Source organism: Lacrimispora sp. (assembly GCF_031982545.1).
Classification (GTDB): Bacteria; Bacillota; Clostridia; order Lachnospirales; family Lachnospiraceae; genus Lacrimispora.
The window spans coordinates 230,687-346,029 of the sequence record NZ_DALYXB010000002.1 but is presented as its reverse complement, the minus strand read 5'-3'; the positions used below and the strand labels follow the sequence as shown (position 1 = coordinate 346,029).

107 protein-coding genes, 1 riboswitch and 1 other annotated feature (2 of these 109 running past the window's edge) are annotated in these 115,343 nt (G+C 42.1%); of the genes, 83 read left to right on the top strand and 24 right to left on the bottom strand.

The window, feature by feature from the left end; genetic code table 11:
• The 14 genes from ABS301_RS05120 to ABS301_RS05055 all read left to right on the top strand — a co-directional run.
• Positions 1 to 318, top strand: the 3' end of a protein-coding gene (locus tag ABS301_RS05120) for a glycoside hydrolase family 43 protein (RefSeq protein WP_349671191.1). Its footprint begins 1,257 nt before the window's first position; 318 of the gene's 1,575 nt are visible here — the last part of the coding sequence; its start codon lies off the left edge, out of view; it ends in the stop codon at positions 316 to 318.
• 163 nt (positions 319 to 481) lie between these two features.
• Positions 482 to 754 (top strand) — a binding site (T-box leader).
• Between the two features lie 54 nt (positions 755 to 808).
• Positions 809 to 2,476, top strand: a complete 1,668-nt coding sequence (locus tag ABS301_RS05115; protein ID WP_349671190.1) for a 2-isopropylmalate synthase — start codon at positions 809 to 811, stop codon at positions 2,474 to 2,476.
• Complete coding sequence (locus tag ABS301_RS05110) at positions 2,473 to 3,525, top strand: helix-turn-helix domain-containing protein (RefSeq protein WP_349671189.1); 1,053 nt, start codon at positions 2,473 to 2,475, stop codon at positions 3,523 to 3,525. Before ABS301_RS05115 ends, ABS301_RS05110 begins: the two co-directional genes overlap by 4 nt.
• Before the next feature lie 108 nt (positions 3,526 to 3,633).
• The gene (locus tag ABS301_RS05105; protein WP_349671188.1) at positions 3,634 to 4,833 is read left to right on the top strand and encodes a sensor histidine kinase; all 1,200 of its coding nucleotides are present in this window, start codon (positions 3,634 to 3,636) and stop codon (positions 4,831 to 4,833) included.
• Complete coding sequence (locus ABS301_RS05100) at positions 4,808 to 5,500, top strand: response regulator (RefSeq protein WP_349671187.1); 693 nt, start codon at positions 4,808 to 4,810, stop codon at positions 5,498 to 5,500. The genes ABS301_RS05105 and ABS301_RS05100 overlap by 26 nt, the downstream gene beginning before the upstream one ends.
• A gap of 104 nt (positions 5,501 to 5,604) precedes the next feature.
• A complete protein-coding gene (locus tag ABS301_RS05095; RefSeq protein WP_349671186.1) occupies positions 5,605 to 6,093 on the top strand; it encodes a hypothetical protein in 489 nt (162 codons plus the stop codon).
• Positions 6,090 to 6,545 (top strand): hypothetical protein, encoded by a 456-nt coding sequence (locus ABS301_RS05090; protein WP_349671185.1) that lies wholly within the window; start codon positions 6,090 to 6,092, stop codon positions 6,543 to 6,545. Before ABS301_RS05095 ends, ABS301_RS05090 begins: the two co-directional genes overlap by 4 nt.
• A 69-nt stretch (positions 6,546 to 6,614) precedes the next feature.
• Positions 6,615 to 7,178, top strand: coding sequence for a TetR/AcrR family transcriptional regulator (locus ABS301_RS05085; RefSeq protein WP_349671184.1), 564 nt, complete (start codon positions 6,615 to 6,617; stop codon positions 7,176 to 7,178).
• Positions 7,179 to 7,271: 93 nt separating this feature from the next.
• Positions 7,272 to 8,084 (top strand): SDR family NAD(P)-dependent oxidoreductase, encoded by an 813-nt coding sequence (locus ABS301_RS05080; protein ID WP_349671183.1) that lies wholly within the window; start codon positions 7,272 to 7,274, stop codon positions 8,082 to 8,084.
• A gap of 129 nt (positions 8,085 to 8,213) precedes the next feature.
• The gene (locus ABS301_RS05075; RefSeq protein ID WP_104434684.1) at positions 8,214 to 8,411 is read left to right on the top strand and encodes a hypothetical protein; all 198 of its coding nucleotides are present in this window, start codon (positions 8,214 to 8,216) and stop codon (positions 8,409 to 8,411) included.
• An 87-nt stretch (positions 8,412 to 8,498) separates the two neighbouring features.
• Positions 8,499 to 10,655, top strand: coding sequence for a peptidase domain-containing ABC transporter (locus tag ABS301_RS05070; RefSeq protein ID WP_349671182.1), 2,157 nt, complete (start codon positions 8,499 to 8,501; stop codon positions 10,653 to 10,655).
• A gap of 2 nt (positions 10,656 to 10,657) precedes the next feature.
• The gene (locus tag ABS301_RS05065; RefSeq protein ID WP_349671181.1) at positions 10,658 to 11,323 is read left to right on the top strand and encodes a hypothetical protein; all 666 of its coding nucleotides are present in this window, start codon (positions 10,658 to 10,660) and stop codon (positions 11,321 to 11,323) included.
• A 17-nt stretch (positions 11,324 to 11,340) separates the two neighbouring features.
• Positions 11,341 to 12,015: an ABC transporter ATP-binding protein gene (locus tag ABS301_RS05060; RefSeq protein WP_349671180.1), complete on the top strand. Its 675-nt coding sequence runs from the start codon at positions 11,341 to 11,343 to the stop codon at positions 12,013 to 12,015.
• 100 nt (positions 12,016 to 12,115) lie between these two features.
• Entirely contained in the window at positions 12,116 to 14,620 is a 2,505-nt protein-coding gene (locus ABS301_RS05055) for an ABC transporter permease (RefSeq protein WP_349671179.1), read from the top strand.
• Positions 14,621 to 15,008: 388 nt separating this feature from the next.
• Here ABS301_RS05055 and ABS301_RS05050 read toward each other — a convergent pair whose 3' ends face one another.
• A complete protein-coding gene (locus ABS301_RS05050) occupies positions 15,009 to 16,037 on the bottom strand; it encodes a YARHG domain-containing protein (RefSeq protein ID WP_349671178.1) in 1,029 nt (342 codons plus the stop codon).
• 425 nt (positions 16,038 to 16,462) lie between these two features.
• Between ABS301_RS05050 and trxA the strand changes: the two genes are divergently transcribed.
• The 10 genes from trxA to ABS301_RS05000 all read left to right on the top strand — a co-directional run bounded on the left by trxA (position 16,463) and on the right by ABS301_RS05000 (position 24,063).
• Entirely contained in the window at positions 16,463 to 16,774 is a 312-nt protein-coding gene (gene trxA, locus ABS301_RS05045; RefSeq protein ID WP_349671177.1) for a thioredoxin, read from the top strand.
• Between the two features lie 24 nt (positions 16,775 to 16,798).
• Positions 16,799 to 17,374 (top strand): class I SAM-dependent methyltransferase, encoded by a 576-nt coding sequence (locus tag ABS301_RS05040; protein WP_349671176.1) that lies wholly within the window; start codon positions 16,799 to 16,801, stop codon positions 17,372 to 17,374.
• Between the two features lie 106 nt (positions 17,375 to 17,480).
• The gene (locus ABS301_RS05035; RefSeq protein WP_349671175.1) at positions 17,481 to 18,335 is read left to right on the top strand and encodes a damage-control phosphatase ARMT1 family protein; all 855 of its coding nucleotides are present in this window, start codon (positions 17,481 to 17,483) and stop codon (positions 18,333 to 18,335) included.
• Between the two features lie 57 nt (positions 18,336 to 18,392).
• Positions 18,393 to 19,229 carry a P-loop NTPase gene (locus ABS301_RS05030; RefSeq protein ID WP_349671174.1) on the top strand — a complete coding sequence of 279 codons (837 nt, stop codon included), beginning with the start codon at positions 18,393 to 18,395 and terminating at the stop codon, positions 19,227 to 19,229.
• Positions 19,230 to 19,433: 204 nt separating this feature from the next.
• Positions 19,434 to 19,751: a nucleoside triphosphate pyrophosphohydrolase gene (locus tag ABS301_RS05025; RefSeq protein WP_349671173.1), complete on the top strand. Its 318-nt coding sequence runs from the start codon at positions 19,434 to 19,436 to the stop codon at positions 19,749 to 19,751.
• A gap of 4 nt (positions 19,752 to 19,755) precedes the next feature.
• Complete coding sequence (locus ABS301_RS05020) at positions 19,756 to 20,589, top strand: HAD family hydrolase (RefSeq protein ID WP_349671172.1); 834 nt, start codon at positions 19,756 to 19,758, stop codon at positions 20,587 to 20,589.
• A gap of 38 nt (positions 20,590 to 20,627) precedes the next feature.
• Positions 20,628 to 21,611, top strand: a complete 984-nt coding sequence (locus ABS301_RS05015; RefSeq protein WP_349671171.1) for a hypothetical protein — start codon at positions 20,628 to 20,630, stop codon at positions 21,609 to 21,611.
• A 29-nt stretch (positions 21,612 to 21,640) separates the two neighbouring features.
• Positions 21,641 to 22,129: a cyclic pyranopterin monophosphate synthase MoaC gene (gene moaC / locus ABS301_RS05010; RefSeq protein ID WP_349671170.1), complete on the top strand. Its 489-nt coding sequence runs from the start codon at positions 21,641 to 21,643 to the stop codon at positions 22,127 to 22,129.
• Positions 22,126 to 23,106 carry a GTP 3',8-cyclase MoaA gene (gene moaA, locus ABS301_RS05005; protein ID WP_349671169.1) on the top strand — a complete coding sequence of 327 codons (981 nt, stop codon included), beginning with the start codon at positions 22,126 to 22,128 and terminating at the stop codon, positions 23,104 to 23,106. The genes moaC and moaA overlap by 4 nt, the downstream gene beginning before the upstream one ends.
• 12 nt (positions 23,107 to 23,118) lie before the next feature.
• Positions 23,119 to 24,063, top strand: a complete 945-nt coding sequence (locus ABS301_RS05000) for a molybdenum cofactor synthesis domain-containing protein (protein ID WP_349671168.1) — start codon at positions 23,119 to 23,121, stop codon at positions 24,061 to 24,063.
• A gap of 61 nt (positions 24,064 to 24,124) precedes the next feature.
• Here ABS301_RS05000 and ABS301_RS04995 read toward each other — a convergent pair whose 3' ends face one another.
• Positions 24,125 to 24,841 (bottom strand): LiaF transmembrane domain-containing protein, encoded by a 717-nt coding sequence (locus ABS301_RS04995; protein ID WP_349671167.1) that lies wholly within the window; start codon positions 24,839 to 24,841, stop codon positions 24,125 to 24,127.
• Between the two features lie 20 nt (positions 24,842 to 24,861).
• Positions 24,862 to 25,323 carry a LytTR family DNA-binding domain-containing protein gene (locus ABS301_RS04990; RefSeq protein WP_349671166.1) on the bottom strand — a complete coding sequence of 154 codons (462 nt, stop codon included), beginning with the start codon at positions 25,321 to 25,323 and terminating at the stop codon, positions 24,862 to 24,864.
• A 232-nt stretch (positions 25,324 to 25,555) separates the two neighbouring features.
• On the opposite strand from ABS301_RS04990, the gene ABS301_RS04985 reads away from it, so the two are divergent.
• From ABS301_RS04985 to ABS301_RS04955, 7 genes are all read left to right on the top strand, one after another.
• The gene (locus ABS301_RS04985; RefSeq protein ID WP_349671165.1) at positions 25,556 to 26,374 is read left to right on the top strand and encodes an AraC family ligand binding domain-containing protein; all 819 of its coding nucleotides are present in this window, start codon (positions 25,556 to 25,558) and stop codon (positions 26,372 to 26,374) included.
• A 28-nt stretch (positions 26,375 to 26,402) separates the two neighbouring features.
• Positions 26,403 to 27,305, top strand: coding sequence for a DMT family transporter (locus tag ABS301_RS04980; protein WP_349671164.1), 903 nt, complete (start codon positions 26,403 to 26,405; stop codon positions 27,303 to 27,305).
• A gap of 116 nt (positions 27,306 to 27,421) precedes the next feature.
• Positions 27,422 to 27,874, top strand: coding sequence for a peroxiredoxin (locus ABS301_RS04975; protein ID WP_349671163.1), 453 nt, complete (start codon positions 27,422 to 27,424; stop codon positions 27,872 to 27,874).
• Positions 27,875 to 28,621, top strand: a complete 747-nt coding sequence (gene yaaA / locus ABS301_RS04970; protein WP_349671162.1) for a peroxide stress protein YaaA — start codon at positions 27,875 to 27,877, stop codon at positions 28,619 to 28,621. It begins immediately after the preceding gene.
• 80 nt (positions 28,622 to 28,701) lie between these two features.
• On the top strand, positions 28,702 to 29,376 hold the full coding sequence (locus ABS301_RS04965) for a SatD family protein (protein WP_349671161.1): 675 nt from the start codon (positions 28,702 to 28,704) through the stop codon (positions 29,374 to 29,376).
• Positions 29,377 to 29,383: 7 nt separating this feature from the next.
• Positions 29,384 to 30,142: a DUF3307 domain-containing protein gene (locus ABS301_RS04960; protein ID WP_349671160.1), complete on the top strand. Its 759-nt coding sequence runs from the start codon at positions 29,384 to 29,386 to the stop codon at positions 30,140 to 30,142.
• A gap of 205 nt (positions 30,143 to 30,347) precedes the next feature.
• Entirely contained in the window at positions 30,348 to 31,331 is a 984-nt protein-coding gene (locus ABS301_RS04955) for a helix-turn-helix domain-containing protein (protein WP_349671159.1), read from the top strand.
• Between the two features lie 47 nt (positions 31,332 to 31,378).
• On the opposite strand, the gene ABS301_RS25785 is transcribed toward ABS301_RS04955, so the two are convergent.
• The gene (locus ABS301_RS25785; protein WP_502877950.1) at positions 31,379 to 31,435 is read right to left on the bottom strand and encodes a 4Fe-4S binding protein; all 57 of its coding nucleotides are present in this window, start codon (positions 31,433 to 31,435) and stop codon (positions 31,379 to 31,381) included.
• A 148-nt stretch (positions 31,436 to 31,583) separates the two neighbouring features.
• Here ABS301_RS25785 and ABS301_RS04950 point away from each other — a divergent pair, with 148 nt between their 5' ends.
• Complete coding sequence (locus ABS301_RS04950; RefSeq protein ID WP_349671158.1) at positions 31,584 to 32,432, top strand: MBL fold metallo-hydrolase; 849 nt, start codon at positions 31,584 to 31,586, stop codon at positions 32,430 to 32,432.
• Positions 32,433 to 32,462: 30 nt separating this feature from the next.
• Here ABS301_RS04950 and ABS301_RS04945 read toward each other — a convergent pair whose 3' ends face one another.
• Positions 32,463 to 33,341, bottom strand: a complete 879-nt coding sequence (locus ABS301_RS04945) for a LysR family transcriptional regulator (RefSeq protein ID WP_349671157.1) — start codon at positions 33,339 to 33,341, stop codon at positions 32,463 to 32,465.
• A gap of 123 nt (positions 33,342 to 33,464) precedes the next feature.
• On the opposite strand from ABS301_RS04945, the gene ABS301_RS04940 reads away from it, so the two are divergent.
• A complete protein-coding gene (locus ABS301_RS04940) occupies positions 33,465 to 34,415 on the top strand; it encodes a ferredoxin-like domain-containing protein (protein WP_349671156.1) in 951 nt (316 codons plus the stop codon).
• A 54-nt stretch (positions 34,416 to 34,469) separates the two neighbouring features.
• Here ABS301_RS04940 and ABS301_RS04935 read toward each other — a convergent pair whose 3' ends face one another.
• On the bottom strand, positions 34,470 to 35,363 hold the full coding sequence (locus ABS301_RS04935; protein ID WP_349671155.1) for an alpha/beta hydrolase: 894 nt from the start codon (positions 35,361 to 35,363) through the stop codon (positions 34,470 to 34,472).
• A gap of 199 nt (positions 35,364 to 35,562) precedes the next feature.
• Between ABS301_RS04935 and ABS301_RS04930 the strand changes: the two genes are divergently transcribed.
• Both ABS301_RS04930 and ABS301_RS04925 read left to right on the top strand, forming a co-directional pair.
• On the top strand, positions 35,563 to 37,440 hold the full coding sequence (locus ABS301_RS04930; protein ID WP_349671154.1) for a proline-rich domain-containing protein: 1,878 nt from the start codon (positions 35,563 to 35,565) through the stop codon (positions 37,438 to 37,440).
• 174 nt (positions 37,441 to 37,614) lie between these two features.
• Positions 37,615 to 37,709, top strand: a riboswitch (glycine riboswitch).
• 103 nt (positions 37,710 to 37,812) lie between these two features.
• On the top strand, positions 37,813 to 39,177 hold the full coding sequence (locus ABS301_RS04925; protein ID WP_349671153.1) for an alanine/glycine:cation symporter family protein: 1,365 nt from the start codon (positions 37,813 to 37,815) through the stop codon (positions 39,175 to 39,177).
• Position 39,178: 1 nt separating this feature from the next.
• Here the strand turns inward: ABS301_RS04925 and ABS301_RS04920 are convergent, their stop codons facing one another.
• Both ABS301_RS04920 and ABS301_RS04915 read right to left on the bottom strand, forming a co-directional pair.
• On the bottom strand, positions 39,179 to 40,513 hold the full coding sequence (locus ABS301_RS04920; protein WP_349671152.1) for a serine hydrolase domain-containing protein: 1,335 nt from the start codon (positions 40,511 to 40,513) through the stop codon (positions 39,179 to 39,181).
• On the bottom strand, positions 40,503 to 42,767 hold the full coding sequence (locus ABS301_RS04915) for a helix-turn-helix domain-containing protein (protein WP_349671151.1): 2,265 nt from the start codon (positions 42,765 to 42,767) through the stop codon (positions 40,503 to 40,505). The genes ABS301_RS04920 and ABS301_RS04915 overlap by 11 nt, the downstream gene beginning before the upstream one ends.
• A gap of 337 nt (positions 42,768 to 43,104) precedes the next feature.
• On the opposite strand from ABS301_RS04915, the gene ABS301_RS04910 reads away from it, so the two are divergent.
• The 9 genes from ABS301_RS04910 to ABS301_RS04870 all read left to right on the top strand — a co-directional run bounded on the left by ABS301_RS04910 (position 43,105) and on the right by ABS301_RS04870 (position 57,431).
• Positions 43,105 to 44,697 carry an extracellular solute-binding protein gene (locus ABS301_RS04910; RefSeq protein WP_349671150.1) on the top strand — a complete coding sequence of 531 codons (1,593 nt, stop codon included), beginning with the start codon at positions 43,105 to 43,107 and terminating at the stop codon, positions 44,695 to 44,697.
• A gap of 17 nt (positions 44,698 to 44,714) precedes the next feature.
• The gene (locus ABS301_RS04905; RefSeq protein ID WP_349671149.1) at positions 44,715 to 45,674 is read left to right on the top strand and encodes an ABC transporter permease; all 960 of its coding nucleotides are present in this window, start codon (positions 44,715 to 44,717) and stop codon (positions 45,672 to 45,674) included.
• A gap of 12 nt (positions 45,675 to 45,686) precedes the next feature.
• The gene (locus tag ABS301_RS04900; RefSeq protein ID WP_349671148.1) at positions 45,687 to 46,523 is read left to right on the top strand and encodes a carbohydrate ABC transporter permease; all 837 of its coding nucleotides are present in this window, start codon (positions 45,687 to 45,689) and stop codon (positions 46,521 to 46,523) included.
• A gap of 73 nt (positions 46,524 to 46,596) precedes the next feature.
• The gene (locus ABS301_RS04895) at positions 46,597 to 48,135 is read left to right on the top strand and encodes a glycoside hydrolase family 43 protein (protein WP_349671147.1); all 1,539 of its coding nucleotides are present in this window, start codon (positions 46,597 to 46,599) and stop codon (positions 48,133 to 48,135) included.
• On the top strand, positions 48,086 to 49,861 hold the full coding sequence (locus tag ABS301_RS04890) for a family 43 glycosylhydrolase (RefSeq protein WP_349671146.1): 1,776 nt from the start codon (positions 48,086 to 48,088) through the stop codon (positions 49,859 to 49,861). The genes ABS301_RS04895 and ABS301_RS04890 overlap by 50 nt, the downstream gene beginning before the upstream one ends.
• Positions 49,851 to 50,498: a rhamnogalacturonan acetylesterase gene (locus ABS301_RS04885; RefSeq protein WP_349671145.1), complete on the top strand. Its 648-nt coding sequence runs from the start codon at positions 49,851 to 49,853 to the stop codon at positions 50,496 to 50,498. The genes ABS301_RS04890 and ABS301_RS04885 overlap by 11 nt, the downstream gene beginning before the upstream one ends.
• 10 nt (positions 50,499 to 50,508) lie before the next feature.
• Positions 50,509 to 52,296 (top strand): ABC transporter ATP-binding protein, encoded by a 1,788-nt coding sequence (locus tag ABS301_RS04880; protein WP_349671144.1) that lies wholly within the window; start codon positions 50,509 to 50,511, stop codon positions 52,294 to 52,296.
• Positions 52,297 to 52,436: 140 nt separating this feature from the next.
• Positions 52,437 to 55,295 (top strand): penicillin-binding transpeptidase domain-containing protein, encoded by a 2,859-nt coding sequence (locus ABS301_RS04875; protein WP_349671143.1) that lies wholly within the window; start codon positions 52,437 to 52,439, stop codon positions 55,293 to 55,295.
• Positions 55,296 to 55,307: 12 nt separating this feature from the next.
• On the top strand, positions 55,308 to 57,431 hold the full coding sequence (locus tag ABS301_RS04870) for a penicillin-binding transpeptidase domain-containing protein (RefSeq protein WP_502877940.1): 2,124 nt from the start codon (positions 55,308 to 55,310) through the stop codon (positions 57,429 to 57,431).
• 53 nt (positions 57,432 to 57,484) lie between these two features.
• Here the strand turns inward: ABS301_RS04870 and ABS301_RS04865 are convergent, their stop codons facing one another.
• The 5 genes from ABS301_RS04865 to ABS301_RS04845 all read right to left on the bottom strand — a co-directional run bounded on the left by ABS301_RS04865 (position 57,485) and on the right by ABS301_RS04845 (position 63,367).
• Positions 57,485 to 59,263: a BlaR1 family beta-lactam sensor/signal transducer gene (locus ABS301_RS04865; protein ID WP_349671142.1), complete on the bottom strand. Its 1,779-nt coding sequence runs from the start codon at positions 59,261 to 59,263 to the stop codon at positions 57,485 to 57,487.
• A gap of 1 nt (position 59,264) precedes the next feature.
• Positions 59,265 to 59,648 (bottom strand): BlaI/MecI/CopY family transcriptional regulator, encoded by a 384-nt coding sequence (locus ABS301_RS04860; RefSeq protein WP_349671141.1) that lies wholly within the window; start codon positions 59,646 to 59,648, stop codon positions 59,265 to 59,267.
• Between the two features lie 79 nt (positions 59,649 to 59,727).
• Positions 59,728 to 60,438, bottom strand: coding sequence for a hypothetical protein (locus ABS301_RS04855; RefSeq protein WP_349671140.1), 711 nt, complete (start codon positions 60,436 to 60,438; stop codon positions 59,728 to 59,730).
• Positions 60,422 to 61,963, bottom strand: a complete 1,542-nt coding sequence (locus ABS301_RS04850; protein WP_349671139.1) for a DUF1538 domain-containing protein — start codon at positions 61,961 to 61,963, stop codon at positions 60,422 to 60,424. Before ABS301_RS04850 ends, ABS301_RS04855 begins: the two co-directional genes overlap by 17 nt.
• Positions 61,964 to 62,125: 162 nt before the next feature.
• A complete protein-coding gene (locus tag ABS301_RS04845; protein ID WP_349671138.1) occupies positions 62,126 to 63,367 on the bottom strand; it encodes a cation:proton antiporter in 1,242 nt (413 codons plus the stop codon).
• Between the two features lie 297 nt (positions 63,368 to 63,664).
• Here ABS301_RS04845 and ABS301_RS04840 point away from each other — a divergent pair, with 297 nt between their 5' ends.
• Positions 63,665 to 64,822 (top strand): MFS transporter, encoded by a 1,158-nt coding sequence (locus ABS301_RS04840; protein ID WP_349671137.1) that lies wholly within the window; start codon positions 63,665 to 63,667, stop codon positions 64,820 to 64,822.
• Here the strand turns inward: ABS301_RS04840 and ABS301_RS04835 are convergent.
• A complete protein-coding gene (locus ABS301_RS04835) occupies positions 64,819 to 65,796 on the bottom strand; it encodes a substrate-binding domain-containing protein (RefSeq protein WP_349671136.1) in 978 nt (325 codons plus the stop codon). The genes ABS301_RS04840 and ABS301_RS04835 overlap by 4 nt on opposite strands.
• A 277-nt stretch (positions 65,797 to 66,073) precedes the next feature.
• Between ABS301_RS04835 and modA the strand changes: the two genes are divergently transcribed.
• From modA to ABS301_RS04745, 18 genes are all read left to right on the top strand, one after another.
• Positions 66,074 to 66,973 (top strand): molybdate ABC transporter substrate-binding protein, encoded by a 900-nt coding sequence (gene modA / locus ABS301_RS04830; protein WP_349671135.1) that lies wholly within the window; start codon positions 66,074 to 66,076, stop codon positions 66,971 to 66,973.
• A gap of 17 nt (positions 66,974 to 66,990) precedes the next feature.
• On the top strand, positions 66,991 to 67,698 hold the full coding sequence (gene modB / locus ABS301_RS04825; protein WP_502877949.1) for a molybdate ABC transporter permease subunit: 708 nt from the start codon (positions 66,991 to 66,993) through the stop codon (positions 67,696 to 67,698).
• Between the two features lies 1 nt (position 67,699).
• Positions 67,700 to 68,749, top strand: a complete 1,050-nt coding sequence (locus ABS301_RS04820) for a sulfate/molybdate ABC transporter ATP-binding protein (protein WP_349671133.1) — start codon at positions 67,700 to 67,702, stop codon at positions 68,747 to 68,749.
• A 91-nt stretch (positions 68,750 to 68,840) separates the two neighbouring features.
• Positions 68,841 to 69,053, top strand: a complete 213-nt coding sequence (locus tag ABS301_RS04815) for a TOBE domain-containing protein (protein WP_104435614.1) — start codon at positions 68,841 to 68,843, stop codon at positions 69,051 to 69,053.
• Between the two features lie 321 nt (positions 69,054 to 69,374).
• Positions 69,375 to 70,193 carry a nitrogenase iron protein gene (gene nifH / locus ABS301_RS04810; RefSeq protein ID WP_502877939.1) on the top strand — a complete coding sequence of 273 codons (819 nt, stop codon included), beginning with the start codon at positions 69,375 to 69,377 and terminating at the stop codon, positions 70,191 to 70,193.
• A gap of 24 nt (positions 70,194 to 70,217) precedes the next feature.
• Entirely contained in the window at positions 70,218 to 70,541 is a 324-nt protein-coding gene (locus tag ABS301_RS04805; RefSeq protein WP_170824258.1) for a P-II family nitrogen regulator, read from the top strand.
• A 14-nt stretch (positions 70,542 to 70,555) separates the two neighbouring features.
• Complete coding sequence (locus ABS301_RS04800) at positions 70,556 to 70,939, top strand: P-II family nitrogen regulator (protein ID WP_349671131.1); 384 nt, start codon at positions 70,556 to 70,558, stop codon at positions 70,937 to 70,939.
• Positions 70,940 to 70,954: 15 nt separating this feature from the next.
• Entirely contained in the window at positions 70,955 to 72,553 is a 1,599-nt protein-coding gene (locus ABS301_RS04795; RefSeq protein ID WP_349671130.1) for a nitrogenase component I subunit alpha, read from the top strand.
• Complete coding sequence (locus ABS301_RS04790) at positions 72,553 to 73,926, top strand: nitrogenase component 1 (RefSeq protein ID WP_349671129.1); 1,374 nt, start codon at positions 72,553 to 72,555, stop codon at positions 73,924 to 73,926. Before ABS301_RS04795 ends, ABS301_RS04790 begins: the two co-directional genes overlap by 1 nt.
• Positions 73,927 to 74,010: 84 nt before the next feature.
• Entirely contained in the window at positions 74,011 to 75,366 is a 1,356-nt protein-coding gene (gene nifE / locus ABS301_RS04785) for a nitrogenase iron-molybdenum cofactor biosynthesis protein NifE (RefSeq protein WP_349671128.1), read from the top strand.
• Positions 75,367 to 75,384: 18 nt separating this feature from the next.
• Positions 75,385 to 78,015 carry a nitrogenase component 1 gene (locus ABS301_RS04780; protein WP_349671127.1) on the top strand — a complete coding sequence of 877 codons (2,631 nt, stop codon included), beginning with the start codon at positions 75,385 to 75,387 and terminating at the stop codon, positions 78,013 to 78,015.
• Between the two features lie 13 nt (positions 78,016 to 78,028).
• Positions 78,029 to 78,337: a 2Fe-2S ferredoxin gene (locus tag ABS301_RS04775; RefSeq protein WP_349671126.1), complete on the top strand. Its 309-nt coding sequence runs from the start codon at positions 78,029 to 78,031 to the stop codon at positions 78,335 to 78,337.
• Positions 78,338 to 78,384: 47 nt separating this feature from the next.
• Complete coding sequence (locus ABS301_RS04770) at positions 78,385 to 79,368, top strand: homocitrate synthase/isopropylmalate synthase family protein (protein WP_349671125.1); 984 nt, start codon at positions 78,385 to 78,387, stop codon at positions 79,366 to 79,368.
• Positions 79,343 to 80,170 carry a hydroxymethylglutaryl-CoA lyase-like TIM-barrel protein gene (locus ABS301_RS04765; protein WP_349671124.1) on the top strand — a complete coding sequence of 276 codons (828 nt, stop codon included), beginning with the start codon at positions 79,343 to 79,345 and terminating at the stop codon, positions 80,168 to 80,170. Before ABS301_RS04770 ends, ABS301_RS04765 begins: the two co-directional genes overlap by 26 nt.
• Positions 80,148 to 81,542 (top strand): TCP-1/cpn60 chaperonin family protein, encoded by a 1,395-nt coding sequence (locus tag ABS301_RS04760; RefSeq protein WP_349671123.1) that lies wholly within the window; start codon positions 80,148 to 80,150, stop codon positions 81,540 to 81,542. The genes ABS301_RS04765 and ABS301_RS04760 overlap by 23 nt, the downstream gene beginning before the upstream one ends.
• A 1-nt stretch (position 81,543) precedes the next feature.
• Positions 81,544 to 81,834 (top strand): PqqD family protein, encoded by a 291-nt coding sequence (locus ABS301_RS04755; RefSeq protein ID WP_104434811.1) that lies wholly within the window; start codon positions 81,544 to 81,546, stop codon positions 81,832 to 81,834.
• Between the two features lie 15 nt (positions 81,835 to 81,849).
• Positions 81,850 to 82,467: a Fe-only nitrogenase accessory AnfO family protein gene (locus ABS301_RS04750; protein WP_349671122.1), complete on the top strand. Its 618-nt coding sequence runs from the start codon at positions 81,850 to 81,852 to the stop codon at positions 82,465 to 82,467.
• A gap of 15 nt (positions 82,468 to 82,482) precedes the next feature.
• Positions 82,483 to 83,469: a hypothetical protein gene (locus ABS301_RS04745; protein ID WP_349671121.1), complete on the top strand. Its 987-nt coding sequence runs from the start codon at positions 82,483 to 82,485 to the stop codon at positions 83,467 to 83,469.
• A 51-nt stretch (positions 83,470 to 83,520) separates the two neighbouring features.
• Here ABS301_RS04745 and ABS301_RS04740 read toward each other — a convergent pair whose 3' ends face one another.
• The 3 genes from ABS301_RS04740 to ABS301_RS04730 form a co-directional block, all read right to left on the bottom strand.
• The gene (locus ABS301_RS04740) at positions 83,521 to 84,972 is read right to left on the bottom strand and encodes a carbon starvation CstA family protein (RefSeq protein WP_349671120.1); all 1,452 of its coding nucleotides are present in this window, start codon (positions 84,970 to 84,972) and stop codon (positions 83,521 to 83,523) included.
• A gap of 109 nt (positions 84,973 to 85,081) precedes the next feature.
• Positions 85,082 to 85,804 carry a LytR/AlgR family response regulator transcription factor gene (locus ABS301_RS04735; RefSeq protein WP_349671119.1) on the bottom strand — a complete coding sequence of 241 codons (723 nt, stop codon included), beginning with the start codon at positions 85,802 to 85,804 and terminating at the stop codon, positions 85,082 to 85,084.
• Positions 85,785 to 87,506: a LytS/YhcK type 5TM receptor domain-containing protein gene (locus ABS301_RS04730; protein ID WP_349671118.1), complete on the bottom strand. Its 1,722-nt coding sequence runs from the start codon at positions 87,504 to 87,506 to the stop codon at positions 85,785 to 85,787. The genes ABS301_RS04735 and ABS301_RS04730 overlap by 20 nt, the downstream gene beginning before the upstream one ends.
• Positions 87,507 to 87,679: 173 nt before the next feature.
• Here ABS301_RS04730 and ABS301_RS04725 point away from each other — a divergent pair, with 173 nt between their 5' ends.
• The gene (locus ABS301_RS04725) at positions 87,680 to 88,015 is read left to right on the top strand and encodes a phage holin family protein (protein WP_349671117.1); all 336 of its coding nucleotides are present in this window, start codon (positions 87,680 to 87,682) and stop codon (positions 88,013 to 88,015) included.
• Between the two features lie 64 nt (positions 88,016 to 88,079).
• Here the strand turns inward: ABS301_RS04725 and asrC are convergent, their stop codons facing one another.
• The 4 genes from asrC to ABS301_RS04705 are packed head-to-tail and all read right to left on the bottom strand — an operon-like array spanning position 88,080 to position 91,630.
• Positions 88,080 to 89,042 (bottom strand): sulfite reductase subunit C, encoded by a 963-nt coding sequence (asrC, locus tag ABS301_RS04720; protein WP_349671116.1) that lies wholly within the window; start codon positions 89,040 to 89,042, stop codon positions 88,080 to 88,082.
• A 15-nt stretch (positions 89,043 to 89,057) separates the two neighbouring features.
• On the bottom strand, positions 89,058 to 89,852 hold the full coding sequence (gene asrB, locus ABS301_RS04715; protein ID WP_349671115.1) for an anaerobic sulfite reductase subunit AsrB: 795 nt from the start codon (positions 89,850 to 89,852) through the stop codon (positions 89,058 to 89,060).
• Complete coding sequence (gene asrA, locus ABS301_RS04710; RefSeq protein ID WP_349671114.1) at positions 89,842 to 90,861, bottom strand: anaerobic sulfite reductase subunit AsrA; 1,020 nt, start codon at positions 90,859 to 90,861, stop codon at positions 89,842 to 89,844. The genes asrB and asrA overlap by 11 nt, the downstream gene beginning before the upstream one ends.
• Position 90,862: 1 nt before the next feature.
• Positions 90,863 to 91,630: a formate/nitrite transporter family protein gene (locus tag ABS301_RS04705; protein WP_349671113.1), complete on the bottom strand. Its 768-nt coding sequence runs from the start codon at positions 91,628 to 91,630 to the stop codon at positions 90,863 to 90,865.
• A gap of 203 nt (positions 91,631 to 91,833) precedes the next feature.
• Between ABS301_RS04705 and ABS301_RS04700 the strand changes: the two genes are divergently transcribed.
• The 11 genes from ABS301_RS04700 to ABS301_RS04650 all read left to right on the top strand — a co-directional run bounded on the left by ABS301_RS04700 (position 91,834) and on the right by ABS301_RS04650 (position 105,021).
• Positions 91,834 to 92,844 carry a LacI family DNA-binding transcriptional regulator gene (locus ABS301_RS04700; protein ID WP_349671112.1) on the top strand — a complete coding sequence of 337 codons (1,011 nt, stop codon included), beginning with the start codon at positions 91,834 to 91,836 and terminating at the stop codon, positions 92,842 to 92,844.
• A gap of 4 nt (positions 92,845 to 92,848) precedes the next feature.
• Positions 92,849 to 93,856 carry a LacI family DNA-binding transcriptional regulator gene (locus ABS301_RS04695; protein WP_349671111.1) on the top strand — a complete coding sequence of 336 codons (1,008 nt, stop codon included), beginning with the start codon at positions 92,849 to 92,851 and terminating at the stop codon, positions 93,854 to 93,856.
• 267 nt (positions 93,857 to 94,123) lie between these two features.
• Entirely contained in the window at positions 94,124 to 95,491 is a 1,368-nt protein-coding gene (locus ABS301_RS04690) for an ABC transporter substrate-binding protein (protein ID WP_349671110.1), read from the top strand.
• A 23-nt stretch (positions 95,492 to 95,514) separates the two neighbouring features.
• Entirely contained in the window at positions 95,515 to 96,498 is a 984-nt protein-coding gene (locus tag ABS301_RS04685; protein ID WP_349671109.1) for a carbohydrate ABC transporter permease, read from the top strand.
• Positions 96,495 to 97,331, top strand: coding sequence for a carbohydrate ABC transporter permease (locus ABS301_RS04680; RefSeq protein ID WP_349671108.1), 837 nt, complete (start codon positions 96,495 to 96,497; stop codon positions 97,329 to 97,331). The genes ABS301_RS04685 and ABS301_RS04680 overlap by 4 nt, the downstream gene beginning before the upstream one ends.
• A gap of 44 nt (positions 97,332 to 97,375) precedes the next feature.
• Positions 97,376 to 98,404, top strand: a complete 1,029-nt coding sequence (locus ABS301_RS04675) for a glycoside hydrolase family 130 protein (protein ID WP_349671107.1) — start codon at positions 97,376 to 97,378, stop codon at positions 98,402 to 98,404.
• A 13-nt stretch (positions 98,405 to 98,417) separates the two neighbouring features.
• Complete coding sequence (locus ABS301_RS04670; protein WP_349671106.1) at positions 98,418 to 99,590, top strand: AGE family epimerase/isomerase; 1,173 nt, start codon at positions 98,418 to 98,420, stop codon at positions 99,588 to 99,590.
• Positions 99,580 to 100,779, top strand: a complete 1,200-nt coding sequence (locus ABS301_RS04665) for a glycoside hydrolase family 130 protein (protein ID WP_349671105.1) — start codon at positions 99,580 to 99,582, stop codon at positions 100,777 to 100,779. The genes ABS301_RS04670 and ABS301_RS04665 overlap by 11 nt, the downstream gene beginning before the upstream one ends.
• Positions 100,769 to 101,815 carry an SGNH/GDSL hydrolase family protein gene (locus ABS301_RS04660; protein ID WP_349671104.1) on the top strand — a complete coding sequence of 349 codons (1,047 nt, stop codon included), beginning with the start codon at positions 100,769 to 100,771 and terminating at the stop codon, positions 101,813 to 101,815. The genes ABS301_RS04665 and ABS301_RS04660 overlap by 11 nt, the downstream gene beginning before the upstream one ends.
• A 26-nt stretch (positions 101,816 to 101,841) precedes the next feature.
• Positions 101,842 to 103,155 carry an SGNH/GDSL hydrolase family protein gene (locus tag ABS301_RS04655; RefSeq protein WP_349671103.1) on the top strand — a complete coding sequence of 438 codons (1,314 nt, stop codon included), beginning with the start codon at positions 101,842 to 101,844 and terminating at the stop codon, positions 103,153 to 103,155.
• A gap of 138 nt (positions 103,156 to 103,293) precedes the next feature.
• Positions 103,294 to 105,021, top strand: a complete 1,728-nt coding sequence (locus tag ABS301_RS04650) for a phospho-sugar mutase (RefSeq protein ID WP_349671102.1) — start codon at positions 103,294 to 103,296, stop codon at positions 105,019 to 105,021.
• Here the strand turns inward: ABS301_RS04650 and ABS301_RS04645 are convergent.
• The 3 genes from ABS301_RS04645 to ABS301_RS04635 all read right to left on the bottom strand — a co-directional run bounded on the left by ABS301_RS04645 (position 105,011) and on the right by ABS301_RS04635 (position 108,235).
• Positions 105,011 to 105,703 (bottom strand): Crp/Fnr family transcriptional regulator, encoded by a 693-nt coding sequence (locus ABS301_RS04645; protein ID WP_349671101.1) that lies wholly within the window; start codon positions 105,701 to 105,703, stop codon positions 105,011 to 105,013. The two genes, ABS301_RS04650 and ABS301_RS04645, sit on opposite strands and share 11 nt — an antisense overlap.
• A gap of 36 nt (positions 105,704 to 105,739) precedes the next feature.
• Entirely contained in the window at positions 105,740 to 106,588 is an 849-nt protein-coding gene (locus ABS301_RS04640) for a Fic family protein (RefSeq protein WP_349671100.1), read from the bottom strand.
• 105 nt (positions 106,589 to 106,693) lie between these two features.
• Positions 106,694 to 108,235, bottom strand: coding sequence for an oligosaccharide flippase family protein (locus ABS301_RS04635; RefSeq protein ID WP_349671099.1), 1,542 nt, complete (start codon positions 108,233 to 108,235; stop codon positions 106,694 to 106,696).
• Between the two features lie 169 nt (positions 108,236 to 108,404).
• On the opposite strand from ABS301_RS04635, the gene nifS reads away from it, so the two are divergent.
• From nifS to ABS301_RS04595, 8 genes are all read left to right on the top strand, one after another.
• The gene (gene nifS, locus ABS301_RS04630; protein ID WP_349671098.1) at positions 108,405 to 109,589 is read left to right on the top strand and encodes a cysteine desulfurase NifS; all 1,185 of its coding nucleotides are present in this window, start codon (positions 108,405 to 108,407) and stop codon (positions 109,587 to 109,589) included.
• A gap of 41 nt (positions 109,590 to 109,630) precedes the next feature.
• The gene (nifU, locus tag ABS301_RS04625; protein WP_349671097.1) at positions 109,631 to 110,068 is read left to right on the top strand and encodes a Fe-S cluster assembly scaffold protein NifU; all 438 of its coding nucleotides are present in this window, start codon (positions 109,631 to 109,633) and stop codon (positions 110,066 to 110,068) included.
• Between the two features lie 15 nt (positions 110,069 to 110,083).
• Positions 110,084 to 111,163 carry a tRNA 2-thiouridine(34) synthase MnmA gene (gene mnmA, locus ABS301_RS04620; RefSeq protein WP_349671096.1) on the top strand — a complete coding sequence of 360 codons (1,080 nt, stop codon included), beginning with the start codon at positions 110,084 to 110,086 and terminating at the stop codon, positions 111,161 to 111,163.
• 2 nt (positions 111,164 to 111,165) lie between these two features.
• Entirely contained in the window at positions 111,166 to 112,281 is a 1,116-nt protein-coding gene (locus tag ABS301_RS04615) for an N-acetylmuramoyl-L-alanine amidase family protein (RefSeq protein WP_502877948.1), read from the top strand.
• Positions 112,282 to 112,427: 146 nt separating this feature from the next.
• Positions 112,428 to 113,318, top strand: a complete 891-nt coding sequence (locus ABS301_RS04610; protein ID WP_349671094.1) for a patatin-like phospholipase family protein — start codon at positions 112,428 to 112,430, stop codon at positions 113,316 to 113,318.
• Positions 113,319 to 113,363: 45 nt separating this feature from the next.
• Positions 113,364 to 113,849 carry a GNAT family N-acetyltransferase gene (locus ABS301_RS04605; protein WP_349671093.1) on the top strand — a complete coding sequence of 162 codons (486 nt, stop codon included), beginning with the start codon at positions 113,364 to 113,366 and terminating at the stop codon, positions 113,847 to 113,849.
• Positions 113,850 to 114,004: 155 nt separating this feature from the next.
• Complete coding sequence (locus ABS301_RS04600; protein WP_349671092.1) at positions 114,005 to 114,628, top strand: hypothetical protein; 624 nt, start codon at positions 114,005 to 114,007, stop codon at positions 114,626 to 114,628.
• A gap of 42 nt (positions 114,629 to 114,670) precedes the next feature.
• On the top strand, positions 114,671 to 115,343 hold the 5' portion of the coding sequence (locus ABS301_RS04595) for an FG-GAP repeat domain-containing protein (protein ID WP_349671091.1). The gene runs 614 nt beyond the window's last position; the window shows 673 of its 1,287 coding nt (coding positions 1-673); it begins with the start codon at positions 114,671 to 114,673; the stop codon falls past the right edge of the window.

Below are 115,343 nucleotides of genomic sequence, written 5' to 3'. Positions count from 1 at the left end.
CTTACAGTGAGCACCCTGATCAACCAGGTTCTTAGGGATTCCCAACCAGTCTATCTGCCTGAAAAAGCAGGCACGGTATACTTAAAAGCTGTCATAAGGAGGAGAAAACTACAGTATGCCTATTCCCTGGATAACCACGTCTTCACGGAAATCGGCGGCATTCTGGATATGAGAAATATTTCGGATGAAAGAATCGAAGGAAACGGATTCACCGGTTCCATGCTGGGGGTAAACTGCTGTGATTGTCAGGGGGATGGCATCCATGCAGATTTCTGGTTCCTGGATTATAAGGAATATGAAGAAAGAGAAGTGCTGTAAGAATATTGTCAGACTTTTTTTAGATAAAAATAAGTCCATAAACTAATATTTGTTTTAGTGCTAATCCAAATCATGCGTAAGTGCACAAAACATCAATTCATAAAGACACATTCCCCACTGGACAGTCAACTCTCTATCTGATAGTATAAGGAAAATAAATATTGAAAATGCAAAGAAAAGGATTAGTATCTGTAAACCGGTTTCAGAAAGTTGCTGGTTGATGCGAAGCAATAGAAGGAATACAGAGAACTCACCTTTGAGCAGTCTTAGTCAAATCGGATTATCGTTTGTATCAATCAGAGAGTAGCTAAGATCGGAAAACCCACCGTTACATGGGGCGGATATAAGGCAGCAGTGCCCGTATCCTGATAAGCGCATAACTGAATTGTTATGAATCGGAGTGGTACCGCGTAAGATCAAGTCTTTCGTCTCCCTGGCAGAATGCCGGAGATGTGAGGCTTTTTTTATTATCATTAAGGAGGAATGAATTATGTTTAGTCATCAGAAATATGAGAAAAAATTCTATTTACCCCCAGTGATCTCTTATGATTGGGTAAAAAAGGAATCAATTGAGAAAGCACCAGTCTGGTGCAGTGTGGATTTAAGAGATGGAAATCAGGCATTACCCATTCCAATGACATTACAGGAAAAACTTGAGATGTATCAAATGTTATTAGAAATTGGATTTAAAGAGATCGAAGTGGCATTTCCGGCCGCTTCGGAAACGGATTATCAGTTTTTAAGGACATTAATAGAAAATAAAATGATTCCGGAAGATGTTACGATTCAGGTAATTACTCAGGCAAGAGAGCATATTATCTGCAGAACATTTGAGGCACTGGATGGCGTTCCAAAAGCGATTGTGCATTTATATAATTCCACGTCAGAAGCCCAACGCAGGCAGGTATTTCATAAATCAAAAGAAGATATTAAGAAGCTGGCGGTTGACGGAGCCAGATTATTTAAGAAACTGGCTGAAAAAACAATGGGAGATTTCTATTTTCAGTATAGTCCTGAAAGTTTTCCGGGAACTGAGGTTGACTATGCCCTTGATATTTGCAACAGCGTCTTAGAAATATGGAAGCCTACACCCAATCATAAAGCAAATATCAATATTCCAACTACGGTTGAGAATGCCATGCCGCATATCTACGCCAGTCAATTGGAGTATATCAACAATAATTTGTTGGACAGAGATTCTGTTGTTTTATCCATTCATCCTCATAATGACAGAGGTTGTGGAGTCTGTGACGCGGAGTATGGAATCTTAGCCGGTGCTCAGCGTGTGGAAGGGACTCTTTTTGGAAATGGGGAACGTACGGGAAATGTTGATCTTATCACAGTAGCCATGAATCTGTATTCACAGGGAGTAGATCCTGAATTGAATTTCAGTAATATGAATCAGATCTGTGATACATATAAGCGTTTAACAAAGATGTCCATTTCTGAAAGACAGCCATACTCAGGTTCCCTTGTTTTTACAGCATTTTCAGGCTCCCATCAGGATGCAATTTCAAAAGGAATGAAATATCGGGAACAGGAAAAAATGCAGAAGTGGGATGTGCCATATATTCCAGTAGACCCCACCGACTTGGGAAGAAATTATGAAACCGATGTAATCCGTATCAACAGTCAGTCTGGAAAAGGGGGGATCGGTTATATACTGGAAAATGCTTATGGGATTCATATGCCATATCGGATGAATGAAGAATTCGGATATTTTGTAAAAAAGGTGTCGGACAGAGATAATAAAGAGCTGTCAACGGAAGAAATATATCAATTATTCAGGCAGCAATACGTTGAATACTTTCCTGCTTTTCAAATCCATTCCATGAAAGTTAATGTGGAAGAAGCAAATGAAGCTTTCCTTACTATATTGCAGGATGATAAGATAGTTTGTGTAAAGGGTCACGGAACAGGCAGCCTTGATGCAATCAGCAATGCATTAAAGAAACATTTTTCCGTAGAATATGACTTAGAAGTATACGAAGAACATTCTATGGGAGCGGATTCATCGGCCTTAGCCTCCGCTTATATCGGAATTCAAAAAAATGGAAAACAATACTGGGGTGTTGGAATCAATAGTGATATTATAAAAGCATCAGCGTTTGCACTGGCCATTGCAGTGAATCGATTATTGGGAGAATTCAGCGGATGAATGACAAAAAGATAGCGAAGAGTGAAGTGATGCAGCATTTAAAAGAGTATAATGACAAGGAGATCTTTTATCAGCAATATGCCTCGCTTTACAATGACAAGGAAGCGTTAAAGCATTTTCTGGAACAGCACGATCCTGCCAGATTAATAAAAGAAAGAATCTATATAGAGGAAATATTCCCCAAAGCATGTGAAACGTTTAACGGTGAGGAGTCTGTTTGGGAGAGCCTGGAGACAGATATTTATATTGGAAAATACTGTCGTCTTATGCCTCATCTATCCGCAATTCATGATTTCTTTGAAATTGTATATGTTGCAGAAAATAATATGCAAATAGAGATGGGAGAGAATACCATAATTTTACAACCAGGCGATGTCTGCTTTATCTCGCCTGGGATTCTTCATACGCCTTATGTTATGGAGGAAACAATAGCCCTGCAGATGACTGTCCGCAAAAGCACATTTAGAAAAGAGTTTTTCCGATGTTTAGCCGGAAATAGTCTGACCTCAGACTTTTTTCTCAATGCGCTATATTCTCGAGATGGCGGAAGTGTCTTGGTGTTTCATATGGTTTCGGATGAGGACATCAAAAATGTGTTTCTTCAGATGTACCAGGAGAACTACAATCAATATGCAGGATTTCAAAATATCATGAATAATCTTTTTGAAATTTTGTTGTGTTATTTATTAAGATGTGACCCGGCTGAAATTGAAATAATACAAGACTGTCAAAAAGCTGATTCCCGTGTGACTCAGATATTGCAGTATATTGAAAACAACTGTGAGAGGATTACAATTGGTGATCTATCACAAAAATTTCATTTAACTAAAACATATCTGTCAAAATATATAACACATAAAACAGGAAAATCATTTCGCTCTATTTTACAGGAGATAAGATTAGAAAAAGCACGCAGCATGCTTTGCTCAAGCAATCTCCGAATCGAAGATATATCGGAAGCGGTTGGTTATCACAACGTAGAGCATTTTATCCGGCTTTTTAAACAGAGATATCATAAGACGCCAAACCAATTTCGCAAAGACAAATAAGATGCATTAGCTGTAACTACCAAGGCCATCACGTTGAACTCCATTTATTTATGTGATACAATTACAAAATGCATCCAACCCCTTGATGGGAAAATGGGGGAGAAAAACATGAAAATTAAAAAATATAACTCACTCATCATTAAAACATTCTTTTCCGTGCTTATTTACATCAATATTATTGCGGCAGGAAAAGATAAAATAATCTTTCTGCTATTTTTATACAGTTTAAGTATATGCAACGATTTTTATAGAAAAAAGGTATTAAGAAATAACAACCCGAAGGTAACCTGGGACATAAGAGCGATAGCGTCCATTTTATTTTCCATTGGCACAGCCTGCATTTTAAAATATATTGCAGGCACATATATCTATATCTATATTATTTTAATTGAACTGCTGTTTTTTGATAGAAAGCAAATACCCGCCAATTTGCTGGGCTTATACGGAGTAAGTTATCTATTAACGGATTTAGGACGCTTTTTAAAGGAGGGCAGCATGGAAGCTGCCTGGTCCTATGTGGGGTATGATATTGTATATTTTCTTGCAGGAGTATTTATCTGTATCCTCATTCTGGAGCAAATTAAGCAGAAAGAAAAATTAGCGATTCTTAATGACCAGTTAAATGAAAAAAATGAATTGTTGAAGCAACAGCAGCAATTGAACGAGGAATTGGCAAGAAGCAGGGAACGGGAGGCGATTGCACAGGAATTGCATGATTCTATCGGGCACACGCTAGTTGCAGTAAAGATGTACGTTAAGGTGTTGGAAAAGTACATTGCAATAGATCCTGAAAAAGAGAAGGAAATCCTTTCTTCCTTGAATGAAGTAATACAGGACAGTATTTCACAGCTGCGGAATACTGTATATCGGCTTAAAGAAAATAATAAGTATTCAGATTTAAAGGCCTCACTGGAGCAGTTGATCCAATCCATAGTACAAACCGAGAGTCAGGATATTTATCTCGATTGTGATGAAGGTATAGAAAAAATTGAGTTGGGATTAAAGGAAGATATCTATAAATCAATTCGGGAAGGTATCACAAATTCCATGAAATATTCGGATGCAAAGCATATTTGGATTGCATTAACTATGACGGATAGGGGTCTGGAGTTTTCTGTGAAAGATGATGGAGTAGGGGTGGATACCATTCATAAATCTTATGGAATTCTTGGAATTGAGGAACGTATGAAGAAATGGAATGGTGTCTGTACATTGAATAGTACGGAGAACAACGGATTTTCTTTACAAGTACAGATTAAATTCAATCAGGAGGAGCGATTCGATGATTCGAATAATAATAGCAGATGATCAGCCCATTATTCGTCATGGACTACGGTATGTAATCGGCCTGGATTCAGAGCTTAAGCTGGTAGAAGAAGCAGTAGATGGAATTGATTTAATCGATAAAATGGGACAACAATCCTGTGATGTGATTCTTATGGATATCCGAATGCCCCGCATGGATGGGGTAGAAGCAACGCTGCAGGCAAAGAAGAAATATCCTGATGTAAAAGTACTGATATTGACAACCTTTGAAGATGAGGATTATATTTTTCATGCATTGGAGAATGGAGCAGACGGATATCTGTTAAAGGATTCCGATCCCGATGATCTGATTCATGCAATAAAGGCCGTTGCAAAGGGCGGAATGCTGCTTCACCCAAGGGTTACGGAGACTGTAGTATCGGCGCTGCGGTTGAATAAAGGCGGGATCAGAGCAGATGAACGAGACGTAAATCCAATGGAGACAACAGAAAATTCAGGAAAGAGACCGGAAGTATTGCAGGAACTTACAAGCCGTGAATTTGAAATTGCATGTATGGTCATGCAGGGGAATACAAACCGGGAAATCGCTTCCAAGGTGTTTGTGTCAGAGGGAACTGTAAAAAATCATGTGACTAAAATACTGGACAAGCTGGGTATGGAAAATCGGAAGCAATTGATTGTATACATGACTAAAGTCATGGAAAATTAATTGTTTTGTGACCTTCGATGTGACTTAAGGTAGATGAAAAGCATAGCAATTCCTGATAAGCTTCTAATATAAAAATGAAACGAATCAGGAAGAGGAGATCATCTATGCAGCAGATAATCACTGTTATTATTTCTATTGCAGCATTTGCTTTTTTTGTCACAAATCACTTTAAAAGACAGGAAATTAATGGGAAGATTTTTATCCCATTTATGATTTTTATGGTGGTTTCCATTGAGCGGTATCTTCATTGTAAATTCCTGCACTCAGTGGTAACCGGACTTTCTTTCAGGATTTTTGTTGGGCTCACTATTGGTATCCTGCAAGGCCTGCTTGCCAAAATCACAATTGCAGACCATAAAGCCTTTACAGAAGGGACCTTGCTTGGTATGGCGTTCTGGCTTGTTTTTATTCCAGTAAGGGTTTTGGTGTTACCATGGTTTGAAACAATTGCTCATGGGGGAATCAACTTAAATAATGCCGAATATATCGGTCTCACCGCTCTTTATATATTTACAGGCTTTTTCCTGGCAAAAGCAATCACGCTGATTCTTAGAAAAAAAGAGGTACTTGCGAGAGCGGAAGCTGTATTATGACAATGTCGTATGGAATTGTGATTCTGTTGCTTTTAAAAATATCCAATATTTCGAGAGGTAAAATAAAACTAATTAAATTTCCAAATCTATGGATTATGCCTGTTTTGTTTATGGGAATGATGTTAGAAGATTATGGAAAGCAGAATTTTGTTTACTCGTCTGAAATGATGATGGCATTGGCTGTCTTTGGGATTGCCGGTTTGTGTGTTGGCTTGATCAGAGGGGGATCATTGAAGTATGAAAGAGATTCAGACGAAAAAATGTACTATAAAGAATCCTATTTAAGTCTTCTTATCTATATTTTAGTTATCTTCGCCAAATGGGGTCTGAAATTCATAGGGGCTGTAAGCAGCGATATAATTGCAGTAGGCCTTATGAGCTTTGCCTGTGGATCATTGATTGGAAGATGCAGTTATATTTCTTATCGGTATCTTTTTTCTGGAAGTTTGTAAATATAATTGAATTCGGTTCATTGACCGTTGTTCATTCGAATGCTATAATGCGATTATAGGAGGCGAAATATGAGAATATCAAAAGAACCAGAAGTTCGTAAGCGTGAACTTGCAGATAATGCCATGAGGTTATTTTGTGAAAAAGGTTATGAAGCAACTTCCATAAAGGATATTGCAAGAGCAGTCAATGTTGTTCCAGGTCTTTGCTATAACTATTTTAAATCAAAGTACGAATTATATGAGTATGCCTTAACTCTTTATGCAGAAGAGTGTATTTCTCCCATAATTGAAATTCTGCAAAGGGATGAGGAATCGTTGAATGCATACTATCAAAAAATAATAAATGCTTTCATCAGAAATGACGGAAAAGAAAAGTATCATGATTTTTTTCATAAAGATGGAAATCAGCTATTTCATAAGCAATTGGAAATAAAGATGAATGATAAAGTTCAGCCATATATAAAAGAGTTTATTGTCCGCCTAAACTTGAAGGGGCAGTTGAATGTGAAAGATCCTGAAAGCATTTCAAAGTTTATTGTCTATGGCCAGTCACCAATTATTAATGACGATTCCCTTTCAGCAGATGAAAAAGCGGATAAGGTCATCTCGATTATCAAATTATTATTGAACTAGTAAATACCCCGGTTATTGCCGGGGTAAAAAAACAACTATCGAATGAATAAGTGTCATTGAAATGAATTCAATAGATGATAAAGGAGAAAAAACATGAAACATACAGTATTAATTACGGGAGCAACCAGTGGACTTGGTCTGGCATATGCAAAGGAGTTTGCGGAAAAAGGATACAATCTTATTATTACAGGAAGAAGAGAAAATAAGATAATAGAAAACGCAAAATATATAGAAAATACATATCACGTAAAAGTGAAAGTAGTGATTGTAGATTTGGCAAAGGAAGAAGGTTTAAACCTCCTACTGAATGAAATCAGGGAAGAAGAGATTGAAGTATTAGTAAATAATGCAGGATTTGGGCTGAAGCCTGTATTTTCAGAAGTGCCAAAAGAAGATATGGATCGCATTATGTTTCTGCAAATGAATACAGTCGTTATATTAACCCAAAACGTATTAAAGCAGATGCTGTCCAGACATAAGGGGACTATTATTAATATTTCTTCCGATGGTGCCTTTGCAGTGATGCCAAGAAACATTCTTTATTCTTCTACCAAATTATTTATTTTCAATTTTACAGAAGGGCTATATATGGAACTGATTGATACCCCTATTCATGTGCAGGTGGTATGTCCTGGATTTATAGATTCTGATTTTCATGAGAGTGCAGGAATGAAAGTGGTAAAGAAGAAAAATGGCTTTATGAAATTCATGGATCCTCAGGAAATCGTTGGTTTGGCAATGAAGGATCTAAAGAAGGGGAAGGTAGTAAGTGTGCCAGGTTTGGAGGCAAAAATAATTCGATTTATGGCTGTTTTCCTTCCAAGGAAAATGTTTTATAATATAATAATTAATTTTACAGGAAAAAGAAATCATAAATTAGATACAAATATTAAAAAAATCAATTAAAAATGACGATTAGTATCGTTTTTTCTACATCATAAATGGATTAAACAGGTTTAATGTTACCTTATTATATATACCACTAATATGAATGGATTAAATCCATTGATATAAAAAAATAAGGAGGTAACTGAAATGAGTGGAATGATCAGCTTAACAAATGAGGAACTCAATTTGGTGAAAGGGGGAGCCTGTAATTCTGACTATGGATATTATTTTTGTTGTCCTTCAAGTAAGAAAAAGTTTCAGGACAATGTAAAAAAATATAAGGATTCAGATTACGAAAAGGCTAAAAAATATATACAGTTTGTGTATGAGTGCTGTGACCTCTAAAAAGTCCTGTATTTATTTTGGGCTAGAATCTTTATTTTTAAAGATTCTAGCCTTTTGATATAACTATATGGCAAAGGACGAAAGCTTATGAGATATAAATGCATTAAACAGTATGATTCCACTGATTGTGCAAGTGCCTGCATAGCATCTATAGCCTGGCATTATGGAAAAAGAGTATCATTATCTAAGATTCAGAATTGTACAAATATGGATAAAGATGGAATGAATATAAATGATATAATACAAGCTTCCCAGAGGCTTGGTATGATTGCAAGTGCTGCAAAAAAAACGGAAGAATTTAACAGCAGTGAAATAGACCTGCCATGCATTGCACATACTTACAATGAAAATGGTGTAGGTCATTTTATAGTAATCTATAATATTAAAAAAAATAATTTGATTATTTTTGATCCTGCTATCGGTCTGTTAAAAGTTGATAAAGGCAGCTTTTTTAATTCTGATGAGAAAGAAAATTCACCATATACTTGGAGTGGAATATTAATATTTTTAAAACCAGGTGAAGATTTTACAAAACATTCGGAAGAAACAAATAATAAAAAACTTTGGAAACTCATACAGTTCCAGAAAGAAAATGCTGTAAAGATTATTATTTTATCTTTTTTGTCAATGTTACTAAGTATTCTAATGTCATTTTATTTTCAGATAATAATAGATGTAATAATACCGAAAAAATGGGAATATTCACTTATTTTAATTACTTTTATCTTTATTGCTTTTACTATTATAAATGCATATTTAAATAAATTACGAGTTAGTTTATCATTGGAGATAAGTAAGAATATTAGTTTAAAATTATCATTAGATTATTTTGATCATATTTTAAATTTACCGCTTTCATTTCATGAGTCAAGAAAAAATGGTGATATTATTTCCAGATTTCAAGATGCCAGTAAAGTACAAGAGATATTAGTAACCAGTATTTTAATATTACCGGTTGACATTATGTTTATAATAATTGTGGGTATTATTTTATGCTTAAAAAGTATAGAACTGTTTATTCTGGTTTTAATAATGTGCATTAGCTACGTTATCTCCATAGTTATTTATAGAGAGAAGTATTCTGTATTAAATGCAAAACATATGAATCAGCAGTCTGTTATAACCAGCCATTTAGTTGATTCATTAGATGGAATTGAGACGATTAAAGTTTATCAAAAGCAAACTGATATTTTTAATACAGGAAAAGAAAAATTTATTAAATGGCAGAATTTAATTATTCAATTAGGTAATGCTGAAAATAATCAGGCTGCATTAAAGACCATAATTAATAGCGTAGGTGAGATTTTGATTCTTTGTGTAGGAACGTTTGAGGTGATTCACGGGATGATATCCCTTGGTGAACTAATTACATATAACATTTTAATCAGGTATATGCTGATGCCAATTAGTAATATAGTAAACTTGCAACCGGAGTATTATATAGCCAAAGTAGCAATGGAGCGTTTAGATTCAATAATGGGAGTTGAAAAGGAGTATGACTCAGGGGATAATTTAACGGGTATCCAGTGTATTGAAATGAATAATATTAACTTTGGTTTTAATTCATATAAAGATGTACTAAATTTTGCTGGAGTTCAGATTAACAAGGGTAAAAATATAGCAATTGTAGGAGATAATGGCAGTGGAAAGACTACAATTGCTAAGCTTTTAATGAAGCTATATCTGCCACAGACAGGAAAAATATTGATCAATAATGTAGACCATTTAAAACTAAGCTTAAATTACCTGCGTAAACATATTGGATATGTGACACAAGAGGATTTTATTTTTTCAGGAAGTATAAGAGATAACTTGCTAATGGGTGAGATTGATATTACAGAGGATCAGTTAGTTACTGTGGCTAAAATGATGGGAGTACACGATTTTGTAAGTAATATGCCAAGGGGTTATGATAGTATATTGACGGAGCGGGGAAATAATATATCAAAAGGACAAAGACAAAAAATAGCCTTGGCCAGGGCAGTACTATATAATCCTGATTTTTTAATATTAGATGAGGCGACAAGCAACATGGATATCATCAGCGAACGTAAAATTATTGAAACATTGAAGAAAGATACAAACATAACATTAATTATTATCACCCATAGACTGAATAATATTATGGATTGTAATCGGATTTTTGTTATGGATAAGGGGCATATTGTTGCAGAGGGAAATCATGAAGCTTTATTGAATAAAAGCCAACTTTATAGAAGGTATTATGAGAATCAGGAGGGGTAATAATGAGGAAAAAGATAATGAGTGGTATTATAGTCTTATTTGTATTAATATTAATTGGAGGAGGGGCTTTTTTTCTATTGCCAAAGGTAAGAGAAGAGACTGCCAGCAGCAGGAATGTTAAATATACTTTGGAACAATTATATAGTCAGAACGGACATTTCTATGTATATTTTAATCGGGAAGATTGTCCATATTGCGATAATGTAAAAACAGACATAGAAGAATTGGCCGGTAATGAAAAGGTAATTATGGTTGACACAGAATTGTTGAAGGGCACACAAAATTATGATTGGGATGCGCATGAGGCAAAATATGATGTGGAGATTGGAGAAAAAACTGATGGAGGAGAGATCGAATTTTACGATGGCAAAACTGAAAAAGATATTAAGCAGTTGTATCCTCCTTTAAATTATAAAATTTTATGGGTTAATAAGAGATATGCAGAATTACATGAAGGCAAAGAATTTGGAAAAGTATATGCAGTTTATACTCATCCAGTTCTGGAGAAAGATGATCTGAAGAAAGATAACTTAATAATACCTGCAGTTCCTATATTAGTAGAGTTTAATGATCATGAAGTAATTAATTACTTCTTTGATGATAAAGAGATTATAGGACACTTAAATTCAAATACAAAACCTTTGGATTCTTATTGGAATCTGGATTAATAAGGAGATGGCTGTTAATGAAGGCATTACAATTAATTTCCATAACAAAGACATATGAAAGTGGCAATTCATTTATTAACGTGTTGGATGATATTAATCTGACCATATATCCAAACGAATTTGTCTCAATTATTGGTTCGTCAGGGAGCGGAAAAACCACATTGCTTAACGTAATAAGTGGATTGGAGAACCCTGCCTCAGGCAGAGTTCTTATCAATGAAACTGATTTTACAGATTTCAATGAAGAGGAAAGAGCAAAATTCAGATTGAAAAATATAGGCTTCGTTTTTCAGAATTACAACTTGATTCCAGTGATCAATGTTTTGGAGAATATAATACTCCCTGCCAAACTTGACGGAAGAAAAATTGATATAAACGAAGTAACTGAGATAGTAAAAATACTTGAAATAGAGGATAAGTTATACCAGATGCCTAATTTACTATCTGGAGGTCAGCAGCAGAGGGTTGCAATAGCAAGAACATTATATACGAAACCAGCCATTGTTCTTGCAGATGAGCCAACTGGTAATCTGGATTCAAAGACAAGTGCGAATGTTATTCAACTGATGAAACGTATGAGCCAGAAATTTGGTCAAACCATGATTGTTGTCACCCATGATAATAAGGTAGCAGAGGCAGCAGACCGAGTCATACAAATAGAGGATGGAAAGATTGTTCGTGATGGGAAATAATAAATATAACGTTAATCAGAATGGAATAAGAGTACTATACAATGCCTATAGAAAATACAATAAAAAGCGTGATGCTGTTTTAATCTCAGGCGTTTCAATTATGATCGGTTTAACATTTATTATTTTTAGCTTCCTGTATGGTAAGTTAAATCTGGATATATTAAAAAATATAAGAGAGGATGGAATGGCTGTATCCTCTTATTTAGAATATGGAACTATGGAGATAGAGGATAAAATCAGAAGTCTTCCGTATGTGAAACGTGTTGGTAAAGAAAAATTAGCGGGAAATATTTTTTTAGATGATCAGAAAATCTGTACATGTATAGCAACAGATGATTTTACATATCAGTCTATGATAAAGCCGGCATATACGGATGTAGTTGGGAGCTATCCAAAAAACGTGGACGAGATAATGCTATCTGATAAAACATTAAAATATTTGGGAATTACTGATCCGAGTATTGGTATGAAGATTAATTTAGAGTTTTATTGGAATAGTCTCAGTAAAGAGAAGCTGACTGGCATACAGTCGTTTGTTTTGTCTGGATATTATACAGATTACCATAATCGTTTAAGCGATCAGTCGATTGCTTATATTTCCATTAACAGATGTAAGGAGGGGGAGGTTGATCTTTATCCAGCCCGGATATTAATTGATGTTAAATCAAAATACGGGAAAGCGGAACAGATTGAGAGAAGTTTGTATCAAAGTATATCCTTAAGCGACGATAACCAATATTTTAATAGTAGTGAGACTGCCCAGTACAGAGCGATTGAAAACATAGCAGGTGGATTTGGCAGTGCGATGGTATTCATTTTATTAATAGGCTTTAGTATGTTTATATTTGTTTATAATACTCTTTTTATTTCATTAAACTATGACATTAAGCAGTATGGGCTTTTAGAAGTGATAGGGGTAACAGGCAGACAGATTAAAATTATGATATACCGGCAGGTTTTAAGAATATTTCTGGCGGGTTGTGCAGTTGGGGGTGGAATCGGCGCAATTGTGGTGTATCAGCTTCTGCCTGAATTATTAATTCATATGTATCTTGGTAATGAAGGAAATTTCAGGGGAATACGTGCTTTTAATAATACCTTTCTGGTAATAACCATTTTATTGGCAGCTGTAATTATGTTTACCACAGCGAAAACAGTAGTGGATAAATTGCTGAAGATGAGCCCTGTTGAGGCAATGAAAGGTATAAAGCAGACGGAAAGCGTAAAAGAGAACGTAACAAAAAAGGAAAGGCATTATAACATAAATCCTATTCTTAATCTGGCGATTGGAAATATACTGCGAGATAAGAAAAAGTTTATTTTTACGGTAATTTCTTTAACAATTGGCTGTGGAATAGCAATCGGTTCCTGTGTACTGGCTTTAGGGACAGATTCCTTAAACAGATTATCTCAAAACCCTGATTTTGAAATATGGATCACCCAAAATGCGATTAACAATCTTTTAGAAAATAGTGATGACTCATCAGAGAAGCAGCTGATAACGGAATCAATGATTTCAGATATACTGCATAAATCGGGCTTAAACAATGAGAATCTATTAAAAACATATGGATATTTACCCATTTATGATGGATCAACGCTAAATGTTTTAAAAGTGTTAAAAGATTACAAAAAACAGACTATAGTGGTGCAAAAAGTCGATTATCAGGAATGGGAACATTTGTTGAACTATATTACGAAAAACGAATTGAGCATTGACACGAACGAATTTGCTGAAGGGGCTGGGACCATCATCTTACATAATCATTTAGCTTCGGGAGAAAGTGAACAGGAACAACAAGAATTAATCGGAGAATCAGTTTCTCTTAATGACATCGTTGAGCAAGGTACGAAAATAACGGATATGAATTCCATACAATTAAAAAACTGTGGATATTTAGATCTCTCAGCTTCGGATTTTCCGGATTTAAAGTTAAGTGAACGTGGTTCGAATACCATTTACTTTCTGGTAAGGGAAGAGGAATTCAATCGTTTATCAAAGACATTAACCAGACAGCTATTGAGAACTGAGATAAACGTGTCGAAAGAGCAGGAAAATAATATAAAAATTCTACTGAAAAACTGGGTAAAAGAGAAAAACTTAGAATATCAGACCAGGAATAATGTACAGAATCAAGACTTAGTGTATCTTGTTTGTAATTCTGATGTGATAGCAAGCCAGAAAAATTATATTGCAGGCAGCAGAATTATTATGATGTCAGTCAGCACAGCGCTAATATTGATTGGTATTATTAATTATATCAATACAATGGTTATGACTATACTGACAAGAAAAAAAGAACTAATCATACTGGAAAGCATTGGTTTAAGCAGAAAAGGATTAAGAATTATGCTTACTGTGGAAGGGGCATTATACAGTCTGACGATAACAGGACTTCTGCTGACTATCGGTAATCTGTTATTGCTTTTTATGGTTAAATATATTCAGGTTAAAATAAGTTATTTTAAATTCATATATCCGTTTTCAGCCTTATTTTTTATAGTAATGGCATTAATAGCCACGTGTATTTTTATTCCATTTATCATGTACGGACGTCATAGTAAAGATAGTATTAGTCTGCGAATAAAACAAATTATAGAATAAAATACTGTCAATTATTTACAAATAACTTACATATTTTTACAAAAAAATAAACTTCATTGACTTATACCAACAATTGAATATATACTTTAGCCAGATCCGGATCAGAATGAACATATACTACTTTAACACCAATTCTCTAAAAATGGTAACCGGGCCCTATACCTATAATGATACTACCTATAATTTTACCGAAAACGGAACAACGGACGGTACTCCTTACGTGTATACAGAATGGAACAGTGATGGCACCATTAGAAGGGGTAAAAAAATTAGTGTTCGTTAACCTTTACAACTGCTTGCTTAACTGGTTTTGAAATTAGTATTCCATAAGAGAAGGGAAGAATGGAATTGGATTTGGTACCTCGCACCTTCCCTTCTTTATCCACTTTTATTTGTAAGTATCCAGACTGGATAGCAGTTTTAAATTCTCCTGCTCGTTTTTGTTAAACACACTGTCTTTAAAATTTTCAGGTGTGATTAACGGTTCGTACCAAATCTGTCCCTTAAAATAGTTATTTAAATCTTGATTAATAAAAATATAACCATGCCTTGCATAAATCTCATTTTTGGCCAGATGTATGATTAATGGAGGAACCTGATCAAAATCCTGTTTTTGGTAAATCTTCAAATCTGTGAAATATAAGGGTTCCACAACAGAAGAAATATCCCGTACCTCCCGGACATTTTCTAAATAATCGGATACTTCTGGATAAAAAGAACATTGATCACGGTATTTCTTTCGTTCTGCGATTGCATTTTGCATTTCGTTATCCGTCCAATGGGAATAATATTTTTCATACACCACATCAAATAAATCTGGCTCGGTTGTCTTGTTGGCTGTAGTTTCACTGCTTTTTTCCCCATCTTCTTTATTCTGTTTCGTGCGCTCCAGCTTATATACACCTGAAAATCCGTACCCGGATAAATTGTTATCTTTCATCTTATAATCCTGCACCTCAATCTGGATGGCATTATCATTGCTGAATATAATATGAAGAATTCCAGAACCGCCCCAGCCGTCATCGTCATATTTATAGTTCAATTCCCCATTGATTATCTTACCAGTAATATTATCGATTTCCGCGATGCGTTCGGTGGTGCCCTGTTGCATAAATAAGTATCCGTCTAAGTTAGTTTTATCTGTGACCTGAAAAGAAAATTCTAAACCACCATAAGAGAGAACCTCCTCATGACTGAAACTGCTTTCAGTCCAGAGGCCTGAGTACCCTTCGTAATTTTCGGCCTCCGTTTGTGAAATCGCAGTCGAGCTGGCTTGAACCACAGTTTCTGGCTTTGTGTCCGCAGCTGGTTCATTTGTCTGAATTGTTTTTATATTCTCTGAATTGCTGGTATTGATTTTCCTGCACCCAGATAGGGTAAGAACACAGATAATCATTATAATTGTTTTGTTTTTCATAAGAAGCACCTTTCTGATCAGCCACTGTATAACAGTTGATGATAGTATAACACAATTCTTTCACTAAAGGGAGGGCGCCAAGGTTTTATATGGACAGTGAGGTGATATTAGAAAATGAAATATAAAGGGAAATCTGGCTCTGTAACATTAATAGGGGATAATGGCAAGTCTGTTCAGGTTTGCAATATAAAAAATGGGAAACCTCAGGTCAGGCGATTAGAAACGGCCGATTATTATGAGTTTACTCTCATTTACTCCTTTTTCAACCGAGTAAAGAAAAAATATGACAAGAAGACTCTAAGAGAAATAAAATAGTTTAATAACCTTGTAAACGCTCCGTGACATCATCACAGAAATAAATATTTTTTTGAGGTAGAATAACATTATCAAGAACATAGTTGTTTAAACAGAAAGGAGCATATACGATGAGCGTATTGAAAATAACGAAGGAAAATTTTGAGAAGGAGGTAATGCAGTCAGATAAACCTATTTTACTGGACTTCTGGGCATCCTGGTGCGGCCCGTGCAAGATGGTGGGACCCGTAGTAGAGCAGGTGGCTGCAGAAACGGCAGAAGTGGCCAGAGTCGGCAAGATTAATGTAGATGAGGAGCAGGATCTTGCCCAGGCATTTAAGGTAATGAGCATACCTACCTTAGTGGTTATGAAAGAAGGAAAAGTGGTAAAAAGCACAGTCGGTGTCCAGTCCAAGCAGACGATTATATCAATGCTCCAGTAAAAAATATTACGATTGGAGTAAAATATGGCACACAAATTTAAAGTATTAAATAAGAGTAAGCTGGACAGTCCAAAACGCAGAGAAGTATTACCTGCAAAGGAGATCCTGAAAACAATTGGGATAAAAAAATCGGATGTTGTTGCAGATATTGGCTGTGGAATTGGTTTTTTCACTTTCCCATTATCCGAGGCAGTAGGCAATGAGGGAATTGTATATGCTTTGGATATAGAAAAAGAGATGCTTGATGATGTAGAAGCGGGATTGCTGGAACGAAATATAAAAAATGTGCGCCCGGTTGTGACGCAGGAGTATCGTTTGATTTTAGAGAATAATTACGTTGACGTTGCTTTTTTATGTACCGTTATGCATGAAGTGAAGATGCGTGAGAAATTTTTAAAAGAAACAAATCGGATTCTGTATCCTGACGGCCGTATCATTATCATTGAATGGATCAAGAAAGACAGTGACTTCGGACCGCCTGCTGATCACCGGCTGGATAAGAATGTTCTAAAAAGAAATCTTCAGAGGGCGGGATTTAAAGATATCCAGATCACAGATTTTAATAATTATTTTTACATTGCAGATGCAAGGAAGAAATAGATAAAGAAAAGATTGAGACACGTTTGTTGCCTCAATCTTTTCTTTTGTCAGAGCAAGCTGGCTGAATAATGTTATAATAAAAGAAAATGAATTCAGGGGGAATAAAATGGAATTATTAATCGATTGCATCCCATGTTTACTGCGTCAGTCTCTAGAAGCAGCCAGAATAGCGACAGATCAGAAAGAAATCCATAATAAAATTATGAAGGATACAATAAAATTGCTGTCAGACTATGATAAATATAAAAATTCCCCCCAGCTGGCAAAAGAAATTCATAATCTGGTTAAGAATGAGACCGGTAATCCTGATCCATATCAGCAGATAAAAAATAGAGATTTACAGGCAGCAAAGGATTTATATCCGCTTTTAAAGGACTTTCTGCAAAGAAAAGAAAACAGCATATATTGGGCTCTAAAAGTAGCAGCTGTAGGGAATAATCTGGATGCGGCGGTCTACAGTAATCCGGAATTAGAGAAATGTATTAGTAAGGAGTTGGAAAAGGAATTTACCATTTGCGATCTGGATCCCTTTACGGAAAAATTACAACAGTCGAAGAACATACTTATTATTGGAGATAATACAGGTGAAACAATATTTGACAGGGTCATGTTAGAGAGTTTTACTGACGCAGCAATCACCTATGGAGTGCGGGGTGAATCAATTATTAATGATGTGACAGAAAAAGAAGCAATGGATTCGGGACTTAATTCAGTTGCGCGTGTCATTTCCACGGGCTGCGGATCTCCAGGGACAATTTTAGCTGACTGCAGTCCTGAGTTTATTGATATTTATGAAAGATCTGACGTTATTATCAGCAAAGGACAAGGAAACTTTGAAGCCCTTTCAGGTGAAAAAGGGAATTTGTTTTTTTTGTTGAAAGCAAAGTGTCCGGCAATAGCAGGAGCGTTTCATGTAAAAATTAATGATTATATTTTTCATTATGAGAATGCTAAATATTGACATATGTCATAAATGGTATTAATATATTTAGCAAAGGAAAAGACAGGAGCAGAGAATATGAGCGAAAATGTAAAGGGTTGTTCAGACGGCAGCTGTACCAGGGAATCCTGTGCAGGTTGTGAACATAGCAAAGAAAGTATGCTGGAGCAGTTAAACCAGTACAGTTCCATAAAAAATGTAATTGGTATCGTCAGCGGTAAAGGCGGAGTAGGTAAATCATTTGTAACGGCAATGTTAGCGGTTTTGTTAAATAGAAAAGGATATCGTGTGGGTATCTTAGATGCAGATATTACCGGTCCGTCTATTCCAAGAATGTTTGGGATAACCGGAAAAGCTTCCGCAAATGAATTTGGATTACTTCCGGAACAAACAGTAAATAACATAAAAATAATGTCCGTAAATCTACTTCTGGATAAAGAAGATTCTCCCGTTGTATGGAGAGGTCCTATCCTGGCTGGCACGGTAAAGCAGTTCTGGACAGATGTGGTATGGGATGAATTAGACTATCTTTTTATTGATATGCCGCCGGGAACGGGTGACGTCCCCCTGACAGTATTTCAGTCCATTCCGCTGGACGGAATTGTCATTGTTTCCTCACCGCAGGATCTGGTTTCCATGATTGTGAAAAAAGCCTATAACATGGCTAAATTAATGAATATTCCCATTCTTGGTTATGTAGAAAACATGAGTTATGTGAAATGTCCGGATTGTGGAAAAGAAATTCCTATATTCGGAGAGAGCAAACTGGGTGAAATAGCTATTGAAACGGGTGTTGATATTTTAGGGAGAATTCCTATTGATCCAGTACTTGCAAGTCTGGTAGATAAGGGCGAGTTTGAACGATTTTCCTGTGATTATCTGTCAGGTGCAGCAGAGCGCATAGAAAAAATGTAGGAAAGTAAAGTGTAAGTATAACAGTTAAAACAGAGCAAACAGTTTAAAACAGTATAACAGTCAAAAATAAACCACTGCCATATTAGTCTCGTGTCACAGACTACTTAAATGGCAGCGGTTTTTCTTTTCCTTTTATTGATAAAGTTTTGGTAGTATAATAAGAGTATGCTTAAGAGTGAAATTAAATAAGGAAGGTACAAACATTTGGTTAATCTAAATAAACTGGTAAGAGATAAGATTCCGGATATAATTGAAAATAGTGGACGCAAGGCAAAATATCATATCCTGTCAGAGGCAGAATATCTGACCGCTCTGGATGAAAAATTATTTGAAGAAGTAAATGAGTATCAGGCAGACAAAAGCCTGGAGGAAATGGCTGATGTTCTGGAAGTTTTGTATGCAATCTGCAAAGCACGGGGATACAGCATAGAGGAGCTGGAAGGAAAGAGGGTAGAAAAGTTAGTACATCGGGGCGGATTCGAAAAGAAATTATTTTTGGAGTACTCCGAAGAAGAGAGGTGATATCATGGGGAAAATACTGTTTATTGATGTAGATGGAACATTGGTGGACTATGAGACCAATCTGCCGGATTCGGCTGTGGAAGCGGTCAGAAGAGCAAGAAAGAACGGACACAGAGTCTACATCTGTACGGGACGCAGCAAAGCGGAAATCTATCAGGATATCTGGGATATTGGTTTGGATGGCATGATCGGTGGGAATGGAAGTTATGTGGAGGATCATGGAACTGTGGTTCTGAACCGGTTAATTTCAAAAGAGGAATGCAAGAGAATTGTTGACTGGCTGCATGGCAGGAATCTGGAATTTTATTTGGAAAGCAATAACGGACTGTTTGCCAGCGAGAACTTTGAATCAAGGGCAGATGAATCCCTGAAGGAATATGCCCGAAGGAAAGGAATCGCCGGTGCCGAAAATGTTACGGTTAGAACTATATTTCCGGATATGATTTTCGGAGAAGAATTATACCGGGCAGATTTAAATAAAGTCAGCTATATGCTTCATTCATATCAGGATTTTCTGAATACAAGAGCGCAATTTCCCGATCTGGAATCTGGAACATGGGGCGGAAGAGGAGAAGAAGCTCTCTTTGGTGATTTGGGAGTAAAGGGGATTACGAAAGGAAATGCCATAGAGCATTTGCTGCATTATCTGAATGCAGACAGATCAGATACCATCGCATTTGGAGATGCAAAAGTCGATATACCCATGCTGGAAGCCTGCGGGTATGGTGTTGCAATGGGCAGCGGTGGAGATGAAATCAAAAAAGTGGCAGATTTTATTACAGACGATGTGGATAAAGACGGGTTGTATCATGCTTTTTCAAGATTGAATCTCATATAATATGTTGTGAGTAAAGTATGAAACAAGGGGGATGTAACATGTGTAATTTATCTTTAACGAGAAGATTTGCACTCATTTCTTTCAATGGGGAACGGGTGAAAAAAACAACATCATTTACCAGCCTGAAAGAGCGGTGTATGGTGACAGCTCTTTTGCTGGATTTTATTGTGTGTAAAAAAATTATTTCTGCACAGGAATATGATTGCAGAAAACAGGATTCTGCCTTAGAATTGAATGAATATGAAAAGGCGGTATCTGATATTTGGAAGGCGAATGGAACAAATAGTGATTCCTTATCCAATCTGGTAAGTCGTTCTCTGAACATGCCTGTAAAAGAAATAAATAAATTTTATAAAAAACTGATTGATGGAATGGTGTCGGAAAAACTCATGGATATCATTCCGTCACTATTGGAATGTGATTTGTATTATCAGACATCTGGAGTAAAAATAAATGAATACAGGTCAGATGATTTACAATATCAGAACACAGTAAATGAGTTGAGAAAAATGATTGTTGAAGAAGATGCGATTACGGATGAGAACATCAGCCTTGTCTGGTTGTTAAAGCAAAGCGGAGATCTGTCAAAGATATTTACGCTGGAAGAAGTCCATCAGATAGATGAAATGATCAAAGAATTATGTAATAAAAATAATTTTGTTGAAGCATTATTCGCTATTAAAGGAAAGGGATCGTTCCCACGAACATGGAAGGCAATTCTTACTTATAAGAAAGAACTGGCAAAAACACCCATAGGCAGCGGGATTGTGTCAAGAATTCCTATTCTTGTAAGAAGTGAATCGATATTTATAGAAACAGAAAGAATGTTCCCTGATTCCTGGGAACGAGTGGAAGACGTTAAAAACAGGCTGGAATCAAACGGGCATATTTGTAAAGTAAAAGCAGTAGGAGGAGTTTCATTTATGGAAATTGATCATGTACTTTATGAATTAGTGCCAGATGCAGTGGTGATGAAAGTAATGAATATTCACGGGGTCCGGCTGCGGCGCCATGTAAAATAAAAAAATCCAGAAGATGAGGTGGTAATAAAATGGGAGAATTAACACATTTTGATGACCATGGCAATGCGGTTATGGTAGATGTATCAAGTAAAGACATCACTGCCCGTACTGCGGTTGCAAAAGGCAGGATTAAGGTAAATGCTGATGTCATGGAAGCAATTTTAAATCATACAGTAAAAAAGGGAGATGTTCTTGGTGTAGCCAGGGTAGCTGGAATTATGGCAGTAAAAAACACTTCTTCCCTCATTCCCATGTGCCATCCTCTTGCAATAAACAAATGCCAGATTGACTTTGAGGTTCATAAAGAGGCAGGTGGTATTCAGGCTGTATGCCTGGTCAAAACGGAAGGAAAAACCGGTGTTGAGATGGAAGCTCTCACAGGAGTTACGGTAGCGTTGCTTACGGTGTATGACATGTGCAAGGCAATTGATAAGAATATGGAAATAACGGATATTTTCCTTGAGAAAAAGACCGGAGGAAAAAGCGGAGATATTTTTAACGGAAAGGACCTGGAATGAAAGATCAATGGAATCGAAAGATCGATTATATCCGAATATCCGTAACAGACAGATGCAATCTTCGCTGTATTTATTGTATGCCTGAGGAAGGAGTGCCCTCTATACCCCACGAAGAGATCCTGACCTATGATGAGATTGTGCGACTCTGCCGGTGCTTTCTAAAATTTGGTATTAATAAAGTTAAGATAACCGGCGGAGAACCTTTGGTAAGAAAAGATATTCCGGTTCTTATTGGACAGCTGAAAGCGCTGGACGGAATGGAAACAGTTACCTTAACAACCAATGGTCTGTTACTGGAAAAGTACCTTCCGGAGTTGATGGCTTCTGGATTGGACGGCGTTAATATAAGCCTGGATACTCTGAATCCGTTAAAGTATAAGCGGATTACAAGGAAAGATGCTTTAACAGATGTACTGTCTGCAATAGAAAAAGCGCTGAATTATCAAAATTTAAAGGTAAAGATTAATTGCGTCCCGTTTGCGGATACAGATCAGGAAGATATTATTAGAATTGCAGGCCTGGCCAGGGATTCCAGGCTGGGGGTTCGGTTTATCGAAATGATGCCAATTGGGTTAGGAAAAAGTTTTTCCTATTATAGTGAAGAGAACATCATTGCAGTTCTTAAAGAATCGTATGGGCATTTAGAACCTGTGGACACAGTAATTGGAAACGGACCGGCTCATTATTACAGTGTGTCCGGGTTTGAAGGCAAGATCGGCTTTATCAGTGCACGATCCCATAAATTCTGCAATGAATGCAACCGGGTAAGGCTTACTTCCCAGGGGTATTTAAAAACCTGCCTGCAATACGATCATGGAACAGACTTGAAAACTTTATTAAGAACCAATGTGGAAGATTCTGTGTTGGAGCAGATGATGAAACAGACAATTTATGAAAAGCCGGTCAGCCACAATTTTACAGGAGATAATCCACAGGGGATTTATGAGACTGACGGCATGTCAAAAATAGGAGGATAAGAAGAAATACCCATGGGAAAAATTATTGCAGTCTGCATCAGCGAAAAAAAAGGGACTCAGAAGAAAAATATACACTGCGGAGAATTCATAGAAGAATATGGAATAAAAGGAGATGCCCATGCTGGAAAATGGCACAGACAGGTCAGCCTGCTGTCCAATGAAAAGATTGAAGCATTTAAAAAAAAAGGTGCCCAGTTGGAAGAAGGCGCCTTTGGTGAAAATTTGATTGTAGATGGAATTGATTTTCGTTCCCTGCCGGTAGGCACCAGATTTCAATGCAATGACGTTCTCTTAGAACTTACCCAGATTGGAAAAGAGTGCCATACCGGCTGTGAGATCTATCAGAAAATGGGGGATTGTATCATGCCGAGAGAGGGAGTATTTGCCCGTGTGTTATCAGGAGGTATCATTCGGGAAGGGGATGATCTGACCGTATTGGATGAAAGTATAGAAAAACCAAAGACAGATAAATTACGGGTGGCAGTAATAACCTCAAGCGATTCCGGATTTTCGGGAGAACGGGAAGATCTAAGCGGATCTGTTATCTGCCGCATTGTGAAAGAATATGGATACGAAGTCGTTCATCAGACAATTCTCCCTGACGACATGACCATGTTATGTGATGAGATGAAATATATTTGCGATAACAACCGGGCTGATCTTATTTTGACAACCGGTGGAACTGGTTTCTCCAAAAGAGACTGTATGCCTGAGGCCACCCAAAAGGTTGCCGAACGTATGGTGCCTGGAATTCCGGAAGCAATGCGAGCTTACAGCCTGCAGATCACAAAGCGGTCCATGTTATCAAGAGCAGCCTGCGGAATCCGGAAATCAACGTTAATATTAAATCTGCCAGGAAGTCCCAAAGCAGTGGAAGAATGCCTTACCTATGTGATTACGGAACTGGAACACGGTCTGAAAATTCTGATCGGCACCGCAGACAATTGTGCCAGATAATATGAAACAGTATACATGAAAAATGCTCCGGCCATGGTGACCGGAGCTACTTTTGTTTTCATCAGATATAAATAATTTCCACTCCTGCGAAATTAAGTTCTCCTACCAGTTTTAATACAGGAGCAGTATTATTGGTGACAAACCCTCTGCCTTTCTCACTGACTCCACCGACTACGGATTCGATCTCATTTTCCACCCTCCACTCTTTCGGAACATAAAGTTCGATTCCGCAGAAGTTACCGCTAATTCGTACAATGGCCTCTGTTTCCACGTGTGCTTTATTAAAATAAACCTGTATGGAGCCAAAACTGCAGTCTAAATCCGCCTGTTTAAAATTATCTGAGTTTATATATTTTGTGCTGGATCCAAACGTAGTGCTTTGTTTTACATGGTCATTGTCTTCAACATCAATTACTTCCACCTGTGGGTCCTGATGAAAGCTGTTGTATTTGTGATGATGGTTATACCAGTCATGGCTTCTCTTGTGAAACAGTAACGACAATCCGATGCTTCCAAGGAGTGCTACTGCAAGGACAGTCCAGGGGGTCAGACTCTCTATCCCCAGAACCTTGTCATAGGTGATACACAGGAATGCAATTGGAAATAAGATTCCTGAAAAATTTAACCGCGGAATACTTTTCGCGATGATGGCCAGCATAAATACAGTGAAAACTAAGGAAAACGGGCTAAAACTGCCAAGATAGCCCAGTTTTCCGATTATTACAAATGCGGCTGCCAGGAGAAACATAATTCCCCAAAATAATCTATTTTTTTGCATATTGATTTTACCTCTCTTTTTTATCGTTCCATGTGCTGGTGATCCAGCTTCCATTTTAAAAGCTTATAGTAGTTTCTTGATACATAGACCTTTTTATAGGAGTTTTGAAATTCCACCCTGCTGGAGGTGGTGGGGCTGCGTGTGATGCTGTAAACCTTTGTGGTGTTTAATATGGTGGATTTTGAGATTCTCATAAAATAAGGGGGGAGAAGCTCTTCCAGTTCATAAAGCTTATATTCTACCTGAAATTCATCATCGGTTGTATGGGCAAAGATGCCCTTGTCTGCAGTCTCAAAAAACAGGACTCTGCTTACATGAAAATAGAATTCCGTATCATTTTGATAGAAAATCATCTGTGTCTGGCTGTTATCCAGTTCCGAAATCATTTTTTGAATCAGGGTAATCTCCTCGTTGATTTCAGGACAGCGGATACACAATTCACTTTCCTGTAAAGCTGTATCAATTTCTATTTGAATTTTCATAATAAAGTGATATCCATCCTCCTGTTCGTTCTGGTCAGCTGCCGGCGCCTGTTTTTAATATGTGCTAATTTTATCTGAAAATAACAGCTATGTAAATATGTTTCAGGCAAGTGGTGGGTTATTGGCGGTAAGAGGTGTATTTTTATACAGTGAAAGGCAATATCATACAAGAAAGCAGCTACCATCTATGTTATACTATGCATGAGACAGGAGAGAAAGGAGGGACCCGTTTATGAAGCAGGAAATGCGGACTGTGAAATATGATGGGGAATTAAATGTTGAGGCCTATCATTTTCAGGGTATTATGCAAAATTTTCCCAACCACTTTCATAATTATTACGTAATTGGGTTCATTGACGCCGGCCAGCGGTATCTGCATTGTAAAAACAAGGATTACACCGTAGAATCAGGAGATTTATTACTGTTTAATCCCAGGGATAATCATGCCTGCGAGCAGATTAACGGAAAAGCGTTTGATTATCGGTGTATTAATATCCAGCCTGAAATTATGAAAAAGGCAATGCTTGAGATAACCGGGAGAGAGTATCTGCCTTATTTCACGTCTCAGGTAATCTTTCACAGTGAACTGGTTGTGATACTAAAGGAACTTCATCAGATAATTATGGAGGAAGAAACGGATTTTAAAAAAGAGGAGATTTTTTTCTTTCTTCTGGGGCAGCTGGTCGAAGAACACACAAAGCAGCATCTGCCAAAAGAACAAATGGTGCAAAGCACGCAGGCAACGGTGGTCTGCGAATTTCTGGAGTCTCATTATATGGAAAATATTTCTCTCAATGATCTTTGTAATATGACAGGGCTGAGTAAATACTACCTGCTTCGGTCATTCACCAGGCAAAAGGGAATCTCTCCTTACAGCTATCTGGAAACCATACGGATTGACAGGGCCAAGAAGCTGCTGGAGCAGGGGGCCATGCCTGTGGAGGCAGCGATACAGACCGGATTCAGTGATCAAAGCCATTTTTCCAACTTTTTTAAACGCTACATTGGACTTACACCAAAGCAGTATAGTAAAATATTTAAAGATACTTGATGCTGACTGATAAAAAGAAAGGGTTTTCATGGACAGAAAGAAAGAGATTCAGGGACATTTGTTTTCATTATTTACAATTTTTATCTGGGGTACCACATTCATATCGACTAAAATACTTTTAAAGGCATTTACTCCCATAGAAATATTATTTATAAGATTTGTAATTGGTTATTTCGCTTTACTCGCGTTATATCCCCACCGCCTGAAGGTGAAGGAAAGAAAACAGGAACTGTATTTTGCAGGAGCAGGATTATGTGGTATTACCCTTTATTTTCTGCTGGAAAATATAGCATTGACTTATACATTGGCTTCAAATGTTGGCGTTATCATTTCCATTGCACCGTTTTTTACTGCGATTTTCGCCCATTTGCTTTTGGCTGGAGAAAAAATGAGAGCCCAGTTTTTTATTGGGTTTGCAGTGGCAGTGGGGGGGATATTTCTCATCAGCTTTAACGGAAGCAGTCAATTGAAATTAAATCCAATGGGAGATATACTGGCAGTGCTGGCGGCTGTGGTATGGGCCATTTATTCCGTACTTACAAAGAAAATCAGCGGGTATCATTACCACACCATTTCAGTGACACGAAGAATTTTCTTTTACGGCTTACTGTTTATGATGCCTGTATTATTTATATTTAAGTTTGAGCCGGACATTGATCAGATTATAAAACCGGTGAATTTGTTTAACATCATATTTCTTGGATTTGGGGCATCTGCCATTTGTTTCGTAACCTGGAATTATGCACTGAAAATACTGGGAGCCGTAAAAACCAGTGTCTATATTTATATGGTTCCAGTTATTACTGTTATTACATCCGTACTGATCCTTCACGAGACAATTACAGGTACAGCCGTGCTTGGAATCCTGCTTACACTGGCAGGACTATTTATTTCAGAAATAAAGTTGCCGGTCAGACGCCAGAATAAATAGAAGTGGTTTTAACTTTTCTATCTACAAAATTCCCTGTTCATGATAATATAAGTACATAAATGGAATGTCATACTGTTGGAAATAATAAGAGCAGACAGACGGAAAGGGGAATAAAGATGTTAGAAACAGGAATAAAAGCACCATCATTTGAATTACCGGACCAGAATGGAGTAATCCATACATTAGATGAATACAGGGGAAAGAAAGTGATTCTTTATTTTTATCCAAAAGACCAGACACCGGGCTGCACCAGTCAGGCATGCGGATTTGCGCAGCTTTATCCCCAGTTTCTAGAAAAGGATGCAGTTGTGATCGGCATCAGTAAAGACAGCGTTGCTTCTCATAAGAAGTTTGAGGAGAAGAATGGTTTGCCTTTTACTCTGCTTTCTGATCCCCAGCTGGCTGCAATTCAGGCTTACGATGTGTGGCAGGAAAAGAATATGTATGGAAAAAAGACCATGGGCGTGGTTCGAACCACATATCTGATTGATGAACAGGGAGTGATAAAAAAGGCATTGGGGAAAGTAAAGGCGGCTGAGAATCCAGCGCAGATGTTAAAGGAAATCTAAATGAAGATCATAATATCACCAGCGAAAAAAATGAATGTGGATACCGATTCCATGGCCACAACAGGGCTGCCTGTTTTATTAGATCATACCAGAATTCTTTGGGAAGAAATTAAAAAGATGTCCTATGATGAGGTGAAGACGTTATGGGGCTGCAACGACCAGCTTGCAGGATTAAATTACAGGCGATTTGCTGAAATGGACCTGGAGAAAAACATAACTCCCGCAGTACTGGCCTATGAGGGGCTTCAATACCAGCATATGGCGCCTCTGATTATGTCCAGGCAGGCACTTGACTACCTCGGAGACCATCTGCGGATTCTCTCCGGGTTTTATGGAATCTTATCTCCCTTTGAAGGAGTAGTGCCATACCGTCTTGAGATGCAGGCGCGTATGGCTGTTGCTGACAGCAGGGATTTATACGGCTTCTGGGACAATAGAATCTATAAAGAACTGGCAGGGGAAGAACATATTATAATAAATCTTGCATCTAAGGAGTACTCTCAGGCGGTGAAGCCATATTTGTCGTCTGCTGATACATTTGTCACATGTATATTTGGAGAACTGGCTCATGGTAAGATAAAACAGAAGGGGACTCTCGCCAAGATGGCAAGGGGAGAGATGGTTCGGTTTATGGCAGAGAACAATGTGACAGAGGTCAGACAGTTAAAGAAATTTAATGCATTGGGGTACCGATACATAGAGGAGTTATCCACTGAGACAGAAATGACTTTTGTTATTGGTGGATAATATAGCCCAATTGATGAATAATTGTTGATTATAGCCGAAAAAGGTTATATAATGCAATTAAAGATATTGGAGGTATTGGTATGTATTTTTTAATCAATTATCAACCCTATATTGCAATTATAGGAGATATAAAGGGATCCAAAGCAATTAAAAACAGAAAAGAGGTCCAGGAAAATCTGGCAATGGTGCTGAATGAAATCAATGATCACTATTCAGACGATATCGCTTCCAGATTCATGATTACTCTGGGGGATGAATTTCAGGGTTTATTATTAAACGGAACCAGTGTGATGAAGATTATTTCAAGAATAGAAGGAAGACTGGATCCCGTGAAATTGCGGTTTGGAATCGGTGTGGGAGAGATTACGACTAAGATCAATCCGTATATGGCAATCGGAGCGGATGGACCGGGGTACCACAAAGCGAGGGCTGCCATTGAATATCTAAAGGAAAATGAAAAGAGAAAGCAGAGTAGCGTTTCTGATATCCGACTTGAGGTGGAGGGAGAAAATCAGGAGCCCCAGATGTTCATAAACACCATTTTTGGATTGATGGCGGCATTAAAAGCTTCGTGGACAAAACGTCAGAGAGAAATTATTCAGGATATGCTGGAACATCGGGACAACCAGACAGAAACAGCAAAAAGGCTGAATATTAAGCAGCCAACAGTGAGCAAGGTTCTGGTGACAGGAAATTACTATGCTTATGAAGAGGCGTTTGATACTGTAGAAAAGGCATTGGGGGAAATTGGGTGATTAGAAATTGAAACAATATATGATGGTGCTCCTGTTAGGGCACGTTTTGGGGGATTTTTATACACAGGCAGAGGAGACTGCAAAAAAGAAAGAGAGCAGATTCCTTTGGGTTTTGATCCATTGTCTCGCTTATTTAGGGACCATGACCTTAACCAGTTTGGTGATTTTGCCAGGAAGTGCGATTTATATTAGTCTGACTGCGGGCTTTTGTCATTTTATGATCGATTCGGGCAAGTTTTATTCTCTGAGGTCTTTGACCAGTCAAAAGAAAAAAACACCGGAAAAGGAACGAAATATATTTTGCCTGGATCAGATTTTTCATATGATAAGTCTTTTATTCATTTCTTATATTCCGGCTTACTGGCATTTTCAGACCTGGAAGTGGCAGATCGTTACTGACTTTTTTGATATAGCCGGTATTTCCTTCGAGTTAACTGCTGCCTGGATTCTTGCCTTGCTCCTTGTACATAAACCCATGAATTTATTGATTCAGAAAATGCTTATGATCTATAAACCTGTTGACAGGACGGCGGAAATGAAACGAAACCGCAATGCAGGAAGGCTGATTGGCACACTGGAACGAATCATCATGTTGATTTTGATTTCACGGGGACAGTATTCGGCTGCAGGGCTTGTTTTAACAGCGAAATCCATAGCCAGGTATGACCGGATATCCAAAGATCAGGATTTTGCAGAATATTATCTGCTTGGAACGTTAATGAGTACTGCTGGTGCCATATTATGTTCCCGTTTTCTGATAATCTGAGTCTTAGCCATCCGTTTTACCTCTGTTTTTGCAAATTGCAACTGCTGGTTGTCAGATCATACAGTGCACTTGGTAGTTGACAACCGGTGAAAATCTTATAATAGAGGCAGTCAACGGACATTATTCGCTTTCTTTCAGACTATAAAACAATAGAAAGCTAAGGATGGGCGTATGACCAATATGAATGATGAGAGGATGGATCATTGTGATTTTAGCAGAAAAAATTATGGAACTCAGAAAGAAAAATGGGTGGTCTCAGGAGGAACTGGCTTTCCAGATGGAGGTATCCAGGCAGTCGGTCTCAAAGTGGGAGTCAGGGGCTTCCATTCCGGATCTGGAACGAATCTTAAAACTCAGTCAGCTGTTTGGTGTATCGACCGATTATCTGCTGAAGGAGGAGTTAGAAGACTTACCGGCAGCATTACCCGGAAATGCCGATGGTGAAAATGGAAGAAGACGTATCACCATGGAAGTTGCAAACGAATTTATGGAAAATAAGATCAAAGCATCGAAGAAGATAGCCGGGGCTGTATCAGCCTGTATCCTGTCTCCGGTTGTTCTTATTTATCTTGGGGCATTGGCAGAATATAAAGAAAATGTGATTAGCGAAGGGATGGCAGGGGGTGTCGGTGTCATTGTTCTGCTTCTGATTGTAGGACTTTCTACGGTATTTTTCATATTAAACGGGATGAAGATGGAAGCATTTGAGCATCTGAATAAAGAAGTATTTCAGCTGGAATATGGAGTAGAAGCAATAGTACGCAAAAAAATGGCACAATATGAAGGGATTAACCGTCTCTATACGGTTACGGGTGTGTTTCTATGCATCATTTCCGTATGCCCGTTGCTGATTGCATCTTCTTTAGGTGCTTCTGGATATATTCAGACGATTTGTCTGTTAGTATTGTTTGTTATAGTTTCCGCAGCTGTTTTTCTGATCATAGTTGCGGGAGAGAAGAAAGCCTGTTTTCATATTCTTCTTCAGGAGGGAGATTATGCAGAAGGCAAAAAGGTGGAAAAGAAAAAAGAAGAACGTGTACCGGCTATTTACTGGTGTATTGTGACTGCAGTTTATCTGGGGATCAGTTTTTTAACTGAAGACTGGGGTAAGACCTGGATTATCTGGCCAAGTGCAGCTGTTTTGTATGGAGCTGTTTTGGGAATTGCCGGGGCATTGAAAAAAGATTGATATCATAAGGATTACTCTTAAGTCCCAATGATAATAAAATAAGTAAATCAGGCTAGCCGCAGCGCGTTCATAGGACAAAATCTGGTACATTTGCCACAGCGTATTCAGGCTTCCATATCAACGGTGGGAGCCTGAAATCCGTTTTGCTTTAAGGCTCCTACCGGACAGATACGGACAGAGGGACAGGGGGCATTATGTCTGTAACAACGTCACACGAAAAGAGAAAAATTTTCAATACCAGGAGGTGACAACATGAAGATCAAAATAATCGGTTCAGGCGGCTGCGTCAGCATACCGAGACCATTATGCCAATGCAGAATCTGCAAGGAGGCCAGGACAAAAGGAGTTCCATACGCAAGATGTGGATGCAGCCTGTATTTAGAAGATCTAAATTTATTAATTGATACACCGGAAGACATCAATGCAGCATTAAACCATGCTGATGTGAAAGCAATTGATACCATATTGTTCAGCCACGCAGACCCGGATCATACCATGGGAATCAGGGTGATTGAGCAATTAAAAATGGACTGGCTTGCCCAGTCTGTGGGGATAACCTGCAGCCAGCCTCTGATTGTAGGTGCCATGACTGAGATTATAAAGGAACTGAGGAGTCAGTGCAGTAAATATGGTTCCATGCTGGAATATTATGAAGAGATGGGACTGGCAAAAGTCAAAAATATGAACCATCTGGAACAAAACGGAATTCAGATCGAATTTGTCCCGGTTGATGAAAGTGGGATTGTAACCGTTTTTGTGATAAAGGATAAAGAGCGGAAAGTGATTTATGCGCCCTGCGATGTAAAACCATTCCCAGATCACCTGCTATTTTATAAAGCCGATGTTTTAATTATTGGCAATACCATTGTGGGAGATGAGTTAAAGGATGGGTTTGTACTTGATGAAACAAATATTCTACGGAAAGAATTATTTGTTATGGATGAGATTGTTGCATTAAAAAAGAATTATCAGATAGGAAAAGTAATCATCACCCATTTAGAAGAAGACTGGGGAAAATCCTATGACGATTACTTTAGGCTGCAAAGACAGTATGAAGGAATTGAATTTGCCTATGATGGAATGAAAATAGAATTCCCATAGGCTGAAAAGCAGGAAACTCCCACAGACTGTCTATCTCATGGACTTTGCGGCATCCTTGAAATCAGCCATCTGGGAGTTAAAGGCGTGGCATTCATTATAGCAAAGATAAAAGTAGCGGTTCATGGGCATGTCCTTTATGGGACGGGCATGGATCACTTCAGACCGGGAAGATCCCTTAACATAGCGGGTGGAGATGACTCCGATGCCAAGGTTGCGGGCAACACCGTCCAGTATGGCAGATCCGCTGTAGGATTCCCATTTAACGCTATAAGGAATATGCCGGGTCTGCATGAGGTTTTCAAAGATAGAGCGTGTTCCGCTGCCAACTTCCCGCAGTATAAATTCACAGTTGTATAAATCTTCAGCTCTGATCACATCCCTTCCGGAAAAAGGATGGTCTATGCTGTAAATCAGCTGCAGCTCGTCTTCCATAATTGGTTCTGTATGAATCTTCTCATTTAATATCACGCCTTCCACTAGTGCGATATCCAGCTCATTGTGAATCAGGCGGTGTTCCAGTATCTTTGTATTTTCTATATATACAGAGCATGAGATGTCCGGATGGCTCTTTTGCAGTCTCTGTATCATGTCACTGATCATGGTATCTCCGATGGTTAAGGTAACTCCCACCCGCAGCGGGCGGAGTACAGCAGAGTTTTTCATGGATTGATTTAATGTTTCGTAACTGTTTAATACATTTAAAGCCCTGTCCCAGAAAAGCTTCCCCATAGGTGTCAGCTCCAGCCGCTTGGGATATCGTTTAAAAAACGTGGTTTCATATTCTTTTTCCAGATCTGCAATAATCTGACTTACGGTAGGCTGGGACACATAGAGCCGTTTGGCCGCTTCACTCATTTTTAATGTTTCCGCCACTGTAATAAATGTTTTCAGTTGTTTTAACGTGGCCATTTTACCATCTCCCATCATCTGGTATAGAAAAAACCAATATCATGCTTTAGATAATACTATTTTACGGTTAAAAAAACAAGTGTTATGATAGTGACAATAACAGAAAACAGGAGTGGTAAAATTATGGAATGTACATTAAAACCAGATGAGATCAAGAGGGTGAAAGCGCTTGGCTTTTTAAATAATAAGGGAACGGATTTATTTAACGGTCGTGTAATTACTGTAAATGGTAAGATTACGGCGGATCAGATTGCTGCAATTGCGGATGCAGCAAGAAAGTATGGCAATGGAGATGTGGTATTTACAGCTCGTTTAAGCATTGAAGTCAGAGGTATTCATTTTAATGACATAGAGGAGTTTCGCAGCCATCTGGCTGAAGCTGGATTAGAGACCGGAGGAACCGGAGCATTGGTGCGTCCTGTTGTATCCTGTAAGGGAACCACCTGTCAGTATGGGCTATATGATACGTTTGCTTTGTCAGAAAAAATACATGAACGGTTTTACAAGGGCTATCATACGGTAAAGCTGCCGCATAAATTCAAGATTGCCACGGGAGGTTGTCCCAATAACTGTGTAAAGCCCAATTTAAATGATATTGGTATTGTGGGACAATTGATTCCGTGTGCGAAGAAAGATCTGTGCCGTGGATGCAGGAAGTGCCAGGTTGAGATTGCATGCCCCATGAAAGCGGCAAAACTTTCAGACGGACTGATTGGCATTGATCCGGAGAAGTGCATCAACTGCGGACGTTGTACCGGTAAATGCCCGTTTGGAGTAACTGAGAAGGGAATACCCGGATTTCGCGTTTATATCGGTGGAAGATGGGGAAAAAAGATAAATCATGGAAAAGCGCTATCAAGGATTTTTAAGAGCGAAGAGGAAGTACTGTCAGTCGTCGAAAAGACCATTCTCCTGTTCCGGGAGCAGGGGCAGGCTGGAGAGCGGTTTGCAGATTCCATTGAACGGATTGGGTTTGAGAACGTTGAATCACAGCTTCTTACCGATGATATTTTAAGCAGAAAGCAGGAAATACTGGATGCAAAGCTGCATCTGGTGGGCGGGGCAACCAGCTAAGCATCCGGTTTCCATGCATTTAGATTTGCGATTTTAACAGCTCCCGACAGTTTGTCAGAATGGGAGCTGTTTTTTCAGCCATGCACCAGCAAGTTGGAACCAGGTCTCAACTTCTGGAGATATCTGGTTTGCAGTGTTGGCTGTTACCTGATTTGCCAGAGCCAGTCCATGCTCTCCTTCCTGGAAAATATGGAGTTCGTAGGGGACATGGTGTCTGGCCATCTCAAGGGCAAATACCAGAGAATTTTCGGAGTAAACCACCCCATCCTCTGAGGTATGCCACAAAAAAGCGGGCGGAGTTTTAGAAGAGACAAAGCGGGAGGGGCTGAAGGTCTGGATCACATTCTCTGTGATCTCTTTCTCCCCGGTCAGAGCCACATTTGCCCGGCTCATAAAATCAAACATCTGTTTTTGTAACTCATCTTGTGCCACTTCGGCCGATTTCTCCTTCATCACCTGATAATCCAGCAGACCATAAGCAAGAATCATTGCGCTTGGCCGGATCTCTTCCGGGCTGGCCGCTTTGGGCGAAAGAAATTCTCCCAGTTCTTTTTCATGCCAGTGTACGCCAAGGCTGGCAGCAAGGTGAGCGCCTGCGGAAAAACCACAGATCCCAATCTTATCAGGATCGATGAGCAGACGTTCGCAATTCTGCCTTAAGTACCGGACCGTCTGAGCCAGTTCCTTTAACGCAGTGTCGGCGACGCCTATTCGGTTTTCCTCTGGATTACCAATTGTATATCTTAAGACAACCGCATGATATCCCATAGATAAAAATTTAAATGCGATCGGTTCTGCTTCCCGGTCAGAGGTGAACAGATAGCCTCCTCCAGGAGCAATTACCATTGCCGGACGTTTTTTACCAGGTAAGAGTTCTTTGGAATCCTCGATCAGGTATGTGGTAAAAAATCCGGCAGTTTCATTAAATTTGTGGGTTTGAATAATCAAGATGACAGCTCCTCTCATTAAAAATATTGTTGTTACCATTGTATCAGATTCCGTTGATAATCACCAGTTTTATGGTCAGAGACACTGAATTATCACAAATCTTTCACAGAATGTAAATAATTATTTAAGCTGTGTTTCAGGTTTGTAATATACAATATTTTCATAATTAAAAGTCAAAAGGTTAGAGGAGGCAGGAAATATGCATTTTAACAGATTTAATAAAACAATGGCTGGAATATTGGTCATGACAATGGTGGTTTCAATGACGTCACAGACAGTAACGATTCATGCTGCAAATACAATACAGGAAACAACTCAGTCATCAGAACCGCCAGCAGGAGGCCCCGGAGGTCAACAGCCGCCGGAAGGAGCTCCAACGGGTCAACCCCCTGAGAATGGTCAGCAGCCGCCGGAAGGGGCTCCTGCCGGTCAGCCACCACAGGGAGAAGAAAAATCAGAGGGCCAGCAGCCCGCTGACATGAATCAGGCCCCTCCTGGAGGAATGGGAGGTGCAGATACGATGACATTTGACTATAAGGGCAGTTATACGGCAGCACTGGTTGCTGACGGGGAAGCGGTTTCCTCAGAGAAAGAAGCCATCACTGCTTCGGATGCAGACCAGAACGCTGCGCTGGTTCAGAACGGAGGAACTTTAACCATTACAAAGGGTACACTACAAAAATCCGGTGATGACACCAATGGAGACAATTGTAATTTTTACGGTTTGAATTCCATTCTACTCGGGGTAAACAGTGATTCGAAGGCATATATATCTGAAAGTTCCTTAAACGCTGACAGTGAAGGCAGCAACGGTATCTTTTCTACCGATCATGCTGTGATCTATGCCAATGACAATCAGATTTCTACTTCTGCCGGCAATTCCAGAGGTCTGGACGCTACCTATGGAGGTACGATTATAGCAAATTTAATGGATATTTCCACCAAGGGAGATCATAGTGCAGCAATCGCTACAGACCGGGGAGGCGGAACCATATCCGTTACCAACAGTACATTATCTACGGAAGGATCCGGTTCTCCTCTTCTTTATTCCACAGGTAATATTGAGGTTGATAACGTTACCGGTTCGTCGGCCTCCAGTCAGATTGCAGGGATGGAAGGGCTTAATACAATCAGGATCTACCATTCCGCTCTTACCAGTACCAATACAGGTAAAACAGCCAGTGATCCGGTTGCAAACGGAATCATTATCTATCAGTCAACATCAGGAGATGCGGAAGCCTCTACTGGTGAAGCGGCAACCTTTGAAGCAGCAGATTCCACATTAAAAAGTGCAGTAAAAAGTGGTTCCATGTTTTATAGTACCAATACAGAAGCCAATATTGTGCTGAGTAATACACAACTGGACTTTGACAGCGATAATGCAGGTCTGCTCACTGTGGAAGGCAATGATTCCAATAACTGGGGAACTGCCGGAAGCAATGGATCAAAAGTGAAATTTACCGGATTAAACCAGACTCTAAACGGAACAATTTCAGTTGATACCATCAGCAGCCTGGAACTATATCTTCTGAAAAATACAACCTACACCGGTTCAACCGTAATTCAGACCAATTCGGTCAATACAAAGGCAACAGAGGCACCTGTCACCGTCAATCTGGACAGTACCTCCAAGTGGGTAGTTATAAAAGACTGTGAAATAAGTAATTTAAACGCCGAAAAAGGCGCTTCAATTATAGATGAAGATGGAAAGACAGTAACCATTGTTGCAAATGGAAAGACGGTGGTAACCGGTACTGGTTCCCGGACTCTGACTGTAACAGGAACTTATACAGAGACAATAACAACAGACACCTGCAATGCTTTAAGTACTTCCTATACAGACAGATCTGAATTTGACAAGTATTATGGAATCTCCACTACATTTGGGGAGAATGGCATTTCAAAGGATAGCAAAGTTGAGACATCAGCGGAAAGCCAGTCTGAAACGCAAAGCGAGGCAGGAAACCAGGAAGAAACGTCTCAAAATAGTCCGGCTGGTATTCTGGCAGTACTCGCATCGGTTTGTGCCATTATTGGCTTCGGTGGCGTTTTTGCTTACAGAAAGAAAAGAAAGTGAAGTATATAGAGGATAGAATGTTAAGCATAGACTTGACATTCTTAAGAGCCTATGTTAATGTGATAAAGTGAAAAAGTAAAAAACCAACAAGCGAAGTTCGTAGGAAAATGACGATTTGTCTGCCGAAGGAGTAACACTCTCAGGCATCCGGAGTACCGGATAAGGACTATGAATGGATGTGGCTCTGGAGAATCTCATGAATGAGTGCCGAAGGTGCAAGGCGCGGGAAACCGCGTTAATCTCTCAGGCAAAAGGACAGAGTTTAAGTTCAAACGTTTAGCGGCAGTGATGCCCTTATTTGTTTGCTTTCAGAGCCAAATCATCCCGTATGGTCTGGCTTTTTTTAGTAAACAAAAAGAGAGGGTCTATCACATGGAACAATTTACACAGCTGGTTGATAAAGTCAGCAGCATTGTCTGGAACAGTATTTTACTGTATCTGCTGGTTGGAACAGGAATTTTATTTACTGTCCGCACCCGGTTTGTACAGGTCAGAAAATTTGGAGAAGGATTTAAGCGGATGTTCGGCAGTTTTAAGCTGAATGGCGAAAATGCCGGCAAAGACGGAATGTCCTCCTTTCAGGCATTAACTACGGCAATTGCAGCCCAGGTGGGTACGGGTAATATTGCAGGCTGTGCGACAGCACTTTATTCCGGAGGACCTGGAGCAATATTCTGGATGTGGCTCAGTGCCTTTTTTGGAATGGCGACCAACTATGGAGAAGCTGTTCTGGCTCAAAAATATAAAACTGTCAATTCCCACGGTGAAGTGACAGGGGGTCCGATTTATTATATCAGAGCCCGTTTTAAAGGAACTGCCGGTAAGGTAATGGCTGTATTTTTCTCTCTGGCAATCATTTTTGCACTGGGGTTTACCGGTAATATGGTTCAGGCTAATTCCATCGGTCTGGCGTTTCACACCGCATTTGGTCTGGATCCCCTGATTGTTGGTATCGTTATTGCTGCAGTTGCGGCATTTACCTTTATGGGAGGAGTAAAACGAATTGCTTCTCTGACTGAAAAACTGGTTCCGGTCATGGCTGCCTTTTATATCATCGGCTGTCTGATTGTACTGGTAATAAATCGCAGTGCACTCCTGCCTGCCTTGGAATCCATTCTGATCGGAGCATTCCGCCCCCAGGCACTTCTTGGCGGTGCAGCCGGAATCGGAGTTCAGAAAGCGATGCGTTATGGTGTTGCCAGAGGGCTTTTTTCCAATGAGGCAGGTATGGGTTCAACGCCTCATGCCCATGCAATGGCAAAGGTAGAGAAACCTCAGGATCAGGGCGTCATGGCGATCATGGCTGTATTTATTGATACCTTTGTAGTTCTTAATCTCACTGCTCTTGTAATCCTCACGTCCGGCAAACTGGCACCGGGGGTAGAGGGAGCGCCTCAGGGAACAGCCCTCGCCCAGGCAGCCTTCAGTCAGGCGTTTGGTTCCTTTGGCAATGCGTTTGTTGCAATCTGTCTCCTGTTTTTCGCATTTTCAACAATCATTGGCTGGTACTTTTTTGGTGAGGTAAATGTGAAAGCACTTTTTGGACCGAAAGCAACCAGGGTATATGCGTTGATCGTTGTACTGTTCCTGGTGCTTGGATCATTTTTAAAGGTTCAGCTTGTCTGGAATTTATCTGACCTTTTTAACGCACTCATGGTATTTCCAAACCTGATCGCACTGTTAGCCTCCTCTGGTATCGTAGCCAGAGCTGCCAGGGGAGAAGATATCATGAAATAATCTACTCTTTGAACCCGGTTAAAAATCCACTGAATTCATGGAAAAGAGATTCTTCTATCTTTTTCATCCATACGGTGATCCCGTCTTCCGACAGAGTTAAAAGGATATGGATGGAACCCACGTATTCTCCCACAACGGAAACAGGGAGGTAAAGAGTTCTGGAATCTGCCCATATAGCTTTCACTGCAATTCTCTGTTTGTAGCCATTTAAGATACTGACAGCAGGTTCTGTAAAAGAAAAAGAGAATGTGTATGTCTTATCCGGTCCGGACAGGGTAAGACTGCCTTCTTTGGAGTCAAGGGAAAGAGCGAGCCTTGTGAATCTCTGTCGGCCGGGCAGAAGACGGTAAACGGCGTTTAAATGAGAGGGGCCGGAAAAGACGGGAAGACAGGGAACCGGGCTTAAAAACTCCTTTAATCCATCCCGAACCAGATCCAGTATTTTCTGTTGTCCTCCTCTGATGTTCTGGGTATCTGCCGTAATGACTAAAACCAGATCCAGTTCCGGATAAAAAAGCACATACTGACTCCCCATACCATACATGGCAAAGCCATTTCGAATCTGCCAGATCTGATAGCCGTATCCCTGTTTTTCATCTATTGTCTGTCCAAAATGAATGGTGGGAACCTGAAAGGAAACGGCATCTCTTAAATAATCTGCAAAAACCCCTGTCCCATGTTTCACTGTATTCATACAAAATCTGCCAATCTTTAATAAATCAAGGGAATAGGCCATCAGGCCGGAGCCTCCCATTTCACTTCCAAAGGGATCTTTTATGATATAAGCATCTTCGGAAAAATCCAGTTCATTCAGACATTTCTCTCTTAAATAATCAAGAACTCCTTTTCCTGTCAGCTTTTTTACAAGTGCTGCCAGCGTATGGGCGGCAGAAGTATCATAGAGAAAGACTTCCCCGCTCTTATGTGAGGGGGGTACCAAAAAGAAGCTTTCCACCCAGTTTTTCTGTCTGTCTATCTTATAGGTGGTTGAAGAGTGGCAGGTCTGCATCATCAGCATTTGCTGTATGGTCATATTCATGAGCCATGGACTTTTCACTTCTGTATCTGAGTATTCCGGAAAATAGCCGGTTATGGGATCTGAAAGAGAAACCAGACCGTCCTCAAGAAGATATCCCACCGCCAGGGCACAGAAGCTTTTGGTTATGGAGAACATGCGGTGAAGATCCTGTTTGGCATAGGGAGCCTGATAGTTTTCCGTAAGAAGATTTCCGCCCTGGTCAGCCAGAAAACTGTGAATGGGAAGACCGCTTTGTTTCATTCGGAACCACAGCTTTTCCACTGCCGCCTTGCTTGATTGTATCTGATTATTTTGCATTTGTTTTATCTCTCATTTCCTTCGGTGATACACCAAAATTCTTTTTAAATGCCCTCCTGAAAGAGGCGGCATTGTTATAACCAAGATATTCATATAGCGTGGAAAGACTGGTATCAGTTGTTGATATGATCTCCTTTGCTTTTGCCATTCTAAGCCGTTCTAAGTAAGTGGAAAAATTCTCGGATACCTCTCTTTTAAAGAGATAGCTGAAATAATTTTCCGAAATACCAAATATATCCGATATTTTTGTCAGGCATAAATCTGGATCATGGTAATTGTTGACGATATAATCCTGTATTTTAATAATCAGCTCGTTGCTTTCTGTTTCTGTTCCGCAGACATCACAAAGCTCTAATGCAATGGTTTTTAAGCTGTCAATACTGATTTCTCCTTCAAACTGTTTATCAATCATATCAAGCAGTTTCAGCCTGTCTTCTAAAAGACCTTCTTCTGTAATGCTATGTCTCTTTTTAAACACAGTGGAACGAATATCCGATAAAAGCCATTTTTGCTGGGTAAAGGAAAGGCTGCGTCTTGATGTATTCTCATCCCGTATCAGCTTAAAAAGCTCCTTTACCTGTTCTTTGTTACCGGTGGAAATAAAACCGCTCAGCTGAATGGACAGACTTTCCGGATAATAATAAACATCATTGGATTTTATAAAATCATAGCGGCTTAAAATATATTTTTCCGTAGTTGTGACGGATTTGGCTTCCTTTGCCTGCTGATAGGATTTCCAGGTATAGGAAATCAGCCCGTTACGTGATCCCAGCCCGCCGCGGATCCAGATTCCATATTTTTGCAGAAGTTCATTATGCATAGAAATAAAGGTATTTCTGCTCTGTTCTAAAACCTGTTCAAAATGTAAAGATTCACCAGACGCAATCAATATGGCAAAAGCCCGGTCTGAAGGCTTGTAAATGTATCCGGTATCCGGATAATACCGGCGGAGGGCTTCTCTCACCAGCATATCATAATTTTCAAAGCATAATTCCAGATCCTTGGTGCAGATATCAGATTCCTCAGAGGGAGAGACTTCCGTATATAAAACGTGGAATTTGGTGTCAGGGCGTTCCAGACCAAGTTCATCTATGATATACTGCATCTCTACGTTATTGGTGATGCTGCCTTCCATGATTCGTCGCATATAGGACTCAGCCACAACCGGTTTTTGCTTTTCCACAAGGAGGTTTAAGGAGCTTGCCAGTGATTCCTTTATGTTTAGTTCATTGGACAGCCTTAAAATCTTTTGATTTCCAAAGGATGAAAAGATTACTGCCAGGATTCCGCCAAGAATTATGGCTGCCAGAGTTACGGTTGTAAAAAAACGCTGATAGGGGGTAATGGAGTAGTAAGCTTCTTCCTCCGGCTGTATCAGGTAGTAATTCCAGTTACTATAGGAAGAAGATACCGTAGTGATCAGCATCTCCTCCCTGTTACTGCCTTGGGTAAAATGTGCGATATTATGCTCAAAGTCCATATTTTTTAAGGTATCGTATTCGATGACAGGACCGCCTCCAGAGAGAAGAAACGTCTGATTGCCATTTTTATCGTATGCAACCAGATATCCGTTATGATAAAAATTAATATTTGAAAAAAACTTCATAATTTTTTCGTGTTCAAACTGGTAGCAGATCACGGAACTGCTGTGATTGGCCACCTGAGAGGCAGATGTCAGAGGATATAGGTACAAAAAGTTTTTTGACGAGGTACCAAGCTGTTCAAAAGGAATGAATTTGTTCCAGTAAGAAGGATCTACCAGTATTTTTGATAACTGGGCAGGATCGATTGGATACTTTGTATTATTCCAGATGAAGAAATCGAAATCCGAAAAAAGAATGGGAGAGATGGCGTAGCTGGATTTCTCTATATAAATGAAGGAGTTGTTAATTGGCAGCAGAAATTCTACCGGTGTAATGGATTTAAGACTTTGCTGGGTCTTATAACCAAGATAATAAAACGAAGAATCCCCCCTGTTTACTTTGTTGATCAGGTTATTAAACAGGCTGTTGGTGGTAATCTGCTTCACGGCGGCATTGGTAAGCTCCATTGTATTATCAAGCTGTGTAACAGAGGCAGACAGACTGAGACGGTTCTGCTGATAAATACCGTTCTTTACCTGACTGTAGGAAAGAGAGTAAAGTATTACACCGATCAGCAGAATGATTGCCAGGATCAGCGTATAGGACAGCATCAGCTGATTTTTATAGGATATATTTTTATTGTGTTTTAATGTAAGTTTGCGATTTTTCATATGCACCGTTCCTTTTTTCATATGAAAATTATAGTATGAAACGGTACTAAAATCAATCAGATCCCCTCTTTATATGAAGATCTGTACATAGAACGTAAAATATGTACTCAAAACCAATTCCTGTCACTTCTTATATAACTATGTCGTAAGGGGGAAGGGCTGATACGGATGATATAAAATATGCATAATAAATGACTGGGAAAACAGACTGTTTAGCTAAAAATGAACAACGATAGTAAATAATGCGCGTTGATATTGTGTGTATGAGATGCTATGATGGCAATGCAAAAAGGTGCGCACCACCGATAACAAAAACAATTATATTGGGAGGTTCTAAATGAGAGTTAAAAAAATGCTTGCAGCTGGTATGGCTGTTACCATGGCTGCTTCAGTGGCTTTAAGCGGATGTTCCTCTTCTGCCAAATCTGGGGCAGATGTAACGAATGCCGGCGCGAATACGGAGAGCAGCTCTTCAACAGGAGAGAGTAAAGCGGAGAATGAAATTAAAAAACCGGAGAAGATTACCATTATGGTAAATGCAACGGTTATGACAAAACAAAATAACAGAGATGCATTTGAAAAAAAATGGGAAGAACTGACCGGAATTGATTTAGAAATTATACAGCCGGATCATGACGCTTACTTTGATGTTCTGGGTCAGACGTTTGCTTCAGGTCCAGAGAACTGGCCGGATGCGATTATCCTTGCAGGCAGCTTCTATACCGGATATGCGGAGGAAGGTGCACTCTGGGATATGACACAGGCATGGGAGAATTCAGAGCTTAAGTCATCCGGACGTTTTACAGGGGATGATGTTGTAGACAATATGAAGATTGACGGTAAGCTTTACGGATTCCCGGTTACCAGAGGAAACGGCTGTGTTACATATGTAAAGAAGAAATGGCTGGATAACTGCGGACTGACTGCACCTACAACTTATGATGAATATTTAAACATGCTGAAGGCATTTACAGAGGGTGATCCGGACGGCAACGGAGTAAATGGAGATACCTATGGTTTATCAGCTGCCGGATTCATCGGAACAGAAGAGCCATGGACCAATTATCTGCCAGAATTTTATCAGGACGCATATCCTTCCTTTGCCAAGGGGGAAGACGGTGTCTGGTATGATGGATTTACCAAGGATAACTTTAAGGAAGCGCTGCAGCGTATGAGAGATGCTTATGCAGCAGGCTATATTGATAAAGAAACCTTAACAAATGGAACAAAAGACTGCCGTAATAAGTTTTACGAGGATAAATTCGGCGTATTTACTTACTGGGCAGGCACCTGGGCAAGCAACTTAAAGAACAACCTGGAATCAAACGGTCATGACAGTGAACTCATTCCATTAAAACCGATTAAAGAGGTTGGTACTTATGTGGAAAGAACGGCTCCCGTCTGGGCAATTACTTCTTCCTGTGAAAATCCGGAAGGCGTATTTAAATACCTGATCGAATCCATGTTAGATGGCGGTGAGATGGAAATGCTCTGGACCTACGGAGTGGAGGATGTTCACTGGTCAAAGAAAGCGGAAACAGTTCTTGACAAAGCCTATAATGAGGGTGAATTCCATTTAAAAGAGAGTCTTGAAAATCCCGGAACACAGTACACAAAACAGCATCTTGATCCAATGCTTGCCATCGCAACCTGGGAAGGGGATCCTGGAAAGGCTGCAGTAAAAGATGAGGCAAAAAATGCCCAGACTGTATTTAATGAAAACTGCCGTCAGGCAACCATCACTCCTTCTACCGAAGAAATGGCTACCTACAACGGAGATTTAATGACACTGAAGAAATCCATTATTGCAGATGTTGTCGTACAGGGTACTTCCATAGACGAAGCATTCAAGCGTTTCGAAAGCGATGGCGGTGTAAAATGGTCACAGACAATCGTGGATTCACTTAACAAGAAAGAATCTGCAAAATAGAATTAGAAAGGTTTCCTATGAATAAAAAGATGAAAGGGCCTGCAGCGTATGCTGCAGGCGAAAATAAACGGCCGTTGCTTGTTTCACTCCGATATTACAGGGGATTTTATGTGATGTTTCTTCCTGTTCTGATTTTTGCACTGGTGTTTCATTATCTTCCCATGCTGGGCATCAGATATGCCTTTTATTCCTATAAAGGAATTAAAGAACCCGTATTTATCGGTCTGGCACATTTTGAAAAGATGATGAATATGCCGGGCTTCTGGAGTGCATTTGGGAATACCATTGTTTTAAGTATTGTGAAGCTTCTGCTGAATACCATTATGGCCGTTGTGCTTTCTCTTATGCTCAATGAGCTTCGGTCTGCGACCTTTAAAAAGATCACACAGACGATTGTGTATCTGCCGCATTTCATGTCATGGGTAGTTACTGCATCCGTTTTTTCCCTGATTCTGTCTCCTACCGGGGCCGGTCTTCTAAATGCCGTACTGATCAGGCTTGGAATTCTGAATGAGGGAATCTATTATCTTGGAAGTCAGAACTGGTGGCGGCCGATGTATTATGTGATTAACGTCTGGAAGGATACAGGCTGGGGAACGATTATCTTCATGGCTACACTTTCCGGAATTAATCCGGAGCTTTATGAGGCAGCTTCCATGGATGGAGCAGGACGGTTAAACCGGCTTCGTTACATAACCATGCCGGCACTTAACAATACCATTATTACAGTCCTGATTTTAAATCTTGCCAAGGTAATGAATCTGTTTGAATCTGTATTCGTTATGCAAAATGATGCGGTTCGCCAGCAGGCAGATGTACTTCAGACTTATATTTACACACAGACATTTAATTCCGGCGCTCTGCCTGATTACGGCTATACAACAGCGGTAGGTCTGATTTCCTCGCTGGTGGGCTGTTTCCTTGTGCTTATCTGCAACAAGACCAGCTATAAAGTTCGTGGAAGAGGAATTGTGTAGGGAGGAGAAAACATGAAAAAGAAAGCAACCGCATTTGACTATATGCTGGTGATCATATTTGTACTTATAAGTCTTATCATGATTATCCCGATCTACAAGGTTCTCATTGATTCCTTTGATTTAAAGACGGCTTATGGTATGAAACTGTTTCCGGAAAAATTTGGTTTTGCAGGTTATGTCTCTGTATTTACCAATCCGACTTTATATAAGCCGTTTCTGGTTTCCATATTTACAACCATAGTGGGGACGATTACCGGACTGACTGTGGCAACACTGGGCGCTTATGTACTGATTCAGTGGAAGATGCCGGGAAGAACGCTGTTTGCGAATATTATGCTGTTTACCATGATTTTTAACGGAGGCATGATTCCCACCTATCTGGTAATGAAATCATTTCATCTGACTAATACCCTATTTGTGGTAATTCTTCTTCCGGCTATCAATGTTTATAATATGGTACTTATGAGAAATTTCTTTGAGGGTATTCCGGCCAGCTTATTTGAATCAGCAGAAATTGACGGCTGCCCTCCCATGGGAATATTTATAAAAATTGTCCTTCCATTATCAAAAGCTGCACTGACTGCAATTGGTCTGATGTACGCCGTATCTTACTGGAACGATTATACCAATTATAAACTTTATATCACAAATGATAATTTATATAATTTCCAAATGAAGTTAAGATCTGTTATAATGGGAAGTGATTTGCCCCAGGCAATCGGCGGTGCAACTGAAAACACAGTAAAGAACGCAGCTGTTATTGTGGCAATCCTCCCCTTCATGATCATATATCCATTCTGCCAGAAGTATTTTATTCAGGGTGTTAATATTGGTGCCGTAAAGGAGTAACGATCAGGCAGAAAGAGGGGCAGAATTTCTGCTCCTTTTTTTCAAATGAACTATATTATGGGAGGCAATTACGATGTCAATGTATCAGAATCCGGTTTTGTATGCCGATTATTCAGATCCCGATGTAATTCGGGTGGGAGAAGATTATTATATGGTAGCTTCTTCTTTTACATATCTTCCAGGTGTACCGATTCTCCATTCCAGAGATCTGGTTCACTGGGAAATCATCAATCACTGTGTGGATTCACTGCCCTTTGAAAAATATGATCTGCCGTCTCACGGCTCAGGAACCTGGGCGCCCTCCATTCGTTTTCATAAGGGTACCTTTTACGTATTCATACCGCTTCCTGATGAAGGGATTTTTGTAGCCACATCAAAGGATCCATATGGAACATTTAAACTTCACTGCCTTCATGAGGCGAAAGGCTGGATTGATCCCTGTCCTTTCTGGGATATAGATGGAAAGGCGTACATGGTATTTGCCTATGCCAACAGCCGATGCGGGATCAAGCACAGGCTGGATCTGGTGGAAATCGACCCTCAATGCAGAAACATTATTGGAGAGCCGGTTACCATATTTGACGGGGAACAGATTGCTCCCACAACAGAAGGTCCCAAGATGTATTATGACCAGGGATATTATTATATTCTCATGCCATCAGGAGGCGTTTCAACTGGCTGGCAGTCTGTATTGAGAGCGAGATCTGTAAAGGGCCCGTATGAATATAAGATTGTGATGCATCAGGGAAACACCTCCATAAACGGGCCTCATCAGGGCGGCTGGGTCATAGCACCTGACGGCAGGCACTGGTTTATTCATTTCCAGGATGTCAATGAGCTTGGAAGAATTGTCCATCTGCAGCCTATGTGTTTTCATAATGGCTGGCCTTTTATCGGAACGGATCAAAATGGAGACGGAATCGGAGAACCGGTTAAGGAGTGGAAGGTTCCCACTGAAGGGCAGCCAGAATACAGGATTGCCCAGTCGGATGAGTTTAAAGGGGAAAGCATTGGCCTTCAGTGGCAGTGGCAGGCAAACCCAAAAGAGTCCTACTATTCTCTGGCAGGGCATAATGGTATCCGTCTGTTTTGTATGAAAAACAATACCAGAGAAAATTTACTATGGTATGCACCCAATGCCATGACACAGATCCCCCAGCAAGGGATATTCACCGCTGTCACAAAGGTACGCCTGAACTGGGAAGAGGAGGGGGATATGGCATCAATAGGAATGATTGGACATTCCTATGCCTATCTGGCTCTGGAGCGGTCCATTGATGGCAACAGCCTTAGGCTGTACAAAGGAACAGTAACAAAAAAGGAACTGCTTGGAGAAGCCCGGGAAATCCTTGAAACTTCCTGTCCTTATGAGAATGATATGGTGTATCTGCGTCTGGAGTTACTTGCTGATAAAACATACCGTTTTTCCTGGTCACCGGATGGAGCCAGCTACACCTGTATCGGCGATCCACAGCCCCTATGCCGGGCGACCTGGACAGGTGCGAAGCTTTGTCTGTGGAGTGCCAACAAAAACAACGTAAGATCAGAAGGGTATGGGGAATATGAATTTATACACATCAAAGACGGAAGCGGCAGCGAAGAGGGCTTTTGAAGCAGCAGAGCGGGGAGAGTATGAGACGGTTGTCCACCTGATTGATCACAGTTTCAATACAGAGGACTGTGATGAGAATGGGAACAGCCTTCTCCACTATGCAGTGAGAGGGAAAAACCAAAAACTGGTGGAGTATCTGGCAGAGCGCTGCAACATGGATCCCACATGGGCAAATCAGTCCATGTGTACGCCTTATGATCTGGCGGCAGGGTCGCCCATGGAAGAGTATTTTAAAAGGATATGCGGTTTTTCCTTAGAGGAATCTTACCGCAATCCTGTTTTAAGGGGAATGCACCCGGATCCCAGTGTTGTACGTGTGGGAGAAGATTATTATATGGTACATTCCAGTTTTCTGTTTTTTCCATGTATTCCCATCTCTCATTCCAGGGATTTGATTCACTGGAAAACAATTGGTTATGCGGTTACAGATGAAATATGGGCAAAAGAATATCTGGGAAATCTGGAAGGAGGAAGGGGATTCTGGGCACCTGATATCAGCTTTTTCAATGGAAGATTTTATATCTGCGCAACTCTGCGTAATAATGATGATGCGCCTTATATTCAGACACAGATGATCACCAGTTCCATTCATCCCGAAGGTCCTTATGAGACTCCGTTCATTCATAATCTCTTAGGGATTGATCCCTCCCTTTTTACTGATGAGGATGGAAAAAGGTATATGCTGATTAACCGGGGAGCAAGAATGGTGGAGATTTCCCAGGATGGAAAACAACTGTTATCCCAACCGGAACTGATCTGGTATGGGCATACCGGCCATGCTCCAGAGGGACCTCATCTGATAAAGAAGGATGGGTATTATTATTGTTTTCTGGCAGAAGGCGGAACTGGAAAAGGACATATGATTACCGTTGCAAGATCCAGACGATTATACGGGCCCTATGAAAACTGTCCTTACAATCCAATCATGCATCAGTGGGATGAAATGGGAGCCATTCAGTGCTGTGGCCATGGAAAGCCGGTTGAGACACCAGACGGCAGATGGTTTATGGTATATTTATCTTCCCGTTTCATCAATGGGACATGGGGAATGCTGGGCAGAGAAACCTGCCTTGATGAAATTACCTGGACAGCTGATGGGTGGCCTGTGGTAAATAAAAGAAAAGGTCCTTCTTATATGGAACGGGTTCCGTTTCCCAAGACGTACGAAAAGCCTGAGGCTGTCAATAGGAAAGAGGTCTGGTTATCCCCAAGAACAAGAGACAGGGAACGTGTCTGGACTGGGGAAGATGGAACGCTGTGGATCAGAGGAGACGGATTTGATTTATGCAGCAGAAAATGCAATAGCCTGCTTCTTAAATTTCAGCCGGATTTTAGCTTCGCAGCAGAGTTCGAGATGTGGATACCTGAGGAAGAGCGGGTGGAATTCAACTCTGATGCAGGTGTGATCTTGTACTATGATGAAAACACCTACATAAAATTTGGTGTAACAAAGAATCAGATATTTGTAACGGAATATGTAGATAACGCCTATGTAAGAACAGAGAAGAACGATTTTACTTTTGAAGGGCGTGTTTTATTCCGCGTTGAGACAGATGGTCTTAACAGAACGTTTCTATTAAATAATAAAATCCTGTGGCGGTGGACTGATGTGACTTCTATCTGTTCGGAAGGTCTGACAAAAGGAAAACGTTTTACAGGAGCAGCTTATGGAGTGTACGTAAATGGCAGAAATCTTTTATGCTGGAGACAGCACAGTGAAATTTAATAAAGCTTCCACATATCCCCAGACCGGGATATCCCAGGCAATGCTTCTTTATCTGGCAGATGGTGTGGAGATGAAAAGCAATGCTCAAAATGGGAGAAGTACAAAATCATTTCTGGATGAAGGCCGCCTGGCTCTGATGGAAAAAGAAATGAAAGAGGGAGACTTTCTCTTTATACAGTTTGGTCACAACGATGAAAAGGATGATCCGGCCCGCCACACTGATCCGGAGACCACATTTAAAGAGAATCTGATGAAGTTTATTCAGGCGGCCAGAGAAAATGGAGCTTATCCAGTGCTTATTACCCCCATCGCCAGAAGGCTTTTTAATGACCAGGGTAAATTTCTTCCCGGAAGCCACGGAGCCTATCCGGAGGCGGTTAAGCAGACCGGAAAAGAAGCCTGCGTTCCGGTTATTGACTTAACCTCTATAACAGAGGCTTATCTGGAAGCAGTAGGAGATTTAGCCTCTAAAGCGTATTTCATGTGGCCTGGGGATAATACTCATTTAAAACCAGAGGGGGCTGTCATCATGGCAGGGTTTCTTTCCGAAGAATTGAGAAAGCTTGGGGCACCTTATGCAGATCTGTTAGACAGCAAAAACGTGGTAATAGAGAATCAGGGCCTTGATGTTTCCTAGGGGGAAGACGATGGATCAATATGCGAAAATGGAACACCGGTTTATTGACTGCTATAGGAAGTACAGGAATCATTCGGTTATGGTGCTGCTTGGATTTTATAAAGGGCAGTACCATAAGTTTCTTCTGTCCACTTTCTTTTTTGTAATTAAACATTCGCCCAGTCTCTTTGCTGCGCTTCTGACTGCCAATGTAATCAACGGAGCCATAGCAGGAGGAGAAGAGGGAAAGCGTCAGATCATCTTAAATGTTGCAGTCTGGATTGGACTTTTAGCAGTGCATCTTCCAGCAAACTGGCTTCACAACAAGTACAAAAATCAGGTAATACGAAAAACTGAGGCCGGTTTAAGAGGTGCTCTGGTCCGGAAACTTCAGGAATTGTCCATTCCATATCATACGCAGATACAGTCAGGCAGGCTTCAGTCCAAGATCATACGTGATGTGGAGGCAGTGGAGACATTATCCTCCCAGCTGTTTGTGAATCTGATGAATATCATGATGAATCTTGTGATCACGCTGGGGATCACAGCTGTGAAAAACAGATCCGTGCTCCTGTTCTTTCTTCTGGTGGCTCCCGTGACTGCCGTGACAGTAGTTGCATTTCGCAAACGGATTCACAGCGAGAACCGGGCATTTCGGCGTGAGATGGAAGAAACCAGCGCACGTGTCATGGAGATGGTGGAGCTGGTTCCTGTTACAAGAGCCCATGCCCTTGAAAAACAAGAGGTGGATAAGATCAAAGAACAGCTGGAAGAAACGGCAGACAAAGGATACCGGCTGGATATGGTGCAGGCACATTTTGGGGCTGTGAGCTGGTGTGTATTTCAGGTATTTCAGGCACTGTGTCTGGGGTTCTCCGGATATATGGCTTGGAAAGGCTCCATAAAGATCGGCGATGTAACCTTTTATCAGGCAAGCTTTACCACGGTAGTCAACCAGTTTACCGGGCTGATTAATCTGCTTCCCATACTGACCAAGGGACTGGAATCCGTTTCTTCCATTGGCGAGGTATTAATTTCCGATGATGTGGAGCATAATGAGGGAAAGAGGGAACTAAACCAGTTAAAGGGCAGATTTACCTTTCAGAATGTTGCATTTTCCTATAATGACTCCAATGAACCGGTTTTGTCGGGAATTGATTTGGAGGTGAAGGAAGGGGAGACCATCGCTTTGGTGGGAGAGTCCGGTTCGGGAAAGACCACCATACTAAATTTGTTAATTGGTTTTATAACACCAGGCGGCGGCAGGCTTTTCATTGACGGAACGGATATCAGTGAAATTAATTTAAGAAGCTACCGGAGATTTATTTCAGTGGTACCACAGACCCCTATTCTCTTTACAGGTACGGTAAGGGAAAATATAACTTATGGTCTTACCAATGTATCTGACGAAGATGTGAATCATGCAGTGGAAGCTGCAAATCTAAAATCGGTGATTGCAAAGCTTCCCAATGGTCTTAATACCATGATTGGAGAACATGGTGCCAATTTAAGCGGAGGTCAGAGACAGAGAATTTCCATAGCCAGGGCGATTATCAGAGATCCCCGGGTAATTATACTGGATGAAGCAACCTCGGCTCTTGATACCATATCAGAAAAGGAGATTCAGGATGCCCTCAATGAGCTGATTAAAGGAAGAACGACATTTATTGTTGCACACAGGCTTTCCACAGTAAGAGGAGCAGACCGGATCGTGGTTTTAGACCAGGGGAAAATAAGGGAAGAAGGAAGCTATCAGACGTTAATGGAGTTAAAAGGGGAATTCTATGAAATGGAGCGTCTTCAGATGGCATTGCAATGAAAAAACGGTTTACATCTGAATGGATCCGGTGTATAATCAAATCTTACATACGTAGTAATTTATCTGTATACAGGGAGGGTATAAAGTGTCCCTGTTCCTTTCATATTATAAATATTACAAGCGTAAGAATAAGGAGAATTATGCGCCGCAATCATCTATTTAAGAATAAAAGCTTACCTGATATTTCATTTCAGATTCCCAGATTGCTGATATTGGGATTATTTTTTGGATTTTTATTATCATCACTGCTGGTAAGGTTATATCACCTGCAGATTATGGAGGGGGCTGCCAGCCAGGAGGAATTTATCACCTCCATTATGAAAACCCAGAGGCTTCCTGGGAACAGAGGGAACATCTATGACAGGAACGGAACGCTTTTGGCATCAAACCGTCTTTCCTATAACATCACTCTGGAAGATTCCGGAAATTATAAGAATCAGAAGGAAAAACAGAAAACATTAAACGGAATCGCCTATCAGCTGATCGGTCTTGTGGGGGATGAAGATAAGTTAAATGTCAGTCTCCCCATTATGGTAAATGAAGAAGGAAATTATCAATATTCGGTGGATGGCTGGAAGCTGAGCCGCTTTAAGGCTGACTTTTATGGTAAGAGCCAGGTTACGGATCTGACGGAAGAGCAGTCACAAAAGACGGCCGATGAACTGATGCAGGATCTTTGCGGAAAGAAGAAGTTTATGATTGATTCTTCCTATCCGGAAGAGGAGCAGAAATTGTACAGGCTTCCTGCGTCCTTAACGCCCAAAGAGATCTTACAAATCGCCAACATTCGTTATGGTCTGTCCTTAAATTCATACCGGAAATACCTGCCGTATCTGGTTGCCTCCGATGTATCTGACAAAGCCATGGTGGGTGTAATGGAACAAAAGCACGATCTTCAGGGAGCTGATGTGGAAAACAGCAGCATCCGGGTGTACTATGGCGGAGAAAGTATGTCCTCTATTTTAGGATATACAGGTGGCATATCAGCCGATGAGCTGGCTGCCGTTGGAGATAATAACGGTATTTATTCCAATCAGTCTGTGATTGGTAAAAGCGGAATTGAAAAATCCATGGAAGAATGGCTGAGAGGACAGGATGGAACTCAGGAATTTTATACCGACGTGGTGGGAAATCCAAAGACAGAACCAGTGGTTACCAACAGCCCTGGAACTGGCAAGGATGTTTACTTAACGGTGGATAAAGGCCTGCAGGATGCGGTATATCAGATGCTGAAACAGCAGATAGCCGGAATTCTCCTGGCCAATATGGTGGAAACCAGAAGGGCAGAAATGCCAAAAGCAGCCGATGCCTCCCAGATCCGGATTGCTTCTGACGAAGTGTACTATGCGCTGATCCAGAATCATGTCATCGATACGGAGCGGTTAAAGGCTGAGAATGCATCGGATCTGGAAAAAAAGGTCTATGGAGATTTTAAACAGAAAAAAGAAGCGGTGATTGGTCAGCTTTCAGCCGCCTTCGACGCTTCAGGTGCCTCTTATCAGGCACTTGGTCCCCAGATGCAGGGATACTTGGATTTTCTGGTCAGCCAGGCACGTAAAGATCAGTTCCTGCTAAATGGAAGCGGCACATGGGACTGGAAAGAAAAGAGTTTAAGGCAATATCTGACCGAATCCATTGCTGCAGGTCATATGGATTTAAGCCGTCTGGAAAACAATGAAAAGTATACGGAGATCCAGGATGCAGAGCGTCTTGCGGAAGAAAAGATGTTACAGGATATCACCGAAAACCGTGATTTTGAACAGAAGATTTATCAGGCAATGATTGGAGAAGGGTCCCTTAGCGGCAGAGAGACAGAGCAGCTTCTGTATGAACAGGGAGTTCTGTCAAAAGACGATCCGGACTACCCTCTTCTTATGAATGGTCAGTTAAGTCCCTATCAGTTTATCCGTAAGAAAATCACCAATCTGGAGATTACACCGGCTCAGCTGGCGTTAAATCCCTGTTCCGGATCTGCGGTTGTGGTCAATCCCCAAAACGGAGAGGTAATCGCCTGTGTCAGCTATCCGGGATATGACAATAACCGGCTGGCGAACCAGATGGATACCTCCTATTACCAGCAGCTGGAACAGGATTTATCCCTGCCTCTGTTTAACCGTGCCACCAGCCAGTTAACGGCACCTGGATCTACCTTTAAACCGGTTACGGTCATTGCCGGGTTAACTGAAGGTGTGATTCAGACGGATACCAGTGTTTTGTGTACCGGTGCATTTGACAAGGTAGAACCACCTCTGCGATGCTGGAAACGTTCCGGTCACGGTGTGATCTCTTCCAGTGCCGATGCGCTAAAGAACTCCTGTAATGTATATTTATCGGAAATCACTTACAGGCTGGGAACAGGTGCAGATGGAAGCTTCTCAGAGGATAAGGGACTTGGCAACCTGGTTAAATATGCCCAGCTTCTGGATCTGGATAAGAACACAGGTATTGAGATCGGAGAGGCAAAACCTCATGTAACGGATCAGTATGCCATTCCATCCTCCATCGGTCAGGGAACTCATAACTATACCACATCCCAGATCGCCCGCTATACGGCGACACTGGCTAACCATGGTCAAAGTTATCAGCTTTCCATGATCGGCAAGATTACAGATGGAGACGGCGCAGTTGTAAAATCATTTACTCCAACCGTAAACAGTACAGTCAGCTTACCAGAGTTTGTATGGAATGATGTGGCAAAAGGTATGAACGAACTGGTAAAATCCAATGCCAATTTAAAAGATTTAAAAATTGATGCAGCAGGAAAAACTGGTACTGCAGAAGAATCAAAAACAAAACCCAACCATGGTCTCTTTATTGGGTATGCACCTCTTGTCAATCCTCAGATTGCCATAACAGTCAGGATCGCAAACGGATACAGCTCCGGTAATGTGGTAGGCGTTGGAAAGAATATATTTAATTATTATTTCCATCTGGAAGATACCGAAAAGATTTTAACTGGTACGGCTTCCGGAGTATCCAATAACCTTCGTACGGATTAAAGGAGAAATACAATGAGACGGGGAATGAAACGGGGAATAAAACGATTTGTGTTTTCTGCAGTTTGTACATTATTAATACTGATGATTGGTCTGGCCGGAGGAATTTTATTTCTCCGGCTTGAAAGTAAGAAGAACCAGTCAAAGAAACCGGATGTACTTTTTTCTGATTATGTTTCAAGCTTACAGAAGGCGGATTACGAAACGATGTATGATATGCTTGATGAGCAGAGTCAGTTAAATATCAGTCAGGAAGATTTCATTAGCAGAAATAAGAAAATTTATGAAGGCATTGAAGCAGAAAACATAAAAGCGGATATAACCGGTGTTGACTTAAAGGATGAGGAAGCAGTAGTCACTTATCAGATGAGTTTAACCAGTCTGGCTGGAGAGATCAGTTTTTCCAATCAGGCGGTATTTAAAAAAGAAAAGAAAACCGGCTATAAACTGGAATGGAATGACAGCATGATTTTTCCAGAGCTTAACAAAACCGATAAAGTCAGAGTTTCAACAGATGAGGCACAAAGAGGGTCTGTTTTTGACAGGAACGGGCTTATGCTGGCAGGAAAGGGAACTGCCTCCTCTGTCGGCCTTGTTCCGGGGAAAATGAGTGAGAATTCCGGCCCGGATGTGGAAAAACTGGGAGAACTTCTATCCATGTCTCCGGAGAGTATACAAAAGAAGCTGTCTGCAGGCTGGGTAAAGGAAGATTCCTTTGTTCCCTTAAAAACCTTGAAAAAAGTAGATGACTTTCAGCTCCACTCAGATCAGGTCAGTGAAGAAGATCAGAAAAACAAAGAACTTCAGGATCAGCTTCTTACAATTCCCGGAGTGTTAATTACAGACACTTCCGTGCGTTCCTATCCCCTGGGCGTAAAGGGCGCCCATCTCATTGGATACGTCCAGAATGTGACCAGTGAGGACTTGGAAAAACATAAGGGAGAAGATTATTTAACAGACAGCGTAATTGGAAAAAGCGGTATGGAAGGGTTGTATGAAAAGGAATTAAAGGGAATAAACGGTCATACTGTTTCCATCACAGATGCAACGGGAAACAGTAAGAAAAAGCTGGCGGTAAGGCCCAGAACTGATGGTGCTGATATCACACTTACCATTGACAGTACACTTCAGAGTGCGATCTATGATGCATTTCAGGAAGATAAAAGCTGCAGTGTAGCCATGAATCCCCATACAGGAGAGATTCTGGCTCTTGTGAGCACGCCTTCCTATGATAACAATGATTTCATTCTGGGAATGCCGGCTGAAAAATGGGATTCCTTAAATAATGATGAGCGAAAGCCTCTTTATAACCGCTTCCGTCAGAAGTTTGCTCCAGGATCTTCCTTTAAGCCCATTACGGCTGTGGTTGGACTTGAAAACGGCGCCATTGATCCCAATGAGGATTATGGAAGCACTGGGTTAAGCTGGAGAAAAGATGAGAGTTGGGGAAACTATTACATAACCACCCTTCATGACAGCAACCCCCTTAATCTGGAAAATGCTTTTATATATTCTAACAATATTTATTTTGCCAAAGCTGCATTAAAGATTGGCTATGATGATTTTATGTCAGGGCTTAAAAAGCTGGGATTTAACCAGTCCCTTCCTTTTGAGATTTCCGTTGCCAAGTCCCAGTATTCCAATTCAGACCGGATCGAAACGGAAGTACAGCTGGCTGACAGCGGCTATGGACAGGGTCAGATGCTTGTTAATCCGATCCATCTTGCAGCCCTTTACACCATGTTTACCAACGGGGGCAATGTAATACAGCCTGTTTTAAGAGCAGAGCAAAATGCAGCACCTAAAGTATGGCTTTCAGGAGCCTGCTCTCCAGACAATGCCAATCTGGTCCGTGAGGATCTGATTAAGGTTGTCAGCTCAGAGCATGGAACCGGCCATGCCATTATGAGATCTGACCTGGCGCTTGCAGGAAAGACAGGAACTGCTGAGATCAAAGCTTCCAAAGGGGATACTACCGGAACGGAGCTTGGCTGGTTTTCAGTATTTACCGCAGATCCTGATACCAGTACACCACTGCTTCTTGTCAGCATGGTGGAAGATGTGAAAAACAGGGGCGGGAGCGGGTATGTTGTGAGAAAAGATAAACTGATTCTTGATTCCTATATTCCGGTACAATAAATGAAAAAGACAGAGCCTGAGGCTGGAGAGATTCTCCTGTCTCAGGCTCTGTTTTACTGTCTGTAGATATTCTGGTTCTTTAAGATGTCCAGTGTAATTGCAGCAGCAGTGCGACCGTTGGCAGATTGGTCACTTTGAATATTGGTGGAAAACACATAAGTCTCATCCTGGGACTGTGTAAAGCCGATAAACCAGCCGTTGACATCTTGGCCGTTTATATTGCCTGTTCCGGTTTTTCCGTATAATGAAACACCATGGCTGGAAGTGAGAAAAAGGGAATCTTTTACGGCTTTGATATGATCTGATTGAAACGGGAGACTTCCCTGGCAAAGCCGGCTTAATAGCTCCACCTGTTCGACTGGAGAGATTTTCAACGAAGACTCCAGCCAGTAGCTGCCGATTCCTCCAGATAAATCCTGATTTCCATATTCCAGTCGTCCAATGCAGCTTTTTAATGCGGATATGCCGCTTTTTTCATCCAAAGCTTTAAAATACCAGTTAACAGAACGGTTCATGGCAGTATTCAGATTCTGATCCTGATTCCAGGCTTCAAAGGGGAATGCTGAACCGTTCCATTTCATATAAGAGGAGTCAGGAGTAATCACTCCCTGTTCCAGTGCACACAGCGCGCTGTATATCTTGTAGGTGGAGTCGGGAGAAATCCTGGTTGTGCATGCTCCCTGATTATAAATATAATATTGATGGGAATTGACTTCGTAAAGTATAAAACTCCCATTGTAACCGTAAAAACAGGAGTCTAAATCCAGCTGTTTCATATGTTCAGGATAAAAAGGGTAAAAAGAACCGCTGGATGCATTGACAGACATAACAGGGATAAAAGCCAGCAGCACCAGACTGGTTACGGTGAGTAAAAACCGGCTTTTCCATTGTTTCCATCTGGATTCTTTGCGGTAAGAAGCAATGCAGCGGATTCTCCTCCTGATCTCTTTTTCAGGGCCTGCGATTTGGGAAGCAAAAGAAAGCCGGCTTACTATATTTTCTGCAAAACGAATCAGTGTTTTTCCATAATCCAGATAGCTGTTTTCTTCTAACATGGATAAAACGGATAGATCACAACCAACTTCCTGGTCTTTCCTCATCTCTCTTAGCCCAATCCAGACGACTGGATGATACCAGTACAGTGCCTGCATAAGAGCCAGGAAACGGTTAAGAAAAAGATCTCTGTGCTTAATATGGTTCAGTTCGTGAAGGAGAATAAAGCGAATCTCTTCTTCTGTAAATTCTGAAAGTATATGGATGGGCATTATAATTACCGGTTTTACTAAACCGGCAGCCATGGGAGAACTTAAATATGCGCTGCTGTAAAGGTGAATTTTCTTTTTCATATTCATTTCACTCAGGCAGCAGTCAAACAGATCTCTGATCTGCCTGTTTTGGAGAGGAAGGCTGGCCCGTCTGATTCGTCTGATTTTAATGTCGGAAATAAGATTAAGGATTGACACTATACCAATTCCCAGTCCCCATATATAAGGCAGAAAAGCAGGAAGATGAAAGATACGGCTGCGGCTGACGGATATGGAGAAATCTTGTATTAAGCTGGAAATACCGGCATCACTGGCAAAAGTGGGAGTCGTTACTTTGACAGGTGAGACACTGCCTCCAGAAAGGCTTAATAAACGAAGCCCTGCATGGATCATGGAGGAGGGGAGAAACGGAAAGATCAGTATAAGCAACAGGAAATACCAGATTCTGTATTGGGCTTTCCAGGTAAGATGATTTTTAAATAGTTCTTTTATCAGCAGAATTATTCCAAATGACAGAATAATCACAACGCTGTTTAACGTAAGACGAATCATAAGGGAAAAAAGCATATTATGTTTCCTCCCCATGTTCCTTAAAAAGAAGCTTTTTCAGCTCGTTTAAGTCCTCGCTGGATATATGATTGCTGTTCATGTAGTTTGTTACCATACCGGATATGCTGCCGTTATAGAACCGGTTTAAAAAGTGGCTGTTTTCCTTCTTGAGATAGTCGTCCTCATTAATAAGAGGAGTATAAATAAACACACGGCTTTCCTTGGTGTAGGTAGCAGCCCCCTTTTGAACCAGTCTCTTTAACAGGGTGTGAATCGTCTTGGGATTCCAGTCAGTTGTCTGGATTAGTTTTTCAGTTACCTCGTTGGTGTTAATTGGAGCATACCTCCAAAGTACCTTCATCACTTCATATTCTGCCTCAGAAATTTGCGGAAGGTGGCTCATACTCATTCTCCTGTTCTTACAACTGTAATACATATATTATAAGAGTTTAGAGCCACAGTGTCAAGAAAGCAGAGGCCGATTATTTTATAAGTGAGCTTAAACCAGCCACATCATTCACTGGAAGAGAGAAAGCGATGGCACGTTCTCCTGTTTCTTTTAATACGGTTTCACAAATGGATTTTAATATTGCCTGTTTATCTGCTTTAGGTACCAGCATCAGAAGAATTTCTTTTTCATTTGAGACGGTCATCCCAAACAGTTTACTGGTAGAATCTCCGCCCAGTTCTCTTGCTTTTATTAGTGTGCCGCCTTTACAGCCTGCATTTCGTGCGGATTCCATAATAGGGTTTGAAAGGTCCGTATTTATGACGGATGCAATTAATTCATACGCGTTTGTATCTGACATAGGATGATCCTCCTTGTGATAATCTGTAGATAAATGGTTCTCATTGCCTGCAATGCCGGAGTTTAGAAGGTTCGAAGCCGCGGCACTGATTCCTGACAGAGAAATGGTGAATACGATACCGTATCCAGGGTTATCCAGCTCCAGTTTTTTATGAAGCGTGGATATCAGGCTTTGGGAGGCTGACTGATCAACCACTCCGATTACCAGGTCCTTTTCCGGCTCATCAAGCCCAAGGCAATCTTTAATTGCAGAACTGGCTGTTCCGTGTCCTCTGACATTAAGCAGCAGTTCCTGATTGTATTCTTTGAAAACGGAAGCAGCTTTTTCGCCTTTTCCACGGTCTACAATAACCGTAATCCAGTAAACTTTATGATTGGAAGTCATCTGCTTCATCCTTTCCTAATTCAATAAATTCCAGTTCCATATCAATTGAGGCAACCCCTGCAAAAGAACTGGATTTTTTCGTTTTAAAATGGTAAATCACACCGATCAGCTGAATGGTGATTAAGGGTGTCATGGCAACCATGGCAACAATTCCAAAGGCATCAGTCACAATGTTACCGCCCACTGCTTCACATGCGCCCATTGCAAACGGAAGCAGGAAAGTAGCCGTCATGGGACCGGAAGCAACACCGCCGGAGTCAAATGCGATTGATGTAAAGATGGGCGGTACAATAAAGGAAAGACCCAGTGCCAGCGCATATCCGGGGACTAAAAGTGCAAGAAGAGGGAGGCCAGTTAAAATCCTTATGACAGATAATCCCAAAGAAACTGACATACCTACCGATAATCCTGTCATCATGGTTTTTTCTGAAATGGCACCTCCAGTGATATCCTCCACCTGTTTATTTAATACTAAAACAGCAGGTTCTGCTTTTACAATATAATAACCGATGAGCATGGCGATGGGAATCATAATCCAGTTATAGGAAAGAGAGGCCAGCTGTTTTCCAAGATAATTGCCGGCAGGCATAAATCCAACATTGACACCGGTTAAAAACAATGTGAGTCCAATGTAGGAGTACAGTATTCCCATCAGTATTTTAATGATCTGTCTTTGTCTTAGTTTTAAGAAAAATATCTGAAAAACTACAAAAAATAAAAGAATGGGAAACAAAGCCAGAAAGACTTCCTTTGCATAAACCGGAAGTTCATGCTGAAAAGCCAGCCACAGATCCTGTGAATTGGTGAAGGCAGGAATTACCGTGGGTTCATAGCTGCTGGAAGAGGAGCCATAGAGTAACCCTAGAATCATGACTGAAAGAATCGGTCCTACAGAACAGAGGGCCACAAGACCAAAGCTGTCGCTGCCTGAATTTTTACTTCTTCCAACAGAGGAAAGACCTACGCCAAGGGCCATGATAAATGGAACGGTAATGGGTCCGGTGGTTACACCTCCGGAGTCAAAAGCCACAGCCAGGAAATCTTTTGGAACAAAAATCGCGATAACAAAGAGTATTCCATAGCAGATCAGAAGAAGTTTTGATAAATTCCAACCCAGCAGAGTTCTTAAAAAGGCCAGGGCGAGGAAGATTCCTACACCGGCTGCGACAGAAAGAATCAGCACCATGTCAGGTACTGCAGGGGTCTGACCAGCCAGAACCTGAAGATCTGGTTCAGCAATGGTAATAATAAAACCAATGATGAAGCAGGCAAAAATAATAATAGGTAATTTTTTTGATTTTGCCAGATGGTTTCCAACTTTTTCCCCGATGATCATCATGGACATATCTACACCAAGTGTGAAAAAGCCCATTCCGATAATGAGTAAGGTTGCACCTACCAGAAACAGCATCAGCGGATCAAGCGGCATGGGTGTAATGGTTATACACAAAATCAGCACAATGCATGTAACGGGCAGTACAGATGAAAGGGATTCAATAATTTTTTCCTTTAGTTTTTGATTCAAGCGAATACCTCCTGTTGTCCGTTTTATTTTGAGTCAGTGGTGCAAAGGCTGAGAAGAAGCAAAAATCATGCCTTTGCAACTCTGACTCGATTCGATTATATTAAGTGTAACACAAAAATAGTTGCGAGTGCAACTATAATTTTGTTAGAGCTTTGTTAACAATTACCTGTATTTGGAGACTTCTTCATAACTTTCTCCCAGTCTGGTTTCTGTAAAGGGCACAGAAGGACCAATGCGAAAGACCGGTTTTAACACGATTGGTGTGATTATTGTGGTAATAATGACAACAAGAACCACCGGTCCCAGAAAATCACCGCTAAGAAGTCCAAGCTGTTGTCCTTTTCCTGCAACAATCAGTGCAACTTCTCCTCTGGAAATCATACCAACCCCGATCCGGATGCTCTGATAATTCTTATAACCGCAGATCTTGGCTCCGATTCCACAGCCAATTACTTTTGTTAGTATGGCAGCAAGGGTTAAAAGAAATGCAAAAAGAATAATTGCTGGTGTCATGGACGGGAGTTCTACCTTAAGTCCGATACTTGCAAAAAATACCGGTGAGAGCAGAAGATAGGACAGGGTGTCAAATTTAGAGGTCAGGAACTGGGATTTCTGGGTGTTGGATATGATAACTCCGGCTATGTAGGCTCCTGTAATATCGGCCACGCCGAAAAAGTGTTCTGCGATATAAGACATGAGAAGACAGAGACAAAAAGCAGCGATGGCATGGCGTTGTAAGCCACGTTCCGCGTCGTTGCTCCAACGGGAATATGCTTTATAGATTAAAACACCGCCAATGCCAGAAAAGACAAAGAATGCGGCAATTTTTAATAAGACAGCAAACAGATTGACATTGGGATCGGTGGTGCTTGTAATGATGGTAAGTGCTATAATTCCCAGTACATCATCAATAATGGCCGCTCCCAGGATAGCATTGCCCGAATGGGTCTTTATCTTACCGATTTCTTTTAATGTTTCAGCTGTAATGCTTACGGAGGTTGCAGTGAGAATCACTCCGATAAACATATTCTGAAGAAATAAAGAGCAGGTGGCATCGGAAGAAATCACGCCAGGGCGGTTAAAGAAAGAAGCAACAGCGAAGCCGCCGAATAAAGGAACGACGACACCGATCAGTGCAATGATAAACGCTGATTTACCACTCTTTTTTAATTCTGCGGTATCTGTCTCCAGACCAGCGCAAAACATGAGGACAATCACACCGATTTCCGCCAGTTTATCAAGGAATTCGGTTTCATGGAGTGTGCCCAGCATGGCAGGGCCAAGAATAACTCCCGCTAACAGTGCTCCTACTACCTGCGGCATGTGAAATTTACGCGTTACAAGACCTAAAACCTTAGTGCTTAAAAGAATAATTGTGAGATTTAACAAAAAGCTGTAATCCATACAAACCCCTCCTTTTAATTATATAAGATCAACAAAATTCATCTTACTCCTATTGGATCTTACTGTCAATTGTTACTAATAGTTTGTCTCATCTTTACATGCATCCGTTTTCATGATATAGTGACAAAGTAATTCACTACAAAATCCGGAGGGCAGATTTATGCCATTATCTATTTTCTCATCATATGATCCCACGTAGAAAAAATTCATAAAGATTGGTATTAAAAAAAGCACTGTGAAAACAGAGCTTATTTTTGGTACCTGTTATTTTGTAAAATACGGATCATTGGAGAAAATATGAAAGATAAAAAAAACATATATTTGCTTTATGCCATTTCCTTTCTGCAGGGACTGGTCTTTTATGGACCTGTAGCCACTCTCTACAGACAGGCAGCAGGTGTCAGCGTACTTCAAATTACAGTAATCGAAAGCATTTCTCTTGCTCTGTGTATTGCTCTTGAGATGCCCTGGGGACTGGTCGCGGACCGGATCGGATATAGAAAGACCATGATTATCACCTGGGGAATCTATTTTATTTCCAAGGTGGTTTTCTGGAAAGCGGACGGATTTGGTTTATTTTTACTGGAGCGATTGCTGCTCAGTGTGGTGATGGCAGGAATGTCAGGCTGTGATTTAAGCATACTCTATCTTTCCTGCCGGGAGGAAGAAAGCCAGCAGGTATTTGGCATTTACCAGTCATTAGGAATGGCGGGTCTGCTTTTTGCTTCTCTTTTCTATTCTGTTTTTATTGGGGGAAATTACAGGCTGGCAGGTTTTTTAACCATGGCTGCATATGGAGTGGCAGCCGTTCTTGTCTTTGGATTATTCGAAGTAAAAGAGCCGGAGAAAGAGAAAAAAAGCAGCATGCATTTTTTTCACACCTTTCTTGACGTGGTAAAAGACCGGTATTTTCTTCTTGGCATGGTGGGAATTACACTGCTTGAGGAGACAAATCAGACGATCACTGTGTTTTTAAACCAGCTGCAGTATGTGAAATGCGGAATGGAGCCAAAGACAATGGGCTATGTTTTTATTATTGTCACATTGTCAGGAATTGCGGGTGGTATGTGGTCCTGCCGGCTGAATAAAAAAATGGGGATCTTTCCTTTTACCGTTGCCTTGTTTTTATGCGGGGGTATCTCCTGCCTGGTTCTTTTCCAGACTAGAAATGGACTGCTTTCCGTTCTTAGCATCATTTTATTAAGGCTTGCTTCCTCTCTGTTTGGGCCATTAAAGGCCAGGCTGCAAAACTGCCGGGTTACTTCTGCAGACCGGGCTACTGTACTTAGTATCTATGCAGTGGTTGGGGAGGCATGCGGGACGGGAACCAATCTCATATTTGGGAAGGCTGCCGCCGTTGACCTTACCTATGCCATGCTTTGGGGCAGCCTGTTGTGTACTGCGGGCGGCGTACTTTTTGTAATTTCCCACTTAAAAATGGATCAAAACAACTAAGGTGTGGTAGAGCTGACGTCTCCTGTGTGTATGGTTTCATAGCCGTTAAAATGCAGGAGACTGTCTTTAAATTCCATGGAACGGATTGTTTCAAGAAGAGCCCTAAAGGCTGGCTGTTCCATGGCAGATTTAAGTATGACCAGATCCATGGATGCATCTTTTAAAGGGATAAAATCCATATGGGGATATGCAGCCAGATGGGAGAGATCTCCCATGCTGACATCAGCAAGCCCGGAAGCAACCGCATTGGCAGATGACATGTGAGACAGGCTTTCATCTCCGTAACCCCTAATAAGGAACCTGTCTATTTTTTTCTCTGTCAGTATCCGGTCTAAATAAATCCGCAGGCCATTTCCCTTTTCCCGGTTTAAAAATTTAATTTCAGGGCGGCATAAATCCTTTGGGCTGCTTATATGATCTGGATTTCCTTCTTTTACATAAAAGCCTGTTTTTAATGTGCAGATATGAATGACCGCAGCTTCTTTCCCCGGTAGGAAATGACTGATCTGGCTGATCCGTTCTTCAAACTGTTCAAAGCAAAAACAGGTCAGTGCCATATGGGTTTTCTCATAATAAAGAGAATAAAGGCTGTTGTAATCGTTCATATAAGAATGAAGGAGTGGCAGACTGTTATCTCTCTGACTTAGCAGACTGCGAAGCAGTTCAACCGTTCTGGATTCCTGACTGTTAATAATAAGCCCGTTTGTATGAAGAAGATAGTCCATCTGTCTGCTGGCCTGATCGGCTGAAAAACGGGGGATATCCATAACGGGAGGAAGAACATTGGTGAATCCGGCCGCCTCTTTTTTCTGATTTGTTCTGGTGAGATACTCATCAAGCTGATCCTGGCTGATGCGGATCTGCTTCCCCACCTTTGCGGATTTTAATTCTCCCCGTTTAATTAATTCATATACGGTCGCTTTTTTGATTTTTAGCTGATCCGCTACTTCCTGGGGTCTGTAAATTTTTTCCATGTGATATCCTCTTTCCCCTGCCTCATTATTATTTATGGTATAACAAGGTTTATTTTTTGTCAATCAAAGGTGAGAACTGATATGTTGAAATAAATTTATTAATTATTCCAGAAAAATAAGAAATAATCTGAAGATATAGGAATATTGACTTTTAATTGTGTATCATTTAAAATAAACAAATACTTGCAAAACAGAACAAAACAGAACAAAACAGATCATTAATGAATCAGAAGTCTTCTTTAAGGAAGGCTTCATCTAAAAATGAGGAGGAAAAAAGATGAAAAAAAGAAAAAGATTTCTGCAAATTATGATGGCGGTGTCACTGGCTGGGGGATTGCTTTCAGGCTGCGGTCAGGCGGGGGGAAAAGCGGTTCCTGCCACACAGGCGGCGTCAGAACAATCTGAAACATCAGAAGCTCAGGAGACAACAACTGCTGTTCAGACTGCAAAGACAGAGGAAGCGAAGCCGGTTGATGTGTATGTGTTTATTGCAGCAAGCCTGAAAAACACCATGGAAAAGATTAAGGAGAATTATGAAAGTGCACACCCCGGAGTAAATATCATTTACAATGCGGACAGTTCGGGTACTCTTCAGAAACAGATTGAGGAGGGCGCCCAGTGCGATATTTTCTTTTCAGCAGCACCCAAGCAGATGAATGCATTAAAGGATGGAGGATTGGTAGAAGAGAGTTCTGATACAAACCTTCTTGTAAACAAGGTTGTACTTATTAAGCCCGAGGGGGAAAAGACAGCAGTGACCGGATTTGAGAATATTACGGCGGCTTCCAGTCTTGCACTTGCAGGAGAAGATGTACCGGTGGGGCAGTATGCCAGAAAACTCTTTACTAATATGGGAATCCTGGATCAGGTTATGAAAATGGAGATCAACGAGGGGGCCAACGTGACTGCAGTTTTAACCGCAGTTGCAGAGGGAAGCAATGAAGTAGGTGTGGTTTATGCTACAGATGCCGCTTCCATGCCGGATAAAGTTGAGATTATAGCAGAGGCGGATAAAACTAAGATTGATCCCGCTGTCTATCCGGTGGGTCTGATTAAGGACAAGGAAGCCAGTGAGGATCAGAAAAAAGCAGCAGCAGAATTTAAGAAATATTTAACCAGTGATGAGAGTGTAATGAAGCTCTTTACAGAAGCAGGTTTTACCAAATATACAGAATAAGAGACCGTATGAAGGAGGTGAATGCATTGGGGGAAATACTTAGAACCATCGACTGGAGTCCGCTCTATCTGTCATTGAAAACAGGAATTGTGGCCACTGTACTGACCTTTTTTTTAGGAATTGGTGCAGCCAGGCAGATTATGAAACTTAATAATACGGCAAAAGCCATTGCGGATGGAATTCTTACACTACCCCTTGTGCTGCCTCCAACGGTAGCAGGTTTTTTTCTTCTTTTGATTTTCAGCCTGAGAAGACCCTTTGGAAGATATCTTCTGGATAACTTTGATATCAAGCTGGTGCAGACCTGGCCGGGATGCGTTATGGCAGCATTTGTTATAGCCTTTCCACTTATGTACCGCAATGCCAGAGCCGCATTTGAACAGGTAGACGTAACCATGATTCAGGCAGGAAGAACATTAGGACTGTCGGAACGCAAAATTTTCTGGAAAATTGTGGTACCAATCGCTGCTCCGGGGCTGGCTTCCGGTACCGTACTTTCTTTTGCAAGAGCCATAGGAGAGTACGGTGCAACTACCATGCTGGCGGGAAATATTCTGGGCAAAACCAGAACGGTATCCGTGGCAATTGCTACGGAAGTGACTGGTGGAAACTGGGACACGGCTGGATTCTGGGTATTGGTCATTGTCCTTTTATCCTTCTTTATTGTAGCAGCAATGAACGTAATATCAGGAAAAAACAGAAAGAATGGAAGCGGGTGGGTCTGATATGCTGGAAGCGAGGATCGTAAAAAATTTCCATGGTTTTAAACTGGATGTGGAATTTAAAACCGACAGAGGATGCATGGGAATATTAGGGGCTTCCGGATGCGGAAAAAGCATGACTTTAAAGTGCGTGGCAGGCATTGAAAAACCGGACAGCGGAAAAATCATTCACAATGGAAGAGTGCTTTTTGATTCCGAAAAAGGAATTAATCTGCCGGCAAGGGAACGCCATGTGGGGTACTTGTTTCAGAATTACGCCTTGTTTCCCACCATGACAGTGGAGGAAAATTTAAGAATATCCCTGACAGGCAGGGATAAGGAAAAGCGGATCCAGATTTTGGAACAGATCCAGCGTTTTCAGCTGCAGGGACTGGAAAAGCGCCTTCCCTCCCAGTTATCTGGAGGCCAGCAGCAGCGGGTAGCACTGGCACGCATGCTTTTATGTAAGCCGGAAATGATTCTGTTAGATGAGCCCTTTTCCGCTTTGGACGGATTTCTAAAGGATACGCTCCAGCTGGAGATGCTGGAACTGTTAAAGGAATTTAGTGGAGATGTGCTGTTTGTTTCTCATTCCAGAGACGAGATTTACCGGTTCTGTGATCATATGATCCTGCTGTCCAATGGAGAAAGTGTTGTAAAGGGGCTTACAAAGGAAATTTTTAAGAAACCTTTAAGAATAGAAGCGGCAAGACTGACTGGCTGCAAAAATATTTCTCCCATAGAACGGATCAGCGACTATGAGCTATATGCGCTGGATTGGGGGATAAAACTGAAAACAGCCGAACCAATTGAAGACTCCATTTGCTACATTGGAATCAGAGGTCATAATCTGGTGCCGGCTGCCAATCCTGAGGAAGAGAACACAATGAAAATCTCTCTTGCAGGAAGTGCCCATACAACCTTTCAGCGGCAATATTTAGTTCAGAATGCTTCCAGGTTGTCATCCTCCAAAATCTGGTGGATCTGGGAAAAGAAAGAATATGAGGCGGAAGAAATGGAAACAATCCCATTATATTTAAAATTCCCAAAGGAAGATCTGTTACTTTTGTCTTAATTTTATTAGGTATTTTTGAAATAGATTGACAAAAGCATGGACAATATTTATTATGAATAAAAATAACCGGATTAAGAGGGAGGCTGATCGTATGAAAATAAGTGCCAGAAATCAGTTAAAGGGAAAGGTTGTAGAGATTGAGTCCGGCTCAGTAAACGCAATCGTAACCATAGACATCGGAGGAGGTAATTTTATATCTGCCACGATCTCCATGGCATCAGTAAAGGATTTAAAGCTGGAAGTTGGGTCAGATGCATATGCCATCATAAAGGCGACTTCTGTTATGGTTGGAATAGATTCATAAAACTGAAGGGGCCGGTGACACGGCTCCTTTTCTTTTATCACAGCGGCAGACCAGGCAGGCTGTTATTTTTTTAGATGGAATAATTTTTAGATAACAAGCATTAGTTTGTATAAAATACTGTAAATAGCCAGTTTGAAGATTTATATTTGTGCATTGTGTAGTATTGAATTCAAAGATGAAAACATATATAGTGATAACAACCTAAGTCGTCGACAAAACTTCAGGGTTACTTTTTCATTTTCTATTCACAAAGAGGTGGAATGGCAGGATCTGTAATAGATCTGCCTTCCGCCTCTTCTTTTATGTAAGGAGGAATTGGTTATGAGACAGGTTGCTATCTATGGAAAAGGCGGTATCGGTAAATCCACAACGACTCAGAACTTAACGGCAGGTCTGGCAGAGATGGGAAAGCACATTATGATCGTGGGATGCGATCCGAAAGCGGATTCCACCAGACTGGTTTTAGGAGGTCTGGCACAGAAGACGGTACTGGATACCCTTCGGGATGAAGGCGATGATATTGAGCTGGATGCGGTGTTAAAAGTAGGTTACGGCAAAATCAAAGGCGTGGAATCCGGCGGACCGGAGCCAGGTGTGGGCTGCGCAGGCCGGGGTATTATCACTTCCATTAATCTGTTAGAACAGCTGGGAGCCTATACCGACGATCTGGATTATGTATTCTATGACGTCCTTGGTGATGTTGTATGCGGAGGCTTTGCAATGCCAATCCGGGAAGGAAAGGCACGGGAAATTTATATTGTTTGCTCCGGCGAGATGATGGCGCTTTATGCGGCAAATAACATTTCTAAAGGAATTACCAAGTATGCAAAGACCGGTGGTGTCAGACTTGGAGGTCTGATCTGTAACTCCAGAAAGGTGGATAAGGAAGAGGATCTTGTGGAAGCAGTAGCTGCAAAGATCGGAACGCAGATGATTCATTTTGTACCTCGTGACAATGCAGTTCAGAGGGCTGAGATCAGAAAAAGAACTGTAATCGATTTTTCTCCTGAGGAGCCTCAGGCAGATGAATACCGTACTTTGGCAAGAAAAGTGGATGCCAATGAAATGTTTGTCATTCCAAATCCGATGAAAATTGATGAACTGGAAGAAATTTTAATGCAGTACGGAGTTATGGACTAAGGGGTCAGGAGAGGAGAAAATATTATGTTATTGGTGAGAGCGATTATCAGGCCGGAAAAAGCGGATTATGTTATGAAGGAAGCATCAGAAGCTGGATTTCAGGCTGTGACCAAGATGGATGTATATGGACGGGGCAAACAAAAGGGAATTACGGTAGGTGATGTTCACTACGATGAAATTCCAAAAGAAATGCTGTTGTTTTTCTGCAGTGACGAAGACAAGAATGATCTGGTTAAGGTGATTATGAGAACTGCCAGAACAGGGGAAGGCAATTACGGAGACGGACGTATCTTTGTATCTCCTGTAGAAGATGCCTACACCATCAGCACAGGAAAGCAGGGACTTTAGGAGGAACGATTGCTATGAAAGAAGTAATGGCATTTATCCGGGTGAACAAAATAAACCCTACAAAGAAGGCGCTTGCAGAAGGCGGATTTCCTGCATTTACCTGCAGACCGGTATTAGGAAGAGGAAAGAAGCGGATTGATCCGGAGCTTTTGTCCCTGGTTCTGGAAACGGGGGAGCTTCCCATGTCTCCCAAAGGAGAATATTTAACAGAATCGTTCCGCTGGATTCCAAAACGGCTGATTACGTTGATTGTAGAAGATCCCCAGGTGAAGGATGTGGTGGATATCCTGATAAAAACAAACCAGACAGGAAATCCCGGTGACGGAAAAATATTTGTGCTTCCCATTTATGAGGCTTATACCGTCAGAAGCGGAGAAAGCACAATTGAGGCTTATTGACAGGAGGTGAGGGAGATGTCAAAGGAACGAGATTTATTACTGGATAAATATTCATCCAGAGTATTTAAAAATAGAAAAAGTCATATTACCCAGCTGGAATTCGGAGAAAATGCGGATGAGATTACAGCAAATACAAGGGCAATACCTGGAATTATTACAGCAAGAGGCTGTTGCTATGCAGGTTGTAAAGGCGTTGTGGTAGGGCCTGTCAAAGATTCTGTGGTTATCACACATGGCCCCATTGGATGTGCCTTCTATTCCTGGGGAACCAGAAGGAATAAGGCAAAACCTTCTTATGAAGGCGAACCAAACTTTGTTCCATATTCCTTTTGTACGGATATGAGGGCATCGGATATTGTATTTGGAGGAGAAAAGAAGCTGGAAGAGGGAATCGATGAGATCATGCAGCTGTTCCATCCCAAATGCATTTTCATCTGTTCCACCTGTCCCATCGGTCTCATTGGTGATGACGTGCAGGCGGTGGCAAAAAGAGTAGAGGAAAAATACGGCATTACAGCCATTGGATATTCCTGCGAAGGCTATAAAGGAGTTTCCCAGTCAGCCGGTCACCACATTGCCAACAACGGACTGATGCGCTATGTAATCGGAAAAGGGGAAGAGGCGCCAAAGGGAAAATACAGCGTCAATATCCTGGGTGAATACAACATCGGAGGCGATGGCTGGGAACAGGAGCGAATCTTAAAGAAAATCGGATACGAAGTAGTATCTGTATTTACCGGAGACGGTTCCTACGAAACCTTAAAAAATTCCCATCTGGCAGATTTAAATCTTGTCATGTGCCACCGGTCCATTAATTACATAGCGGAAATGATGAAAACAAAATATGGAGTTGACTGGCTGAAAGTGAACTTCATCGGAGTAGGGGCAACCTCTAAATCACTGCGTATGATGGCTAAATATTTTAACGATCCGGAGCTTACAAGGCGGACAGAGGAAGTGATTGCAGAGGAACTGGCAGAAATTAATGAGGATATGGAATATTACAAATCCAAATTAAAAGGAAAAACAGCGGGTATCTTTGTAGGAGGCTCCCGTTCCCATCACTACCAGATGCTTTTAAGGGATTTTGGTATGGAAACCACCATTGCCGGTTATGAATTTGCCCACCGGGATGATTACGAAGGGCGGGATGTCATACCCCAGATCAAGGCAGATGCAGATTCGAAAAACATTGAAGAAATATCGGTTGAAAGAGCTGTTGGATATGATGACAGATACTCTGTGGAAGATTTAACCAGTCTGCGAAACCAGGGGGTGGAGCTGGATACCTACAACGGAATGGTAAAAGATATGAAGGAAGGCTATATGGTAGTAGACGATTACAACATGTTTGAAACCGATCAGCTGATTGAAGAGTATAAACCAGACATTTTCTTTTCCGGAATCAAAGATAAATACGCCATACAGCATGGGGGAGTAGTGTCCCGCCAGATGCATTCCTATGATTACTCCGGACCCTATGCAGGCTTTCGGGGAGCAGTCAATTTTGGAAGAGATGTAACCATGAGTCTTTATACCAACGCCTGGTCGCTGGTAAAGCCGCCGTGGAAGACCATGCCGATGTTAGAAGGAACGTTAGGAGGTGCAGGCTGATGCTTGAATTAACACCAAAAGAAATTATGGAAAACCGCCACATGACCATTAATCCCTGCAAAACCTGTGAGCCTGTAGGCGCCATGTTCTGCGCACTGGGTGCCGAAAAGTGTATGCCCCATTCCCATGGATCACAGGGGTGCTGTTCCTATCACAGAACGGTGTTAAGCCGGCATTTTAAAGAGCCTGCCATTGCTTCCTCAAGCTCCTTTACAGAGGGTGCTTCGGTATTTGGAGGACGCAGCAATATCACCACAGCAGTGAAGAATGTATTTGACATCTATAAACCGGATATTATGGCAATCCATACCACCTGTCTTTCTGAAACCATCGGTGATGATGTTGGTTCCTATATTATGGATATGGAAGTGCCGGAAGGGAAAACCGTTCTTTATGCCAGTACCCCTTCCTACGAAGGCTCCCATATTCAGGGATTCTCCAACATGATGATTGGTTTCATGAAGTATATGACAAAGAAAACCGGGACGCCCAATGGTAAAGCAGCCATCTTTCCAGGCTGGGTTAATCCAGGAGACGACAGGGAGTTAAAGAAGATTGCAGGGCTGATGGGCGCAGACTATATCTATTTTCCTGATCACGAGGGGATACTGGATCACCCCATGGATGGAAAGAGTGAATATTTTCATGACAATGCAGGAACCAAGGCCAAAGATATAGCGGCACTGGGAGATTGTGAAAAGCTGATCTCCATGGGAATCTACTGTTCTCTGGAACCGTCGGAGTATTTAAAAAAGGAATATAAAGTTCCTTTCTCCAATATTCCAGTTCCGGTCGGAGTCAAGCTGACTGATCAGTACATACTGGAGCTTCAGAAGCTTACAAAGAAAGAGGTTCCGAAAGAACTGGAAGATGAGCGGGGCAGACTGGTGGACTTAATGCTGGACTCCCACCAGTATGTATATAAAAAGAAAGCCGCCATTTATGGAGATCCTGACATTGTGTACGGCTTCACCTCCTTATGTCTGGAACTGGGAATGATACCCAGATATATTATAACCGGTACACCCAAAGTTCGCTGGGAGAAAGAGATCAAAGAGCTGATGGATCAGTATGGTGTAGATGAAAGCGAATATGTGGTAAAGGCAGATACGGATTTGTTTTATCTCCATCAGCTAATTAAAAATGAGTCTGTAGATCTTCTTTTAGGCTCCAGTTATGGAAAACAGATTGCAAAGGCAGAAGATATTCCTCTGGTACGGATGGGATTTCCCGTACTGGACCGTTATGGAAATCCCATACAGGCGACTGTTGGGTATGCAGGTGCAATCCGGTATACGGAAAAGATCGTAGACGCCATGATGGACCGGCAGGACCGGGATGCGGCAGACGAAGATTTTGATGTAGTCATGTAAATCAATCATGAAATGGAACCAGGGAGGGAGCCGACCCCTCCCTATTTCTGTTTAAATTTGCGGGTCTTTGAAAGGAGTATGTTTATGGAAACGGAGAACAGCAACCGGAATATATTGGACGCAAGGAAAAGTTCCATTGTTGTAAAAGACGGGTGCAGCGGCATGGGGGGCGGAATTTCATGTGACAGCAACAGTGTATCCGGTTCCGTGTCCCAGCGGGCCTGTGTATACTGCGGAGCCAGAGTTGTTTTAAATCCCATTACCGATGCCTGGCATATTGTACATGGTCCCATCGGATGTTCCAGCTATACCTGGGATATCAGGGGATCTTTAACAAGTGGAGAGGATATTTACAGAAACAGCTTTTCCACGGATTTGCAGGAAACAGATATTATATTTGGAGGAATCAGAAAGCTTGAGGCAGCAGTCGATGAGCTGATGGAGAAAGAAGACAACGTGAAGCTGATCTTTATCTATGCCACCTGTATTGTTGGTGTAATCGGAGATGATGTGGAGGCCTTGTGCAGAATGAAATCAGAGCAGTATCACATTCCGGTAATTCCAGTAAAATCTCCCGGTTTTTCCGGTAATAAATCCACCGGCTACCGGATGGCATGTGATGCGATTATGAATGTGCTTCTGCCCCATAAAAGTGAAGAAAAGAGAACTGCCATCAACATATTAGGGGATTTTAATCTGGCAGGAGAAATGTGGATTATCAAGAATTATTTCAGGGAAATCGGCATTGATGTGATCTCAGGTTTTACCGGTGATACCTGTTATGAGGATATGATTGAAGCGCCGAAAGCTGCTTTAAATATAGTCCAGTGCGCAGGTTCCAGTACCTATCTGGCAAACCGTATGGAGGAGGAATTTGGCATTCCCTTTATCAAGGTCAGTTTCTTCGGAATCGAAGACACCACCAATTCCTTAATCAGGACAGCGGAGGCACTTCAAAATGAACTGGCAAGAAAAAAAGCAGTGGAGTTTTGCAGGAGGAAGGCGGAGGAGCTGGAACGTTTCTTAAGCCGTTACCGGAAAAACCTGGAAGGGAAAAAAGCGGCTATCTACGTAGGCGGTGGATTTAAGGCAATCTCCCTCATACGCCAGTTTCAGGCAATGGGGATGGAAACGGTGGTGGTCGGAACCCAGACAGGGAAAAAAGAAGATTATGAAGTGATTGAGAGTCTGGTGAAATCTGATACTGTAATTTTAGACGATGCCAATCCGGCAGAGTTAGAAACCTTTATGAAAGAAAAGGGAGCGGATATTCTGGTTGGAGGTGTAAAGGAAAGACCTCTTGCCTATAAGCTGGGAATCGCATTCTGTGATCACAATCATGAGAGAAAGTTTCCTTTAGCCGGTTTCGAAGGGGTGGTCAATTTCACCATGGAAATCAATAAAAGCATAAACAGTCCGGTATGGGGCTACATCAGCTGACAGAAAGGCGGAATGACGATGAAGAGTGAAGTAAAACCTCTGGTGAATCTAAATATCAATCCCTGTAAAATGTGTATGCCCATGGGCAGTGCGACGGCATTCTACGGTCTGAAGAACTGCATGACAATCCTTCACGGTTCACAGGGGTGTGCTACCTACATCCGGCGTCATATGGCGACTCACTACAATGAACCGGTGGATATTGCTTCCTCCTCCCTGACTGAGCAGGGAACAGTCTATGGCGGCAGTGAAAATCTAAAAAAAGGATTAAAAAATTTAATTGAGCTTTACCACCCAGAAATCATTGGTGTCATGACAACATGCCTGGCAGAAACCATAGGAGAGGATGTTCCGGGGATCTTACAGTCTTTTCTGGAAGAAAATCCAGGGTATGAGGACATTACGCTGATTCCCTGCCATTCCCCCGGATATGGTGGAAGCCAGTATGAGGGGTATTTTGCAGCTCTTTCTGCCATTGTTTCTTCTATTAAGATGGAGACAGAAAAGAATCATCTGGTAAATGTCATCACGGCACCCATAAGCCCGGCAGATACCAGATATTTAAAAAGGATGTTCTCGCTCTTTGGAATTGATGCCGTTCTCCTTCCTGACTTATCCGATAATTTAGATGGAGCCCACGACCCCAGTTACAACCGCCTTCCTCATGAGGGAACGGATCTGGCACGGTTAAAGCAGATGGGTGGAGCGAATCTTACATTGGAATTGACCGCATTTCACCATAAGAATTCTGTGGGAGAATATTTATCTGAAACATATGGAGTTCCTTATGAGCGGCTGCCCCTGCCAGTAGGATTAAGGGATACAGATGCATTTTTAAATACACTGTCCCGTATTTCCGGAAAAGAAATCCCTGATGAATTGATGAAAGAGAGAGGGCGCTATTTAGATGCCATGATTGATTCTCATAAATACCATTCTTCAGGAAGAGCGGCTGTATTTGGGGAACCGGATCTGGTATATTCCACCGTGCGCATGATGTGTGAATGCGGAGTCATGCCGGTAGTCTGTGCAGCGGGATCGGCAAGTCCGGAACTTGACGGACTGATCAGACCGGAGATTTCTGGTCTTGCCGGTCTGTACCTGGTAGATGAGTATAAAATTGCAGATAAAGCGGATTTTAAGGATATTGAGGAGATGATTGTTACCTATCAGGCCAATATTCTTGCAGGCAGTTCTGACGGAAGGCGTATTGCAGAAGATTTACACCTTCCCCTGGTTCGTAGAGGATTTCCCATCCATGATCATGTGGGGGGACAGCGGCTTAAAATGCTGGGTTATGAAGGATCGGTGGAATATATGGATGAGATCGCAAATCTGCTGATCGACACGGTTGAAACTACCTTTCGGGAGACTTTATATGATACATATTATAAGGGTACAGCCATTGATCAGAAAAAGGAACCGGAATCTGCCAAAGAGATCATGAAGCGAAAGACAAAGGAGCACCCCTGCTATAATTGTCAGGCTCATCAGTTTGCCAGAATCCATCTTCCGGTAGCTCCTGCCTGCAACGTCCAGTGCGGCTACTGTGTAAGAAAATTTGACTGCCCCAATGAAAGCCGTCCGGGAGTCACTTCTTCTATTCTGACGCCTGAGGAAGCACTTAACCGTTATCTGTCAGTGAAGGAGAAAATGCCCAACTTAACCGTTGTGGGGATAGCAGGACCAGGGGAAGCCCTGGAAAACTGGGAGAATGTAAGAAAGGTATTCCAACTCATAAGAAAACAGGATCCAAAAGTAACCTTCTGTCTTTCCACCAATGGACTGAAGCTTCCCCAGTATGCACTGGAGCTAAAGGAACTGGGCGTTTCCCATGTAACCGTAACCATGAACGCGGTGGATCCCCATATCAGCGGGCAGATGTACCAGTATATCCGGTATATGGGCAGAGAATACACCGGTGACGCAGCAGGGGCTCTTATGGTAGCAAACCAGATTGCAGGAATCAGGCAGTTAATTGCCAATGGAATATTGGTAAAAGTTAATATTGTGACAGTGAAGGGAATCAATGACAGCCATGTACCAGAGGTTGTAAAGACTGTCAAATCACTGGGTTGCTTTATTACTAATATTATGCAGATGATTCCGGTAAAGGGCAGCGCACTGGAACATGTGGAGCCGGTTTCAAACAAACAGTTAAATGAGATCAGAAAGCAGTGTGAAGAGATTATGCCCCAGATGTATCACTGCCAGCACTGCCGGGCGGATGCAATTGGAACCTTGACCGATGATAAATCCATACAATTAAAGGGATTCGTAGCGGAGGAAAGGCCGGTTATTGTTCCTGTTTCAAAAAGCCTTCGTTTTGCAGTCGCTTCCAAAAGCGGGGTGGTAGTTGATACTCACTTCGGTCATGCAAAGGAATTTTATTTGTATGACTACCGCAACGGAGAAGTCCGGTTTGCAGGAAAACGAAATGTGGAGCAGTATTGTCAGGGGGAAGAAGAATGCGGAGAAAAAGAGGATAAAATAGAACGAATTATAGCTGCTTTAAATGGCTGCAGCGGAGTCATTGCCATGCGTATCGGTATGGAACCAGCCAAAAAGCTGACAAAACTGGGGATTAAGCCGGTGAATACCTATGACATGATTGAAGATGCAGTAAAAAAAGCGGCGGAAGCCATGTAAGAGGAGGAGAAAGATGGTACAGCCAAAATATCATGTATTCATCTGCACAAGCTGCAGAATCAACGGAACACAAAAAGGGATGTGTTACCAGAAGGGAGCGGTTGACTTAATCCAGGCTTTTATGCAGGAGATTGAAGACAGGGATCTTTCCGGAGAGGTAGTCATAAACAATACCGGGTGCTTTGGAATCTGTGACAAAGGTCCTGTTGTGGTGGTTTATCCGGAAGGAGTCTGGTATGGCAATGTATCAGAGGATGATGTGGAACGCATCTTTGATGAGCATTTTGAAGGAGGAAATCCGGTTGGTGATTTAATGATTTAATACCTGTAATGATGCAAAAGGAAGCACAGGAAAAGGAGGGGCTGCTGTTGATTAAAATCATTGATGCAACACTGACGATGCTGGAGGAATACCCGTTAAAAAAGGAGCTGGTGTATGAATTTGCCCGGACATTAGAGAGTCTTTGCATATGGGGAGCCGTGTTAACACCAAGAGTTTATCAGCTGATGCAGGGGGATTTACCTCAGGGGATCACCTGGTATATGGAACTTCCCAGTCCATCGGAAAGCGTTAAATATCCCGGGATTCATTTCTTTTTTTCTTCTTTTTGCGATGGGACAGGAAAGTTTATACGTAATATACAGGTCAATGATGTGTCGGAGTTAAGGGGACTGGAATGTGCCAGACCAGATAACCGGTTAAGGCTTACGGGGCTGGACGATTTACTCATCTATGAAAGCCGTGATATTTATGAGCGGGGGATGAAGCTGTTAATCCAGGCTTCTCCCATCCTGTATCCGGAAAACTCCTGCTATTGTGCTTCTGCCATTGCGGCGGATTATTTACAATATCATCATAACGGAACGGTGATGACTACCTTTACCGGGATCGGAAACAAGGCGGCTACGGAACAGGTCATTCTTGCCATGAGGGTGGTGGAACGTTATAAACCAAACAACAGCTTTGAGAAACTGGCCGACTTACGAAATATCTTTGAAGCCATGACAAACACACAAATACCGGGTCATACCCCTGTGATTGGAAGAAAGATCTTTTATATCGAATCTGGTCTGCACGTGGATGGAGTCTTGAAAAAACCATCCAATTACGAATCCTTTCCTCCAGAACTTGTGGGAGCATCAAGAAAGGTGATCCTGGGAAAACATTCGGGGGGCACATCCATTCGGTATAAGCTGAAGCAGTATCAGATGGAAGACTGTTATCCGGTGGAGCATCTTTTAGAAATGGTAAAACGTCTCAGTATTAAAAAGGGCGGGGAAGTAACTGATGAAGAGTTTTTAACAATGATGAGTGAGTGTGATAAGTATGAAAAGGCGAATCAAAATAGTTGATACCACTCTTCGGGATGGCGAGCAGTGTCCGGGTGTTGTATTCTCTCCTTCTGATAAAGTACGTCTGGCTTTGTTTTTAGACAGCATCGGAGTTTCCGAAATCGAGGCAGGGATTTACGATGTGGGTACAGAGGGCGTTCATTATATCAGCGAAATTATGAAAAAGAAAAAACAGGCAGCTGTCTCCCTGTGGTCTAAATTAAACCCTGAAAATGTAGAAGAGTCGGCCAGACAGAAACCGGACCTGATTCATATCGGAACCCCCGTATCCTATACGCAGATTTATAATAAATTGGGGAAAAATAAAAAATGGATTGAAAATTCTCTTCAGGAATGTTTGGAAGTCGCCAGGAATTATAACATTCCCATTACGGTAGGTCTGGAAGATGCGTCAAGGGCTGATGTGGCTTTCCTGGTATCTCTAATTCGTCTGATGCGGCAAAAGGGAGTGGAGACCATTCGCCTTGCAGATACGGTTGGGGTGCTGTTCCCCAGACGGGCAGGGGAGCTGGTGCGGGAAATAAAGCAGACAGGAATCATGATCGAGGTTCATGAACATAATGACTTTGGAATGGCAGTGGCCAATTCCATGGTTATGGCGCTTTCCGGGGCTGATATGGTAGATGGGACACTGCTTGGAATCGGAGAGCGTGCCGGTAACTGCAACCTTTACGAATTTGTCCATAGTGCAGCCCGTAAGTTTGATTTAAATGTAAGCAGTGCAGATATTAAAAAAGGGGAAAATCTCTTAAAATCCATAATGAATGGAGGGAAGAAGAATGATTCGGAAGATCAAATTTGAAGAAGGCAGAAAAAAAATGGCGGAAGGAATTTTAAGTCTCTGCCGGGTTCTCTCCTGTGAGGGGCAGGTAATGGTAAATGGAGTTTACAGTTTTGCTGCCTCTGAGGTAGCCGGAAAGCTTGAGGGAACAGATTTGTTTTTTAACCAGGGAATCCGTCTGGCGGCCGCAGCCATCGGTGAAATCAATCAGGCAGCAGGCTGCGGAACCGGGGAGTCAGCCCGTCTGGCAGCCCGGCTTTTATCTTACTGTGAAAGGAAATCCGCATCTGGAATCAGTCCGGTACTTCTTGCCAGGGAACTAAAAGCCGCTGCATCAGCGTTGGAAGAATTTGTAGGTAAAAAAGCAATCCCCCTGCCTGTCATAAACACCGATTTAATAGAAGGAATCACCAAAGACCAGAAGACCGCCCAAATGATTGTGGAAGGATCAGAAGCGGGGGAACTGGTTGTAAAAGAATCCATGTCCGGGGAAACCAGGCTTGAAGTAATAAAAGGAATGCGTCTTGATGGAGGTTTGACAGTGGGAGCGGAAGGAACGGTCTGGGATGCCCTTGTTCTGATTGTAAAAACCCCCATCACTTCCTTTTCAAGCATCTATCCCCTCCTTCAAAAGACCGGACAGCAGAATTTGTTTATTCTGGCAGACGGAATAGAGGGGGAAGCCCTGACTCTTCTGAGTGCAAATGTACAACAGAACCGCATTCATGTAAGAGCCATGAAGGCGCCGGGAATTGGCAGGAGAAAAGAAGACCTTTTTGAGGACGCTGCGGTGTATACGGATACCATGGTTTTTGATGGTATTTATCCTTGTCAGATGGAAGAAATTTCACCAGCCATGCTGGGGCGGGTAAAAGCAGTGACCGCTGCCGGTTCTTATACAATTATAAAAGGAAATGGGGATAACAGCCGGATATGCAGGAGGATTGATGGAATTAAAGAGCGGATTGGGGATCCCAAAACCAATTATTACGACAAGCAGATGCTGCGGGGTAGAATTGCAGGATTAATGGGTTGCGCGCCAGTCATCTACGCGGGTGGATATACCACGGTACAGGCGAAGGAGGAGAAACGAAGGATTGAATCTGCATTAGCCTATTATCAGACTGTAAAGCAGTTTGGAGTACTGAAAAAAGATGATTTAATCAACTTTCAAGCCGGATCAGAGGCAGAAAAGTTCCTGACAGAATCCATGAAGGTATGTTTTCAGAATGAGGAACTCAGTGCATACCTGATGATCCTCATGATTCAGAAGATCTGTGGACTGGTTGTTATGTGGCTGACAACCGGAGCGGTTATGGTGAGTACCGGATATGACAGAGAAGATTTAGAACTGATAAAAAGCGGAGTGGATATAGAAAGGTTAAGGAACTGATATGAACATCAGAAAAGTAAAGCTGAAGCCTGGATTTGCATTAATGGAACTGGGAGGGGAATTCTGTATTTTTGATGAAAGAGACAGCCAGAACGGTTCCTTAGACGGTCTGCCATCGGTAAATGAGATCTGCATCTTCTTATGGAACAGCCTGGAGAGGGGGGCAGGAGTGGAGGAATTAATCACTCTGCTTTCTGAGGAAAAAAATATTGATGAAGAAGATGCAAGGCTAGAGCTGGAGGAGTTTCTTGCAAAACTGATCCATGGGAATGTGGTTGAAATTAATGGGTAAAGGAGGAGCAGGCAGGTGGAAAAAATAGCGGTGATCAGCAAAGATCAGGAACTGGTTCCTTTTTTGTACTGCAACCTGGTGGAAATCTTTGAAAAGGAGGGGGAACAGTGGCGGGCGGTGCGTACCGCTCCCTTTTCTCCCATAACAGGAAATACAATTGAAAAACTGAGAAAAGAAACGGAAGCAATCATGACTCTCGCGGAAGATGCGAAAGCAGTTTTGTGCAGAGAGCTTTCAGGAATCCCATTTTCCGTATTCAACCAAAAAGGTTATTGCATCTTTTGTTCAGAAAAAGCGGACCAGGACACGTTAGACGGAATGATAAAGGATATAGAAGAAAGTGATGAAAAACGAAGAAGGAAAGAAGAAATGATTCAGAATGCCGGACCTGTGGAAACGCAGACACCAGGAATCTATTTTCTGGATTTGGTGCAGCTTCAAACGGAGTGCCCGGAGGTATCATCCAAAAAGGCACTGTTGCCTTTCCTTTCCAATACTCCGTTTCTCGAATTGCAGATTGTCTGTGCCCACATACCCCCATGGCTTGAAACCGATGATTCCTATGAAAAAAAGGTATGTAATGGAAATGGAAATGGAAAAGTACATATAACCATAACCCGAAAACAGTGTTAGCAGGAGGTGGAAAAAATGCAAAATTATATGGTTTTAGATGCTGGGACACTACAGACCCCTTATGGAATTCTGGGTGGAGTGGATTCCTTTCTCTGTCATCCAGACGGAGAGTTATCGGGAGTAACCCTATCGGAAAAAAATATGATTGTTACCCAGGCAGGAGAATTGATTCCGGCTTATACGGAGAACGGCAGAAGAAAAAAGAAGCCGTCTGTGGAATTTGACAAGCAGGGAATGGTGGTTAGCGTGGCGTTAGAAGAGCAGCAGGAGGTTCTCACCCCCATTGGAGAGCTTCCGGTTGAACTGATTAAATTTTATCCCTCTGGAGAGCTTCACCGGATATTTATCCTGGATGGACAGATGAGTGGCTTCTGGACGGAGGAAGATGAACGGGAGCTTAACATTTCCCTGACCTTTGATCTTGGCTTTACGGAATTTCAGGCAATGATAAATGGCCTTTGTTTTTATAAAAGTGGAGATATAAAAAGTATTACCTTGTTTCCGGGGGAAAGTGCTGCCATACAGACTCCTATGGGAATGGTGGAAACTAAGGTGGGACTTTCCTTGTATGAGTCGGGAAACTTAAAATCAGTAGAACCGGCAGAGCCTGTCCTGGTATCAACTCCCATTGGAAAAATAACCGCTTACGATCCGGACCAGATCGGAATCAATGCTGACAGCAATTCTCTTTCGTTTACGGAAAGCGGAGAGATCAAAGGTCTTATCACCTGTGATCACTCCATCTATGTTCAGACGGAGGAAGCGGTAATGAGAAAGTATTCTCCCCACATAAAGCCCCATCCTCTCTATGATGAGGTACTCACTGTATCCGGGATTAAAGTGGAGTTTTTTCTGGAATCTGGAGAAGTATTGATTGAAAATGACAGATATGATCTGGAATCGTGCGGATTTACCATAGAACCGTTTGCACGGCCCGGAATGCACTGCAGCCCTTCTGACTGTGCAAACTGTTCCTTGTGCAACAAAGCAATGAGAGAATAAAGAACAAAACTGCCAAGGCTGAATTACTTGGCAGTTTTGTTCTTTGAATGCTTAGTCTGATTTTGCTGCAGCATACTCTGTTTCACTGGCTGAAGCATTGGCATACCTGCCCTTTCCAAGAACCGTAGTATAGAAAAAGGTTCCAAAACAGGCAGCTGCAAAAAGTATTCCAATTGGATAGGCAATGGTGGTGGAAATCTGAAGTCCTTCCTTTGCCATCAGTATGTAGGTACAGGAGACTGCGGACATAAAGGTTGCAGGAAGCACTGTAATCCAGTAAAAACGTTTTTTGCGGAATAGATAAACGCTTGCAGTCCATAATGCAATCATTGCCAGTGTCTGGTTGCTCCAGGAGAAATATCTCCATACGATCTGTACATCAAACTGAGTCAGAACAGAGCCAACTGCCAGAAGCGGTATGGTAAGGAGCAGGCGGTTTTTTGCCGGTTTCTGATCAAGTTTAAACCAGTCTGCCAGAGTCAGACGTGCACTCCGGTAAGCCGTATCTGCAGAGGAGATGGGGCATGCGATCACTCCGATCATGGCTATAACAGCACCAACGGGTCCAAGAAGCTGAAAGCAGATTTCATAAACAACGCTGGACTGCCCATTTCCAAGTGCAGTTAAAAGACCGCCGGTTCCATCATAAAAAGCAACTCCCGCTGCAGCCCAGATGAGCGCAATAACACCTTCTGCGACCATGGCTCCATAAAATACCTTCCGGCCGTCTGCCTCATTGGTAAGACAGCGGGCCATCAAAGGAGACTGTGTGGCATGGAATCCCGATATGGCGCCGCAGGCAACAGAGATAAACATGGTGGGCCAGATTGGTGTACCGGCTGGGTGAAGATTGGCCAGGGTGATTTCCGGAATGTGATATCCTTTAAAAAGAATGGCTCCGCCAACACCCAGTGCCATTACTATCAGGCAGATTCCAAAGAACGGATAGATTTTTCCAATCACCTTATCAATAGGAACAAAGGTGGCAATAAAATAGTAGACCAGTACAACAATGAGCCAGAATCTGGAATCCAGTACATTAGGTGTCAGCATCGCTAAGAGATTTGCCGGCCCGGTAGAAAAGGTTACACCCACCAGTACAAGAAGAATTACTGAAAATACCCGCATGATCTGCTTCATGGCTGTGCCAAGATAGGAACCGGTCAGTTCTGATACACTGGCGCCCTTATGCCGCATGGACATCATACCTATCATATAATCGTGTACACCGCCCCCTAAAAGAGTACCGAAGGTGATCCATAAAAATACACTGGGTCCCCAGCAGGCTCCGGCAAGTGCACCAAAGATGGGACCCAGGCCTGCAATATTTAACAGCTGGATTAAAAAAATGCGTGGGGTCCCCATGGGAACGTAGTCGTTTCCATCCGTCATGGAAAGAGCTGGTGTTACTCTGTCATCAGGTCCGAAAACTTTTTCTGTGATTTTGCTGTAGAAGAAAAAACCTGAAATCAGCAGCAACAGACATAAAAAGAAACTTATCATTTGCCTACCTCCTATTATTAAAACATCTCATTACCACCAATTATAATGAAATATGCACAATAATAAATGGAAAATGGATGAAAAGCAGGTATTTGTGCATAAACAGCAGCTAGACACCAATGATCTGCTTAAACTGTTTGATCTTTTCTCTTCCTACGGGCAGAATCTCTTTTTCAAATCCCTGCATTTTAACTGCCATACTGTTATTTGCCCATGGAAACAGTTCGGATATATAATTTAAATTGATCAGATAACTTTTGTGAATCCGGTAAAATCCACAGGAGGAAAGGCGTTTTTCATATTCACCTAGCAGCTGGTTCTCCGTATAATCCCTGGAAACAGTATGGATAATGCAGCTTCGGCAGCAGGTTTCTATGTATACGATCTGTCTGATATCAAGCAATATAATGGTTCTGTTGACATTAATGGGAAACTTATGTGCTGGGAGGCATAAATCATTTTTCAAAGAATGATCCAAATCCTGTCTGCATTTTTCCAGAATGCAACGTAACCGTTCCGGATCAAAGGGTTTTAAAATATAGTTGTTTACACCCAGTTCAAATGCCTGGACTGCATATTGGGAAAACGCGGTTGCAAAGATGATCTGGGCATGAGGCATCATTCTCCTTGCGGCAGCTGCCAGTGTGGTTCCATCCATATCATTTAAACTGATATCCAGAAAGAGAATATCAAAATAATGATGGCCAAACAATTCAAGGGCTGCATTACCACTGTCTCCTTCCATAATTTCGCTTTCAGGCAGGAAGGATAAAATCTGGTGGATCAGTTCTTTACGCGCAGGGCGTTCATCATCAATCACAGCAATTTTCATAAGTGAATCCCCCTTCATACTTTGATTCTGGAGAAACCGGAATGGTAAAAAAGATGTCAGAACCGGAATCAGAACTTTCAATATGAAGTCCGTGCTCCTGTCCATAAATACTTTTTAGCCGTTTATGGACATTTTCCAGTCCCACTCCCCCGTAATGTTCCCCTTCATACAGATGCTTTATGACTGTTTCCGGAATTCCGGGTCCTTTATCGGAAACGGAGATTTTTATAGATGCTCCCTCCATACAGGCGCAGATGGATACATAGCGATTGGCGCTTTTATCAAAACCATAGCGGATTGCATTTTCTACCAGAGGCTGAAGGATAAACGCCGGAATCAGGCAGTTTGTTTTTTCATCCGTTATTATTTCGATATGAAGCTTTTCTTCAAATCTGGCTTTTTCCAATTCCAGATATCTGGTAATATGCATAAGTTCTGTCTTAAGTGTGTGCATGTAGGAATTGTGCTCCAGTGTCTGTCTGTAATAGGAAGACAGAGTAAGAAGCAGTTCTCTGGCTCTGTCCGGATTGTCCCGGCAGACGTAGGAAATGGTGTTGAGAGAATTATAAAGGAAATGGGGATTGACCTGAGACTGCAGTGCTTTTAATTCTGCCTTGCGCCGTAATTTTTTCTGGTATTCCAGTTCAGACAGCTCAAACTGAGTGGAAAAAAGCCTTGCAAGTTCCGAGGCAAAATTTAAATCAGACTGGGACTGCTGCCAGTGCTTTTTTATTACCATGGTCAGACTTCCCATAACCTGATTCATTTCTATAATGGGAGCAGCCACAATGATATGGTTTTTCAAAATGGAATAAAGTGGTTCCCCTTTTCTGGCATAATGAAAAATGGTTGGTTTCCTGTCGTGGATAGACGCCAGAATTGAGAGAAGAACCGTATCCTCATTCATATCCTTCAGTTCCAAATTGGTTTTCCTGCTTATTATTTTTTCGGTATCTGTAATAAGTATGGCTGCGCAACTGGTGGACTGAAAAATAATTTCAGCCGCAGCCTGCATATCCTTTATGCTGTATAAGCCTTTGCGAAGATGGGGAAGACTTTGTTCCACGATTCCAAGAGCCAGCCGCATCCGTTCAGCAAACTGACTGTCTTCCTCCAAAAAAACCATATTAAAAGTGCCCAGAAATACTAACATTCCAAGTGCGTTCATGGTCATCATGGGAAGTGAAATCAGCTTTACAAGCTGGACTGCTGCAGAAAAGGGTCGTGAAATAAGCAGAATAATCATCATCTGAAGAAATTCTACAAAAAACGTGAGAATAAAAACACTGGAGCTGCCCATTTTTCCCGCCTTAAACCGGCTGGAGAACAAGGAGCCTGCAAGCCCTTCAACCAGAGTAGAGACAGCACAGGCTGCTGCGGTAAATCCACCGATGTCAAACAGATAACGGTGAATCCCTCCAATTAAGGCTGCACCGATTCCCACATATGGGCCGCCTAAAAGGCCGGCAGCCAGCACTCCGATTACCCGGGTGTTGACAATTGCTCCCTGAGTGCGAACTCCTGTGTAGGTTGATAGAATGCTGATTAAACCGAATAGGGTGGCAAGCATGATTCCGCAGCCGGCGGAATGCATATCATAAAGGAGCATGCTCCTTACAATGGGGATTTTGGTAAGAAGGGTGGCGATCAGAACCAGAAGACCGATATTTAAAAGAAGACTGAAAAACATAGCACTTGACATAAGTTTCCCCCTTATACTGGCTGTTAAAATTCTGTTATAATTATAACAGAATTTTTAAAGAAATACAGTGGGAGTCACGGAAGATAGAAAGTAACTTGCATTTATAGCCAGGAATCATATATAATTTAACATCAGGAACCAATGCAGGCAAAATAGAGTTTACTGGAGGGAAAATGATGAAACTATTTATAAAGTATATTTCAATTGTATTAGCCATTTATCTGATGTCATTTATATTTAACTCGGTTTATATAGGAAGTTTAGGCGCACTGCTTATTATGGGCATGGTACTTTTGCTTGTGAACCTGATCATAAAACCGTTTCTTATGCTGATTACATTACCCGCCAATTTGCTGACGTTAGGCTTATTCAGCTTTATTGTAAATGCATGGACGATCATGATCGCCGATTCCCTTGTTGAAAATATAAGTATGGGCGGCTTTGTTAACTCGCTGATTGCAGCTTTTATAATTACTATTTTAAATAATCTGTTTCAGGATAAAGATTAGGCAGCAGCATAAAAGCATGGCCTGAATCCACGAGTATGGGTTCTGGTCATGCTTTTATCGTTTTCTAATATTTGACGCCCTTCCAGTAAAGCGGCTTATAAACATTTGCTTCTTCCGGCAAAGTCACATCCTTCATTGCCCAACGGTAGAATTCTTCAAATCCGGTCCGGTCCACAATGTATCCGATATGTTCCTTTCCGCCGGGAGCAGTGGTATCAATGTATTTTGTTACATAATCATAAGTGTTTAAAATAATCTTTAAAATACTGTCCTCATCTGCCCATTTGATGAAATCCTCGCCCAGACGGGGATTTTTCTTTCCGGTACGTCCAAGCAGGGTGAGGCGGTAAAACTTCTCCTGACTTCTGGTCCAGGCTCTGGTGGGGCAGGCAAGTACACATTCCCCGCAGCCGATGCAGGTTTCATGATTGCGGGCTACCTTACCATTCACGGTTTCCAGAGCCCCGGTTGATTTCCGTTTGCATGCTTTCACGCAGGCGCCGCAGTTGACACAGCGGTCTGCATCGTAGTGTGGGAGTGTCATTCCCATAATGCCGAAATCATGCATCCGCACCTTGGCACAGTCGTTGGGACAGCCGGTTAATGCAACCTTAAAATGGAGATTGTTAGGGAAAATGGCTTTCTCTATTTTCTTTGCAAAATCCGCCGTATTATAGCAGGCATAAGGGCAGACGTTGTTGCCGATGCATGCGGTTATATTCCGGGTTCCCGCAGCGCTGTAGCCCTCTCCAGATTTTTCCTGGTTAATACCCAATCCTTCAATAATCGGCTGCAGGAGGGCATTGACCTTTGGAATATCCGCAAATGGGATTCCAGGGATCTCAAAACCCTGTCTGGAGGTAATGTGTACAGTGCCATTGCCGTAAGTATCGGCAATATTCTGAATCATAGATAAAAATCTGGCTTCCAGATAACCGCCTGGTACCCGGACGCGGGAGGCTGTAAGACCTCTGTGTTTCGTAACACGGAAAGCATTTTTTTTCAGTTCCTTTGTGTTAATATCCATTAGACGTTCCCCTTTCTAATCCAAGAGTTTGCGGCCTTTGGTAAATGGAAAGACAGGTCCGTCCAGGCACACATAGGTGTCATCAATTTTACAGTGTCCGCATTTGCCGATTCCGCAGCACATTTTCCGTTCATGGGATATCCAGATATTTTCTTCCTTCAGTCCAATATCAAGAAGTCCCTGAGTGGTAAAGCGCATCATGGCTGGAGGCCCCACCACAATTGCAGTGGTTTCTTCTTTGTTTTTCAGCTTTAATTTTGGTATATACTGGGTGACCAGTCCGATCTGGCAGGCCGTGTCATCCTCTGCACAATCCACAGTCAGAATGACTTCCATTGCCTGCTTCCATTTGCCGAAGTCCTCCAGAAAGAGAATGTCTTTGGGGGTCTTAAATCCGGCGATGAGTGTCATGCCCTTTGTTTCTTCCATATGACCGGAAAAATAATCAACCACACCCTTCACAGGAGAAAGTCCGGTTCCGCCTGCTATGATAAGAAGCTCTTTTCCCCGGAAATTTTCCATATCAAATCCATTGCCGTAAGGTCCTCTTAAAAACAGGCTGTCTCCCTGATAACGTTCAAAGATTTCTCCTGTCACCTTACCTACCCGGCGAATGGTCAAATCTACGGAATCCTCCCGGATACCGCTGACAGAAATGGGCGCTTCCCCGAACTTCGGAATGGAAACCTCGAAAAACTGACCCGGTTTTACGTCTCCATGATAAGCCATGCGAAATGTGTATTCAATGTCCGTATGGCGGATTACCTCCTTGATTTCAGAACGGAAAGGAAGATATTCGTTATGATTCATTTCCATTTACCTCCTTCATGGCATCCTCCAGCTGATTGATGCAGTGGGAAAATGAGATGTACTCCGGGCACACGTCGTCGCACCGGCCGCAGCCTACGCACATAGGAATCCCATTGCGTTTCTTGTAGTCATATACTTTGTGAAGAACCTTAAAGCGCATGCGCTGACCGTTGTTCTGGCGATAGTTTCCGCCGCCTGCTACATCAGTAAAACCATCCGTCATACAGGAAGCCCATACTCTGCGGCGTTCTCCGACTTTGCCGTTATCGGTGTAGAAAATATCCTGCATGGTGAAACAGGTACAGGTTGGACATACAAAATTACACCGTCCGCAGTTGATGCAGCGGCTGTCATATTGTTTCCACATGGATGACTTCATGACCTCTAAGGAAAGAGAATCAGGGATGTTAACCTGTGTTTCAGTCTCGGTTACGTAAGAAGGGGTTATATCTGCCTGTTTTGAACAGTTGGCAGCAAATAACTCATCCCATTCGGGGTTTTTATTATCAATCAGCACTCCGTCTTCTGATGGTTCCATGGAAGCATGATAGTCGTCTGAACGATTGGTTCCCATATCAACACAGAAACAGCTCTCAAAGGAATCTTTGCACCCCATAAGTACGAATTTCACCCGGTCCCTGAGACGTTTATAATAAGGGTCTTCAGCCCCGTTATGGAGATACATGGTATCTAAGCGTTTCACCGCATGAAGGTCGCAGCTGCGCAGAAAAATAATTGCCTGCTTCACAGGGGCTTCCGGTTCCTTTACAGAATCTTCCGTAAAATAAAATAAGGTCTCCGAGATGGGAAGAAGAATTTCTTTAAAAGAAAAGTCTGACTTCTGGTCAAATACGATTTCGTCAATGGACTGAATTTCTCCATAGTGAACAGAGTCCGTATCCGAAAAAGCACCTCCGTTTTTCATCAGCATGGGAGCATAGATGACAGAATCCTTTTTCCAGTTTTGAAATACTTCGCTGACCTCTTTTGTATTAAGGATATATCCCATGCTAAGCCTCCTTTTTTCCGGAAATCAGATAATAGGGAACAGCAGTAAATAAAATTCCGCCTGCCATATTGCCAAGAGTTACAACCAGAATATTGTAAAAATATCCGGAAAGGGAAACAGCCGCACCGTTAGGACTTAAGACTCCCACCGTAAGCAGTGTCATGTTTGCAATACTATGCTCGTAACCGCTTGTTATAAATGCGAAAAGACACCAGAACACCATGATTAATTTTCCGCTCTCTGATTTGCAGCGGAAACTGCACCAGATCGCAAGGCAGACTAAAATGTTACAAAGTACCGCTCTGAAAAAGAGAGGAATGAGGGGGATTGCCATTTTTGCAGCAGCCGCATTTGCCATGAATTCCCCTACTGGCCCCTTTGCCAGCCCGGCACCCCAGAAAATAAGTGCAAGGAGAATGGAACCGGCCCAGTTTCCAATTAAACAGACCACCCACAGTCTGACAGCCTCTCCAATTGTGACGGTACCGCTGAACATTCCGCCTGCCATTACTAAATTATTGCCGGTAAACAGTTCTGCTCCTGCCATAACAACAAGACTGAGGGCGATGCCAAAGGATGCACCCATAATAATCTTGACGTAAGGCTGACTGGAAATCATCCCTCCGGCAGAGAAGATCAATAGAATTCCAAAACCCACATAAATACCTGCCAGCATGGCCGCAAACCAGTATCCAACAGGATTTTTTTTCAGAAACTTTGATTTGTTTTCCGCCGCTTTTGCTAACATTGAATATTCTTCCTGAAACATAAACAACCTCCTTTGTTTATTTTTTATCAAACTACCCACAAAACCAGTATAATCAATAACTAAAAAAATCACCGTGATTTAAATCACGATGACTTAAAAAATTACTGCAATAGAAAGAGTATGGTTCTCGTTGACCTTATATAATTTTAATGATAAAATTAATTTAGTTTTAATTAAAATTAAGTAAAGAAGTGGGTAAATAAATGGGAAAAAAGGTTACATTGCAGATGATTGCCCAGCGCGCAGGTGTTAGTGTGGTAACAGTGTCCAATGTGCTGTCAGGAAAAAAGGGAGCAAGCGATCAGGTGCGTAACCTGATTTTTTCTCTGGCAGAAGAGACAGGATACCAGAAAAGTGCACTGAAAGACAGGGAAAAAGAGAGGGCATACCGTTTCGGAGTTCTGATTGCAGAGCGCTATGTAAAAGAATATCCTTCATTTTATATGCATATATACAAAGAAATTGCAAAGGAGGCCGCGAAGCGTAACTCACTTACGATTTTGGAGGTAATTGATGAAGAGCGGGAGCGTTTGGAAAACAAGGCTTATAAGTTTGCAGATGCAGAGATAGACGGACTGTTAATCATTGGTGAGATGTCACCGCTATTTGTTGATATGGTGGGAAAAAGCGCGCAGGTGCCTGTCGTTGGTGTGGATTTTTACAATGTGGATATGGATATGGATTTTATTATTACAGACAGCTTCCGGGGAATGCAAAAAGCTGTGGAACGATTGATTCAATTCGGCCACAGGGATATTACATTTGTGGGAACGCCAAAAGCGACTAACAGTATTATGGACCGGTATATGGGATATTGCAAAGCACTTTTGCAGAACCATATTGACAATACGAGCCTGATTTGTGATCGCAGTGTGGGGGAGAAAGGTTCTGTAATTGAATTTGATCTGCCTTTAAAGCTGCCTACAGCATTTGTATGCAATTGTGAGAGAACCACTGGCGTATTGATTGAAAAGCTCAGAGAAAGAGGTTTAAGAATTCCAGAAGATGTTTCCATTGTGGCATTTGACCGCTTTCTTGACGAATATCCGGAAGAGATGGAAGTGACAACCTATGAAATTGATGAGAATGCGTTGGCCAGGATTAGTGTCACCACGCTTTTAAAGAGAATTTCGGGAAAAGGCAAGCCGGCAGGGATCACTGTGGTGAATGGCATTTTAAAAGAAGGAAATACAGTAAAAAGAAGGGAGGAGTAAATCTTTGGCAGGATCAGTAAAATTAAAAGACATCGCCAACGAATTAGGGACAAGTATTGTGACCGTATCAAATGCCCTTTCAGGTAAGAAGGGAGTCAGTGAAGCCGTAAGAACACAGGTGATTGAAAAGGCGAAAGAGCTGGGCTATGACAATACGAAGCAGGATAAGAGCCCCAAAGAAAAGGTCACGATAGGTGTAATCGTATCAGAGCAGTATATCGGAATTGGAACCTCTTTTTATTGGACTATGTATCAGCAGACGGTCTGGGCGGCCTCAACGTTTAAAGCGCTTACAACGCTGGAGATTATCAGCACTGATAAAGAAAAAGAGCTTGAACTTCCACGTCTTTGTGAAGAGGGAAGAATCGACGGTCTTATAGTAATTGGAAAGATGGAAAAGAAATATCTGGAAAATACGATTCAAGTTCTGCAGATTCCAGCGGTTTTGCTGGATTTCAGATGTGAGGAAATCGGGTGCTCTTCTATTATGTCCAACAATTATATTGGGATGTACAAAATGACCCGTTATCTCCTGAAGCGGGGACACAGGAATATTGGATATGTAGGCGAGGCGGAAACAAATGAAAACCTTTGTGACCGGTATTTTGGATATCGTAAGGTGATGGAAGAATGGGGCGTTCCGGTTAATCCGGAGTGGGTGATTGCTGATGCGAAGGTGGTCAGTGGAAAGGCCGACATTTCGCTGCCAGGAGTGCTTCCTACTGCGTTTGTATGCAGCAGTGATTTTGTTGCAGGCTTTCTGTATGATAAGCTTTCCCAGATGGGTTACCGGATACCGGAGGATATCTCTCTTGTAGGGTATGATAATTACCTATATGGACATTCTCTGGCCAAGAAGCTTACAACATATAACGTGGATATGAAAGAGATGGCTCACGAAGCAGTAAAAATCCTTCTGAAAAAGGTGGCTGGAGGCCCGGATCATAATGATATAAAATATTTGGACAGCTATATCGTGGAACGCAGCAGTGTAAAAACCATACAGGAATAAATTAAAATGAGTAGCAGCGTGCTGCTCTTTTTTTGTGCAAAAACGAATTAACTTAAATTTAATTAAAATTATTATTTTACAGAAAAATAAATGTCAAAAAAATAAATTAAAAATAATATTAATTATACATTATGCATATAAATTATGAGCAAATGTATAAAACATATACAAAATAAATATAGACTTGCAAAATAAACTTGTGATTAAAAGATAAATGTGCTAAGATTAATTTAAGTTAAAAAAGATTAAAAAATGGGAGGTTTTATCATGAGACAAGGATATGGAAAGCAATTTCTTGCAGTTGTTCTTGCTGGTACATTAACAGCTACGCTGGCAGCCTGCAACAAAAAAGAAGAGGTCAAGGCAGAAAAGACAGACGTTGGTGTTACATTTGATCAGATTAAGCTGGGAGAGCATACGGATTTAAAGGCCAATTTAAAATTTCTGACCCACAAAACAGATATCGTTGATACGACGTTTAAGGATTATGTTTCAGAGTTTCAGAAGATGTATCCAAACATTAACATCGAATATGAGGGAATTACAAATTATGCAAATGATATCACAACAAGGCTGACCACTGGTGACTGGGGAGATATCTGTATGATTCCCACAACGGTTGATAAGAATGAACTCAAAAACTATTTTATCAACTTAGGAGCTATGGATGAATTGTCAAAAGAATATACCATGCTGTCAAATTACAGCTATGATGACAAGGTCTATGGAATTCCATCTATGGGAAATATACAGGGAATTGTTTATAACAAGGCAGTGTTTGAAAAGGCAGGAGTAAAGGAAATACCAAAAACTCCGGAGGAGTTTTTAAGTGCGCTGCAAAAGATCAAAGACAATACAGATGCAATTCCGCTTTATACAAATTTTGCAGCCGGCTGGACCATGACGGCATGGGATGCTTACATAGATGCCTGTGCAACCGGGCAGGCAGATTTTGCACAGGAGGGCCGTGTTAAGGGAAAGAATCCGTTTGCTGACCGGGGAGACCAGACTGGGCCTTATGCAGTCTATAACTTACTATATGAGGCAGTTTCAAAAGGTCTTACAGAGGAAGACCCCACCACCACCGACTGGGAAGGAAGCAAGGCAAGGTTAAACAAGGGAGAGATTGCCAGCATGGCATTAGGCTCATGGTCTATTGTCCAGATGAAGGATGCAGCGGAGAATGGTGATGATGTGGCTTATATGCCATTTCCAATTACAGTGAATGGAAAGCAGTATACTTCAGTATCTGCGGATTATAATTATGGAGTCAACTGCAATAGCTCTGCAGACAATCAACTGGCAGCCATGCTTTATATCAAATGGCTGATCGATAAATCCGGATTCGATGTGAACCAGGGCGGTGTTTCGATTAAAGTGAATTCCGAGATGCCGGAGTTTTTAAAAGCATTTGACAAAGTTGGGCTTCTATATGATGTGCCGGTACTAAAAGGTGAGGAAACCTGGGGAAATGATGTTAATAATGAATCCGAGCTGGGAATTAATGTATCAGGCGGAATGGCGAAGTCGGTAGTGGAGGCAGCAATCGAAGGGCAGCCTTCTATGAAAGAATTGGCAGACCAGTGGAATGAAAAGTGGACTGCGGCGCAAGAGAAGATTGGAATCACTCATTAACAGTCAGAAAAAGGGGAAATGATATGAACACAAAAAGAGCACCATTTAACTTTATTAAGTGGATTCAGTCGGGAAAGGTGAACCGACGACTGTGTATGGTCACATTTATGCTGGCTCCGCTCTTATTACTTCTGGTTTTTACATATATTCCTTTTCTGAAGATGTTTCAGTTCAGCTTTTATGACATGAAGTACATTGGAGCGCGAAAATTTGTGGGCCTTAAAAATTATTCAGAAGTATTTTCCAGGAAGGATTGCTTTCAGGCATTAAAGCTGAGCGGTTATTATATAGTCGCAGCTTTCATACAGTTGGCAATTGCGCTGTGGTTTGCCTCCGTTTTAAGCTTTAAGGTAAAAGGCGGAGGTTTGTATAAAGGTTTTATGTTCTTCCCATATCTGGTATGCGGAATTGCAGTGGGTTTTATTTTCAAGTTTTTCTATACAAGAGGTTTTGTACTGGATACGGTTCTTCAGTGGATTGGGTTCAATCTGGATTCTCTGCCATATTGGCTGAAGGATAAGAGTATCAATAACATCTCAATTGCCGCCACCTCTGTGTGGCGGTATATGGGACAGAATATGGTACTGTTTATCGGTGCGATCATGTCAGTGGACAGTACGCTTTATGAAGCGGCGGCAATTGACGGAGCTTCCGGCTTCAATAAGTTCCGGTATATTATATTTCCCAGCATAAAGACTATTATTGTACTCAATATGATTCTGGCAATTACCGGTTCACTCAGTGTTTTTGAACCGCCCTATGTAATCACAAACGGCGAGTTTGGAACAGGTACCTATTTTGTTATTATGAATAAGCTGGCCCACGTAAGCCAGAAGGTAGGTCTGGCTTCAGCTATGGCGATTGTTCTGTTTGTGCTGATTTTATTTGCTACATTGCTTCAGAAAGCAGGAGAATGGTATTTTCTTGGAATCGGTGATCAGGAGGCAATACGAACGGTGAGACGGCAGAAGAAGCGAAACAGGCAGAGGGAGGCAGATAACAGATGAAATTAAAGAAATTTCTTTGGACATTTATAAAATATACAACACTGATTCTGGGCTCTGTTATTTCCGTGCTCCCTGTCATTGTCTGCGTAATCACAGCATTCAAGACACCAGAAGAGTATGCGACGACCAATGTCATGACCTTACCAGCCAGTTGGTTTTATGTAAATAATTTTATAGAAGCATGGCAGAAAGCAAACATGGGAGTGGCATTTCGTAATTCTGGAATTATCCTTGTGTGCGTTCTGTTTGGCTCTGTGCTGACTGGTTCTATGCTGGCTTATATCCTAAACCGGTTTAAATTTCCGGGCAATGGCTTAATCCGCAGTCTTTTCCTGTTCGCCTCTCTGCTTCCGGGAATTGCCATGCAGGTATCCGTGTATCAGATTATGTATAGCCTGGGATGGATAAACAGTCTGCCAGGATACATTGTTTTGATGTGCGGTACTGATGTTATGTCCATTTATATTTTCATTCAGTACTTTGAGAATATCCCCACCTCACTGGATGAATCGGCTATTATGGATGGCTGCACCTATTTCGGCGTGTTTTTCCGGGTGCTTCTGCCTCTTTTAAAGCCGGCGATCATTACCGTTATGATTTTAAAAGGAGTGGGAACTTATAATGAATACTATGCGGCGAACCTTTATCTGCAGGACAAAAACAGGCTTGTTACAGTAGCTACGTCCCTGTTTAAATTCACGGGGCCGCTTGGAAACCAGTACAACTATATCTGTGCAGGAGTCATAATCACCATGATCCCTGCGTTGATTATCTTTGTTCTATGCCAGAAACAGATTTACAGCGGTTTAACACAAGGGGCCGTCAAAGGGTAGACAGACGCTTAAGAATATAAATACATGAGTGGAGGAAAGCAACTATGAGCGAAGTTAAAATAATTGGATCACAGGTCCCGAATATGCCGTGGCAGGATAGGCCGGAGAAGGCAAAACCATGGATGCCTGTTTGGAGATACGATGCAAATCCCATCATTGACCGGAATCCTTTAGAGGGAGTCGCACGAATATTCAACAGTGCCGTAATTCCTTATGAGGGGGCATTCATCGGCGTCTTCAGAGGGGAGCAGACAAATGGCGTTCCATTTATCTACTTAGGCCACAGCGGGGATGGGATTCATTGGGAGTTTGAACGTGAGAAAATACAGTTTGTGTCTGAACATGGAGAGCCATTTATGCCTGTATACGCATATGACCCCCGGCTTGTTAAAGTCGAAGACACCTATTATATCATGTGGTGCCAGGACTGCTACGGTGCCGCTATTGGAATGGCATGGACGAAGGATTTTAAAACCTTTACAAGAATTGAAAATCCATTTCTGCCTTTTAACCGGAATGCAGTACTTTTTCCAAGAAAAATCGGAGGAAAGTTCCTGATGCTTTCCAGACCCAGTGACAGCGGTCATACTCCCTTTGGAGATATCTACGTCTCGGAAAGTCCGGATATGATTTATTGGGGAAGACACAGACATGTAATGGGTAAGACAGGAGACTTCTGGTGGCAGAATGTAAAGATCGGAGGAGGAGCGGCTCCCATTGAGACTTCAGAAGGCTGGCTATTGTTTTATCATGGAGTCACGGGAACCTGCAACGGATTTGTATACAGTATAGGCGGAGCAATTCTAGATATCGACAATCCTTCCATCGTGAAATACCGCTGCAGAGAATTCCTTCTCACACCAGAGGAGTGGTATGAAGAACGGGGATTTGTGCCGAATGTAACGTTTCCCTGTGCTACGATTCACGATTCTGAAAGCGGAAGGATCGCAATCTATTATGGAGCGGCTGACAGCTATGTGGGGCTGGCATTTACAACCGTAGGAAAGGTAACAGATTATATTAAGGAACACAGCCTGGTGACGGAAAGTGACACAGAAACAGGGTTACGCTAGAAAGGATAAGCATATGTTGGCGGAAGAAATGATACAGCATCTGACAAAGGATTTAATTCCCTTCTGGGAACAGCTTGCAGATGAGGAGTATGGTGGTTTTTACGGATATATGGGATATGATTTAAAGGTGGATGAGAAGGCGGTAAAGGGTTGCATTTTAAACAGTCGTATTTTATGGTTTTTTTCAAATGCGTACCTTCTTTTGCAAAAAGACAGCCTTCTTTTTTATGCCCGTCATGCCTATGAATTTCTAAAAAGTCATTGCCTGGATAAGGAGAACGGCGGAGTATACTGGTCTGTGACATTTGACGGACAGCCGGAGGAAACAATAAAGCATACCTATAATCAGGCTTTTGCAATCTATGCCTTGTCCTCGTATTATGATGCTTCAAAGGATGAAGAAGCCCTGGAGCTTTCGAAGGAGCTTTTTAAGCTGATCGAGACAAAATGTACAGATGAATGGGGATATAAGGAAGCATTTGATGAAGCGTTTCACACGATTGACAACGAAAAGCTCTCGGAAAATGGAATTGTTGCTGAAAAGACGATGAACACTCTGCTTCATGTATTTGAAGCTTATACCGAACTTTTCCGGGTGAGCCGGGAGAATGAGGTGAGGGAGCGGATGCGGTTTATCCTCGATATATTTGCAGAGCATGTCTATAATCGGGGGCAAGGACGCCAGAAGGTGTTTTTTGACCGGAAGTGGAATTCTTTGATTGACCTTTATTCCTACGGTCATGATATTGAGACGGCATGGCTCATTGACCGGGGCTGTGAGATTCTGGGTGATGAGGACTGCATCAGCAAGATGGGACTCATCACAAAAGAGATAACAGCCAATATTTATGACAGGGCCTATGTGGATTCTTCGCTTTTAAATGAGTCTTTGGACGGGATCAAAGACACAACAAGAATTTGGTGGGTTCAGGCTGAGGCTGTAGTAGGCTTTTTAAATGGGTATGAAAAATGTCCTGGAGAGCCTCAGTATCTGGAAGCCGCAAATGCAGTCTGGGATTATATCAAAACCTGCCTGATTGATCCGCGTTCTGGTTCTGAATGGTACTGGGCGGTTGACCAGAACAGGGTTCCCATAAAAAAACCGATTGTAGAGCCATGGAAGTGTCCGTACCATAATGGAAGAATGTGTTTTGAGGTAATAAGGAGGATACAGCATGATTCATAGCAGGTATTATACGGAGCTTAACAAATATGAACAGCTAATAAAGAAAGAAAATAAGAAGAGTGAATTTTACAATGGAATCTTTGACCGCTATGAAAATCCGGTGCTGACGAGAAATCATGCGCCCCTTATCTGGAAATATGATCTGGATGCAGAAAGAAATCCATTTTTTATGGAACGTCTGGGTATTAATGCGGTCATGAATTCAGGTGCGATTGAAATAGAGGGAAACTATTTCCTGGTAGTACGTGTGGAAGGAAATGACAGAAAATCCTTTTTTGCTGTGGCTGAAAGCAGTAACGGCACTGACGGGTTCCGGTTCTGGGATTACCCGGTTTCACTTCCGGATACGTGTCCGGAAGAGACCAATGTGTACGATATGAGGCTGACAAAGCACGAGGACGGCTTTATTTACGGCGTGTTTTGCTCAGAAGGGAAGGATCAGGAAAACAGTGACCTTTCTGCGGCAGTAGCCAGCGCAGGGATTGTGAGGACGAAAGATTTAAAAACCTGGGAGCGCCTTGATAACCTGACCACACTCCACTCACCTCAGCAAAGAAACGTAGCGCTGCATCCGGAATTTGTAGAGGGAAAGTATGCATTTTATACCAGGCCAATGGATGGTTTTATTGAGACTGGCAGCGGGGGCGGAATCGGATTCGGGCTATGTGATGATATCGCACATGCGGTGATTGCAGAAGAAAAGATTATCAGCCACCGGGTTTACCACACGCTGACAGAAGTAAAAAACGGCGCTGGCGCAGTACCGATTAAGGGAAAAAAAGGCTGGATTCATATTGCTCATGGAGTGCGGAACACAGCGGCAGGTCTTCGCTATGTGCTTTATGTATTTGCAACAGATTTAAAGGATCCTTCCAAAGTGATTGCCGAGCCGTCGGGCCTGTTTCTGGCACCTCTGGGAAAAGAACGGGTGGGAGATGTGTCAAATGTGGTATTTACCAATGGAGCCATTGCCAGAGAAAACGGGGATGTTTACCTTTATTATGCCTCCTGCGATACCCGTATGCATGTGGCAACCACTACGGTGGAAAAACTGGAGGATTATGTGTTCCATACCCCAAAAGATCCGCTTCGTTCTTCGGACTGTGTGGTGCAGCGGTGCAGTCTGATACATGAAAATCTGGAATTGTTAGAGGGAAAGCGGAAAGAAGGAGTGGTTCATGAAAATTGATTTGGATGATAAAAGGCTCCAATACAGCGGACGAATTGACTGTACTGATCCAAAACACCCCGTATTTATCTTTCCGGCCAGCTCACTGATCTTTTCCTTTGTGGGAACAGGGGCAACGGTTGTTATAAAAAATCAAAGAGCTTATTGGGGGAATTATATAGGAATCATAGTGGATGGGGTGCAAAGGAAAGAACGGCTTGCAGATACAGGATACACAACCATTCTTCTGGCTGAAAACCTGGAAGAGAAGGAACACAGCATTATCCTGTTTAAACGTCAGGATTCCTGCCACGTAATGACGCTGGAAGAGCTTTTGCTGACAGGAGCAGGAATTCTGACAGAGAATTTAGAAAGACCTGTGCGAAGAATTGAGGTCTATGGGGATTCTGTTTCTGCGGGAGAGGTATCAGAGGCAACGGAATATGCCGGAAAGGCAGACCCGGAGCACAACGGAGAATATTCCAACAGTTGGTTTTCTTACGGCTGGATAGCGGCCAGAAAATTAAAGGCTGAAATCCATGATATAGCCCAGGGGGGAATTGCCCTGCAAAATGGAACCGGGTGGTTTCTGGCACCTTCGCTGATAGGAATGGAGAGTGTCTGGGATAAGGTACATTATAATCCTCAGCTTGGAGCAGTCACAGAGTGGGATTTTCATCAATATATTCCCCAGGTGGTGATCGTAGCCATCGGACAAAATGACAATAATCCAGAGGATTACATGAAGACGGATCTGGAAGGGGAAAAAGCACAGCGCTGGCGTGACGATTATGAAAGATGGATTCGAAGCATACGAAAGAAGTATCCAAAGGCTTTCATTATTTTATCAACTACCATTTTGGAACATCATGAGAACTGGGATGCATCCATTGAACGGGTGTGCCATGAGCTTAAGGATAGCAGGATCGTCCATTTTTTATACTCAAAAAACGGAGTGGGGACTCCAGGTCACATACGTATTATGGAAGCGGAGCAGATGGCGGATGAGCTGTGTGCGTTTATAGAAGGGATATCGGAGAATATTTGGGGAGTATAAATTTTTTCTCGGAAAGAGAGGCAAGGATGAATAAGCCGGCAAGTGTGCAGACCTTGGTGGTCACAGCCAGTGATCCGAAGGATATGATAGAAGCTGTTGGCATTACAGAAGATGGGATTATGAATGGAACAACCTTGATCTCTGGCGTCGATGTAGTGACAGATCAGGAGATCTCGGACAGCAGTGTCTACAGTACAGGAAACCTCTCTCGTCTGACGAAAGTAATGGAGAAAGCAATGAGAGGGGAGACTGTGACCATAGCCTATCTTGGTGGTTCCATTACTGATGGTTCCGTTGCGACCCCTAAGAATACCAATTGCTATGCATATCTTACGACTCAGTGGTGGAAGAAAACGTTTCCTGATGCAAAAATCAACTATGTCAATGCGGGAATCGGAGCAACAGATTCTTATTTTGGTGTTCACCGTGTGGCACAGGATGTACTTTTTGAGAACCCGGATCTTGTTGTTGTGGAATTCAGCGTCAATGACTACCGTGATCATAATAAGGAAAGCTATGAAAGCTTAATTCGCAGAATATTGGAATACAGGACGGCTCCGGCAGTCGTGTCTCTGTGCCTGACCCGGTTTTCAGCGGATGGCCAATGCATTGATTACAGCGAGTACCACAAAGAAATAGCAGATTATTATCAGGTTCCTGTGGTGAGTTATGGAGATGTAGTAGCGCCAAGGCTTGAGAACGGAAGCATTCAGTGGAACCAGTTAGGACCATATGATGACTTAACACATCCCAATAATGCAGGGCACAAGATCATATCTCGGTGTATGTCCTATTTCTATGGACAGGTATTGGAGGATATGAAAAATCACAGTTACGGTGACTACAGCACCTATGAGCTGCCGGGAGAGACTGTGACGGAATCCAGATATGAAAATGGCACCATTTTGGATCACTGTTCGGGAAGCGGGGACGGTATCCGCGTATCAGGCAGCGATGTATCCAGGGTCACCGTAAAGAATGCCCAGTTTCCATATGGCTGGCAGACTGACAGCGGATCGGATATTACATTTACCATTGAAGATGCCACTAATATGGGGCTGATCTATTACGGTGGTATGGAAGAAAACTATGGGATTTTTGATGTGTATGTGGAGGATCAGTATGTCAATACCATTGATACCTGTTTTTACGGGAGCTGGGGTAGTCATGCGGATTATACGCTGCTTTTAACAAGCGGATCAAACGGTCCTCATACGGTGCGTATTACGAAAAATGAGAACAGCAAAGGAAATCGGTTTACCATCCTGGGCTTTACTGTTTCGAGCTCAGATACAAGTCCGGCTTCCCATATCGATGTGTTAAAAAAGTCAGAGCTATAGGGAAAGCGATATGTAAATACAGCAATGAGACAGAGCCGTTAATAAGATGGCAGGCGGCTGATGATGACCGCCTGCTTTTTTCATGGAAAAAAGCAGAAAAGACAGCAGTAATTGCCTGAGAGAAAGTGAGAATATAAAATGGATGTCAGAAAAGAATACGAATCATGGTGTGGGAATCCTCTCTTTCATGAGATGACCAGAAGGGAACTGATCGCCATTAAGGACAATGAGATGGAGATTCAGGACCGTTTTTATAAAGAACTGGAATTTGGAACAGGAGGACTCAGAGGAATAATCGGCGCAGGAACAAACCGAATGAATATTTATACAGTCCGTAGGGCGACTCAGGGGCTTTCTAATTATATCATTCGTGAAAAGGGAGAAAAAAGAGGAGTGGCAATTGCCTATGATTCCAGAAATTATTCTCTGGAGTTTGCCAGGGAAGCCGCTCTTTGTCTGGCGGCAAACGGCATATGTGCTTACCTGTTTGACTCCTTAAGGCCCACGCCCATGCTTTCCTATGCGGTGCGTAAGCTGGGATGCATAGCAGGCATTGTGGTCACAGCCAGCCATAATCCGCCGGAATACAATGGCTATAAGGTGTATTGGGAGGATGGCGCGCAGATTACGGCTCCCAAAGACCGGGAAATAATCGGAGAGGTAAAAAAAGTCAGAGATTACGCCCAGGCTTTGACCATGGAACTGAAAGAAGCGGAAAAAATGGGACTTTACCGCATAATCGGCAAAGAATTGGATGACTGCTATCTGGAGGAATTAAAAAAACTGGTGATTCACCCGGAAATGATTAGAAATCAGCAAAAACAGTTGAAAATCGTGTATACTCCCCTTCATGGAACCGGTAACCATTTCGTGCGCCGGATTTTAAAGGAATTGGGGTTTGAAGAAGTCTATGTGGTGCCGGAACAGGAGAATCCGGATGGAAATTTCCCCACGGTGAGTTATCCGAATCCTGAAGACAGCAAAGCCTTTTCCCTGGCACTTAAGCTTGCAAAAAAAGTGGATGCAGACGTGGTGCTTGCCACAGACCCGGATGCAGACCGCCTGGGCGTCTATGGAAAGAATGAAAAAAGCGGAGAATATGAGCCATTTACCGGGAATATGTCAGGAATGATTATTCTGGAGTATATTTTATCACAAAAGAAGGAAAAACGAGAGCTTCTTAAGAATGAGGCAGTGGTGACGACCATTGTATCCGGTAAGATGGCAAAGGCGATCACAGACGCTTATGGTGTGGAGCTTAAGGAGACTCTGACTGGTTTTAAATACATTGGTGAGCAGATGAAACTCTTTGAGCAAAGTGGCAGCCATCATTTTTTATTTGGCTATGAAGAGAGCTACGGCTGCCTTTTAGGAACTCATGCAAGGGATAAAGATGCCATAGTGGCAGCAATGGCATTGTGCGAAGCGGCAGCTTACTACCTGACAAAGGGAAGGAGTCTTTGCCAGCAGATGGAGCATCTGTATGAGAAGTACGGTCATTATAGAGAAAATCTCTGCACAATCACTTTAAAAGGAATGGACGGGGCGGAGAAAATTAAAGGGATTTTGGAAACAATCAGAACCAATCCTCCTTCATGTATCGGCGGTTTTTCCGTGAAACGGTTCCGGGACTATGAAACTGGTGTGATAAAAGACTTGGAAAGCAGATCAGAATATCCCACATCTCTTCCGCTTTCCAATGTTCTGTATTTTGAACTGGAGGATGAAGCATGGTGCTGTATCCGCCCGTCAGGGACCGAGCCGAAGGTAAAATATTATATCGGCGTAAAAGGCTCCGGGAGCTGTGATGCAGCGGAAAAGCTAGCTGGGCTTACAGCTGCGGTAAAAGTCTTAATCAGCAATTAATTCCCTTAAAAAAAGCAGACAGTGCGTCTCTGTCGGGAATGATGATCTTACCTCTCTGAACCTGGACCAGTCCCTGTTCGGTCAGATGCTTTAGCTGACGGGATACGGTTTCCCGCCGCGATCCCAGCATATCAGCCAGATAGGTAACGCTTAACTCCATATTGATTAAGGTCCCTTCCTTATGGGGAATGCCGTAATCTTTGGAAAGCCGCCATAGCTTTGCCGCGATCTTCTTTTCCCCATGTACAGAGTTGGAGGTATTTTTTAACTGGCGGTATAAGCGGCGGTTTTTTAAAGCCAGGGAATCAAGAATCAGTTTCGTCAGTTCAAAATCATGACGCATAACCTCCAGAAAATCCATCTTTCCAAAGCACAGAACCACAGATGGTTCAAAGGCTTCGCAGTTAATGGAAGCGGGCATATTCTGCAAAACTTCTTCGTTCACCAATTCTCCTTTTCCCAGCAGAAAAATGGTTTTCCTCTCTCCCTGGGAATTGATCTTATAAAGGGATACGAAACCGGTTACTACTATATAAAGCGTCTGGTTCATTTCTTTATCCCAAAACAGGTGTGATCCTTTTGGGAAACGCCGCAGGCTGCCACAGGCCATCAGCGATGCCACTGATTTTTCTGATATGCTTTGAAAAAGCCGGGTACAGGAACAAGCTTCTTTTATATCCATGGGAACCACATTCTCCTTTTGTATCTTTGTCTTGCCCTATATTAAATTACTTTGTTTCACAGATTCAAACTGGTTAAGTACATTCTTTAAAATAAGATCACGGTTACTTAAGCGATATTCTCCACCCATAAGAAGATTTTCATAGAAATGTTCCAGAAACAGGCTGGTCTCGATGATTCTATTCTTGTAATCAGCAAAGTTTGCTCTTACAAGAGCATTTCTAAAGTACAGGCTATAATCTTTAAACATGGCATTATCCACGTGAAAGCCCATATTGTTCAGATAACATTCCATGAATACCGCCGTTGTTCTCGTATTTCCTTCCATAAAAGGATGAGCCTGCCATATAGCTGAGGTAAAGGCAGAAATTCTTCGTATTACCTTATCACCTGTAAGTTCCTCATAACTTTTATTTTTTTCCGTATCAAAATCATATTCCAGTGTCTCTTCCAAAGCGGTATAGTTCGTATACTTAACCGTATCTCCGTTCAAAATTGGTTCAGACTTATAAATATTAACTTTTCTGAACTGTCCGGCACAATCATAGATATCTTTGAAAAGTTCTCTGTGAATTGCTTTCAGTGAGGTGACTTTTAATGGATAACCGGGGCCGTCAAGGATATGCACAATTCTGGCAGAGACAAGATCAGCCTCTTTGTTCCGGTTCTCAGTGTCTTCAGCTGTTTCATTTTCATAGTGCTCATAGAGAAGTTTTTCTACCTGTTGATAGGTTAATTTCCCTTCAATATTGGATTCCGCCAGGTCCGACAGATATTTTGTAGGCTTAAGCCCATCAACCTTCTGGAGACCTTTTGCAGCATTCCAGTAACTTTCTTTCACGGCTTTGTCAGTTGTTTCGCCATAAATCTGATATTCCTGAGACAAAATACCACCTGCCTTTCCTTTGCACGCTGTATACAAGTATTATACTATACCTTGAAATCCAACGCAAGGAGTAGGAAAACAGTACTTTATGCCTTCCATACGCCTTTATTCCTCACCGTGTTTCATAATATGAGCACCAAACAGCAATACCAGATAAAAGATACTTAAAATCAAGATATGTAGTGCTGTTTTAATAAACAAAGGAAGGCCTCCAAATGGATCCATAAAGGAAAAGGCTGCATAATAGATTCCAATAGCCAGTATCATGAGTGCCGATGGTTTTGCAATCATATCCCATGCATTCCACACAAATTCCACCATTTTCTTCAAAGCCAGCACATGCATGAAAGCCAGCAGCAGTTCACTTGCCAAAGCTCCCACCAGGTATGCGAATATTCCCAGCCGGGGGATACCAAAAAGCACAAACAGGAGCCGGAGAGTCATGGCAATGACGTTCTGGGTGAACGTAATGGAGGTTTTTCCCAGTCCATTTAAAATACTTCCCATGGTGGTAGCCATGTAAAGGAATGGGCAGAGCCATGCCAGCACAGTCATATATTGTCCGGCAGAACTGTCTTTAAACACACTGACTCCCAAATCATTGCCGAATAAAGTAAAGATACCGATGCAGAGAATCCCTACATACATACAGTAACGAAGGGACATGGAAATCGCCGTTCCGATCCGTTTCTCATTCCCCTCTGACTGGGCCTCAGCTACAGTAGGCAGTAATAACACTGCCAGGGAATTAAATACAGTGGAAGGGAACAAAATAAAGGGCAGTGCCATTCCGGTTAATACACCGTATACGGAAAATGCGGCGGAATCCGAAAGACCGGACATCTGAAGTCTGCTGGGAATGAGTATGGCCTCTGCACTGGCAAGAATATTTAATACCAGCCGGTTTCCCATAAGGGGAACTGCCAGGTGAAGGAGTCCCGGAGCCGTTTCGCTGAAATGGGAGGAATCATAAGCAAAATCTTTGGCCATTTTTGGAGGAAAAAAGCGGTAGGCAAAAACCGTAAACAGAGAAGAGGCAATCTCCCCGATTAAATGCCCCATAACTGCCAGCTGGACAGTAATGGTAATTCCTGACTGGATCATAATGTCAGCAATGAGGAAAACAGCGCCGATTCTTATGATCTGCTCCATAATCTGCGCCAATGCCGGAACGGAGGGACGCTGCATACCATAATAGTAACCGTTGATACAGGCATGAATCGCCGCGCAGGGAACAGATACGGCAAGAAACGTAAGCAGTGGCGCGCAGCGCGGTTCCATCAAAATAGAACTGGCGATAAAATCCTTAAACTGAATAATAAGATAAGCAAGGATCATGGAAATAGCCACTGAAATGATGAGACCGCTGCGAAAAACAGAACGGCCCTTCTTCACATTAGCGGCTACGGACTGGGAGATGGCGGTCTGAATGGACCCTGCACAAAGCGCAAAGCAGATTCCAAAGACCGGATGAATCAGATTAAAAATACCCAGACCCTCAGCTCCAATGGTACGGGAGAGAAAGATCCGGTAAAAAAAGCCCAGCACCCGCGTGATGAGCCCGGCTGACGTTAGAAGAAGGGTGCCGGTCAGAAGCGCATATTTTCTTTTTGAAAGTTTTCTGGGGATCTTTAGAGAATCATTCATGAAATCTCCTGAAAAAGAGAATTATTATAAATATATGGAAATTGTTCTTTCTTCATGACACAATCATAATGAGAATCATTCCTATTGAATTTCTAGGAAATGTGTGTATAATAGGAAATGTAGATGAAGCTTTTAACTTTAGAACTACAGAAAGGCGGAACTAACAAATATGAAGCAACTGATTTATTTAGACAACGCAGCGACGACCAAAACCAGACCAGAGGTCGTAGAAGCCATGCTGCCTTACTTTACGGAATATTATGGTAATCCATCTTCCGTATACGAATTTTCCGGTATCTCAAAGAAAGCGGTTCAGGATTCCAGAGAGATCATTGCAGGTTCTCTTGGAGCCAAGACGAACGAGATTTATTTCACGGCCGGCGGTTCTGAATCCGACAACTGGGCTCTCATTGCAACAGCAGAAGCCTATGCAGACAAAGGAAAACACATCATTACCAGTAAAATCGAGCATCATGCCGTGCTTCACACATGTGAATATCTGGAGAAACGCGGTTTTGATATCACTTATCTGAATGTAGATGAGAATGGTTCCATAAAGTTAGACGAGCTGAAAAAAGCCATTCGTCCTGATACCATCCTCATTTCTATCATGTTTGCCAATAACGAGATCGGCACCATTGAACCCATTAAGGAAATTGGTGAGATAGCAAAAGAGCATAAAATCTTATTCCATACGGATGCAGTGCAGGCATTCGGTCATATGCCTATTAACGTAGATGAATACCACATTGATATGTTAAGTGCCAGCGGTCATAAGATTAACGGACCAAAGGGAATTGGATTTTTATATATCAGAACAGGCGTTAAGTCCCGTTCCTTTGTTCATGGAGGCGCTCAGGAGAGAAAACGCCGTGCGGGTACAGAGAATGTGACAGGAATCGTAGGCTTTGGAAAAGCGGTAGAGCTTGCAGCAGCAGGAATGGAAGAGAGAGCCCGCAAAGAGACCGAGCTTCGTGAATATTTAATGGAACGTGTCATGAAAGAAGTTCCATACACCAGAATTAACGGCAGCAGAAAGAGCCGCCTTTCCAATAATGTAAATTTTGCCTTCCAGTTTATTGAGGGTGAATCCTTACTGATCATGCTGGATATGAAAGGAATCTGCGGATCCAGCGGTTCAGCATGTACTTCCGGTTCCCTGGATCCGTCTCATGTACTTCTGGCAATCGGTCTTCCTCATGAGATCGCACACGGTTCTCTCCGTCTGACCCTTGATGAGGTAAATACCAGAGAAGAGATGGATTATGTGGTGGAAGCCATTAAGGAAATCGTAGCGAAACTGCGCAGCATGTCACCTCTTTACGAGGATTATATCAGACATCAGGGAAACTAGTACAGGGTAGAAGAATTACCAGAAAGTGGAGATCATAGAATATGTATACAGAGAAAGTTATGGATCATTTTGAACACCCGAGAAATGTGGGTGAAATAGAGAACGCCAGCGGCATGGGTACAGTTGGTAATGCAAAATGCGGCGATATTATGAGAATTTATCTGGATATTGATGACAACCAGATTATTCAGGACGTAAAGTTTAAAACATTTGGCTGTGGTGCAGCAGTTGCTACCAGCAGCATGGCAACAGAGATGGTAAAAGGAAAATCAGTTCAGGAAGCGATGGAGGTTACCAATAAGGCCGTATGTGAGGCACTTGATGGGCTGCCCCCTGTAAAAGTACACTGCTCCTTGCTGGCCGAAGAAGCAATCCATGCTGCGTTGTGGGATTACGCAACCAAGCATGACATTAAGATTGAAGGCTTGGAGAAGCCAAAGTCTGATATCGGCGAGGAAGAAGTAGTAGAAGAATATTAATGGAAATGGAATACTATGAGTAAAGCGAAAGTAGTAGTTGGAATGTCAGGCGGCGTGGATTCTTCCGTTGCAGCCTGGCTGTTAAAAGAACAGGGCTATGATGTAATCGGCGTGACCATGCAGATCTGGCAGGACGAGGATAACGTGACTCAGGAAGAAAACGGAGGCTGCTGCGGGCTCAGTGCCGTAGATGATGCCAGAAGAGTTGCCTGGGATCTTGGAATTCCTTATTATGTTATGAATTTTAAAGAAGAATTTAAATCACAGGTGATCGATTACTTTGTAGAGGAATACCAGAGAGGGCGGACTCCTAACCCCTGCATCGCCTGCAACCGCTATGTCAAGTGGGAGTCTCTTTTAAAGCGGAGTTTGGATATTGGAGCGGATTATATTGCCACAGGTCATTACGCCCAGATCGACCGGCTTCCAAACGGCAGATATGCCCTTAAAAAGTCAGTGACTGCTGCGAAAGACCAGACCTATGCTCTTTATAACTTAACACAGGACCAGCTGGCCTGCACCCTGATGCCGGTAGGTGCCTATTCCAAAGATCAGATCAGGGCAATTGCTGACCAGATCAATCTAAACGTTGCTCATAAACCGGACAGCCAGGAGATCTGCTTTATTCCAGATCATGATTATGCCGGTTTTATTGAAGAGAGCGCAGGAGAGCGGGCCCCGGAAGGTAATTTTGTGGATCTGGATGGCCAGGTCATTGGACGCCATAAAGGAATCACTCATTACACTGTTGGGCAGAGAAAAGGACTTAATTTGTCCCTTGGCTACCCGGTTTTTGTTGTGGAGATACGCCCTGAAACAAACGAAGTGGTGATTGGAACAGGAGAGGATGTCTATTCTGACAACCTTCGTGCCGGTCATTTAAACTGGATGGCAGTTGACGGTCTCCATGGAGAAGAGATGGAGGTAATGGCAAAGATCCGTTACAGCCACAAAGGCGCCCCCTGTACCATAAAAGAGGTGGAGGACGGCGTGGTGGAATGCAGATTTGAGGAGCCGCAAAGAGCGATCACTCCCGGACAGGCTGTGGTATTTTACCAGGGCGAATACGTAGTGGGTGGAGGAACTATACTGTGATAATCAGAAAAAAATCAATCATATGGATCGTTCCTGCCGTCCTGCTTTTTTGTCTGTTTCTGCTTTCCGGCTGCGGGAAAAAATATGAAGCCATACAGACTCCTGCAGTGGAAGAAGCCAAAGGAGAGTTATCCCAGGAGGCTGAAAGTGCTCCCGTAACCATTGAAGACGATACAGAAAAGACAGCGGAAAAAAGCTCTCATGAAGCTTCTGTGACGAAGGAGACAGCTCCTGAGTTTCAAAAAGCAGATGAGACGGTTTATGTGACAGGCAGCGGAGTGAATGTCAGGACACAGCCATCTTCTTCCGGCCAGATAGCAGCCTCTCTTAATCAGGGGACGGCACTGAAACGGACCGGATACAGCCAGAGCTGGAGCCGTGTTACCTATGAGAACAAAGAATGCTATGTGTCTTCCCGTTATTTATCCAAGGACAAGCCGGCGGAACAGGCGGCAGTCACTCCTTCCGTATCAGGAAGCGGTAACGGAAAGCTCATTGCCATTGATCCGGGACACCAGGCGAAGGGTAACTCGGAAAAGGAACCCATCGGACCAGGATCCTCTCAGATGAAACCAAAGGTGGCTTCCGGAACCCAGGGTGTGGCTACAGGCATACCAGAATATAAGCTGACACTGGATGTCTCCCTTAAATTAAAGCAGGAACTGATGAACCGGGGGTATCGTGTTTATATGATCCGCGAGACCCATGATGTAAATATCAGCAATGCAGAGCGTGCCAATATGGCAAACGAAAGCGGAGCGGATATTTTTGTAAGGGTTCATGCTAATTCATTAAACGACAGCTCTGTGGCCGGAGCCCTGACCATGTGTCAGACTTCTAAGAATCCTTATAACGGCAATCTGTACGGTAAAAGCTCAGCTCTTTCTAAAACAGTGGTAAACGGAATCAGCAGCCAGACCGGATTTAAAAACCGGGGGGTACAGGAGACCGATTCCATGAGCGGAATTAACTGGTGTAAAATACCGGTAACCATCGTAGAGATGGGATTTATGAGTAATGCAGAAGAAGATAAAAAGATGGCCACCGATGAATATCGGGACAAGATTGTAAAAGGAATTGCAGATGGAATCGATTCCTATTATGCAGGCGGGAATTAATTCCATATAAGATGCCGGAAAGCGAGAGGGAAGACCCTGTTGCTTTCCGGCTTTTGGCTGTCTGCCTTACTCCTGTCAGGTCATAAATGAACGGAAAAAAGCATACATTTTCCTGAAACGTTTCTTCCAGGCAAGGAGAAGAAAATATGGCGGATTATGGGCTTGCGTTAGCAGGAGGGGGAACCAGAGGAGCGGTTCATGTGGGTGTTCTTACGGCGTTAGAAGAAAACGGTCTTTTGCCCACCCAGGTCGCAGGAGCCAGTGCAGGAAGTATTGTGGCTGGATTATACGCATCCGGAATGGATATTGGAAAGATGAGAGATACAGTGAGATGGCTGGCAGCCCATGGAGAGAATTATATTGATCCTAATATGATCGGTGTCATTTTATTTCTGCCCCAGGTGCTGCTTCACAGAAAGACATCTTTAATGGGCTTAATCAAGGGCAACCGGCTTTCTGACTTTCTGTGTGATTTAACCGATGGGATGGAGGTACAGGATTGTAAGAAAGGGCTGTTAATACCAGCAGTGGATATCAACAGCGGAAATACGGTGGTATTCACAAATCTTTTTCAGGAAAAGGTACCGATATCAGCACTTCGGGAAGAAAATGTGAGATGGCAGAAAAATGGGCTTTTATGTGACATTATGATGGCAAGCTCTTCTGTTCCGGCTGTATTCTGCCCAAGGCAGATTAATGGCTTTTTGCTGGTGGATGGGGGAGTAACCAACAATCTTCCGGTAGACTTACTGATTTCAACGGGAGTATCAAACGTCATTGCAGTTGATATTGGGGAAGCATATGAAATGCCAAAGGATCATTCCATCATGGAGATTGCGTTCCACTCATTTTCCATTATGAGCAGGGAGTTGAAGGACTGCCGTTCCAGCGGTGAGATTCTTCTGTTAAAGCCCCCGATTCCCAAAGGGTCAGGGCTTTTAACCTTTGAATATATGGAGGAATGCATGGAAAGCGGATATCTGTATACAAAAAAAATGATGCCGCGGATTAAGCATGTTCTGGAAAAAATAAAATAAATACGGTATACTGTATAAAAATACATTTACATGAGGAGAAATAAGATGGAACTGACCTTTCGATACGCACAGGAATCGGATACGGCTCTGATTCTGGAATTCATTAAAGGACTGGCAGATTACGAGAAAATGCTGGATGAAGTGGTTGCTACAGAAGAACTTTTAAAAGAATGGCTGTTCATGCAGAAAAAAGCAGAAGTGATCTTCGCACTTGCAGACGGGAAAGAAGTAGGGTTTGCGTTATTTTTCCATAATTTCTCTACATTCCTCGGCAGAGGCGGGATCTATCTGGAAGATTTGTTTGTAAAGCCTGAATACAGAGGTAAGGGAATTGGAAAATCCATTTTCAAGAAGTTAGGTGCCATTGCAAGAGAACGCGGCTGTGGAAGACTGGAGTGGTGGTGTCTGAACTGGAATCAGCCCAGCATCGATTTTTATCGTTCCATGGGAGCTGAGGCAATGGATGAATGGACGGTATACCGCATAGCCGGTGAGGGCCTGAACCGACTGGCAGATAGCGGAGAAAAATAAAGGGATCAGAATACAGGTAACAGACAGGGGGCGTTATGAAAACGCTCCCTTATTTATTTGGAAAAGAATCATGAAATTGTAATGTCTTTGTAACCAATTTTATTTCATTACGGGTTATACTGCTATTGTAAGAAATAAATTCCAAGGAGGATATCATGAGACGTATCATGGAAAAAAATAATAAAAAATACAGCAGGAGGCTGCTGGCCGCATTGCTGCTTTTCAGTATGTTAGAAATAAGCGGGTGCAGTATAAAAGAAACAGACAGGACAGCTGGTAGCACAAAAGAATCCACAGCCCCTTCCATAACCCAGACTGAGGCTGCAAAGGAAAGTTCTACGGCAGAGGCAATTACTACGGCAGAAGCAAACACTACGGCAGAAGCAAACACTACGGCAGCAGAAGATGAGTCAGCCCGGTTAGACGGCTATATTGGTCTGTTGGGCCTTACAAAAGAGGAACTTGTGAAAAACTTAGGCGAGGAGCCGGAGAAGATTGACGAGGGAGGTCTGGAATTTAAAAAAGCGGGAATCCGCATCTGGTTCGACCAGACAAATTACAAGACAGCAGAGCAGATTTTTGTCATGGATCCGGATTTTGATATTCATGGCGTAAAACTGGGAGAAAAAATTGACAAATTTAAAGAAGTATTAAAAGATCCGGTCAGCGACCGGAACGGCGATGCTCATTTTAAATATAATGATATCTATCTGTCCATAAACTACGATACAAACACCCAGGTTACCTATGGATTGTATCTGTTGAAGAATGATTTTTAAACGCAGAAACACAGCAGTATCTAAAGAGACGGAGAGACAGACATGAAAAGAAAAAATAAAAATATCCTGTTACAGGCAGCAATGGCAGCAGCAATGACCGCGTACTTATCCGGATGCAGTTATTCCGGCAATCAGGCGGGGTTCATACAGCAACCCAAAGCGGACAATTCTAAAGAAGAGGATCTTACACAGAAAATAAAAGATATCCTGCCTGCAGGTGCCGAATATTTAACGGCTGATCATTCAGATAAGAAACAAAGCATCGTTCTTGATGATATCAATCGGGACGGGAAACAGGAAGCGCTGGTTTTATATCGGGATACCAGGGATAATAAGCAGGCACATTTCCTGATGTTACAGGAAAAGGACGGAAGTTACGAAAAAATATGGGATCAGGAGACAGGATTATCCTCTTTTGATTCATTTGAAGTGTTGGATTTAGATGGAGACGGAAAAAAGGAGATCATAGCTGGCGGACAGATTTCCGGACCGGAAAGCCCAAAGCAGCTTCTCATCTATGAACTTAATCAGGATCAGTTAGTGCAGAAGGTAAACCGCAGTTATGAAAAGCTTTTAATCAGGCAGTTTGGAAACAGCCAGTCCCCTTCTATATTTTTATTAGACGGAAAAATAGAGGAAGAACAGAAAGCAGAACTGTTTTCCTATGAGGCAGGTCAGTTAATATCCCGTTCCAGCGTGGAGTTAAATCCCCAGG

Coding starts and splice junctions, on each gene's coding strand:
- ABS301_RS05080 (WP_349671183.1), top strand. CDS start 7,272: ATGAAACATACAGTATTAATTACGGGAGCAACCAGTGGACTTGGTCTG.
- ABS301_RS04665 (WP_349671105.1), top strand. CDS start 99,580: ATGATTCATAGCAGGTATTATACGGAGCTTAACAAATATGAACAGCTA.
- ABS301_RS04655 (WP_349671103.1), top strand. CDS start 101,842: ATGAATAAGCCGGCAAGTGTGCAGACCTTGGTGGTCACAGCCAGTGAT.
- ABS301_RS04945 (WP_349671157.1), bottom strand. CDS start 33,341: ATGGCCACGTTAAAACAACTGAAAACATTTATTACAGTGGCGGAAACA.
- ABS301_RS04875 (WP_349671143.1), top strand. CDS start 52,437: ATGCGCCGCAATCATCTATTTAAGAATAAAAGCTTACCTGATATTTCA.
- ABS301_RS04645 (WP_349671101.1), bottom strand. CDS start 105,703: ATGGATATAAAAGAAGCTTGTTCCTGTACCCGGCTTTTTCAAAGCATA.
- ABS301_RS04995 (WP_349671167.1), bottom strand. CDS start 24,841: ATGCAAAAAAATAGATTATTTTGGGGAATTATGTTTCTCCTGGCAGCC.
- ABS301_RS04840 (WP_349671137.1), top strand. CDS start 63,665: ATGAAAGATAAAAAAAACATATATTTGCTTTATGCCATTTCCTTTCTG.
- nifE (WP_349671128.1), top strand. CDS start 74,011: ATGGAAACGGAGAACAGCAACCGGAATATATTGGACGCAAGGAAAAGT.
- ABS301_RS04735 (WP_349671119.1), bottom strand. CDS start 85,804: ATGAAAATTGCTGTGATTGATGATGAACGCCCTGCGCGTAAAGAACTG.
- ABS301_RS05030 (WP_349671174.1), top strand. CDS start 18,393: ATGAGCGAAAATGTAAAGGGTTGTTCAGACGGCAGCTGTACCAGGGAA.
- mnmA (WP_349671096.1), top strand. CDS start 110,084: ATGAGTAAAGCGAAAGTAGTAGTTGGAATGTCAGGCGGCGTGGATTCT.
- ABS301_RS04635 (WP_349671099.1), bottom strand. CDS start 108,235: ATGAATGATTCTCTAAAGATCCCCAGAAAACTTTCAAAAAGAAAATAT.
- ABS301_RS05060 (WP_349671180.1), top strand. CDS start 11,341: ATGAAGGCATTACAATTAATTTCCATAACAAAGACATATGAAAGTGGC.
- ABS301_RS04975 (WP_349671163.1), top strand. CDS start 27,422: ATGTTAGAAACAGGAATAAAAGCACCATCATTTGAATTACCGGACCAG.
- asrB (WP_349671115.1), bottom strand. CDS start 89,852: ATGAATCATAACGAATATCTTCCTTTCCGTTCTGAAATCAAGGAGGTA.
- ABS301_RS04755 (WP_104434811.1), top strand. CDS start 81,544: ATGAACATCAGAAAAGTAAAGCTGAAGCCTGGATTTGCATTAATGGAA.
- ABS301_RS04775 (WP_349671126.1), top strand. CDS start 78,029: ATGGTACAGCCAAAATATCATGTATTCATCTGCACAAGCTGCAGAATC.
- nifS (WP_349671098.1), top strand. CDS start 108,405: ATGAAGCAACTGATTTATTTAGACAACGCAGCGACGACCAAAACCAGA.
- ABS301_RS04700 (WP_349671112.1), top strand. CDS start 91,834: ATGGGAAAAAAGGTTACATTGCAGATGATTGCCCAGCGCGCAGGTGTT.
- ABS301_RS05105 (WP_349671188.1), top strand. CDS start 3,634: ATGAAAATTAAAAAATATAACTCACTCATCATTAAAACATTCTTTTCC.
- ABS301_RS05100 (WP_349671187.1), top strand. CDS start 4,808: ATGATTCGAATAATAATAGCAGATGATCAGCCCATTATTCGTCATGGA.
- ABS301_RS05040 (WP_349671176.1), top strand. CDS start 16,799: ATGGCACACAAATTTAAAGTATTAAATAAGAGTAAGCTGGACAGTCCA.
- asrC (WP_349671116.1), bottom strand. CDS start 89,042: ATGGATATTAACACAAAGGAACTGAAAAAAAATGCTTTCCGTGTTACG.
- ABS301_RS04920 (WP_349671152.1), bottom strand. CDS start 40,513: ATGCAAAATAATCAGATACAATCAAGCAAGGCGGCAGTGGAAAAGCTG.
- ABS301_RS04600 (WP_349671092.1), top strand. CDS start 114,005: ATGAGACGTATCATGGAAAAAAATAATAAAAAATACAGCAGGAGGCTG.
- ABS301_RS05050 (WP_349671178.1), bottom strand. CDS start 16,037: ATGAAAAACAAAACAATTATAATGATTATCTGTGTTCTTACCCTATCT.
- ABS301_RS04670 (WP_349671106.1), top strand. CDS start 98,418: ATGTTGGCGGAAGAAATGATACAGCATCTGACAAAGGATTTAATTCCC.
- ABS301_RS04730 (WP_349671118.1), bottom strand. CDS start 87,506: ATGTCAAGTGCTATGTTTTTCAGTCTTCTTTTAAATATCGGTCTTCTG.
- ABS301_RS05020 (WP_349671172.1), top strand. CDS start 19,756: ATGGGGAAAATACTGTTTATTGATGTAGATGGAACATTGGTGGACTAT.
- ABS301_RS04880 (WP_349671144.1), top strand. CDS start 50,509: ATGGATCAATATGCGAAAATGGAACACCGGTTTATTGACTGCTATAGG.
- ABS301_RS05000 (WP_349671168.1), top strand. CDS start 23,119: ATGGGAAAAATTATTGCAGTCTGCATCAGCGAAAAAAAAGGGACTCAG.
- ABS301_RS04745 (WP_349671121.1), top strand. CDS start 82,483: ATGCAAAATTATATGGTTTTAGATGCTGGGACACTACAGACCCCTTAT.
- ABS301_RS04795 (WP_349671130.1), top strand. CDS start 70,955: ATGTCAAAGGAACGAGATTTATTACTGGATAAATATTCATCCAGAGTA.
- ABS301_RS04965 (WP_349671161.1), top strand. CDS start 28,702: ATGTATTTTTTAATCAATTATCAACCCTATATTGCAATTATAGGAGAT.
- ABS301_RS05115 (WP_349671190.1), top strand. CDS start 809: ATGTTTAGTCATCAGAAATATGAGAAAAAATTCTATTTACCCCCAGTG.
- nifH (WP_502877939.1), top strand. CDS start 69,375: ATGAGACAGGTTGCTATCTATGGAAAAGGCGGTATCGGTAAATCCACA.
- ABS301_RS04900 (WP_349671148.1), top strand. CDS start 45,687: ATGAAAAAGAAAGCAACCGCATTTGACTATATGCTGGTGATCATATTT.
- ABS301_RS05065 (WP_349671181.1), top strand. CDS start 10,658: ATGAGGAAAAAGATAATGAGTGGTATTATAGTCTTATTTGTATTAATA.
- ABS301_RS04980 (WP_349671164.1), top strand. CDS start 26,403: ATGGACAGAAAGAAAGAGATTCAGGGACATTTGTTTTCATTATTTACA.
- asrA (WP_349671114.1), bottom strand. CDS start 90,861: ATGGGATATATCCTTAATACAAAAGAGGTCAGCGAAGTATTTCAAAAC.
- ABS301_RS04910 (WP_349671150.1), top strand. CDS start 43,105: ATGAGAGTTAAAAAAATGCTTGCAGCTGGTATGGCTGTTACCATGGCT.
- ABS301_RS04675 (WP_349671107.1), top strand. CDS start 97,376: ATGAGCGAAGTTAAAATAATTGGATCACAGGTCCCGAATATGCCGTGG.
- ABS301_RS04740 (WP_349671120.1), bottom strand. CDS start 84,972: ATGATAAGTTTCTTTTTATGTCTGTTGCTGCTGATTTCAGGTTTTTTC.
- ABS301_RS04680 (WP_349671108.1), top strand. CDS start 96,495: ATGAAATTAAAGAAATTTCTTTGGACATTTATAAAATATACAACACTG.
- ABS301_RS04650 (WP_349671102.1), top strand. CDS start 103,294: ATGGATGTCAGAAAAGAATACGAATCATGGTGTGGGAATCCTCTCTTT.
- ABS301_RS04990 (WP_349671166.1), bottom strand. CDS start 25,323: ATGAAAATTCAAATAGAAATTGATACAGCTTTACAGGAAAGTGAATTG.
- ABS301_RS04605 (WP_349671093.1), top strand. CDS start 113,364: ATGGAACTGACCTTTCGATACGCACAGGAATCGGATACGGCTCTGATT.
- ABS301_RS05070 (WP_349671182.1), top strand. CDS start 8,499: ATGAGATATAAATGCATTAAACAGTATGATTCCACTGATTGTGCAAGT.
- ABS301_RS04845 (WP_349671138.1), bottom strand. CDS start 63,367: ATGGATTACAGCTTTTTGTTAAATCTCACAATTATTCTTTTAAGCACT.
- ABS301_RS04685 (WP_349671109.1), top strand. CDS start 95,515: ATGAACACAAAAAGAGCACCATTTAACTTTATTAAGTGGATTCAGTCG.
- ABS301_RS04705 (WP_349671113.1), bottom strand. CDS start 91,630: ATGTTTCAGGAAGAATATTCAATGTTAGCAAAAGCGGCGGAAAACAAA.
- ABS301_RS04895 (WP_349671147.1), top strand. CDS start 46,597: ATGTCAATGTATCAGAATCCGGTTTTGTATGCCGATTATTCAGATCCC.
- ABS301_RS05095 (WP_349671186.1), top strand. CDS start 5,605: ATGCAGCAGATAATCACTGTTATTATTTCTATTGCAGCATTTGCTTTT.
- ABS301_RS05075 (WP_104434684.1), top strand. CDS start 8,214: ATGAGTGGAATGATCAGCTTAACAAATGAGGAACTCAATTTGGTGAAA.
- ABS301_RS04760 (WP_349671123.1), top strand. CDS start 80,148: ATGATTCGGAAGATCAAATTTGAAGAAGGCAGAAAAAAAATGGCGGAA.
- ABS301_RS04890 (WP_349671146.1), top strand. CDS start 48,086: ATGAATTTATACACATCAAAGACGGAAGCGGCAGCGAAGAGGGCTTTT.
- modA (WP_349671135.1), top strand. CDS start 66,074: ATGAAAAAAAGAAAAAGATTTCTGCAAATTATGATGGCGGTGTCACTG.
- ABS301_RS04905 (WP_349671149.1), top strand. CDS start 44,715: ATGAATAAAAAGATGAAAGGGCCTGCAGCGTATGCTGCAGGCGAAAAT.
- ABS301_RS05110 (WP_349671189.1), top strand. CDS start 2,473: ATGAATGACAAAAAGATAGCGAAGAGTGAAGTGATGCAGCATTTAAAA.
- ABS301_RS05090 (WP_349671185.1), top strand. CDS start 6,090: ATGACAATGTCGTATGGAATTGTGATTCTGTTGCTTTTAAAAATATCC.
- ABS301_RS04940 (WP_349671156.1), top strand. CDS start 33,465: ATGGAATGTACATTAAAACCAGATGAGATCAAGAGGGTGAAAGCGCTT.
- ABS301_RS04855 (WP_349671140.1), bottom strand. CDS start 60,438: ATGACTTCCAATCATAAAGTTTACTGGATTACGGTTATTGTAGACCGT.
- ABS301_RS04915 (WP_349671151.1), bottom strand. CDS start 42,767: ATGAAAAATCGCAAACTTACATTAAAACACAATAAAAATATATCCTAT.
- ABS301_RS04780 (WP_349671127.1), top strand. CDS start 75,385: ATGAAGAGTGAAGTAAAACCTCTGGTGAATCTAAATATCAATCCCTGT.
- trxA (WP_349671177.1), top strand. CDS start 16,463: ATGAGCGTATTGAAAATAACGAAGGAAAATTTTGAGAAGGAGGTAATG.
- ABS301_RS04725 (WP_349671117.1), top strand. CDS start 87,680: ATGATGAAACTATTTATAAAGTATATTTCAATTGTATTAGCCATTTAT.
- ABS301_RS04660 (WP_349671104.1), top strand. CDS start 100,769: ATGAAAATTGATTTGGATGATAAAAGGCTCCAATACAGCGGACGAATT.
- moaA (WP_349671169.1), top strand. CDS start 22,126: ATGAAAGATCAATGGAATCGAAAGATCGATTATATCCGAATATCCGTA.
- nifU (WP_349671097.1), top strand. CDS start 109,631: ATGTATACAGAGAAAGTTATGGATCATTTTGAACACCCGAGAAATGTG.
- ABS301_RS04860 (WP_349671141.1), bottom strand. CDS start 59,648: ATGAGCCACCTTCCGCAAATTTCTGAGGCAGAATATGAAGTGATGAAG.
- ABS301_RS04820 (WP_349671133.1), top strand. CDS start 67,700: ATGCTGGAAGCGAGGATCGTAAAAAATTTCCATGGTTTTAAACTGGAT.
- ABS301_RS04930 (WP_349671154.1), top strand. CDS start 35,563: ATGCATTTTAACAGATTTAATAAAACAATGGCTGGAATATTGGTCATG.
- ABS301_RS04765 (WP_349671124.1), top strand. CDS start 79,343: ATGAAAAGGCGAATCAAAATAGTTGATACCACTCTTCGGGATGGCGAG.
- ABS301_RS04835 (WP_349671136.1), bottom strand. CDS start 65,796: ATGGAAAAAATTTACAGACCCCAGGAAGTAGCGGATCAGCTAAAAATC.
- ABS301_RS04790 (WP_349671129.1), top strand. CDS start 72,553: ATGCTTGAATTAACACCAAAAGAAATTATGGAAAACCGCCACATGACC.
- ABS301_RS04805 (WP_170824258.1), top strand. CDS start 70,218: ATGTTATTGGTGAGAGCGATTATCAGGCCGGAAAAAGCGGATTATGTT.
- moaC (WP_349671170.1), top strand. CDS start 21,641: ATGGGAGAATTAACACATTTTGATGACCATGGCAATGCGGTTATGGTA.
- ABS301_RS05055 (WP_349671179.1), top strand. CDS start 12,116: ATGATCGGTTTAACATTTATTATTTTTAGCTTCCTGTATGGTAAGTTA.
- ABS301_RS05035 (WP_349671175.1), top strand. CDS start 17,481: ATGGAATTATTAATCGATTGCATCCCATGTTTACTGCGTCAGTCTCTA.
- ABS301_RS05085 (WP_349671184.1), top strand. CDS start 6,615: ATGAGAATATCAAAAGAACCAGAAGTTCGTAAGCGTGAACTTGCAGAT.
- yaaA (WP_349671162.1), top strand. CDS start 27,875: ATGAAGATCATAATATCACCAGCGAAAAAAATGAATGTGGATACCGAT.
- ABS301_RS04815 (WP_104435614.1), top strand. CDS start 68,841: ATGAAAATAAGTGCCAGAAATCAGTTAAAGGGAAAGGTTGTAGAGATT.
- ABS301_RS04870 (WP_502877940.1), top strand. CDS start 55,308: ATGAGACGGGGAATGAAACGGGGAATAAAACGATTTGTGTTTTCTGCA.
- ABS301_RS05015 (WP_349671171.1), top strand. CDS start 20,628: ATGTGTAATTTATCTTTAACGAGAAGATTTGCACTCATTTCTTTCAAT.
- ABS301_RS04985 (WP_349671165.1), top strand. CDS start 25,556: ATGAAGCAGGAAATGCGGACTGTGAAATATGATGGGGAATTAAATGTT.
- ABS301_RS04800 (WP_349671131.1), top strand. CDS start 70,556: ATGAAAGAAGTAATGGCATTTATCCGGGTGAACAAAATAAACCCTACA.
- ABS301_RS04950 (WP_349671158.1), top strand. CDS start 31,584: ATGAAGATCAAAATAATCGGTTCAGGCGGCTGCGTCAGCATACCGAGA.
- ABS301_RS04690 (WP_349671110.1), top strand. CDS start 94,124: ATGAGACAAGGATATGGAAAGCAATTTCTTGCAGTTGTTCTTGCTGGT.
- ABS301_RS04610 (WP_349671094.1), top strand. CDS start 112,428: ATGGCGGATTATGGGCTTGCGTTAGCAGGAGGGGGAACCAGAGGAGCG.
- ABS301_RS04865 (WP_349671142.1), bottom strand. CDS start 59,263: ATGCTTTTTTCCCTTATGATTCGTCTTACGTTAAACAGCGTTGTGATT.
- ABS301_RS04925 (WP_349671153.1), top strand. CDS start 37,813: ATGGAACAATTTACACAGCTGGTTGATAAAGTCAGCAGCATTGTCTGG.